Raw genomic sequence first — 115,343 nt, forward strand, 5'->3', positions numbered from 1 at the left:
CTTGGGTTTTGCGTCCAATCCATTTTTCCGTGCTTTCTCAGCCAAGTTAAAACAGTTGAGCGACCTTGGATACCATAAATGGCTTGTGCTTGCTTGTAGGTCATTTCTCCTTTTTCTACGGCATCAACGACCTGCAATTTAAAGCCTAGTGTGTAATCACGCTGAGTGCGCTTAATGTAGAGTTTATTTGAAGTGGTCATAATTCGTCCTCAATGTGTAAACACATTTCAGGACGGGACAAACCCTATGAAAAAGCCAGCAAGTAAGCTGGCTTTTTTATCTCTAGAGTTTAGCTTATCCGTATTCCGTATTCCGTATTCCGTATTCCGTATTCCGTATTCCGTATTCCGTATTCCGTATTCCGTATTCCGTATTCCGTATTCCGCTAATCAAGCATGGCGTTTTGATTGTGCTGAAAGTCATCTATATTGCGAAAACAGCGCTGGGTATAGCGAGCGGAGTAGAATTTATCTGCCATTAAGGTTTCGAAAAAGCGGTGCTTTTCTTCTACTTCGAAGTGGATATCTTCAATGCCTAATCCCTGCCAGCGTTCTAGTAGCGAGTGGTGGATCAAAAATGTCGAGCGGTGCTTTTTAAGTGCGATACAAATGAGCAGCCGCTGCTCGCAGACAACGTCGCTCAAACGCGTTTCAATGCGTTGTGGTGTCAGCGCTTTATGAAACGAAAGCGCGCTGTAATGGTGATGCAGATGACCTGCTGCGTCTGTCACCTCGGCTTGGCTGCGCGTGATGCCAAGACGCTCGCTGAAATACAGTTCATCGGCGAGCTCATTGGCAATCAATAAACTCTTACTGCCCCAACAAAATGAAATGTTTGGCATGCGCAGGGGAATACCGCCCGTGCGTCGGTTGATTGCCTCGCGTTTGTCCTGCCCCTCAGGTTTAAAGCGCATTAACTCATCACCGAAGTAGAGTTGTGGGTGATATTTTGTATCCACAATCGGCTGCCAGGTAAAGTCGTACTCGTTTAACCACGCATCATCATCACCCCCTTCATCGGCATAAACGTCGCCAAAGGTGATAAGTTGCAATGGTAGGTATTCGCTAAGAATGCTTTGCTTATCGCTCATAATCTTTTCCTTGCCGCGTTATAGGGTTTTAATGTGACGGGACATATGCTGTTTATACCCTTGCCAATACTCATCCCATTCGTCGCTGAGATCATCCAACTCGATTTCTTGTCGGTCGGCAAAAGACAAGTTGCCATCATGCAGCACGCTTTCGAAGAAAAGCTCTTCAAGCAATGTGGTTTGCAGCTTGCTGTTGTGCGTGGTGTGGCGGCGCAGTGCTTTAAACCATCCTAATTTGCTCGGTGTGGGCTCACAGCAGAAAAGCTGTACCCAACGAACCTGTTGCTCCAAGGTCGGCGCGGTAAGGATTTGCGGCAAGATTTTGGGTGCAAATCGGCTATAGCACTCTGGTGGTAAATCAAACTGGCTAACGTCGATCAAAGCCTCTATTTGGCTGTGATATTGGTGAAAGTCCAATTCGCCATCAATAAAACGCTTGGCAGCCGTTGTGAGTAATTCATGCTCACTCGCTTGATTACTGCGAGCCACCGAATGCATGATTTCACCCAAAACGATATCACGATAGCTAGAGAGCGGCGTAGTAAGTGTTGGGTGGAGGCGATGCACATTGAGGTAGAACTCATCTCGCTGTCTGGGTTTGAGTTTACTGATAGCCTCATTCCAGCGCTCACGCTCGTCTTGGTCTAATTCTGCATAACGGTTGATCAAGGCTGTCAGTTCGCCTACATCATATTGCACGGCAAGCGCGATGTGGTATGCGCATTGATCAATGTAAGAGATGCCGAGATCAAACAGCTGCATAAAAAAGGCATTTTGCTGCGCAGGGCTGGCGAAGTAGCCCATGCTGCGACGATAAAAGTTCGCCATACTCGCAATCGTTGCCTGCGGAGCCAAGGCCATGCAAAGGTTGATAACGCGTTTGGCAAAGTCATCCTGATTGACTTTATACAGCCAATAACAGGTTGCCAAGAGAGGGCGGAAAACATCAACCGAGTTAAACAAGGCGTATTGAGGCTGGGTAGCACCTAACTTCGCCTGATTCTGATGGTAAGAATCGCGGTGCAAACTGGTCTCTAACTCAGCCAGAAGCGCTGGTAAGCAGTCGCTTTGCCCATCAATTAGCCACGTTTGCAGTAATGGGGACGATTGGCTGCTGTGCTGCTCAAACTGGATAAAAACATCACGATGTAAGCCATAGCTTACCCACTTCAATAGTGCTTCTGTATAGTGATCAAAGCGCTGTGCATAGCGATCAAAGTTGAGTAACACCGCACCGATTAGGCGGCAAAGAGTTTGCTCTTCCTCATCTTCGCGTTGCCACAATTGGTAATTAAACGCATGACGATTTGAAGAGAATACTTGCTCAATCTCTTGATATTCTTGGTGATCACATAAGTAGTAGTTGTCGAGTGAATCAATGATCTCGTCGATTTTCTGTTTGGTTCTGGCACAGATATCATTTTCTTCGGCTTCGCACGGCAAGCAGTAGCGCGTTTCAAATTCAAATACGCTCATGCACGCACTATCTGCGTTAGTTGTCATGGTTGCTTGCAGCGATTCTGGCAGATCTTGCTGGTCAAACAGATGATAGAAAATATCTACCACGCGAATAAAACGTTGTTGATTTACGTGGTTTTGTCTATCCGCCAACAGTACATCATAAAGCGGGCGTAAAATGTCGCCTAAGTACGGCAGAATCTCTTGTTGGCTCGGGATGCTATCGTAATGACAGCAGCGCAGTATATGCCGATAAAAAGGCGCACAATAACGCTTAGCGTGCAACAAAATGAGGACCGAATCGAGATCAAGTAGGCTTTCACTTAATGACGTGTGATTTTGATATTCGCCAGTTAATACGTAGTGCCACAAATCCTCACCACGCGGCAGGCGACCTATAAATGGGTAGAGTTGTTGCAGCGGCTCTTCAAGCGCCTTTTCACCATCAGTAAAGGCGTTGGTGTTTTGTTGTTGCTCGTCCATATCGTCAGCACGGTCGGCTTCAATATATTCGTCGACACCTTGCCAATGGCGTGTGTCGCAATAGTCGTTAATCAGCACACTTTCTTCTGCCGCGAGCAACGTCATTAACTGTTTGATGTTCCATCGATAAGTACTGTTGATTTCGCCAAGCGGGTTATGGCGAAAAACCGATACTTTTACTGAGTAGTTTTGCTCCTCAAGCGCATCACTTAGTTCAAAAGCAAAAAAATTGGCATTGAAGTGATTACAAAATAGGTAGCCAAAGCTGACGTTTTCGCTAAGTTCATGCCAAGGCGAAATTTCCACATTGTTTTTTTCAATGGCTTTTTGCAGCGCTTTATTTCTAGTGCTTTGTGGTGCGTCACTGTAGAGCAACACTAAGCAAGGATCATCATAACTGCCAAACTGGTTAAGCGCGGTTTGCACTGCCTCAGGGATGGAGGACAGAGTCGATGGATTGAGTGAATCTAGCATTAACTGGCTCGTTCTGGTATCGGTGATGTATCGATTATAACGTTGTCTTCTTGCGCGCATTTTGACACTAAGTAACTAAAATTAAAACAAATCCACTTTTCTTACCGCTAAGGTTGAACCCCAATAACAACTCGAATGCTTCCCTATGGTTTGAGTTAGCTCTCATGCCATGATGCTTTGCTCGCATCTATCCACTATCTTTGTAAAAATGCTCTTAACGGATTGGAGCAGATACAACAAATCAAATAGGAAGACGTATGGCGTTATGGTTATACCTAAAGCGAAAGTTACATGCGACGCTGTTTGACCTTAGCGGTCGTAATTTGCTGCTACTTAGCGTTGCGTACATCGTTATCGCTTGGCTGTTACTCAAACTTGCCGGTGAAGCAGTACTAACGGATAGTTTCTCCAATTTTGTTTACTACCTAATGGTGACCGCCTCTACGGTGGGTTATGGCGATCATTCTCCGGTAACCGATGCCGGTAAGTGGGTCGTGGTGTTGTTTGTGATACCCGGTGGCTTGGCACTGTTTGCCTCAATATTAGGGCGTATAGCGTCGAATCTTGTCGATTACTGGCGCGCGGGTGTATTAGGGAAGAGAAAAGTGAACACTGAAAATCATATTTTACTGTTAGGCTGGAATGGGCAGCGTACTTTGCATTTGATCCGTATGTTGCAGCATGAAGAGGAGGGTAATCGCCCAATTGTGCTGTGTACTCGCTCTGATATCGAGAACCCACTGCCGGGTGAGATTGGCTTTGTAAAAGTGGGCAGTTATACCGATGCGCAAGAGATGAAAAATGCTCGCATTGACGTGGCAAGTTGCATTGTGGTCGATAACCTTGAAGATGACATCACGCTCTCAGCGGCGCTTTATTGCAGTAACATTAACCCTAAAGCCCATCTAGTGGCGTACTTTAAAGATGAAGCGCTGAGCGCGCTGCTGAGCCAGCATTGCCCAAATGCGGAATGCATTCCTGCGGTCGGGGCGGAGATGATCGCCAAAGCGGCGGTTGATCCTGGTTCAAGTGCTTTGCATCAAGAGCTTCTCGCCTCAACTCGTGGCATGACGCAATATTCGACGTACTACCCACAAGAGAGACAAGCTATCTCGGTAGAGAGCGTGTTTCTATTTATGAAAAAGCATCATCAAGCAACCTTGATCGCAATTGAAGGCGAGCAAGGCATTGAGTTAAACCCAGAGTTAGACACTTTGATAATGCCGAGTATGAAGCTGTTCTACATTGCTGACGAGCGCATTGAGCAATTTGATTGGGGTAAGGTTGCGTCCTGAATTTTTACCTAGTGCGTGGTTTCTTTTGGGTTTCTGGCGCTCTGTAAATTAGTAAGCTGAGTAAAAATTGTTATTCATGATAGCCGTAGTCAGGAGTCTTGCCTTTTAGTGCTTTTGCCACAAAAAAAGGCTTCACCGTGGTGAAGCCTTCCGCATCTATATTTTTAGCTCAAGCGTAAAGCTTACTCGCCAGCTTCCACTAGCTGCATGCCGCGCATGGTTAAACCACACAGCATGGTTGGCATTGCGTTGAAGATCTCTTCAAACTGTTCTAAGCCTTCAATACCTTGCTCTGCAAGTGTCGCGATAGAAGTTTCTGGATCGTACAGCATAGTCAGAGACAGTAATACGCCACCTAAAAGTGCGTTATCTTGGCTATCTTCTGGCATGATGGCTTCCCAATCATCGCGAGAAAGCTGCCAACCTTGTAGTAAACCTTCACAAAAATCACGTGCTTGCTCGGTTACGATCTCCTCTTCATCTAACGCGCAACCTTCCGGCCATTGCCATTGGTTACTCATCAGTGCTGGGCGGTATTGGTTCCACAGTGCAATCACTTGCTCAATGTAGCACTCAAGTTGCTCGCCATCGCTGAATGGCGCGACTTCTTCACCGCCCCATAGGAACGGAAGCCACTCATGCGGATCAAGTGTGTGTGGCGCGGCTGCCATTGCGGTAACAAAACCGTGCGTCTTCGCTTCGTTGATAAGTTTACCGTTAAGTTCAGGCTGAGATAGGATTTCTTGTAGAGTCAAAATCAATACCGATTAAGTAAATAAATTCAGATGGAGCTATAGTAACAGCCCATAGTTAACAAAAATAGCTTACTACTGGAACTAATCTTTAACTGAGCCGATTAATTTAGTGTTAACCCGCACCCAAGGGATAACTTAGCAGCAGATATTGATGTTTTTGTTGTTTAGTCATGAACTGAGTCTACTAAAATGAATATCAATCCTGTTACTTGAAGTAATTTGGGTATAGTACCTATAATTTTGTATAAACATCAAAAATTCAGTTGGTTATGGTCAAGCGTTCATCTTTAAAGCGACAGAGCATTTATGCACTCGCAATCTATTTAGCTTTCGCCATCGCGGTTGTCGGGGCAGTGAGCTATTTTGTGGTTGAGCCACCGATTCGAGATCAACTGATCCGCAACCTCGACTCGCGCTCACAAATCATCTCCAGTGAAATTGAATCCTCTCTTGAAAGCCCCCTTGGCATTTTGCAAAGTGTGGTAAGCGTGGGCAATACCGGCAAATCGCCAGAGCTACAGGCTGAAATTCTACGCAGTATGTTCAGTGTGATTGATGGCGTGGCAGTCAGTGGCGGCTTGTGGCCAAAACCAGACCTTTCGCAACCCGAGCAGCCTTATAAGAGCCAGTTTTTTAATCGTGCCAGAGATGGCAAGGTAGACCGCATTTATTCGTGGGATAACCCGCTCACCGGCGGCTATGACAGTGAAGCTTGGTATAGCGAGGTGATTAATAAGCCGCAGGGCAGCGTCTCTTGGTCATCGGTTTATATTGACCCATTTACTCATGTCCAGATGATCACTGCTTCTTCGCCTTATTTTGTTGATGGTGAGTTTGCAGGCGTTGCGACTATCGATCTTTCGCTTGAGGGCTTGGTTGAGTTTGTGAAGCGCCATGCAGAGCAGCATGAACTTGGGATACTTATTCGAGATCGCAATAACGAAGTGGTTATCGAGTACAACTTTAAAATTGTCGAAGATATTTATATTAGCGAGCAGACCTTTGGCGATTTTGGCTGGACGATTGATGTGGTTAACGCCAATCGGCTGGTGGCAGAGCAAGCTTATGACATGGTCACCAAGGTTGAGATGGGCATCATGCCGATGATGCTATTTTGCGTGCTGATCGGCTATGTGTTGATCAATCGCTTTTTGATTGAGCCAATCAGTAAAATTGCCCGTGAAGTGGATGATTCGAAACGCGGTGGGATCATTGATATTGATTACCACAGTAACGACGAAATCAAACACCTAATTGATGTATTTAATCAAAAGACGGTGTTCCTTGAGCAAGAAAAGAAAAAAGCACTGGCTTCAACTCGCGCCAAAAGTGCCTTCCTTGCCACCATCTCCCATGAAATTCGCACCCCAATGAATGGGGTGTTAGGCACGGCACAGATCTTACTCAAGACGGACTTAAACCACGAGCAGCGTAAGCATCTTAAAACTCTGTATGATTCTGGCGATCATATGATGATGTTGCTTAACGAGATCTTAGACTTCTCTAAGATAGAGCAAGGTCATTTAGAGTTGGAGAAAGCCCCGTTTCCACTCCAATCAATTATTGGCAGTATCAACAGTGTTTACCACACCCTGTGCGCAGAGAAAGGGTTGCGTTTTGAGATCAAGAGTGAGGTAAATAAGCTGCGGTGGTACACCTCTGATAAAGCCCGCCTGCGCCAAATACTGTTTAACCTACTTAACAATGCAGTGAAGTTCACCTCACAAGGGTTTGTTGAAATCAGCTTTGCAGAAGTTGAGATGAATGGCAGGAACTTTCTCAACATTAAAGTGGTGGATTCTGGGGTGGGCATTGATGCGTCCGCGTTGGAAAAAATATTCAAACCGTTTGTGCAAGCCGAGTCTTCCACCACACGCCGATTTGGAGGTACTGGGCTTGGATTGGCGATCGTTAAACAAATTAGCGAGCTAATGAACGGCGATGTCAGCGTACAAAGCCAACTGGGGCAGGGGACGACCTTTGATGTGCTGCTTGATATGGAAGTGTGCCAGCCTGAAAAAGTAGAAAGCCACGAGCATAAAAAGCTTAACTACAATGGGCTAAAAGCGTTGATTGTGGAAGACAACCGCACCAATACCATCATTATTAAGAGCTTTATGTCAGCCAAAGGTTTTGAGTGCCACTGCGTTGGTGACGGTGAGCAAGCCGTAGAGGCAGTGCAAAGCAGCCAGTTTGACTTGATCATGATGGACAACCACATGCCACGTAAAGATGGCATCACGGCTACCCAAGAGATACGCGCACTCAATTTGCCGACCGCGAACATTCTTATCTTTGGTTGTACAGCCGATCTGTTTAAAGAGACACAAGAGCGCATGCTCGCCGCTGGTGTAGATACTATTGTCTCCAAACCAATTGATGAGAAAGAGCTCGACGATATGCTTTACCGCTATTCAGATAAGCTCTATCAGTACAAATCACTGCATGAATGCCAATCTACAGCACCATTTAACGCTGAGGAACAACTGGTTTCACTCTATATTGCTGTGGAAGACCGCAAGCAAGATGAGGCGCAAGAAATTCTCTCTACCATCTTTACTCACTTTAATAGTGATGAAAAAAGCGATGCCGGAGCGCTTATTGCGCCTTTGGTGAAACGCAAGCAACTACCCTCTCAGCAAGACCTTGATGTACTGACAGTTCTATTAAAAGACGCTTAGTATATTGAGTGTTTTATAAACACCACATTATCTAATAAACAGCTAAAGTTACTCTAGTGACTTTAGCTGCTTTTTGTTCTAAAAACAGTGATTTATCCACTTCGCAATGTTAAATATGGAATCTAATTCTAATGATTTAGTGTTCTAATGGCGCCAATTACTAGTTATTTAAATAAAGCTAGATATTGATGTTGTTAATTTGTTGTTTCAGCAGAATTATATGTTGAGGTGGTAATGAAATTGCTTGGTTCATTCAGTATTCGAAATGCATTAGCAGACACTTTTGCTATGGTCGTGTTTTGTTTTGTTACTGGCATGATTATAGAGATATTTATTTCAGGCATGACGTTTGAGCAGTCTTTAGCGTCACGTACCTTATCGATCCCGGTAAACATCGCGATAGCCTGGCCCTATGGGATGTTCCGTGACTTTATGTTGCGCACGGGCAGCCGAATTTCGCCATCGAACTTAATGAAGAACATCTCTGATTTGAGCGCATACGTATTGTTCCAATCACCGGTCTATGCCTGCATTTTGCTGGTGGTAGGCGCGAACCTTGAACAGATCGCCACGGCTGTTGCTTCTAACGCAGTTGTTTCATGCGTGATGGGTGTGCTTTACGGGCACTTCTTAGATACTTGCCGCCGCTGGTTTAAAGTACCGGGCTACTATGTTCAAGAAGTGGTTCAGGAAGTAGTGCAAGACGTTGTACAAGAAGTCTTAGTGGATAAACCTGCAGCAGATTAGCCACAACGTAACCAATCAAACATAGTTGGCGGGATTTTTTAGGCTTTGCTCTTGACCTAACCTCCTAGAATCATTAAATTAGCGCCTCGTTAGCGAATAACGCTAACCACAATTTGATTCGGTGAGTTGTCCGAGTGGCTGAAGGAGCACGCCTGGAAAGTGTGTATACGGCAACGTATCGAGAGTTCGAATCTCTCACTCACCGCCACATTCTAAGCCCCAGCAGAAATGCTGGGGCTTTTTCGTTTTTGAGCTCTTGGTTCTATCGTCAATGCGACAATATAGGCGACAATGCAAAGCAAAAAGGTACGAAACGTCAGGGCTAAATTAGCTCGACAGTGTAATTACCTGACACAGACGAAAACGGGTGCTTATACCTTTAGGTGGAATATCTTAACTAATGGAAAGCTCCATCAACCTAGAGTTAGTTTGATAACAAGATATTATCTTGAAGCGGCTGGTATCGCTTCTGAGTTAGCTCGTGCCATTCTCGAAACACCTACACCAACAATCGACCAAGTAAAATCAATCTATGCTCAGTTTCTTGAAACTAAGGTAGGTATTTGTAATGCGCTTAATAGAAGTTGATATGAATAGTCTATTAATTGATTTGGCAGTAAAAAGCCAAAGAGAGTAATTAAGCGTATGGAGCTCATTTCTGACTTGTGTGGATACAGCGTCGCTGTCACCATGAACTTGCTATCTGGGAGTATCCTCTGAGGGATAGAGATAGGCTTGCTTATAAAATGTTTCGCCGGTTAAAGCACTTTTACCTACCGATAATACGTTCGCATAAAAAGCGGAAAGGGCTTATATTTGTGTACTAACCCACTGATCAGTGAGCATATTGATAGCAGTCTGGTCACCAACTAAACATATTTGAAGTTTCTGAATCTTTAACTATTGCCCTAGGAAAATTGCCTGGTATGATTGCCTCGTAATTTAAACAGGGTTTACAGATATGACAAAAGACGAAGTTTTGGTGATCGATTTATTCGCGGGTCCAGGAGGCTTGGGAGAAGGTATATCATCCGTTGAAACTTCAGAAGGTTTCTCTCCTTTTAAAATCGGTGTATCTGTCGAAAAAGAACCTTGTGCTCATAAGACATTAACTACTCGTGCATTCTTCAGGAAAATTAAGAATAAAGAGGGTGGACTGGATGATTACTATTCCTATGTAAGAGGTGAACTTGATAGGAAAGGGTTGTTTGCAAGGCATCCTACTGAATCAGAAGAAGCGATTAGAGAGACGCTAGAAAAGCCTACCGCTTTAGGAGAAGACAACAATATTATTCACGAACGAATAAAGTCACTGATTTCTGTCCATAATGGTCCTAAAGTAGTCATTGGTGGTCCTCCATGTCAAGCATACTCCCTTGCTGGGCGCTCACGCAATGCAGGTAAAAAAGATTACAAAGCCGAGAATGACAATCGGCATTTCCTCTATTTGGAATATCTGAAGGTGCTTGCTATTGCTCAGCCGGAAGTTTTTGTGATGGAAAATGTGAGAGGAATCCTGTCTGCTAAGGTTAATGGTAAGGTTATGTTCCCTTCTATTCTTAAAGACTTAAGAAATCCCGGCAAAGTAACTAAGGAAAGGCACACTAAGGGTTACAAAATCTATTCTTTGGTTGTAAAACCTGAAAACCCGAACAATCCACAATATCCTGATTCTTCGGATTTTCTGATTCGCTGTGAAAATTACGGTGTACCGCAAGCTCGCCACAGAGTGATCCTTCTTGGTGTTAGGGAAGATATAGATGCAACTCCGGGCACTCTTTGTGAGTCAGATAAAACAAGCCTCGGTGTGAAAAATATTTTGGACGATCTCCCTGAACTGAGAAGTGGTTTTTCTAAAAAGCCCGATTCGCCTGTACACTGGGGGGAGACAATTAGCACACATGCAGAGCAGCTCAGAAATATCTTGATCAGCGTAGGTTATACGAGCGAGCAGGTTGAAAGCCTAGATCTTGCTCCTTATCCCGGTCTGCAACGAAAAAGTACCGAGCACAGGGATATTCGTTTTTCCAGAATTTCTGAACCACTAAAGAGCTGGCTACTGGATAAAAATCTGAATTGTGTACTGAACCATGAAACACGTGGGCATATGGAATCAGATCTACTGCGTTATGCTTTCTGTGCAGCCTATTCACAGTTAAATAATGGTGTTTCTCCTAAATCCAAAGATTTTCCTGATGAGCTTGCCCCAGAACATGCTAACTGGAAAACAGGTACACACGCAGATAGGTTTCGAGTGCAGTCTTCAAATAAGTGTTCAACTACGATAACGAGCCATATTTCCAAAGATGGTCATTACTTTATCCACTATGATCCAAAACAGTGTAGAAGTTTGACTGTGAGGGAGGCTGCAAGATTACAGACATTTCCGGATAACTACTATTTTGAGGGAAATCGAACTCAGCAATATGTGCAGGTCGGGAATGCTGTGCCGCCATTTTTGGCGCGCCAAGTAGGTAAAATAGTTTTAGAACTCCTATCTGCATAGATGATTACATCTTGGTCTTAGCTTGCGATGCAATTAGGTCGAGTACAAAAATAGCCGAAACGAGTTAATTAGTGTTTTGGCAATTTTAGCACCAGCGCCTCGTTATTTTACAAGGCGCTGAAAATATACACTATAGTTTTAAAGAGGGCTACGCTGTGACATTTTACGTCTGTGTTTTGTCTTTTTAGTATCAGGAAGATCTTTTGTTCGCTCGTCGTTCTTTTGTTTAACGCTCTGTTTTGTAGAAAGACTAAAATTTTCTACTTGGGAAAAAAAATTATCCTCGTTACCAATTTTGTCACTGATAAGCTCTGGGTTGAAATTGACCTGAACTAACATCGGGAATTTTACAGCCTGTCCGCTAATTAAACCTTGCCCACGACCGAAGGACTGTAGAATATTTGCATCCGATTCAGAAAGGTTTTCCATAACAGAACGAACAAAGGACTTGTCTTTAGGGTTGACTAACCTCAAAACTAAAAAAGTATTACACATTGCTAGTGTGGTTTCATCAAGGCGTGAGGGTCTTTGAGATATAATTAATAGTCCGGTTCCAAATTTTCGTCCTTCGGTGATCATCCTACGAATTGTAGGTAGCGAAGGGGTTTCAGATGTTCCTTCATTCCTGCTAGGTATAAAATTGTGCGCTTCTTCAATTACTGCAAGATAAGGAGGGATCGTATTCTGTAATGAAGCTCGGTGTTCAAAAAGATTTTCTAACACGATTGAAGCAATTGTACTCTGCGCTAAATGGTCGAACCCAGAAAGATAAAAAATTGATATTTGATTTGGAGCTACAATTTTTTCCGGACTCGTTATTGGATCCGGCATCGGCTCAAAGTCATAATCGTTTAATAGTTCTCTTAACCGAGCATTGTTTTCTTCCATCCTTTTCAGTTTTGTAATTACATTGCGGATATTTCGTCTAACTGGCCAGACAGATCTTTCGCTAAAACCGGCATCTTTTCTTTTTTCCTCATCTTTACCCCAATTATCGAGTTTTGCTGATACTCGTTCCAAGAAATCGATAGCTGACTCAGCTGATAGGAACTCGTTGTCATAAAGTGCTTTATGATGTATCGGCATCTGTGCATCAGTTAACTTGGTGCCCATTTTTTCAACTAGGGATGCAATGGTGTCTATATTTTCCTCAGAGACCCAGATAGATGGATAAAAAAGTCGAACTTTAGTTCCCTTGAGTAATTCTTTCTGTTTCTCCCAAAGACCTAAGTAATCCCCATGGGGATCCATAATGACAACTGGATAACCATGTTGAGCTGTTTCGCTGATAATTTGTCGAGACGCTACAGTTTTCCCTCCACCAGTCATTGCTAAAATTGCCATATGACGGGCAACAACTTGGGTAGCAGATAGACTCACCTCAACATCATTTCTTCCTATTAAGTTCCCGAGAGCCAGACGTTTTTCATCGGTATTATTGCCGACTAACAGCCTATGAAGCACATTTTGAGGTGGACTATATACGTATCCGGAGGGTTTTACTGGATAAGTTAAGGGAGATATTTCTAAAGTGTCGGATATATCTGCAGCCGTTCTGCCAAGAATCAAAACCTCACCGACTAGATGATCTCGTAATGTTGATAACGGCGTATCTGCTATATCAACGGTTGATTTAACAAGCTCTGTAGCTGCTTCCGATGGGAAAAAGGGGTTAAATCGTTCTATACCAGTAACTCGTCCCCAAACGTAAACAGTTTGCGTATTGCCCTCAATAGTTGTGGGTACTGTCACTTCTGTCGCGACAATATCTCCGACTTTTGCAGCTAATTCTGTGATAACAAACTTGAAACTAGTCACAGAGGTACTACCAACAATCAAGCCGACTCTAGTCCATTTACTCATAATTAAATTCCCGCTTTAGGTCTGAAAAGCCAATCTCTCCCATTGGCTAAAAGAATACGTTTTGCGTAGTGAATATCATCAGGGTTTTTGCTCTTTAATGCTTCTCTTAACATTGCTATGCCATATTGAGATTCTATTCCTTTAGTTAACCATCGGGGAACTTTCGCTTCCTTGTCGACGATGTCTAATCCAACTGGAAAGGAGTATTTGGGTAGTAGCTGAGACATTTTCATTGTGAGTTCACATAAATAAATCTGTTCTTCAGTTGTAGAACTTTCGAAGCATTCCAATCTAACAACATCTGATTCTGCTGATGTTCTCAAAAAAGCGACCATTGGGTTTGGAATTCTTTCGATATTTCCTGCCCACTTTTGAGGCCACTTTCCTCTTCCGCCTTGTCTCTCTACTCGAAACGGCATTATGTATTCTCCGGGCGCCAGCACGACTGAAAATATTAGCGCATCTCCCATTTTGTGCTGTTGTAGAAAGTCGATTCGTGTCTTGAATTCAGCTCTAGCTGTTTTGCTAAGCAGTCCATTTTTGTGGAGATTGTCCAATAATGTATTTACTACAGCCACTGAGCGCTTAGCAGGTCTCTCTACCACACCCGCTACCAGTGTTTTGGATTGGTATAAGCGCTCCAATACGGCTCTATATGCTGATATGAAATGTTTTTTATCAGAATCGTCAGAATTCTTAAACCCAATGGAAATGTCAGAAAACTGGTCTTGACCATCTTTACTGAAGTTTGGGAACCCTGGGGTATATGAAGTACCTTGGCGACCATAGGGAGCCGCTGGATTTATAAGAGGACCATGTACAAATACAGCATTTATGGTTGGATCATTTAATACTACCGATTCTGTTGCAAGAATCTCAACAAGCATTCTTGCTGCGTCGGTTAGTGTTGATGTATCGTCAAAATCATCTTCCATTAACTCTGAGTTAAATAGATCGTCAACAATACACCCTTTGATATCAAACTTTTCTCTTTCTTTATCCTCTAAACTCTTTCCTAACTCGACAGTATAAGAGCCAGCTCGAATACCAATAAGATTTGCCACTGGTAATTGAACTGATGATACGCCTCCATCGATAAAGGACAGTTTTTTTCCCCTTTGACCCTTCCAAAATTCAGCAGAACTAACTTTAACAGTTTTTATCATGTCTGCTTCTAACAAACATTGTCGAAGGACTTTGGATGTGCGGGTTAATATATCCAAAAAATCCATTCCAGTTTCATTCTGTGTCTGATGAATGAGGGCCTCTAAAAAACGACCCGAGAAATCTAACTCGTTAATGCGGGATTCAATAGGATCCATTCGTTAATCCACTAAATAATAAAGACAATTGGCTGGTTTAACTTAAGCATACTTTATGTCACTCGGCAGCTACAAGAGCGGTGTGGCTTTGATAGATAAATCGATAGAACTAAATATAGAAACTATGATCTGATCTGCTACAAACGTTAAGGGTTATGATCAAATACCTTATATATTTGTGAGGCAATCAGTTTAAAGTCGTTTAATAAAGCTATAGTTTGAGTTCTGCGCTGCACTACAGAAAATAGGGTGATTACGATAAGCGATAAGAGCTTATACCATAGTTAAGTGTGTTTTTGTACAGACAACAAAGTAATGATTCAATTAACCTGAGATGTCGCAAAATAACAGAAGTCAAATGTGATGGAGACCATGAACGATGGGAGCATCGATGATGCTGTTCGGGTTAAACGTCCTGCACTGATCGCCTCTCTGCAAAAAAGGGGGCAGAAAGGAACAAGTCTGTCTAAGCAATTCATTTTGAATGCTTCTAAGGACCCAGAAATAGGATTTTTGTTTTAAGAGGTCGTGAATGCAGCGAAACATTACACTTTCATACATAAAATTAGCACTCGTTTAATAATTAACTGTGTCTAGATAGGGTGTATCATAGCCCAACTGTAAGCAACAAAGCAGAACTTAGTGCAAATTACATTTCTTGAACTCCTAAACATTTGTCAATCGAATGATGATTCATATTCGGCATACGGTTGTTCTCAAAAGTGCTAATAATCTCGTAAAAGTGATTTAAAGCAAGGAAGAGTCAGGAAATATTGAGCGTATTGTGAAATCGATCTACCAACTTTATTATTATACAGATAATATTAACGGCATGATTGTTGATATTTTATGTTATTAAGATTTTATGATTTCAAACACAGACATTTTTTACTCTGAGCTCCGGGAACAAACTACTGAATTGGTTTCCGAAGAGTACATAGATTGGGCTCCAAAGGCCGCGCAAATGTTAGCTTTTGGGTCAATCGCGCATGGGCTTCTTGTTGATTCCCAAGTTATTCCGGACTGTGAATTGACGCCATCAATTCAGATTGGAGGACGGAATCGGAAGAGTTTTATATCTGCATTCTATAATGAAGAATTTGAGCGACTAGACGTTGTCACTTCTATTTTTATTGACGAAGTCAAACCTAAAACAGTACCACGAGAAGTAATAAAAAAATCTGCTTATGAGGCTTTGAGAGGTGCTAAATCTCTGCTAGAGAATGATCTCAGTTCTTTATCTGGAGATCTAGCTAATGATTCTCAAATCGAAACGTTACTTAACTACAGAAACAAAATAACTTATATACAGATCTATGTTTTAACTAACGGAAAGTTTACAGATTGGGAAACGACGTTTAATGATGACACATCGGTAGGCTGTGATGTCGATGTCGATGTATACGACATTACGCGGCTCGAAAGGCTACTGGATACAAAGCACTCTAGGGATAATATATTGATCGACTTTGAAGATCAAAAGCTGTTAGGTAGACCGTTAGATTGTCTGGAAATGAAACCCGCAGTTTCTGAATATGGCACCTACTTGGCTATATTTACCGGCGAGTTGTTATTTAATCTATATGAGAAATATGGCGCCCAGCTTTTTGAATTCAATGTTCGATCATTTCTATCCAATAGGGGAAAGATTAATAGAGGAATTCGAGATACGATAAAAAATCAACCCCAAAGGTTTATGGCATATAACAATGGTCTTGTAGCTACAGCTGATGAAATAGAAGTAGCCTCCTTAGATGGTCAGCTCAGGATACATAAAATGAGGGGGTTTCAAATCGTTAATGGCGCTCAAACTACGGCGTCTATACATAGAACCGCGAAACAAGATAAAGCAGATATATCTCAAATTAACGTATCGGTAAAGATAACTAAAGTATCAGAGGACTTATTAGAGGAGATAGTTCCATTAATATCTAAATATGCTAACTCACAGAACAATGTTCAAGTTGCTGATTTGTCGGCTAACCATCGATTTCATATTTGGTTTGAACGTTTGTCGAGAGAAATTTGGGTTCCGGGAGAAAAATCAAAATGGTTTTATGAAAGGGCTCGAGGTTCATATGACGAGGAGTTATTTAAAGAGGGAACAACACCTAAAAAGAAAAAAGAGTTTATTACTATATATCCTAAAAGCCAGAAACTGTCGAAAACAGATTTGGCAAAGATTTATGTTGGCTGGCAAAGAAAACCATTCCAAGTAACCACTGGAGCCCAGAAGAATTTTTCTAAATTTATGCTGGAGATTGATGAAATAACTAGTGGGCAAGGAAAAACCAGTGAGCCTTCAGTTTCTTTCTTTAAGTCAATGATTTCAAAAAGAATAATTCAATCTTCAATCCAGAAAATTTGTCGTAAAGAGCTTTCTGGTCACCGAAGTGAGATAACTAACTACACGTTTTCTTCACTCTCATACCTATATGATGATTGTATTGATTTAGATATGGTCTGGTCACAACAGAAAATTAGTGATGAGATGATAGATTATCTCACAAGTTTGGTATTAGATATTGATGCATTAATTAGAGAATCATCTAATGGTCAAAATATTACAGAGTGGTGCAAAAAAGAAGACTGCTGGGTATATGTTAGTCATAAGCTTGATAATATGAGAAGTCATCAGTTTATATTTCCTGAAAGAAGCGAAGTTGTTAATAATGTCGATATGGAAGTAGGTGAGTCACAAGATTATTTTAAATATAATGAATACACATCTACTCAATGGAAGCGTGCGGCTGGTTGGGCTATGCTTAATAATACTACCACAACGTTATCTGCTCAGGTAACTATGACATTAGCTCAATATGCTGCAAATAACTGGATGAAAACGCCTAGTGACAAGCAACTCAAACATGCAATTCCAGTAATGCTAAAAGCGATGGAGGCTGGGGTTTTTGATGAGAATGGAGATGTCGATGAAAAATAAATTCATGATATCGAGCTTTTTTCGAAAGAGCTAGCTGTTAATTTTGCTCATAGCAACTGTAGCATTGTGCTATGAAGTTAACATAGTGATATTGCTTTATAGTCTGTCTAAATAGCTTTTATTAAAGTATCTTCCATACTGAATCCTAAGCCCTAGCAGAAATGCCGGGGTTTTTTTTCACATCCTGTCATTAACCACCTATATGATAATCCGCACATAACTCAATACTTTTTTACTACTTTATCGCCATTACATTCGAACGCGTATATCATCGGTTTAGATTGGTATACGGCATGGCTTATGGTTTTAACATATTCTTTTTACGACAAAAATGCAGCTGAGTTGGCGAAGCAATATGATGGTCTCGACTTTGAGTCTGTGCATCAATCATGGAAGCGTTATTGGCCACAATCTCGCGCCAGTGTACTAGATATTGGTGCAGGGTCGGGACGTGATGCCAAGTGGATGAGTGAGCAACGCTGTGAGGTTATTGCCGTTGAACCAAGTGATGCGCTGCGCCAAATAGGTAAGCACAATACCGGTCCTGATGTCACATGGTTGAATGACTCATTACCGGCGCTTAAAAAAGTAAATAACCTTGGGATGCGCTTTGACCTCATATTGGTGAGTGCGGTATGGATGCATCTAGCGCCTTCAGTGCGTGCTAGGGCATTTCGTAAACTATCAAATCTATTGTCTGCCAACGGCAAGCTCGTGATAAGCCTGCGTCATGGTGAGTTTACCGATGGGCGCCAAAGTTACCCTGTTTCGGTTGAAGAATTGGAAAAATTGGCCAGCGAGCATGCTCTACACGTGCAATCGGTCTCTGAGAGTGCAGATAAGCTCAATAGGACAAGCGTCTCATGGCAGACCGTCGTCCTCACTCTACCGGATGATGGTTCAGGCAATCTAAATACTGTTCGTCGGGTTATCGTCAATGACAGTAAATCTGCAACGTACAAACTTGCACTACTGCGAACTTTACTGCGTATTGCTGATGCACACCCAGGTGCGGTACTCGATCGTAGTGATGGCAAGGTAGCGATTTCGGCAGGGCTTGTCGCTCTGTATTGGATTCGGCAGTTTAAGCGTCTGATTGATGTTGATATCGAGGGAGCAGGTATTCAACAAAACTCGAATACGAGCAAGGGACTAGGTTTTGTCAAAGATGATGGATGGAACAAGCTTAAGCACCTCGCTGCAGATGATTTCTCTATTGGTTCCCTTTTTATGGGAGAAGCAGCAGCAGCGATACAAAAACTATTTACCCAAACACTTAATACCATCAAAGTTGGACCGGTAACCTTTATCTACCAAGGTGACAAATCCAATAAGCTATTTGAGATACAGTCAGTTGGTAAACGCAGAGCGCACTATGATTCTATCATCTTAGATAGCGAATTTTTTGCTGGGTATGGTCAATTCATTCTTGATGAGAAGCTGTGGGATTGCTTTAGGCTGTATCACTCTTGGATTGAACCTCTGGTAGTCAATCAGTGGGTTCGTGAGATGCAACGCTTTGAGCTCAATCGCAGCCGAAATATTGCCTTGCAAACCTATCATGAATGCTTGGTTTGGATTGATTCGACTCGTGATACCCGTGATGTGCGAAAGCGTGTGGAAGAGTTGCGAGTGCAGGGTGTCAATATTCCAAATGTTTGGAGTAATTCCGTACTTAAGGGGAAATATGACGTTGATCATTGCTTGCCATTCGCTTACTGGCCAAATAATGACAAGTGGAACCTATTACCTACTTCATCGAGTGAAAATCAAAGTAAAAGTGACCGCGTGCCCACGACTAAGCGTTTAGCTGAATCACAGCAGCGAATCATAGATTGGTGGCAGATTGCGTGGGGCTGCGATGAGCATCAACAGCGCTTTTTTACGGAAGCTAAGTTTTCTCTGCCTAACTTGTCAGCTCACTGTAATGACTTTGCTGAGGTTTTCGAGGCTATGGGATTACAAATTAAAGGTGTAAAAAGCCGTCTATTAGTTTCTGAATGGTAGTGTAAAGATGCAGAGTGCGGCAGCAGTGATGGCTCAAGGTGGAAACGATACTCAACTTTTAGTTTCAATGCCCGCATTATCGCCACATGGTTTCACCGCAGTGGCGAGTATTGTTCTGGGGATCTATGTTGGGGTAAAAGTGATCAGCTTGAAGAAAAGCTAGCTCCTAACTCCTCTATTTGATTTGTTGAACCAAATAAAATGGAGTTCCCATAAATAGGGAACTCCTTATATCTATTCGATTAGTTCGGGAATTTCATCGACTCCACTTTCGGCTATCGTTGAGGCTCCTTTTACTGTGACTCCATCGCAACTGACATAGATTTTTCCGTTGCGTCTTACCTGCGTACACTCTTCGGGAATAACTTCTTTTTCTACAGTTTCTGTGACAGTTTCAGTTACTGTTTTGATAATAGGCTCTTCCGTTACCATGCGATATAGATAGTACAAACCAAGAGCGGAGGCAAAAAGTAAGACAAGCAATAAGACTGCTAAAAATGCGACTCTCAGCCATCGTAATGCTCTATCTACTCTACTGTTCCAAGCTTCATCCTTGCTTGCTTTTTGAGCGCTAGACTCAAATGAAACTGCTTCAGCTTTTGCTATAGCGGCTCTTTTTCGAGTTTCCTCTATTTTTCTAGCTAGGTTTTCCTTATCTAGCTCCGCATAGTGGCTTCTTGTCTTCTCTTTTAAAAGTTTTTGCCTTTGCTTTTCAAGTTCGGTCTGTTGCCCGATTTGAGTAATTTGCGTTTCAACTGTCTCTCCAGTTTGAGCGTGAGACGGAGCGTCATCGTTTTGAGCTGGTCCTATTCCGTTAGCTTGTTCAAAAGGAAAACTAAACGGCTTTGTTGAGTTCGTGGAAGTCTGCGTTGGTTGTTGATTCGCTTGTTGAATCGCCTTTTGTCTCCGAATCTCTTGTAGTCGAGTTAAGTCGAGGCTGCGCATTTAGTAATTCCTCTAGCTCTTGTCCTGTAATGTCAGCAGGAACAGGAATAATTCTTTCATGAATGATAATTTGTGGGTCGTTGATAAACATTGGTTCCGGTACTTTCTTTATTTTGTCGACATACACGGGAACTTCAGTCGGAACTTCAACAATACGCTCCACTTCTATCGCTACTTCTTTTTCAACGATTCTTTCGACTTCAACGATTTTTTCGACTTCTACCTCTTTCTCAACAATTTTTTCTATTTCAATGATCTTATCTACCTCAACTTCGACAGGTACTTCCACTTCAACAATTTTCTCAACCTCAATTTCGGTTGGGATCTCGACGATTTTCTCTACCTCGATTAGTTTTGTTTTCTTGCGGCGATGCGCCCATACGCGAAGGTACTTCATCATCTTTTTATAAGTAACTTCACGGCGCGATTTTCGTTTTCTTCTTAGTTTTAGGTTATCGGCTAAATTTTCTAAACTCACTTTCTTCTTACGAAGCATTCGAGCTCTAAGATATCTGGCTAGGCTTTGTAGCAGTGTGTGCTTGATTTTCTTGCTTTCAATCCTCTTTTCTCGGGCTGCTTTATTAGCTTCTGAGTTAAGAGAGATAAATAGGTTAAGCAAGAAATACACAGGGTAGATCAAGCCAGAAACAAGCATCATGAACAAATCAAAAGGCTTCTCTACACTTATATTGGCAATGGATAGAATTGATACCACTGCCTTTTCGTAAGCTGCTTTTTTTAGAGTAAAACCAGATTCTGTGCCCGCGAACTCGTTCATATTTTGAGTATTTGTTAGTTTTATTCTGTCGATTTCCGTCTGGGTTCTATTTAGATCATCTTGCAGTTTTGATAGTCGGTTTTGATTCATGTTACGTGTGCTGTCGAGATTTTTGACATCACTTGCGATACGTTCAGCCTGGTTCTCAAATGCACGTACCGAGGATGCACAGTCAGGTACGATAGAACAATCGATCGCTTTTAAGCGTCGCGCACTTGCTTTGTCACTTAGTTCTTGAATCTGGTTGTTTTTAAATGAAATCTGTTCGTTGATCTGTGCTTGTTCTCTACGCAGTTCTGTTAGTTGGCGCTCATATTTATCAGCGTTTTGACTTAATGTATTTAAGTATTGTTCGCTGTTTGATGTGAGTTTTTTGGCTTCTTCAACTTTTCGGATCTCAGCCGTCGCAAGAGAGTCTAAATAGCTATTGACGCCCGAATAGCACAAAAACCAAAATGAAGGTACGAGTATAAACATCGATACTTTTAGAACTCGGCTTGATACGCTCCATTCTTTAATTACGGCTGATGTCCAAATAAGTACGGCGAATTCGGCACAACCAAGTAGGATTCCAAAAGGTGAAATTGGGATAAAGGGTATTAGAGGCTCTGCATGAAAGAGAACTTCATAACCCTTAACGTTAAAGATCACTATCAGAATACCCATTACAAACAGCATAATGTGCAAGAATATGTGATCGGGTATTTTTCTTTTAAACGTATCTAGAGTCTGGTTTTTAGCGCCGTACTCGCTTGGGTTCATGATAACGTTTTCGGTCATTAATATTTCTCTACAATCATGTATTTTTGGATATTGCGGTTATTAAGTATGTACATATCATGTCTGCCATACTCACGCATAAACTTATTGTATAAAGCCGGTGATCCAGATACGGCTTTCCAGTAGTTTTGGTATTCTTTATATACTTGTTCTATGAACTCAGGCGTATCTGCTTTGTTTGGTAGATATGGTCTATGAAAACCTACCTCGGCTCCACTTTGTATGCGTTTTTGGGAGCCCGCAGCATAAATAAAGCCACATGTGGAGTAGCAACGCATGTATTTATCAGCATCAGTGTTCCATTGATTTTTGAGAATGTACTCACCAATTAGAATGCCTTCATTTAATACACCTCCAGGACTGTGAAGCATTAACCTGTCGAGATTGATCCCTAGCTTTTGGTAATGATTGACATACTTTAAAAATTTATCGTACGCGCCTTCGATAATAGGGCCTTCGCCATAGAGGTAAGAGCCTTTAGAATCTTCGCCAATCATAAACGTTAGCTTTTTCGAGTGTTGAAGCGGGTGACCGAATTTTTCTGGGGCATAGAAATCAGGGAACGTTTGTGGCTCGAATTGCCTTGTTTCCTCAACCGGAGCCGGAACGACTTCTGTCTTTTTATCCGCTTTTATCTCTGGCTCTGTTGGTAATGCTTTCTCAAGAGCCAGATCTTTCGGTTCTTGCGCAGGGAGAGCCTCTGGTTGAGGCGAAGCATCTTTCTCTCTGAGTTGTTCTTGTTCGACTGAATCTTTTTTGTCTGGTAAAGGTGCTTTCTGTTGCTCCTGATGATCGTTTTGTTCATCAGGCTTGTTTATTGATGTTTGCTTGTTGGTACTTTGTGTTATTTCATTTTTTTCTTGATGCTCTTTGACAGCTAACTTACTTGGCTTAACCGTTGTCTCTGTCTCTGTCTCTGTCTCTGTCTCTGCTGTTTGGGACAAAGGCATTTTAAGGCTATTAGTTGCGATGCCCGAGAAATTGCTACAACCAAACAATATTGCACTGAAAAAAGTACAAATTGGAATTTTATATAAGCTCATGATAAATATATAATAAATTGAGATTGGCTTTATTTTCCCACGCATTTTATAGCATGATTTACTGTAAGTTAAGTGTTTGTTTTAATTGTCGTAAATGTCAATGTTGTCAATACGGGGCGCGCTAACGTTATGTTCTACGATTTTGCACCATTGTTTGTAAAAAGGAGAGTTATATTACGGGGTAATTCAATTTATATAATTGGGTAAAATCTGATTTGACGTTCAGTACAGCTTTATCTTATTCAAAAGTTTAAAGGCGAACTCGTTTACAGCAATGAGAGGGTTCGCTTTAACCATGAACAAAACCGCCTCTTTCAAAATGAGCTCAGAAAGAGGCGGTTTTTTAGCTCGTATTGTTATCTAATCGCTCAGCACTTACTTAATTTGTGCTGAAGCAAATAGCATGATTACTTCACTTCTACAGGCGTGCCTTGCCATGCTTCTTCTAAATCATCCAGTTCAGGGAACTTAGAGCGATCGAAGGTTGGTGTTTTGCCAGCTTTAAGTTGTTCTTCGTAGTCTTTCACTACTTTGATGGCCAGTTTAGAAAGCAATACCAGTGCGATGATGTTGATTAGCGCCATTGCGCCCATTGATGCATCTGCTAGGTTCCAAACCACAGGTAGAGAAGCTACCGAGCCAAACATCACCATACCGAGAACACAAGCGCGAAACGCCATCAAACCTTTTTTGCTGTTACCGTTTAGGAACATCACGTTGGTTTCAGCATAGCTGTAGTTGGCAATGATTGACGAGAAACAGAATAGGATGATAGCCGCTGCCATAAAGTAGGTTGTCCAAGAGCCAAGCTCATTGGTTAGCGCTTGTTGCAGTAGACCAATGCCCGTTGCCGCATCTGGTTGATCCATCACGCCACTTAGCATGATCATCGCAGCAGAAGCGGTACAGATCACGAGTGTATCGGCAAATACGCCCAGCATTTGTACAAAGCCTTGTGAAGCTGGGTGGTTCGGGTTTGGTGTTGCACTTGCCGCTACGTTAGCCGCCGAGCCCATACCCGCTTCGTTTGAGAACAAACCACGCGCGATACCGCTTTGCATGGCTTGCGAGATAGTAAATGCCACGCCGCCTGCTGCCGCTTCTTGCCAGCCAAATGCGCTCTTAACGATGTAAGCCAATACTGCAGGAACTTCAGTGATGTTCATCAGTACGATAACAAGCGCGATAGCTAAGTAACCGATCGCCATCACAGGTACGATGCTGGTGGAAGCTTTCGCCACTTTAGTAATGCCGCCCATAATCACAAAGGCAGAACACACTACGATGATCACGCCAACAATGGTTTCATTAAAACCAAATGAGTGGCTAAGTGCGCCTGTGATGGTGTTGGCTTGCACGGCATTGAAAACCAAACCAAACGCAATGATCAAAAAGATCGAGAAAAGTGAGCCCATCCAACGTTGTCCAAGCCCTTTTTCCATGTAGTAAGCGGGGCCGCCACGGTATTGACCGTCAACGTCTTTAACTTTGTAAAGTTGAGCGAGAGTAGATTCGATAAACGCTGTCGACATGCCAAATAGGGCAATAAGCCACATCCAGAAGATAGCGCCCGGGCCACCAACCGTTAGTGCAACAGCGACACCTGCCATGTTACCAGTGCCGACGCGGGCAGCCATAGAGGTGCAGAAAACTTGGTAAGAGCTAAGACCTTGGTCGACTTCGCGACCACTTTTTAAGATTTGAACCGCGTGCTTGAATTGACGCAGTTGAATAAAACCAAGACGAACAGTGAAGTATACGCCCACGATTACCAGTAGATATACCAGCACTTGGCCCCAAAGTACGCCATTGATGGCGCCTACTACGTTATTTAACCCCGTGTTTAACGCAGCTAGCCACGATTCATTCGCAACGATCATATTAATTTCCTGTATATGATGATCTATTAAATAGAACTAATGGGAATATTCTTAGTTGATGAGCAATTTAACTATTCGTTTTGTTATGTTTATAGGTGCTGTTTTAAAGCGGTGAATAGTTAACGCTAAATTGTCGAGCTTTGCTTTTCTCCTTGGTACTGCATTTGTCAAATGAGCCTAGTCAGTGCATTTGATTTACAAAATGCCAACCAGTTCGTAAATTAATCCGCTGGATTCTAGTTTCATCGAGCGCGATCAGCAATCTTCTCTGCTTAGTTCATTTTGCTTTTTTATCACTATGTAAGAAATAGGGTGATATCAACGCTTATCTTGAAGGGGATCTTTGCTCGTTTTCTAATCTATTCAACTTCGTTTGCAAACGTTTGCTAGACGTTTTGTGATTATGGAATTCATGGAATAGGCTGCTTGATAGTCTTAATTTATGAATTTTTGTCTACGTAGCCACCATCCAAAGTTATCAGTCAATTTCGAATATTGCTGTTCGGTTTCTTAATCAATGAGAATGTGTTTTTGGTTGTCGAGCACCTTTTTGTAAAGATCGTTTTGGGCTTGGTTTGTTGGTGAAAAATAAACAATCGTTGCCAATATTTTTGTAATGCGAAATGGCGTTTGTTGTGTAAAATGCGCCACCTTTTATAGAATTCGAATACGATTAAGAGCAATGAGATTCAAACTAACTGTTGCGCTATTGGCAGCAGCGACGCTGGCGGGTTGTGCGAACCCAGTAAATAAAGAATGGTTTGTTACTGATGGCAGCAAAAGTGATGCAGTAATCACTATCGCTTATGATGAAGGTTTGCTTCAACAAGCAGTGGTTGATGAGCAGCAAGCGCTTGATATGGCGATAGATGGTTGTCGTGCGTGGGGCTTTAAAAGCGCTCAAAGCTTAGGGATTCCGCTTGATCATTGTGCACGTAAAGACAAGTTACTTGGCTGTGTAAATACGCGCTATACGCAAATCTATCAGTGCACAAATTAATAGTGATTCACTTTGGGGGCATCTTGCCCCTTTTTTGTATTTGTGTGTTTCTCTCTTAACTTTTATTTCACCTCTTATTAAACACATATTTTCCTATCGACTTTCTGTTATTTATAAAATTTACGATTGACAGCGTGATTTTTTCTATATCTGAAATTCTTGTTATTTCTATCACTAGACGAGAATTTATCTTGTGGGTGAATATTAAATCGCCGCTAGTAAATCAATAAATTAAATTCACGCGAGTTAGCTGATTAACTATTCATCGCATTTTAATTCTATCCTTTTGATAAAAATTATTATCCAAAAAGTAGTAAAGCAATTTCATATTGATCGCTATAGTGCGTGCGCTTTGTAACCATATGTTTCCAAAAGCACATTATACGAACTTAACAATTGTCACTCTCGGGGGGGAGAGTAAATGTTAAATAATATATCGATAAGATACCTGGTCTTGCTGCCGGCTATTGTCATGGGGATCTGCATTGCCTCCATGAGCGCGTTTTCTTTTTATAATATCAAAAGCAATGTGGAGTCACTGAATACAAGTTTTATTGAAGTATTAGATGAGGAAGGCTTGATAGCAAAGGTTATCGAGGATACTTATAAAATTCGTCTGATCTTAACGTCATCCTCTTTTGTTCATAATAATAACTACAGTAAAGATGTTGATAACTGGCTGCGCAGCATTACGGCGAATATGAACTCATTACAAGAGATTGAGGTAATAAAAGCGCACGCAGACGAGACACTAGACTACATCAATAAATACGCTTATTTTGCCCAAAATCTATACGTTAAAAAAGAAGAGTATCAAGAGGGGCGGCTTTCTCAAGCAGAGTGGCAAAAGTATGATTTACAGGCGACCGAGGCAGGTAATCAAATGGTCGCTTCGGTATTTGATCTTAGCGAGACAATCAAAACATCGGCAGAGCAGCAGATTGAACATTCTTATCAAGCGTTAGAGCGCATGATTATGATGAGCCTAATGGCGTGTTTGACCGTATTGGGGGTGATCACTTTGGTTGCTTACCTGCTTTCTACGCAGATTGTTAAACCTATCCTTGGCGCTCAGAGAAACATCAACTTGTTAGCGCGTGGCAATTTGGCAGAGATCGATTTGGACTGTAATGGTACCAATGAAGTGTTCGTGTTGAACAAAGACCTGCAAAAGTCATGTATTAACCTTTCTTCTACGGTGCAAAGTCTACTAACCGTTAGTGATGAGGTTGCGGCAGCATCGACCGAGCTTTCCGCTATTATGGAAGATGCTGAGGGTAACGCCCACAAAGAGAGTAATGAAGTGTTGTTGGTTGCATCGGCAATTAACGAGCTGTCGAGCACCGCTGATAATGTGCGTGACAATGCTGTTATGGCTGATGAAAAGTCGCGTCAAATTGAAGGTATTACTGAGAAAGGGGTGGCAATATTTAATCAAAGCTTTGCCGCGAATAAGGATGTCAGCATCAGCCTTGCGGAAATGGCGGACATAGTTCTGTCGGTGAAAAATCAGTCTGATAAGATCAGCACTGTGATTGATGTGATCCGCTCTATTTCAGAGCAAACTAACTTATTGGCGCTGAATGCCGCGATTGAAGCAGCCCGAGCTGGTGAGTCTGGTCGAGGCTTTGCTGTGGTGGCAGATGAAGTGCGTATGCTTGCTAAGCGTACCTCTGATTCAACCTCGGAAATTCAATCGATCATTGAAGAGTTGCAACAGCAATCTGAAAAAGCCAATGTCAGCATGGATACCTGCTTAAACTTAGTCGAGCGTAACCAAGAGCTCGCGCAAGAGGTTAATGCGGCGCTGCATTCAATAGCGGGCTCTATTTCTGAGATTACGGAAATTAATACTTTAGTGGCTACAGCCTCTGAAGAGCAGTCTCAAGTGACGATGGAATTAAACAGCAATATCAATAATATTTCCGACATTATCAGTATTAATACTGCCGGTATTACCCAAAGTGTAAGTGCTTCACGGCAGTTATCAGAGCTTGCAGAATCGCAAAAGCAGCAGTTGTCATTTTTCACTGTCGCCTAGAGATAAAAAACGCAGAATATCTGTGCTTTTTTAATAATTCGCGATCTTGATGACACTATTTTACTCAGGCTAGCGCTATGCTCGTTAATGAAAACTTAGCTGAGGGCGTAGATATGAAATACAAGCATATTCTTGTGGCGTTAGATCTCTCTGATGAAAGCAAAGTGCTGATCGATAGAGCGGTTTCTCTTGCAGAAATGGTAGGGTCAAAAGTCTCGTTTATTCATGTTGATGGCAATATTGGAGAGGTCTATCCCGAGCTGGTGGATATTCAAGCCGAGCCAGAGCAGCGACCACTTAATCTGCATGCTATGGACTATCTGCATAAGTTTCAAAAATATACCGATCATCCAATAGCGCATTTCTTTGTTGGTACCGGAGATTTAGCCGATAAGCTAAAAGACATTACCAAAGAGCAAGAAGTGGATTTGATCATTTGTGGTCACCACCATGACTTTATTAGCCACTTTATTTCTTACTCGCGCCGCCTACTTAATAAAGCGACGGTGGATATTTTGGTTGTGCCAGTCTAGCTGACATCGAATTACTGAGCGAAATCAGGTCGCTAGAATCGACAAACTAAGGGATACCACGCGGTATCCCTTTTTGCTGTTACTGTGATAGTTGCTGTGAGTGCTGCTGAGGCAATTGCTGGGTAATGATTTTACTGTGCAGCAAGCAGAGCAACGCAACATCATTACTCAATTTGTACCAAAAGCTGAGTTGGACGCGTTTTTGTAAACCACACCAGCGATCATTGCTGCGTTCTTGAAACATGGCGGACAAACAGAACGCGAGGCGAAAGATATTCAAGGCATCTTTGTTGATACAGCGGCAGAGCTTAGCCAATAAGCTAATCTTAATTGCCTTAACTAGATAAAACACTTTCATATACCCAGATGGTTGCTCACTCTCTGGGTATTTTTATATTCCTATTAATATTTTTACTTAAAACCAATTAATTAATATTCTTTTTTCAATTAGATAGTGGTTGTTCATAATGTTAAATATTGATTTCAAATGTTATTGGTTTTCAATCTGACTTTGATTGTTTCCAAAATGGCGACAATAAGAAGGTGGGTGAAATGAGGTGTAGTGATAAGTTGTTGTTTTTATTCGGTTGTATCTGGGATTGTAAAACTACAATCTGTAAGGCATCACAAAAGTTAAGGTCTTTAAAATCGGTGGAATTTTTTAGTTATAGCGTGAATGTTAAATTTGTCTAAGATGTGGGGCACTACAAAGGTTATCGAATTTGCACCAGATATTTACTTTATCTAGGTGTTAATCATTAACAAAAATAACTATGTCGTGGACAAAAGAATGCTAAACCTGATTATTTCTACCATTCCGATTATTTTATTAATCTGGATGATGACCAAGAAAAACGCTTTACCGTCGCACATTGCACTACCTCTGACTGCATTACTGATCGGACTGATTCAACTTTTCTACTTCGGTGCAGATAGCACCCATTTAATCGCTAATATTATTGCTGGCTCCCTTTCTGCTATTACCCCAATTTCAATTATTGCTGGCGCTATTTTACTTAACCGCACCATTGCCATTACTGGCGCTGAAACCGTGATTCGTTATTGGCTAGAGAGCATCAGCCGTAACCAAGTGGCGCAGTTGATGATCATCGGCTGGGCGTTCGCTTTTATGATTGAAGGTGCTTCTGGTTTTGGTACACCGGCGGCGATCGCCGCACCGATTCTGGTTGGGTTAGGCTTTCCCGCGCTGCGTGTGGCGATGCTGGCATTGGTGATGAACTCAGTACCGGTTTCTTTTGGCGCGGTGGGTACGCCGACTTGGTTTGGCTTTGCTGGTCTAGGTTTGGATGAAGCGGCGCTGTTAAATATCGGTCAGTACTCGGCTATTTTGCATACTGTCGCAGCGTTTGTGATCCCCGTTATTGCGCTGAGTTTTGTGGTGGATTGGCAAGCCATCAGACGCAACCTTATCTTTATTCAATTAAGTGTGCTCTCTTGCACTGTGCCTTACGTTTTGTTTGCCCAGTGGAATTATGAGTTTCCTGCTCTTGTAGGGGGCGCAATTGGTTTGGCTCTCTCGGTTGTGCTTGCTCGCTACAATATTGGTATGGAAAAACGCGCTGAGCAGAGTGAGCAACCTAGTGCTCAAGTTACCTTTGCCCAAGTGTTCAAAGCGATGAGTCCAACACTACTGCTGATCGCCATTTTGATTGTTACCCGTATCCAGCAATTGGGCATCAAAGCTCTGCTTACTGATACGACCCCAATGTTTAGCTTGAATCTCGGTTCGCTGGGGGAATTTAGCCTAAGCCATGCGCTTATCATCAAGTTTGCTCATATTCTTGGTACTGATGCTGCGTGGTCATACAAAACACTTTACGTGCCAGCGCTTATCCCATTTTTGCTGGTGGTGTTTGTTTCAATTTTTATCTTCAGCATGTCGCGCTCGCAAGTCACACAAGTGTTTGCTGAGACGGGTAGCCGAATCAAAATTCCGTTTATTGCCTTGGTGGGCGCGCTCATCATGGTCAAGTTTATGATGATGGGCGGCAGCAACTCACCAATCATGACCACAGGTCGCGCATTCTCTGATTTGATGGGCACCAACTGGCAGTTCTTCGCTTCATATCTTGGCGCGCTCGGCGCTTTCTTCTCAGGCTCAGCGACGGTTTCAAACCTTACCTTTGGTGGTATTCAGCAAACCATCGCACATAACGTTGGCTTGCCAGAGCATTTGGTGTTGGCGCTGCAATCGGTTGGCGGCGCGATGGGCAATATGGTGTGTATCAATAACATTATCGCGGTTTCCACCATCTTAGGTATTTCTAACCAAGAAGGTTACATCATCAAGCGTACCGTGGTGCCAATGGTGTTGTATGGCGCAATCGTCGCCGTTGTAAGTTTGGCGCTGTAAGTAAAAATATTGAAATGCGTAGCACTCGAGTTTGTGCAGAGCACTACGCTTAAACAAATAAATATATCTATAAAAAATTCCTTAATCGGAGCAATGTTATGAAGATTAACTTCTTTGTCACCTGTATTTGCGACACAGTGAAGTCTGAAGTTGCAAAGAAAACCGTGTTACTGCTTGAAGAGCTCGGTTGCGAAATTTTATTCCCTAAAAAGCAGGGTTGCTGTGGTCAGCCTTCACTCAATAGTGGCTACATCGAGCAGAGCAAACCAGCGATGAAAAATTTGATTGAAGCGTTTGAAGGCAATGACTACCCAATCGTGACTCCTGCGGGATCTTGTGCAGCAGCGATCAAGAAATACCCAGAGTATTTAGCCGATGAACCAGAATGGGCAGTGCGAGCACAAAATGTGGCTGACCGTTTGTATGAGCTCACTCAGTTTATCGTCAATGAGCTCGGTGTGACTAATGTTGGCGCTCGCCTTAAAGGTCGTGCGGTGTACCACCCATCATGCAGTTTGATCCGTAAATTGGGTGTGCGTGAAGAGCCTTTGGCGCTACTAGGCGCGGTTGAAGGCTTAGAAATGTTGCCAATTAAAAATCAAGAAACCTGTTGCGGCTTTGGCGGTACGTTCTCGGTCAAGATGGCAGAAATCTCTGGCGAGATGGTCAAAGAGAAGGTGCAGCATATTAGTGAAGTTGAACCGGACTTTTTGATTGGCGCTGACAGCAGTTGTCTACTCAATATTGGTGGTCGCATTTCACGTGAAGGCAAGCCAGTGAAAGTAATGCACATTGTTGATGTGCTGCTAAGCCGATAGGAGTGATTGGTTATGTCGATGAAAACCAGTAACGAAAGTTTTAAGCAGCGTATCGATGTGCATATGAAAGACGACTTCATGCTTAAATCGGTCGCTAATGCTCAAGAGCGTATGTTCGCCAATCGTCAGATTGCCGCAGATAAGCTAGGTAACTGGGAACAGTGGCGTGAAATGGGGATGGATATTCGCAATCACGTACTGGAAAATTTGGATTATTACCTGCATCAGTTGAGTGAAAAAGTGCTCGATAATGGCGGGCATGTTTTCTTTGCCAAAACCGCGCAAGATGCGACCGATTATATTGAAGGCATCCTCAAGGCGAAAAACGCCAAGAAAGTGGTGAAATCGAAATCGATGGTGACCGAAGAGATCGGTCTGAACCAAATGATTCAGCGTAATGACTGTGAAGTGATTGAAACCGACTTGGGCGAATACATTCTGCAAGTTGATGATTGCGATCCACCGTCACACATCGTGGTCCCGGCGCTGCACAAAAACCGCACTCAGATTAAAGACATCTTTAAAGACAAGCTTAACTATCAAGGCAGTGATGATCCGGAAGAGATGACTCGCTTTGTGCGTAATCATATCCGCCATGACTTTTTAGAAGCGGATATTGGTATTACCGGTTGTAACTTTGCCGTTGCTGAGTCAGGTACGGTTGCGCTGGTGACCAACGAAGGTAACGCCCGTCTTGCCACTAGCTTGCCGAAAACCCACATCGCCGTGATGGGCATGGAGCGCATGGTGCCAACTTTTGAAGAGTTGGATATTGTGATTAGCTTGCTGTGCCGCAGTGCAGTGGGACTGCCGTTGACCGGTTATGTTACTGCGTTAACCGGACCACGTGAGGACGATCAGTGTGATGGTCCAGAAGAGTTTCATCTTGTGATTGTCGATAATGGTCGCTCGGATATCCTCGGCTCAGAGTTTCGCGACATTTTACGTTGCGTGCGCTGCGCAGCCTGTGTGAATACCTGCCCAGCTTATCGTCATATTGGCGGTCAGTCTTATGGTTCAATCTACTCCGGTCCAATTGGTGCGGTGCTATCGCCACTGCTTGGCGGCTATGATGACTTTAAAGAATTGCCATACGCGTGCAGCTTGTGCAAAGCGTGTCACGATGTTTGTCCGGTGAAGATTCCGTTATCCGATTTGCTGCTTAAACACCGCGAAAAAATGGGTGAGCAAGGCATTACACCGCTAAGCGAACGTGCGGTGGTGAAGGGCTTTACCATTGCTAATGCGACGCCACTGGTGTGGAACCTCGGTGTCAAAGTGGGCGCGGTGATGGGCGGCATGCTGATCAAAAATGGCAAAATGCCGTTTAATGTTGGCGTGATTGGTAAGTGGTCACAAACTCGTGACTTGCCGGAGCCTGACGGCGAGTCGTTCCGCAGTTGGTTTGAATCTCGAGAGAAGAAATAGGAGTGATGGGCATGTCTAATACTACAGATAGAGAGCAGCGTTTGCACAACCGCACTTCATTTCTGGCTAACATTGCACACCAACTTGGGCGTGACAAGCCAGTGACAGAAGTGGAGCGTCCAGCGCTGCGCCATACCTGCCAAAAAGAGGTCATGGCAAGTTTTAGCCAAGATGAGCTAAAAGATGAATTGGTCCGTTACACTGAAACATCGCTCGGTGCGCATGCGGTGGTGACAACGAAAGCGGAACTGGAAGCGACGTTAAAACAGGTGTGCCTAGATTATTGCAAAGATGAGCTAGGTGAAGCGCTTACAGGTGAGACTATTTTGTCAGCCTCGGCAGAGTTGCTTGAGCTAGTCTCACCGCAAGCATTAGAAACAGATCAGCATAGCGTGCATGTTTGGGATGCTGCGGCAGGTTTTGAGGCGAATGTAACCATTGCTGAGCGCGCTAAAGTCGGCATTGTGCTTGCAGAGCAGGCATTGGCAGAGTCCGGTACCATGGTACTTTATAGCCAAGTGAATCAAGGTCGAGCGGTGAGCTTATTACCAGAAGCCTCGGTCTTTGTGGTGGCTAAGAGCAACCTGATGCCTCGCTTAACCCAAGCAGCCGCGCTATTGCATCAAAAAGCCAGCCAAGGTGAGCGAGTGCCATCTTGCGTTAACTTCATCTCGGGTCCAAGTTCCACCGCCGATATCGAGCTAATTAAGGTGGTCGGGGTACACGGTCCAGTATTTGCGACCTATGTGATTATTGATGATATGTGACTATCTACGTTAGGAAAGTAATCAACGCTAAAAAAGTATCAACGCTAGGAAAGTGACGTTAACAAGACGTGATGGTGTCACGTCACGCAGGTAAGAATTTGCTCTTTGGGAACTCTTTACCCATTACTCAATGGGAACAGGAAGTAGAGCAATAAGGCACACTCTATTATTTTAGGGTGTGCCTTTTTAATTGTATCAACGCAATCCAGTTAAGTATTGAAATTACTTGGGTGTATAATTGATTCAATGAGTTATTAGGCATAAAGAGCATGTGATGGCACAGATAGATGATCTGGTTTTATTTACCCAAGTTGTAGAGCATGGCTCTTTTAGTCAAGTTGCACAGGCGAACCACATCACTAAATCGATGGTGAGCAAGCGAGTCAGCAAACTTGAGAGTGATTTAGGTACTCAGTTGCTTTATCGCACCACCCGTAAACTGACGCTCACCGAAGCGGGTGAAGTGCTTTACTACCGCGCCAAAGACATTAATGCCACAGCGAAAGCGGCATTTGATGCGGTGACTGGCTACAACGAAAACCTTTCAGGTCATATTCGTATGTCGGTGCCGACCATTTCAGGTGAGCTATTGCTCGCGGAAGCTATTTCTGATTTTTGTCAGCAAAATCCAGGTCTAACCGTGGATATGGCGATGGACAATAATTTTGTCGATTTGATAGCGGACAATTACGACCTCGTGATCCGCACGGGTTATCTCGAAGACTCCAGCTTGATCGCGCGTTTTATCTTCAACTCGCATTGGGCGGTGTGTGCCTCGCCAGACTATCTAGCAGAGCATGGCTCGCCAGAGCTACCCAATGATCTGCGTAAACACAATTGTTTAGGTTACACCCACGAAAGTGGCGGCACCTTTGAGTGGCAGTTTAAAAACAACAGCGACGTTTATACTGTTAAAGTCAACGGTAACTTTTCATCCAATAATGCCGCGGCGCTGCGCAAGTCGGTGCTCGCTGGTAATGGTATTGCCTACTTACCAATGTGCCTAATTTACGATGATATTCAGCAGGGTAACCTAGTTGAAGTGCTTAAACCGCACAGTGCCAAAGTGGTTGGGGTCTATGCGGTGTATCCATACACCAGAAAACCTGCCAAACGTATTCAAGTTTTGATTGAACATATTCGCCAGCGCTACCTTGCGATGCAAGAGCGATTTTAGGCTGTTGCGGTACGCATTGTTACTAAGCTAGGTCAGTTTTTAGTGTAAAATTCACGATTGTTTTTCTATTTGTGAACAATGTCATCTTATATATTTCTTACTAAGACCATGGTCACATCAAAAGAAAAATAGATGAGTAATATGAAGTGGAATCAAAATTTCTATAACACATATGGATTGGTTATGAATTCACTGAGAAAAGCAAAAATTTGCAGTTTATCTAATAAAGCTCATCATTCCTGCCTAGCTTTCGCTTAATCCTTCCTTTCTATCCAGAAGTTATTTCTGGTCGCTACACTATTTTAAAATACTTTTCTATCGATCTATTTTATTAAATTGATGCGAGGATGATCTTATGAACTCATTCAAAAGGTCTGTAGAGCCTATTTCATTTTGGCCTAGCTTTATCTGTATTTCATTATTTATTAGTTGCGGTATTTTCTTTACGGAAGGATTTGGAAACTTTCTCAATAACTCATTAGATATTATTTCTCAAAACTTTGGCTGGCTATTTATGCTAGCTGGTATCTTTGCTTTTGCACTATGTTTATTCTTTGTTCTATCTCGATATGGGGATATGAAATTTGGTGGGCAAGATGCCAAACCGGAATTAGGTAACTGGCAGTGGTTTACTATCTGCCTTTGCTCCGGTATCGGTACTGGTATTTTGTTCTGGGGCATGGGCGAGCCAATGTTCTTCTACGCTGAACCAGCTCAAGCTACAGGCTATGCACCATTTAGCCGCGATGCTGGTGTCAATGCTATCTCGCAAGCTACTTTCCACTGGACCATTATTCAATACTCTTTCTACACCCTAGGGGCGCTAGCAGTGGCTTTTGTCGCCTACAATAAGAATGTTGGCTTTGCGGTTAGTTCATCCCTTTACGGCTTGATTGGTGAGAAGCATAAGGGTTGGATCGGTAAGCTAGTTAATGGTTTATGTATCTTCACTCTATGTGGTGCGGTGGCGTCTTCGATGGGGGCAGCACTACTGCAGATAGGTTCAGGTTTAAACAACTTATTTGGCTTTGAAACTGGTCCAACACTTTGGCTATTTATTGCCATTGCAATTACCGCAACTTATGTTCTGTCATCTATTTCAGGCATGAAAAGTGGTCTAACTAAAATAAGCTCACTAAATACCTTTATATTTATTGGTATGGCTTTATTTATGCTTGTTTTTGGACCAACACGATTCATTCTTGATATTGGCGTGGCAAGTTTGGGTGATTTGGCAAATACCTTCTTTGATAAAGCAAGTATTACTAATGCACTAACAGAAGATGAATGGGCGAAAAACTGGACCGTTCAATATTGGGCATCAATGGTGGTAGTTGCGCCACTAATTGGTTTGTTCTATGCACGCTTGGCAAAAGGGCGTACGGTACGTGAATTTGTTTCAGTTACTATTTTAGGCCCATCTATATTTGGTTTTATTTGGATCAGTATTTTTGGTGGTACTGCAATTGATCTGCAAAGTACTGGTAAATTCGACATGTGGCAAAGTATTCAACAAAACGGCATGGAAAATACCGTCTTCGCGATATTCAATAATATGCCTTTGTCGTCACTATTTATCGGGGTGTTCCTATTTGCGGTATTTACCTCAATTGTTACTTATGCCGATCCGATGACCTCAGTACTTTCCAACTTAAGCTCAAAGAGTTCAAAAGTTGATGAAGAGCCACCACGAGTAATGAAGCTTATTTGGGGTATTTCAATTGGTACTATCGCCTATCTGATCATTGCAACCGGTGGTATTGATGGTATTCGCGGTATGTTTACCTTAATCGGTTTCCCAATGATGTTCTTACTATTTTTCATTGGTGTTGCTGCGGTTAAGAGTGCACGTGCTATGTACATTGAGCAGTTTGGTGAGCAACGTAAACCAACTCTAGTCGTAGCAGAGGACTAATCATGTATTTGACTGATTATGAACAAGCCTTGCTTGATGGTAAGCATGGCGACGTAAAACAGAAAGCAATGGCGGTTCTATTTGATCTCGGTAAGGCATATGGCGTGGATAAATTTATCGATATCGCCAGTTGCCACGATGACAGCACGGTTTACTTTGGCGAAGCTCAAGTCGCGTTTGCCGAGCACCTTGCTGAACTGGGCGCGCGCTTTGCGGTGCCAACTTCAACCAATGCATGCGCTTTGGATATGGTGAACTTCAAAGAGCAGCGTATGCCGCTTTCGTGGGCAAGTGCGACACGTCGAATTGAAGCTTCACACACGGCAATGGGCGCTGCGGGCAGTTGGACTTGTGCGCCTTATCAAGCCGGCTTTACTCCACGTTTTGGTGAGCAAGTGGCCTTTGCTGAATCCAACGTCATTGCTTGGACAAACTCGATTCTAGGTGCGCGTACCAATCGCTATGCAGGGCCAATTGAACTATTAGCGGGAATTGTTGGTAAGGTGCCATATTTTGGTCTGCATATGCCAGAAAACCGCGTGGCTACCGGGCTTCTCCGTTTAGATACCAGTATCAAGTCATCTTGGTTTGCTGAGTCTTCTTTGTATAACTTACTTGGTCACCTACATGGTGAAATCGCAGGGGACAAAATCTTTGCGATGGATGGTATGCCGCCTGTCGCCCCAATGGATGGCTTGAAGCAGTTTAGTGCCACGGCTGCATCATCGGGTGGGATCGCTCTGTTCCATTTGTTGGGGATCACTCCTGAAGCGCAAAGCCTAGAGCAGTGTTTTGCGGGCAAAGCGCCGCAAGAAGAGCGCGTGATCACCGTGGATGATCTGCGCAATGCAGAAGCGAAACTCAATAACTTTAACGCCAGTGATGAGCTTGATTTGATCTCAATTGGTTGCCCACATTTCTCGTTTGCCGAGTTTGTTGAACTTGAGCAATTGCTGGCGGGCAGAAAGGTATCGACCAACTTAAATCTTTGGGTCTTTACCGGGCGAGCATCGTATCTGCATATCGAATCGACAGGTTTGCTCACTAAGCTGCAAAACTTGGGTGTGCAAGTGTTCAGAGATGGCTGCACCATGGAATACCCAATCAAGAACTGGGATACCAAGAGCATCATGACCAACAGTGGTAAGTTTGCCAATTACTGCTTCTCAAAAATCGGTATCCATCCAGTGTTCGGCAGTATCCATGACTGCGTTGAGTCAGCGGTGAGTGGTAAGGTCATCAGGAGTGTAAAACCATGGTCGAATTAAGTTACATCCCTGTACTGCAAGGGAAGTTTGATGCAGAGCTAGTGTGCTCTCAACAGGCAATTTCGTTTGTTGGCGGTGTGGATATTGAAACTGGCAAAATTGCCGATCACCGCCACGATTGTTTTGGTCAATCGATTAAGGACAAAGTGTTTGCTTTTCCTTTTGGTAAAGGCTCCAGCGGGGCAGGGTTGGTATTGATGGAGATGCTTAGATTGGGCACCGCGCCAAAAGCAATCATCAATTTACGGACTGACCCAGTGCTTCTTACTGGACCGCTGATTTGTCAGCACTTTTACCAGCAAATCGTACCCATTATTAACTTATTTGAAGCTGATTATCAGCAACTTGCCAGCGGCAAATGGGTATCAAACCAAACTGAAGACAACAAATTATTTATTAAGGCACAACAATGACAGTATTAGCAGGTATTTTTACAGTAGTGACGACTCCTTTTAACGCCAAAGGAGAGATTGAATTTGCAGCATTAGCCAAGCAAATTAACTACCAAATTGACGCAGGTATTCATGGTTTATTGCTGTGTGGCGCGACCGGTGAGTACTCGACGATGTCGCTGGCGGAGCGTAAGGCGATTGTCGAAGCTGGCGCTGAAGTGATTGCCGGACGAGTGCCTTTTATCGTCGGCACAATTAGCATGGACCCACGAGAAACGGTTGAGCTTTCAAACCACGCCCATGACCACGGCGCAGCATGTATGATGATCTTACCGCCACCAACCTCTGGCTGCGATATGGAGGAGGTGTTTGCATTTTATCAATACATAAATGACAACTCTTACGCCAATATCATGATGTACAACAACCCGTATAGCTCAGGGATAGATATTGATGTCGATACCGTGGTGCGAGTGGCAGAACTGGCGCGCGTGATCGCGATTAAGGAGTCGTCGGGCAATATTCGTCGTCAAACTGAACTGCGTGCCCGTACCAATGCAGCAGAATTTACGATTTTCTGTGGTTGGGAAGATATGGTGTATGAATCACTCACATTGGGTACCAAAGCTTGGATCTCAATGAGCGCTAACTTTGCGCCACGTGCAGTGGTAAAGTTATACGATCACATTATGGCAGAGCAAACTGAGCAAGCGTGGCAACAGTATCAACATGTTCAGCCATTTTGCGCTCTGCTGGAAGAGGGCAAGCCTGCACAGATTTGTAAGTACAGCCAGTTTAAACTGGGCTTGGTTGAACAGCATTCGATTTGTCGTACACCAAGACTACCATTGTCTGATGAGCTGCAAGCACGCCTAGATAAGCTATTAGACGAGTATCGTAGTGAATTAGGCTAACAAAGTCTGTAATAAAAACCTCGCAATTCAAGGTCACCGAAAGGTGGCCTTTTTTGCTCTTGGTGTCACTAAATTGAAACGTTTGCGTCGCTTTGATTTATAAGCTCTTCTATGATGCGCGCGAATTTATAATCCTCCTTCAGAAGAGACATTCCATGCTTAAGCCGACTTTGCTTGCTTCCCTTGTCACCGTTGCTGTTACAGGCTGTGCGCAGTTCACGCCTAACTACAATGCAGACCTGATCATTACTAACGGTGAAGTGCTTACTATTAACCAAACCATGCAGGTGATTGAAGATGGCGTGGTTGTGGTGAAAGACGACAAAATTATCGCCGTTGGTGAGGCGGATATTGCCGAGCAATACCGCGCGCCAAAAACCATCGATGCTAATGATGGCATTGTGATGCCGGGGATGATTAACACTCATAACCACTTACCGATGATTGCATTTCGTGGTTTAGGTGAAGAAGGTATCGCTAATCGCTTGTTTGCCTACTTCTTCCCGCTGGAAGGTGAGAAGCTAAGTCGTGAGCTTATCTACAATGCGACTAAGCTTGGCACAATCGACTTGGCGCAAAATGGCGTCACCACTTACGTTGACATGTACTACCACATGGATGAAATGGCAAAAGCGACCAAAGAGGTTGGCTTGCGCGCAGTGTTAGGTCAAACCGTGATTAAGTTCCCGGTGGTGGATAGCAAGCAGCCTTATGGCGGTATTGAGTACGCAGAGAGCTTTATTCAGCAGTACAAAAACGATTCTTTGATCACGCCAGCTTATGCTCCGCATGCGGTGTACACCGTAAGTAAAGATAAGCTGCAAGAGATCAATCGCTTATCTAAGCAACATGATGTGCCAGTGCTGATCCACGTTGCTGAGTTTCCGAATGAAGAGACGCGTATTAAAGAAGCCCACAGCGCAAATTCACCAGTGGAATATTTAGCAGAGATTGGCGCTCTCGATGAGCGTGTGGTGTTGGCTCATGGTATCCATTTCTCAGATAAAGACATTGAGCTAGTTAAAGCCGCTGATGCAGGCGTTGCTTATAACCCAATGGCGAATGCCAAAGGCGCGACAGGTATGGCGCCAGCGTGGGATATGTACCGTGATGACGTACGTATTGGCTTAGGTACTGATGGACCAATGAGCTCTAACCAAGTCGATTTGTGGCGCACACTGAGCTATGCATCGACCATGCAACGCTTAAAGCATGATGACCGTACTATCATGATCCCGGAGCAAGTAATCGAAATGGCAACCATTGGCGGTGCAAAATCGCTGCATATGGAAGATAAGATCGGTTCACTTGAGGTGGGTAAACAAGCGGATATCATCATCGTTGAAACCCAATCTGCCAACATGATGCCAAACTACGATCCATACGCGACCTTGGTATTCCAAGCGAACCCAAGTAACGTCGATACCACCATTGTTAACGGTAAAGTGGTGATGGAAAATCGCCAAATGCAGACGGTCACCATGGAAGAGATCCGCCCAGAGATTGATGCGATGGAAGCAGATATCAGCGACTTTGCTAAAGAGCTGGCTAAGAAAGCGATTAAATCAAAGAGCTTGATGGATTGAGAATCGAGATCTGAGATTTGAGAGCTTAGAGTCGAGAATTGAAAGGCGAGAGCCAAGATTTGAGAGCTTAGAAGCGAGAGCTGAGAAAAAGCCCGTGGCTGTGTAAGCACGGGCTTTTTACATCGCGGTAAAACAATCAATTAGTGTTTCGGATTAACGCCGTTACGAACCATGTCTTGACCAGTCTTAAAGACTTCTTCACTTACCCAGCGACCTAAGATCAGTTGGTGTTTATCATCCAACACCGCTACGAAGTGGTGACCATCTGCGTTGCTGGTTGCCAGAGCTACGCCACCGACGTTTTGTAGACCTAGAATGCCACTTTCGACAGCGGTTAGAAATGCCGCTAATTCATCTAGATTTTCAATTACGCGTTCGTCTTTAATCATTTTCAAACTCTCGGATTGTTACTTGGGTATACGTATGGTGCGCGATAGGTTGCACTCAAGTGATTGAGGCGTACTTTACCAGTCTCAATCGCAAAATCCATTTATCAATCAAGAGTTATGGCAAAAAACTCACAAGCGCTTAAACAATCACCACAACCTGAGCATAGTTCATTATCAATCATTGCAGCTTCGCCAGGCTGCACTGAAATAGCTTTGCTACCACACACTTCGCTGCATGATTGACAGTATTGTGCCAGTTTTGCGTTGCAGCGAAAATCAATCTTAGCCTTGAGCGCCGAATGCGTCAGTGCACCGGTTGGGCAGGCTTGCACGCATAAATAGCAGCTATCACAGTTTCCTGATAGAACCGGGTAGCCGTGCTCTTGGGTAATAGCATTACTCGGGCAAGCACTCGAGCAGCGCATGCATTGATCACACAAGCGCAAAAACTGCAGCTCTTCTCGCGCTTGCGGAGGACGAATAAATCCGGTCGACGGTTCGACATGTGCTGGTCGAAAACGCTCAAACAGTGCGCGGCGTGATGGGTTAATTTCAGTCATTATTTATACAGTCTGATGGGCTCAATCGTTAATCCGATTTCAGATTTAATTTGCTCTAAAAAGAGCTCAGTTAACTTAGCTAAGTCTGCGTAAAATGGACTTTCTTGATTGCTTTGCAGTAACTCTAAGTAGCGCCCACTCCAAGGAAGCAGGTGGACGGAAAGAAATTCGACTAGAGCCACTTGATTACCTTCCTCAATAAGCAAGGCCAGCGCCCACATCATTAAGCCGAAATGATCCAGCGGCTGGTTTTTGATGTCAAAATCGATCCCAACACGGGTTAAAAATTGGTAGTAAGCCGCGGTTGAGTCACCCATGACTAAGTTTTCATGGTTTTGATAGACCGAGCCCCATGGTGGCGCCAGCATTTCACCTTGCCCTTCAAATAGCACAGAGAAATTGTATTTGTTGGCTGAATAGCGGTCTTGCTGCAGTGAGATGATCAACTCGTTAACTGTGTCCATATCTTGCCATTGGTAGGCACTGGCAAGTGATTCGAGGTTATTTAGGGTTGCCAAGTTAATCTGCTCTACTGGTGAGTAGTAAAACAGAGCGCCAAGGGCGCGTGGCAGTAGGGCTAAGTTATTCATTGAAATTCCCAAAATAGGAGAGCTATACCCTTCCTACTTGAAGTTGCAGTGCTTTATTGGCTTAAAAAGGGACTGGCACTCACAAACCTCATCACATAGACCATCTATGCTCAGAGGCTTTGTTCGTTTGTCGCCTACCTGCATCTCCAAGTTGTTTGGATATAAGCTCCCCAAAATCTATTACATACCGATTTGCCAAAGTTCATAGAAGCCGATACGACCAGCAATCTCTGAAGCGGCAACAAACACGACTGCTAAAGAAGCGAACTGTGTGTTGTCTTTTTGTCTGGATGACAGACTGATAATCGCTAAACCTGCAAATGCGAGTTTGAGCATCCAGAACAACGCATCTTGACCAAACAGACTTGGCGCAGCTAAGCCAATATGGGCAAAGTAGCTTGGCATTAAAATGATGCCGACTAGTAAGCTAATTAGCGCAGTGTATTTAAACAAGCGGCAACCGCAAATGAGATACACAACAGTCGCGCCCATTACAAATGCCGTCAGGATCATGTAGATCGAGGTATATACGCTATTCCATGCCGCAACACTCTCAATGGTGTAGATGGTTGGAATGGTATGCACCAATACTACGCCAGCAAAGCTAGAGAATAGGCTTACGGCTTTAACCGTGTTACTGCCTTGACGAACTTTCAAACACACCATGGCTGCAAACAGCAGTCCACCAAACATGATGGTGGCAATGATCTCGTTACTCATCGGCGATTGACCAATCGCATTAAGAGCATTGAGCGCTTTAAGCGGTTGACCAAGGTGAGTAAGTGATGCGATGCCACCAAGAGCCAGAGCTGCAAAGGCTGCGTATAACGCTTTCTTATGTTGCTCGCGATTCATCTTGCCAATCAAGAATGCGAGGGTAGATAACACCACAATTCCAACCGCTGTTTGTGCGAGGAAAGTGAAGAAAACCAAAGATAATTCGTGCATTTATTTTACCTCCGCCGGGTTTTGTAGCTCGCCCACATTGCTGTTGTTTGCCACGGCATGGCTATGGGTACGTACAATTAAGTTCGGACTGGTAATACGTGAGTCAGGCAGTGGCGCAACATCACGCTGGTTGCCATATTTGGCACGTAGCTCATTAATGTCACCAAACTCAATCGCTCGTTGAGGGCATGAGTCGACACAAACAGGGTTGAGCCCTTGCTCTAGACGGTCAAGGCAACCGTCGCACTTTGACATCACCTTTTTCTCTTTGTCATATTGCGGCGCGCCGTAAGGGCAGCGCATGGCACAGTAACGACAGCCAATACACTTCTCTTGGTCAACCAGCACTAAGCCATTGTCTTGGCGTTTATGCATCGCTTGGGTTGGGCACCCTGCGACACAAATTGGATCGTCACAGTGGTTACAAGCAACCGATAGGTAGTAAGCGAAGGTTTGGTTTGTCCACGCGCCATCGCTATCTTTTGCCCAAGAGCCGCCGCCGTATTCGTACACGCGACGGAACTTGCGACCGACATCAATATCGTTTTTATCTTTGCAACTCACTTGGCAAGTTTTACAACCTGAGCAGCGAGATGAATCAATATAAAAGCCTAATTGTTTCATTTAGTTATGCCTTCTGAATTTCTACTAGGTTGGTATGTTGTGGATTGCCTTTAGTGATAGGCGAGAATAGGTGACTGGTTAGGTTGTTGATACAACCACCAATATCGACACCATTTTTCACAACCGACCATGCACCTTGCGGCATTGCGGTCACGTCAGGCATGACACGGTTAGTCACTTTAGCAGCGATAAGGATCTTGCCGTATTCGTTGAATACATGAACCATATCGCCGTTTTTGATCCCACGTTGCTCGGCATTGATCGGGTTAATCCAGATTTCATCTGGCACCGCTTCGGCGACAACGCCAACATTGGCATACGTTGAGTGGGTATGACCTTTAGTATGGAATCCCGTCATTTGCAGTGGGTATTGGGCAAACTTCTCTAGATCCATGTGTGAGTTTGGCACTGGCACATACTCAGGAATTGCCGTCATGTAGTGACCTTCAGGCAGCACCCAAGTATCAACGCGCTCTTGTACCTTAGTGGCAAAGATTTCGAACTTGCCTGAAGGCGTTGTTAATGGATTGGCTGCTGGATCTTGGTAGAAATCCGCGAACGGAATGCTGTCTTCTTTCTTCGCGCGTTGCTGGTCGATAACACCGCTACCGCGTACTTTTGCAAACTCAGGTAGGTAAGTACGTTTGGCGCGAATATCGTTGTAGTGTTTTTCAATCCACTCGGCTTGGCTGCGACCTTCAGTAAAGGTTTGTTTAAAGCCAAGGTGCTCGGCAATGTCCGCACATACGTCATAGGTAGAGCGCACTTCCCACATCGGTTCAATGGTGTTTTCCATTGAGATCATAAAGTGGTTAGAGCCTGACGCGTAAGCGTTGTCAACTAAGTCTGATGCTTCTAGGTAAGTGGTTTCAGGTAGCAAGATATCAGCGAATTTTGCTGTTGGCGTCATATGGTTATCGACCACAACAATAAACTCACACTTACTGTCATCAGCTAATATTTCACGGGTACGATTTAAGTCACCATGTTGGTTACCCAGCACATTACCCGCTTGGTTGATCATTAGCTTAATGCCGTGCTGCAGTTTATCCGCACCTTTTAAGCCGTGCGTCTCAGGAGTGAAAACTTCCGGGTTGGCAATGGCGTCTGTCCAAGAGAACACCGGGATTGACGTTTTGACTGGGTTGGCAGGGCGAGGTAAGAGCGGCACACCATATTTGGTTGAGTATGCCCAGTTACCAGTGTTGGTGCCTGCGCGACCAAAGTGACCTGACACGACACACAGAGATTGAATTGCGTGCACGCTGTGCTCGCCGTTATGGTGGCGCTGTGCGCCCCAGCCTTGTGCGATGTAACACGCTTTGGCGTTAGCGATTTCACGCGCGAGCTGTACGATGCGTTTGGCTGGAATGCCCGTAATCGTTGCTGCCCACTGCGGCGTTTTCTCAATGCCGTCTTTGCCAGTCCCTAAGATGTAGTCTTTGTAGCTGCCATTTGCTGCCGCGTTGGCTGGTAGCGTATCGCGGGTAAAGCCGATTGCGTATTTGCGGATCTGTTCTTCATTGAGCAGATCTTCTTTGATCATGGTATGGATAAGGGCAGCAACTAGAGCGGCATCCGTGGTTGGTTTGATTGGTAACCACTCAGCATCGCTAACCACTCCAGAGTCAGTGTAACGTGGGTCAATCAGGATCACTTTCGCGCCTGATTTTTCTAGTGCTCGGCGCATCTCTTCAACCTGACCACCACCTGACATACGTGTTTCAGAGAGATTGAGGCTAAATAGCACCACCAAATCTGAATCTTCGATTTCGGTAAAGTGGGTACCAGCATACTTACCCCAAGTGAATGGCGTCATACCGTTGATCTGCGCGGTAGAGTAGGAGTTGAAGTAGTTGAGGTAGCCACCTGCTTGAGTCAGCATACGTAGCCATGCTTCACGACCTTGGGTGTGGTAATACGCGCCAGTACCGTACTGGAAGTAGACTGCTTCTGGTCCGTAAGTGTCGTAAACGCGGGTCAGTTGATTGGCGATGGTTTGCGTCGCTTCTTGCCAACTGATGCGCTCGAATTTACCTTCACCGCGTTTGCCAACGCGCTTCATTGGGTATTTTAAACGGTCAGGGTTGTAAACGCGGAATTTGTTTGAGCGACCACGTAAACATGGGCGAATTTGGTGTTCGCCAAAAATAGCATCGCTATCTGTATCAGCAGGTTCAACTTGCAAGATACGCCCATCTTGCACTTTTACTTTTAATGCACAGCGAGAGCCACAGTTAACGAGACAGGCGCTGTATTTAAATTCGGTTGGATTAGATGTTGGTGTAGCACTGGCTTTTTTACTCAGTGGTAGTGTGGCTAGTGAACCAGCAACGGCAGCGGTCGCGCTGAGTTTACTCGAGTATTCGAGTAGTTTACGGCGGGTAGTTTCTATATTTAGAAACGGCAAAGTAGCCATAGATATTCCTTTACAGTGTAATACAAAATCTCGTCTTGAATAGGAATGATTTTTATTAGTATGTCATTGTTCCTAACGGACTTTTTTGATGGGAGAAGTCTCATCGAGTAGTGACCCTATCAAGTGTAAGGAATTAACAGTAGTCGCTTAATTTGCGATATGTGATCTGGTAAAAGTAAGGCAAAGATAAGAGTGTGGATTTGTGATATTTACGTGCTTTTTCGAAAATCTTGGCTGGTTTTTTTGAGTGTTTTATGAATATAACTTAATAAAATAAATAGTAATTATAGATACTTAGATGTTCTATTGGTGTTGCAAATGTTGCTAGTAATTTATGCTGATTACTCGCAATACCATCTAACGTGATTGAGCATTTCTGTTTGAGTGATCTGCTAGAGACTTTTCTTTATCTAGCAGTCGATGAGCTTGATGAACGTTAACGCACAAGCGGTTAATCAATTGCTGCATGCTCTCTATATCACTTTTTTGCTGGTTTCTTACTTCATCTTCAATTCTTTCAGTTAACGTAGCAAGACCGGTAAGTTGTAGGTTAAATGCGATGCCTTTCAGGCAATGCAGTGTTTCGCCGAGTCGCTTGAAGTCTTGTTTATCAAACCCATCAATTAATACATCAATATGGTGCTCAAAATCATTAATTAAAGAGGTCAGCAGTTCACCATAGATAGTTGGCTCACTGGCGACGTCTTTGAGTAAATCACTTTTGGACAGTTCTTCTTCAGTCAATGGTAGGTTGGCTCTTGGTGCCCGATGAAGCGAAATCACGTTACTGTCAATGTCAACAGTTGTCGCTGGTGGCGTGATTCTGTGACTGAAACTGGTGAGTGCATCGGTAAAGCTGTCGCGTTGCAAAGGTTTGGTGAGTACATGATCCGCACCAGCGGCAATGAAATCATCATGGGCTTCACGAAAGACATCAGCAGTATAGGCAAAAATCAAGGTTTTGAGTTGTAAGGTGTCCCTTAGATAGCGAGTCGCTTCAACGCCGTTCATTACCGGCATGTGATTGTCCATCAGGATCAAATCGTAGTTTTTGTTTGCTGCCATTTGCGTGGCTATCCTACCGTTTTCTGCTATCTCAACGTTGTGTCCTAGTTTTGCGCAAAAACCTTTAGCGACGATGGCGTTAACGCGGTTGTCTTCAGCAAGTAAAATGCGTAAAGGTTGATCAATCGCTTGCGTATTTCTCGTTGCAACATGGCTGACTTGGGGTGTTTGCTTTGATGTCTCGAGAGGCAAGGTGAGGGTAAAAGTCGAGCCTTCTCCCAACTTACTTTGCAGTTCGATGGTTCCGTCCATCAATTCAGTCAGTTTTTTTACGATGGCTAAACCGAGCCCACTTCCCCCAAATTGTCTTGTCGTTGATGCATCGGCTTGTTCAAATGAATTAAACACTGAGTCTTGTTTATCCTCGGCGATACCAATGCCGCTATCGATCACCTGTATGACTAAGTTGGGCTGAGGTTGATTATCTTGTTTGAAGCGTAAAATGACCGAGCCCTGCGTAGTAAATTTAATCGCATTGCCGGAAAGATTGAACAAGATCTGGCGTAAACGTGCGCTATCGCCAATAAACTGAACGTCATTTGGTACTTGGTTGTCTAGTTTAAGTTGGAGATTTTTCTCTTCCACAAGTGGTGTCATCGCACTTACGACAGGGTCAATGATCTGCTGCAAAGATAAAGGGGCTGATTCGAGAACCAGTTTGTTTTCTCCGATTTTAGAAAAGTCGAGGATGTCATTGAGAACGGTAAGTAGATGCTGCCCTGACTCAAGAATAATACGAATGTTTTTTTGTGTACTGGCTTCATTGGTTTCGCTGTCGATGATTTGCGCGATGCCCAATACCCCATTCATTGGAGTGCGGAGCTCATGGCTCATGGTGGCAAGGAATTGTGATTTTGCTTTTGCAGCGTTCAGAGCTTGCTCGGAGGCAAGCCTCATCTGTTTGTTCAGTTGACGAAGCTGGATAAAGCGCAAATATGCCTGCAGTGCGATAAGGCTAATCAGTGAAAATACTGCGCCTAAGCAATAGCTTAATGCGTGGCTGAGTTCACTACGAGCCAAACCACGTAACTGCTTTTCTGTGCCCTCAATAAACTCGTAATTATGCTCGTTAAGCAATTCAACCTGCAGTGAGGTTTGGCGCTTTTCTATAACCTTTAGTTGACCAGCAAACTGTTTAATTTGTGGATGGCGAATATTTTCATTGAGTAAGTTATTGTTGACGTAATCAATAAATCGCCATTCCAGTTTGTCGCCATCAGCTTGTTTGAGTTCTTTGGTAAATAAAGATTGCAGCGACATTTCAGCGTATTTTTTTGCAACTTGCACACCGACGAGCATATCCAACATATTGGTCACGGCATCAACAGACTGCTCAAATTGTTCGATACTGGTTTTTACTGCCTTGGTATTGGCACTAATTGGATACCAGGGAGTGTTTTTTGTTTGCGCTTTGAGTTCTTTGGCTTCTTGTTCAATCTCAATGATTTGTTGAGTGATTTGATAGTGCAGCCTAGATTGAGTTGTTTGATAGTTGAGGATCTTATCTCTTAGCTCGAGTAATTCATGACCTATGGTGGTGGTTTGTGATGAAACAGTATCGATCATTCGACTGTTTTGGTAACTCATAAAAGCTAGGCTAAAGAGCGTTAATGAAAGCAAGGAGCAAACTGCGCCAAGAATACTGTTTTTATTCATTTTCAAACTCCTCGAGTAGCGCTGGGCGAGGTGCAGTTAGCGTATGTAAGAAGGCTTCAATGTCGGCGATAGTGTCATCGTCCATGGTAATGCCAAGTTGTCCTTGTGCCATTATCTGAATCGCTTGAGTGAGGCTTTGTGTTCTGCCGTCATGGAAGTAGGGAGAGGTTTGTGCGACATTGCGCAGACTGGCAACGCGAAAATAAAACTTATCAAGGGTGTTTTCTGTCACCAAATGTTTACCCGTGTCTTCAGATGTATTTAGCTCAGTGAAATAACCAAATTTTTGAATCATATTGCCACCCACATTAGGTCCTTGATGGCATTGCACGCAGCCAACCTGCTGAAAGGTTTGCCAGCCGCGTTTTTCTTGATTGTTGATGGCGTGTTCATCACCGTTGAGATAACGATCAAAAGGGGCATTGGGGGTTTGTAGCCCGCGCATAAACTCCGCCAAGGCATAACGAATATTATTGCTGTTAATGTCGAAATTATCGATCGAATCAAATAGAGCTTGATAGCGTGAAGAACGGCTGACGTACTGCTCAATTTCTTGCCATGAAGAGTCCATTTCAACCGGGTTCGCTACTGGACCATCAATTTGATCTTCTAGAGAGTTAACTCGACCATCCCAAAAAAAGCGGTAGTTTAACGCTGCATTAAATACAGTCAGTGAGTTGCGAAGTCCTTGTCCATTAACACCGGTTGAGACGCGAGTCGGTTCCGCACCATTGGTTTGTAAGTTATGACAGCTCTCGCAGCTTATTGAACGATTGGAGGAAAGGTTCGGGTCGCGAAATAGAGTCCATCCAAGCTTCGCAACCGCTTTATCAATCTCGATTTGCTGAGGGATCGGTTGTATTACTTGACCAATAACTTCTTGGTTATGATCATTTGAGTGTCCTTGCCCTGCTAAAGCTTGTAAGGGCAGTATCAAGAGCCAAAATGCTTGCTTTAACATACCAATCCATTTGGTGTGGTTAATCTAATATAAATGTAGTTGCCTATGAGTTATTCGCAATTTTTACCACGAAAGAGACTTGGATTGGGTGAGGATAGCGAGGCTTGGTAGAAAGAATAAGCCCAAGTAGCAATGACTTGGGCTTATAAGGATGGAGTAGTATGTGCCTTAGGCAATTTTTAGTTTTCTAAGCTTAGATATTTCAGCGCTTTTTAAGCGCTGCGAAGCTTTTTAGGTAATAGCTTTTTGCCAAACACATTGATAAGCGCGCCGGTTACAATGAGGCCGCCGCCCATATAAGTCCAAATTGATGGGATTTCGCTAAAGATCGCCACACCCAGTAGGGTAGAAAACACAATCTGTACATAAGAGTAGGCAGAGGCTTTACCCGCTTCTTGGGTTTGCATCGCCTTGGTTAAACCATATTGCCCAATTTGAGTGAAGATACCGACCATGACCAACAATAGTGTGATGGTTAAACTTGGTACAACAAACTCATTCCACATCAGGAAAGTTGAAACAGGTAGCGCGACCAAGGGGAAGTAGAAAATGATCACCGAGCTGTCTTCGGTTTGGCTAAGTTTGCGCACAATGACATAGGCAATGGAGCTACCAAATGCGCCCAATAAAGCAATCATCACACTGTGAATTGGCAGCGCTTGTGCGGTAATCGAATCCGACATATTTGGCTGAACCATCAGCGCAACACCAAGTAGACACAGAGCAATACAGATCATGGTTGCGCCTTGGATACGCTCTTTAAGGAAGAGCACGCCAAGCAGCGCTGTAAACACCGGATGAACGTATTGCAAGATAGTCGCTTCGGCAAGAGGCAAAGCCGTGACCGCATAGTAGACGCACATTAACGCCATAGTGCCGACCGTACCACGTAGTAACAGCAGCTTTTTGTTATTACCCCAAATGGAAATGCCTTTGCGCTTAACATCGAGGTAGCTAAGGATAAGTGAAACAAGGGCGCGAGCAGCAACGATTTCGAAGACAGGGATGCCATGGACGCTCACGTATTTTACGCAAGCAGACATCAGCGCAAATCCCAGCGCAGACAACAGCATGAAGCGCACCCCAACAGGGATGATGTCGTTGATTTTTGAAAGCATGGTTTTGTAATGTGACGGATTAGAGCGACATCATACGTCAACCAGTGCTTGAGTGATAGGGAAGTACTCGATATTGATCTCTCTGACTCGTTGCAATTGCTTTACGCGCGTAAGCTATTTTTGGCTGTTTTGATTTTGCCCGCTTGTTGGCTGCGGTTTGGCAAATGTCACCCACTTCAAGCTGCCGTTGGTTTCGTATTGATTGGCATTTTCACAGCGCATCACAAAACCACCAACTTCAAGCAGTGCACCTTCTGAGTAGGCTTGATCTTGGTAGAAGCAAATTCTGTGATTGGCTTGCTGGCTATTCACCACCACCGCAGTGCGATTGGGCGTGGTGTAGCTTTTATCAGAGGCGTGAGCTGAAAATGAGAACCACGCAAGCGGTAACAGGCACAAAGTCAGTGGGATACGTTTCATCTTAAGCTCCATATTTGCGTTGATAGCGCGGAAGCATACTGGCATTGCCAAGTAAGCCTCCCTGATGAATATAGATTAGCTGTTTATCTTGATTTTTCGGGTACCATTCAAGCAGGCAACGCCACATCATGGGATCATAGAGCAATTCAAATTCTACGCCAGTTTGTTGATTGAGCTGTTGCCAGATCAAATAATCTTGTTGGTAGAGTTTGCCAAAGTGGTGCTTGTTTTCTAGCTCTAGGATCTCAGGATGTGAGCTTTCGCCCAGTAGGTTAAACTGCGCAGTTAAATACTCTTTACCGCCGACACAGGCACAGGTGATCACTTCGATACCATATTGGCTGAGAAATTTATGTAAAAACAGTGCCGTGGTGCCAGTTCCGGAAGGTAAGGCGACCACAAATTTTTGCTCGGGCTGACTTTGCACCCAAGCTAAAATTTCTGCCCCCAATTTGCTGACGCCATATTCCGCTAACTGGCAACGTCCACCTTCCGGGACAAACAAACAGGTTTCATTGGGTTTGCGCACGGTTTTAATATAGTCGGCAGGGTGCAAATGACTCTCTGCGACAGGAATAATGTGTGCGCCTAAATCCAACGCAGCTTGGTAATTACCTAGTGGTTTTTCTGCAAGCCAAGTAGGGATGCGATCAACATAGAACTCGAGTTTCCACCCTTTGAGTTTGGCAAGTGCTGCCATTGAGTAGAGTGAGTTCGCTTGAGGACTGCCGTAACCGATAAGTGTTTGAACTAAAGGGTAGTGCCCATCCAGTAGCACCATAAACTTACGCGCTTTATTACCTGAAAAATGTGGGTGAAGTTGATCATCCCGCTTAAGAAAAAACGGGATGTGCTGAAAACAATGTTCAGTAATTGGGGTATTGGCAAGCTGCATGAGTAATTTGGGCTGATATCTAATCGGAAATCCGCCCCATCATACCTCAGCCGATTAGTTTAACGCTATTTAGTTAAGTACGGCTTACTTGAGGACTGGTGATTTCTAAGATTATGGTTCTCAAGAAAACCGACTTTGAGATCGCTTACCCAAAAGAGATGCTTGCCACGCAGCCGCGAGTTGGGTGATTGGTTAAGCTAAATTGCCACTCATAGCGCTGACTTAAATCATCAACGATCAAAAGACCTAACCCATGCCCGTCAGCGCTTGGCGTTGCATTTAAGCCTGGACCATCATCAATAATTGAAATTTGCTGCTCGGTTACCCAAATCGTGATTTCTCCTTGCGCGGTCGCAGCAATGGCGTTGCGGATCAGGTTGCCTACTACCATGTTCAAGACAGGCTGGGCTGCTTTGAGTGTCGGTAGGGATTCGACTTCCAGCCGCACCTTGAGTTGTTTGTCACGTGCTTGAATACTGTTGTCACTCACTATGGTTTCAAGCTCTGTTGAGGTGATTTGGCGAAGTGGTAGATCGTCGACATTGCGTTCATAGCGAACCAAGCTAAGTAAAGCGTCTACCATAGTGATCATTTGGCTGGTGGCACTATCAATGCGTTCAATTTGCCTTTGATTAAAATCGCTTTGTTCTTTGCGCGCTAGTAGCTTGTTCGCTCCTTTGACTACCGTTAGCGGGGTGCGCAATTCATGGCTGGCGTAACGGGCAAACGCCTGCTCCCGTTTAAGCGCCAAGTTCAAATCGGTGCGATACTGGTTTAATCGCTCAGTGAGGATCTGAAATTCTTCAGCGGCTTCTGCTGAAATAGAGAACTCACTTTCGCTGTTCCCTGAGTGGCTTTCCAGCTGTTTAGCGATGTCATTAAGTGGTTCGATCAATCGGATCGAGAGGCGATATAACACAGTGCCAAAAATGCACATCAATATAGAGACGATAGTCACCACAATAAGACTGGAATAGACGATTTCGTCCAGATCAAACTCGACATTGTCGATGCGAGACAGCAGCACAAGATCATAGCTTTTACCGTTATGACTGTAAGTGCCTTTGTAGACCATGCGTGAAATTTGCAGATGATCCATTTCGACTTCGCCAAGATAGGTATCGTGATTAGTCAAAAATTGGCGGTATTCGTTAGGCACCAAGCTTAAATCATTATAGGCATCCGTTAACACATCGATTTTTATCTTGCCCGTTTCACCGCCAATAAATCGTTCAACTGCGATATCTCGATCCAGTAACGCGCGTCTTTCTCCCATTCGATCTTCTGACCAGTGAATGGCGAGCGCAAATACGGTGAATGCGACAATACCGATTAGGATGGAGATGCTGATAAAAAAAGCGGCAAGGCTGCTAGTGAGAGACTGAGTGCTGCGTAGCAGGCGCTTCATGGGTTAACCTCTAAGCGAAAGCCAATTTTAGGCACGGTGATCAGCATCTGTTGTGCAAATGGTTTATCGAGTTGGCTTCTAAGTTGGTAGATATGGCTACGTAGCACATCATTATTGGGCTCTGACTCATCCCACAATTTCTCGGCAATGTCTCTGCGGGTAACAACTTCTGGGGCGCGAGAGCAGAGCATCTCTAAAATGGTGTAAGTGGTTGGATTGAGTGCCAGTAGTTTATCTTCCCGATAGGCTTTACGTGTTTTTTGGTCGATGGTGATAGGTCCGACATTGAGCGTGGTTGCTGCAATCGTGCCACGGTAGCGCTTTATTAAGGCGAGCATACGCGCTTCTAAGATCTCTAGGTCAAACGGCTTGGTTAGATAATCATCCGCGCCATGTTTGAAGCCTTTAAGCATGTCATCACGATTATCCAAGGCTGTGAGCATCAATACTGGAGTAGTGTTACCCGCGTCACGTAAAGTATTGCACAGGGTCAAACCGTCCATTCTGGGTAGCATTAAGTCGAGAATGATAATGTCAAAATTGCCTTCAAGTGCCAGTTGCAGTCCGAGCTCGCCGTTGTCGGCATAATCGAGCTCCATCTCAAGACTTTCGAAGTAATCGAACAAGATCCCTGCGACTTCACGGTTATCTTCTACTAACAATATTTTGTGCATTATCTCTACCAAAAAAGCTGACGCTGGTTGCCACTATATAACATCAAATATGGCGTGAAAAAAACGTCGATAACATTCTTTCCACAGTCGCTTCAATAAAGTACCCATCAACCTTGCAAAGTACTGGCTTTGCAGCAAAACCCTTTAGCAAAAGCGATTGACGGCGGTTGTATGGACTTAATCTCTATTACTCAGAAACGAATCGAGTCGGCGATAACACTCTCAGTGATTGTGCCTTATTTTAACGAAGCCGAGGTATTGCCTTCGCTACACAGTCGTTTAGCTGGCGTATTGGATGCTTTGCCTGAGCGCTGTGAAATTATCTATATCGATGATGGTAGCAGCGATGGCAGTTTGCAGATAGTGGAGCAGTTTCAATCGAGCAGCAGCATTGTACGCAGTATTTCGTTGAGCCGTAATTTTGGCAAAGAAGCAGCCATGAGCGCAGGCTTGGAATATAGCCGAGGCGAAGCGGTGATCTTAATTGATGCGGATCTGCAAGACCCGCCAGAGCTTATCCCGCAAATGATGACCAAGTGGCGTGAAGGCTTTGATGTGGTCAATATGCAGCGTAGAGAGCGCCATGGAGAGACTTGGCTCAAACGTCAATCGGCAGCGCTGTTTTATCGTTTACTTAATAGCTTAACGAAATCGACCATCCCAGAAAATGTGGGTGATTTTCGCTTGTTAAGTCGCCGAGTGGTTGAGCATATCAATCGTATGCCTGAGCGAAATCGTTATATGAAGGGCATTTTCTCTTGGCCGGGGTTTACGCAATACACCTTACAGTTTGACCGTGATGCGCGTTTTTGTGGGCAAACCAAATGGAATTACCTCAAGTTGTTTGGTTTAGCTGCTGATGGCATTACTTCTTTTTCTATTCGACCACTACGTTTGGCAACGTTTTTGGGCGCGCTAATCGCCAGCGCGGCATTTATCTATGGCATGGTCATCATTACCCAAACCTTGTTATGGGGTAACGCGGTGACGGGCTACCCCTCGCTGATGGTGGTGCAGTTAGCTCTGGGCGGTATTCAATTGCTTTCTATTGGTGTGCTGGGCGAATACATAGGGCGCATATTTATCGAAGCGAAGCAGCGACCTCTGTTTTTGGTACGTTCAGTGAAAGAAAAACCGGCAGTGATGATGTTTAACCAGATGGAGAAACGCGCGTGAGTTTTAATCGAGTGCATCTTTGGGCGATCTTAGGCGCGGTTTTTCTGATTCGTTTGATTTCACTTGGTGCCTATCCATTAATGGATACCACCGAGGCGCGCTATGGTGAAATGGCGCGCTTGATGACAGAAACCGGTAACTGGCTGACACCTCAATTTGATTATGGTGTGCCTTTTTGGGGGAAACCGCCACTGTTCACTTGGATGAGTGCTGGTGGTATTGAGCTATTTGGCGTTAATGAGTTTGCGGTTCGTTTTCCTCATTGGTTAGCCGGCGTTGCTGTTGTGATTCTGATGGCGAACTTTGCCCGTAAGTGTGGCTATAGTGGTCTAGTCAGTTCAGTTGTTTTGGCAACCTGCGCGGTGTTTGCTATATCGGCAGGTGCTGTGATGACCGATATGGCATTGACCTTTGGTCTAGCGCTGGCAATGACGGGTTTTTATCGTTGTTGGCTAGGGCAAAGAGCGTGGGGCTATATAGGTTTCGTTGGTTTGGCGGTTGGGTTGCTGGCTAAAGGTCCTTTGGTGATTGTGCTGATGTCGCTGGCGGTTGTGCCTTGGCTTATTTTGCAACATGGCGTGATTGGTGCGTGGCGAGTTCTTCATCAGCGATTCCCCTTGCTGTCAGGGAGTTTGCTTATGTTGTGTATTGCCGTGCCTTGGTATCGACTAGCAGAGCAGGCTACTCCGGGGTTTCTCGACTACTTCATTGTTGGTGAACACTTTAAGCGCTTTCTAGTCAGTGGTTGGCAGGGCGATCTTTATGGCACTGCGCATGATGAACCTCGTGGCACCATCTGGCTGTTTTGGTTATACGCTGCCGCGCCTTGGTCATTTGTTTTGCCTATCCTAATGTGGAAAAAGCGCGCTGTGCTAAAACAAGCAGAACTGCAACAATCTGGGCTGTTTAGTTTTTTGCTTTGTTGGATGTTATCGCCGCTTCTGCTATTCACTCTGTCTGGCAATATTCTTCCTGCCTACGTATTACCGGGGATCCCTGCTATTGGTGTGATGATTGCGATGCTACTTGGTGATCCGCAGCATGATCCTAAATGGTTTAAGGGCTGTGCGGCTGTGGTGCCAATTCTATTGGTGGCTGCTCTTGTCGTCATTAATGTCAGTGTCGGTAACAAGAAAAGCGATAAGGTTATTTTTGCCCAGGCTGATCCTAATGTTCCGACCTTCTATGTGGGTACGCGACCATTTTCCGGGCAATTCTACAGCCAAGGTAAAGCACTTGAACTCGGTGATCTTTCACTACCGCTTCAATTGCCAAAGTTCCAGCTTATCGGCAGAAAGGCTCAAGTTGCTCAGTTGGTAGAGGCGCAAGCGCTCAATTGCGTAGTGGAATACACGGCGAAGAGTAAGCGCTCTCTCTATCGTTGTCGTCCTTCCTCATAGGAGACAGCTGGTGAGAGATACACAGCGATTATTCAAATTTGCTTTGGTAGGAGGTGTCGGCTTTATTGTCGACACCTCGGTGTTTTATTGTAGTTTGAATCTGTTTGCTTGGTCGCTTTGGCACGCTAGGGTAGTGGCGTTTCTTTGGGCGGCAACCGCAACTTGGCTTGGCAATCGCTGCTTTACCTTTGCAGATTGTAAGGCGGACAAAGGGCAGCAAAGCTATCGTCTAATTGGTCGGCAGTGGGCAAAGTTTTTACTAAGTGCAACGCTTTCAGCCATTCCTAATTTTCTCGTTTTTAAATTGACGATTATGTTTATCGGCGAGCAAGGGATAGCACCTTACTTAGCGCTGGTGGCTGGGATAAGTGTTGGCATGATAGGGAATTTTGCGTTTAGCCGTTATTGGGTGTTTAGGGCAGCCAACTAGTATAAAAAAAGCCCAGAGCAAGCAGGCGCTGGGCAGATACAAACTAAATTAGGAGTTAATTAGGAAAAAAGCAGCGTAAATAAAAGACTCAGTAAGGAAAAAGTTTGACGGCCAGTAAACTATCAATTCTCTAATATCTACACTTATTGAGACCCACCTTTTACCATTCGGTTCCAAAAAATTTTAATTTTTTTCATAGCATTTAATTATCAGTGACTTACAACGCCATTCTCGATATTCATCCAAGCTTACATTAAAAATGTGATGTTAACTGGTTGTTAATGATGTGTGCTGGATGTATATTTTCAAACACATGTTTAATACAGGTGATTGAAATGAGCGCCAAACACAAGACCAAAGATAAAATCTTAGATGTGGCTGAGGCATTGTTTGCTGAGCACGGCTTTAATGATACGTCTTTGCGTACGATTACCAGTAAAGCAGGAGTCAACCTTGCTTCGGTCAATTACCATTTTGGCGACAAGAAGACATTAGTGCGTGCGGTGCTTAATCGCTATTTGGAAGCGTTTATGCCGGCAGTGTCGGACGCTTTGATAACGCTTAACTTAAACCCTGACTACACAATGAAACAGGTGTTTGAAGCGCTACGAGGTCCTTTGATGGCTCTTAACCATGTGCGACCTAATGGTACCAGTCGATTCATGTTGTTGATTGGGCGTGGTTATACCGATGTACAGGGGCATTTGCGCTGGTTTATCACAACGCGCTATCAAGAATCTTTAGCTCTATTTATGGAGTCAGTGCTAAAAGCCAATCCGAATCTATCAAGAGAAGAGGTGTTTTGGCGTTTGCATTTTACGCTCGGCACATGCGTCTTTACGATGGCATCAAGCCAAGCTTTGGCTGAAATCGCCCATAACGATTATGGTAAGAAAATCGATGCGCAATCTGTCATCGATCAACTCATCCCTTATCTTGCTGCTGGTGTATCAGCAGAGTAACCAAAAAAATAATAAAAATTATCCAATTTCGATTGGAACCAACATAGAAACCGTGAACAAAAGGAACTGGTTATGAGCTCTCTACGAAGAAAATGGATCAGCGATCCTGCCTTTAAAATGTTTAAAAAAGTTTTGCCGCCGCTTTCTGATACCGAACGTGAGGCGATGGAAGCGGGCAGTGTCTGGTGGGATGGCGAGCTCTTTTCTGGTCGCCCTGATTTTACCACGCTGCATCAATACCCTAAGCCAACGCTGACGGCAGAAGAGCAGTCGTTTATGGATAACCAACTCGAAACCTTGTTGGCGATGTTGGATGATCAAAAGATCAATAAAGAGGATCGCGATTTACCGGAAGATGTGTGGCAGTTTTTGCGCAAAGAGCGCTTTTTCTCGCTGATCATTTCCAAAAAATATGGCGGTTTAGAGTTTTCAGCTTTAGCTAACTCGACCATAGTCTCACGCATCGCCACACGCAGTATTAGCACCGCTGTGTCGGTGATGGTGCCAAACTCGCTCGGTCCAGGTGAACTTTTGTCTCATTATGGTACGCAAGAGCAGAAAGACTATTGGCTACCAAGGCTTGCCGATGGTACTGACATTCCATGTTTTGCTTTAACGGGACCAGAAGCGGGCTCGGATGCAGGTGGTATTCCTGATGAAGGGGTCGTCTGTATGGGTGAGCACCAAGGCGAACAAGTACTCGGTATTCGTGTCTCGTGGAACAAACGCTACATTACGCTGGCGCCAGTGGCGACTGTGCTAGGGCTTGCATTTAAGATGAAAGACCCGGATGGTTTACTGGGTGATAAAGTCGATATCGGTATCACTTGTGCATTAATCCCTGCCGATCATCAAGGCGTCGAAATTGGTGAGCGTCATGATCCACTCGGTTTGGCGTTTATGAATGGTCCAACGCGCGGTAAAGATGTTTTTATTCCAATGGACTGGCTGATTGGTGGGCAAGAGTACGCCGGTAAAGGTTGGCGTATGCTGGTGGAGTGTTTATCAGCAGGTCGCGGTATTTCACTACCAGCTCTTGGCACTGCGATTGGACACCTTACATCACGGACCACCGGTGCTTACGCTTATGTGCGTAAACAGTTTGGTATGTCTATTGGTAAGTTTGAAGGTGTTGCTGAAGCGCTTGGACGCATTGGCGGTCTAACCTATCTGCTTGAAGCGACGCGTACGTTAACCACGACCTCACTGGATATGAAAGAAAAGCCAGGGATTGTAACGGCAATTGCCAAATACCATATGACGGAAATGGCACGAACCATCTTAAACGATTCAATGGATATCCATGCGGGGCGCGCAATTCAAGATGGCCCGATGAACTATCTCGCCAAGCACTATTTGGGTATTCCTGTGGCGATCACCGTGGAAGGTGCGAATATCCTCACGCGTAACTTGATGATCTTTGGTCAAGGTGCGACACGTTGTCATCCATATGTATTGCAAGAGATGGAAGCTGCCGCCAATCCTAATCAAGAAGAAGCTGCGGCTGAATTTGACAAGTTATTGTTTAAGCATATCTCGCACGCGACGAAAAACACCTTTGGTGCATTTGGCGCAGCGCTTACGGGTTCTAGTCTTATCAAAGCTAATATTAGCGGTCCAACTCAACCTTACTACAAAGATTTAACCCGCATGAGTCGCGCACTTGCGGTGAGTGCAGATTTCGCCATGCTCACTCTTGGTGGTGAACTGAAACGTAAAGAGATGATCTCGGCCCGTTTAGGTGATGCGCTAGCGTACCTTTACATGGCTTCAGCGGCGCTGAAAAAGTATGAAGACGATGGTCGCCAACAAGAAGACTTAAACTACGTTCATTACTCGGTGCAGCATTGTTTGTACCATGGTGCGAAGTCGCTTCAAGAAGCGTTTAGCAACTACCCACAAAAATCGGTTGGTCGTCTACTTAAAGTGTTGGTTTTCCCACTAGGTAACCGTTTTGAAAAACCAAGTGATGATTTGTCGGTGAAATTAGCGGAAAGCTTAATGACTCCGGGAGCGCATCGTGATCGTCTTACTCACTTGTGCTATATCGGCAGCCAGGATGATGACAACGTGGGTGTGATGGAAAATGCCTTCTTGGCGATGTACGGCGTGCAAGCTATTGAGCGCAAACTGATGCGCGCAGCAAAAGAAGGTAAGGTTGCTCGCAAGGGCGTACTGACCGAACGTCTTGAGCAAGCAAGACAGGCTGGCGTATTAACCGAGAATGAAATTGAGCAAGTACTAGCGGCGGATAAGCTTCGTTATCAAGCAATCCAAGTGGATCACTTCAGTCATGATTTCTCAGAAGTGCGCACTCATACAACTCAAGTAAAACCAAAGCTCAATAGTGTTGCTTGATAAATGATAAGTGGAAGTGATGCAAAAGGCGCCGAAGGGCGCCTTTTTTCTATGCCAAATCCGCAGTGCTTTTTTGTGGAAAATCGACGTTTTTGCTTGAAACAGCTCCAACCACTTGCATTTAGCGGCGAATTTGCAAGAAATTTGGTGAGATTTAGCGTTGAACCTTTTATCCTAGCCAAGTTTTTTAAAGGAAGTTGAATATGATCATCAAACCTAGAATTCGTGGATTCATCTGTACCACAACACACCCAGTGGGTTGTGAAGCTAACGTAAAAGAACAAATTGCTTACACCAAAGCACAAGGTCCAATCAAAAACGCTCCTAAGCGTGTACTTGTTATTGGTTCTTCAAGTGGCTACGGTCTATCTTCTCGTATCGCGGCAGCATTTGGCGGCGGTGCATCAACGATCGGTGTTTTCTTTGAAAAAGAAGGTACTGAGAAGAAGCCGGGAACTGCAGGTTTCTACAACGCCGCTGCTTTTGACAAGCTAGCTGGTGAAGCAGGTCTGTATGCAAAAAGCCTAAATGGCGATGCTTTCTCTAATGAAGCAAAACAAAAAGCGATCGATCTAATCAAACAAGATCTGGGTCAAGTTGATATGGTGGTTTACTCACTGGCTTCTCCAGTACGTAAAATGCCAGAATCAGGTGAGCTGATCCGCTCTGCGCTAAAACCAATTGGTCAAACTTACACATCAACTGCTGTAGACACGAATAAAGACGTGATTATCGAAGCAAGTGTTGAGCCTGCAACAGAGCAAGAAATCAAAGACACAGTAACCGTAATGGGCGGTGAAGACTGGGAACTTTGGATTAACGCACTGGCAGATGCGGGTGTACTTGCAGACGGTTGTAAGACAGTGGCATACAGCTACATTGGTACTGAGCTAACTTGGCCAATCTACTGGGATGGTGCACTAGGTAAAGCGAAGATGGACCTAGATCGCGCAGCATCTGAGTTAAATGCTAAGCTTGCTGAAAAAGGCGGCAGTGCAAACGTTGCGGTACTTAAATCTGTGGTCACGCAAGCAAGTTCAGCGATTCCAGTGATGCCACTGTACATTGCAATGGTATTTAAGAAGATGCGTGAAGAAGGCGTGCATGAAGGCTGTATGGAACAAATTTTCCGTATGTTTAGCCAACGTCTTTACAAAGAAGACGGAAGTGCAGCAGAAGTGGATGAGCAAAATCGTCTGCGCCTAGATGATTGGGAACTGCGTGAAGACATTCAACAGCATTGTCGTGAACTGTGGCCACAAATTACGTCTGAAAACCTAAAAGAGCTAACTGACTACGTTGAGTACAAAGAAGAGTTCTTGAAGCTGTTTGGTTTCGGTGTTGAAGGCGTCGACTATGAAGCAGAAGTAAACCCAGCGGTTGACGCTGGCTTTATCAATATCTAAGTCTAACATTTCAATAGCATTAAAAAACGGAGCTGATAATCGCTCCGTTTTTTTATTTGTATCAGATATTGAATACCGACCAAATTGGCGCATGATCAGACGGTTTCTCAATGCCTCTGAGCTCGTAGTCAATGTCTGACTCAACACACTTCTCAGCTAACGCTGCCGTCGCCAAAATTACATCGATACGCAGTCCACGGTTGTCGTCAAAGCCGCGTGAACGGTAGTCAAACCAAGAGAATCGGTCATTAACTTCTGGGTGAATCGAACGGAAGGTATCGACAAAGCCCCAATCAAGTAAAGTTTTTAGCCACTCTCGCTCTTCTGGCTGGAACGAACATTTACCCGTTTTTAGCCAGCGTTTGCGGTTGGCTTCACCAATGCCGATATCGAGATCAATCGGGCTGATATTAATATCACCCATTACGATGACGTTTTCACCGTTTTCGTGATGCTCATTGAGGTAAGTCATTAGATCTTGATAGAAAGCACGTTTGTATGGGAACTTAGTCTCGTGAGCAATATTATCGCCTTGTGGGAAGTAACCATTTAAAACGGTAACTTTTTCTCCATTGCCTGCATCAAAGGTTGCCATGATCATGCGTTTTTGATGATCGTCATTGTCGGTTGGAAAGCCTTTTTGTACTGAAATAGGCTCTTGCTTGCATAGCATTGCCACACCATAGTGGGCTTTTTGTCCGTGGAAGTAGACTTTGTAGCCCATTGCTTCAACATCAGCTAGCGGGAAGGCTTCATCGTGAACTTTGATTTCTTGCAGTCCAATCACATCTGGTTGATGTTTATCAATAAGAGCTTGTAATTGATGTAATCGAGCTCGAAGACCATTGATATTAAATGAGACAACTTTCATTATTCTTCCTTATATGAGGGACTTACAGCGCATCCTAACGTGAATACAACAGAATTTAAACCGTGTACCTTGAAGAGAGGTTACGACTGATGCGCAAGTTTGGCTTTAAGATCTTCTTCGACGATTTTAAGTGCTGCAAGGGCAACCTTAGGGTCGACCTCGTTACTCTCAAGCAGATAAATTAGGTCTACGGCAAGCTTGATTTCATCAGGCGCGTTTTCGAGGCTTGGGGTTGTCATACTACTGATTTCTCTCTCGATAAGTGATCTGTTTTTCAAGTTTAACTTTCGCGACTCGGCAGCGTTCAAGCCTTTGCTCGGTTGCCAGTAATGCCTGTTGAGCTTGCTGCTGCGCAAAAGGTGGCGCCATGTTTAGCGCGGCTTGTTTATCAAGTACCATCTCCATCAGGCGTCTCTCCCAATCTTGATGCTGTGCGAGTTCTTGATAGAGCACATTGATCGGCTTTTGGTAGTGGCTGTGGTGCTTAGGTTCTTTTTTTCGGATAGCTTGTGTGGCGAGTTCGCGTTGGATCGCACTGACTTGCGAGAACAAGCGTTCAGATAGATACTCAGCACGCAAAGCGGTTAGCTTGCCGTTGTCTTGCTCTCTGATTAGAGTGTCAAGCGTCGCATTGGCTTCTTTGACGCAAGGCCCCAGTAATCTTGCACCACCGTGAAAGAGGCGCTCATCAAATAGCGCTTGATGGTGTTCTCCGCGCGCACGGTCAAGCTCAGCCGCTTGAACGGCAAGGTGTTCTATAGTACTGACTAGCTGTTTTAATTGACTCATACTGCAACAAACCATGCATCATAGGCGAGTTTAACGGCCAGTATACTCACCACTGTGACAAAAATAGGACGTATAAAATTGGCGCCAAAACGGATGGCCGAATGTGCGCCAACAAAAGCGCCCGCCATCAAGCATAGCCCCATGGTTAAGCCTAGCACCCAGTCAATATGCCCCAAAATGGCAAAGGTTATCAGCGAGGTAAAATTACTGGTAAAGTTCATCGCTTTAGCAACGCCAGATGCCATGAGGATATTGAGGCGATAGAGAGCCATGGTACTGACGGTCCAAAATGCGCCCGTTCCAGGGCCGGCAACACCGTCATAAAAGCCAAGTATACCGCCTTGGATATACTGTTTTTTGTTAAATACAGGGCAGGCGGGTGGAACTTCATTCGCACTGTTTTTCGGCGTTTTATGCCATACCGAATAGATGGCCGCGGCTAAGATAACCAGAGGTAGTGCTTTTTCCAACCACTCAGTGCTGATCCAGTCGACAAACAATGTACCTAGCGTGGCTCCGATCAAGGTGGCAATAAATGAGCGTTTCCAAAACTGAGGGCTGAACAGACGTTTTCTATAGTAAGTGAACGCTGCGGTTGACGAGGCAAAGGTGGCAGCAAGTTTATTGGTTCCTAAAGCAATATGTGGCGGTAAACCTAATGATAGCAGCGCGGGTACGGTTAGCATGCCGCCGCCTCCAGCAACGGCATCGATAAATCCAGCGATAAAAGCGACCAGCGCAAGCACCAACAACATCGTTGGCTCAAACATTTCCATTGATTGTTCTTCTAGTTATGGCTGTAAACAGCTGAAACGGTATTTATTCGATAACCCGTTTAAAAGGCGGTAAAGAATCAAGTAGCGCTTTACCATATCTTTTAGTTACTAGGCGTCTATCGAGAATGGTGACTGTACCAGAATCCCTCTCTTTACGCAGTAGGCGCCCAACAGATTGAATCAGCTTTTTACTCGCATCAGGAACCGTGATCTGCATAAACGGGTTCCCTCCTTTATGCTCAATATATTCTGCGTGAGCTTGCTCGACAGGAGAGGTCGGCACGCCAAATGGGATTTTAGTGATGATCAAGTTTTCCAATAGCTCACCGGGCAAATCTAGCCCCTCAGAAAAGCTGCCTGTACCAAAAAGGATGCTTGTTTTACCACATTGCACTAGGGTTTTATGTTTATTTAGAATTTCATTGCGCGATTCTTTACCCTGAATCTGTAGTGCCCAACCTTTTTTGATAAATTTCGCCTCTAAAGCATCGGCAACTTGGTTCATCTGCCAGTAGGAAGAGAATAAAACTAAGTTGGCCTGCTTGTCTTTAATTTGATTAGGCAGAATTTCAATAAGATATTCCGTAAATTCCTTTGCTTGCGGCTCGTACTTCATTTTTGGTACACGCAACTCCGCCTGATTCTGATAATCAAATGGTGAAGCAAGGGCGAGAAAACGTGTGCCATCCTCGGCTTTTTCACTGATGCCAGCTTGGCGACAGAAAAAACTAAATGAGTTAAGTGCTCGCATGGTGGCAGAGACTAAGACTGCACCTAAACAGCGGCTCCAAATCTGTTGATCCAGTTGCCAGCCAACCTCAAGTGGTGAAACGTTGACAGTAAAATCGCCTTCTCTTTCGCTATTAAGCTCTAGCCAGCGAGCAAGTGGCGCGCCTTTTTCACGTGGCGGTTCGGCCATTAACAGCCATACTTGCGCTAGGTTATCCATTCGCTGAATGTAAAAACCTAGTTCCGCTAGTGCAGGCTCGGCTAAACGAGCGGCAATCTCGCCATCTTTTACTCTTTCTGCAATTAAATCGGCGATTTTTGCCGTAGCTTGCGCTCCTTTTTGTGAGAGCTGCTTGAGCTCTTTTGACTCACTGGCTAACCATTCAGGGAGGTCACCATGTTCAAAACGGTAGATACCGTCGACAAAGTGGGCAGGATCAAAGCGAGAGGCGAGTTGAGTCAACGAAGGGATCAACTGTTGTACTGAATCTTGTAACTCATTACGAAAACGCGCAACCCGCTTTTCATCCGCGAGACCTGCAAATTTAGTTACAGATTGGTTGAGTCTTTCTAGCCAAGTCGCCGCACCTTTTAAACTAGCTGCTGCTGAGGAGTGATCGCGCGCCACATGCGGCAAATGGTGCGCTTCATCAAACACATAAATGGTGTTTTCAGGTTCTGACAGGATCACGCCGCCACCTAAGTCTGCATCTGCCATCACTAAACTGTGGTTGGCGATAATAACATCGGCTTTATCGAGTTCACTGCGTGCTTTTTGAAATGGGCATCCCCGGTGTGAAGGCATGCTGTTGTTGCAGCTGTGTTTGTCACTGACAATCATTTGCCAAATATTGTCGTCAATACTTTTTGGCCAAGAGTCACGGTCGCCATCCCATTTACCTTGAGCAAGAGAACGGTGCATGGTTTCGAGTAACTCAATATCTTTTCGCTTCGGCTTAGTTTCAAACAAAGCGACTTGCTGACCTTCTGCACCACAGGCATTGGCGAGCTTTTCAGCACAGCAATATCTTTGCCTCCCTTTTGCTAGCAGAAACGAAAAATTTAGATCAGTGATGCGGCGGAAAAGGGGTAAATCTTTATTAATCAGCTGTTCTTGTAACGCCACCGTTGCGGTAGATATAACCACTTTTCGTTGACTCAGAAAAGCCACAGGTATTGTCGCCATTAAATAGGAGAGCGACTTACCGATACCAGTTCCTGCCTCTGCAACAATAATGCGATTCTTATTGTGATATTCGCCACACAAAGTTTTGGCAATCTCGGCGACCAAATAGTTTTGTGCCCTGCGCGGGACAAAATTTTCTAGCTGAGCTTGGAGGTTTTGGTAGCTATTTCGAATGGAATTTTGGATTTTGCTATTGGTCATATCGGCGCCTTACTAACGGTAGCCGATAGTAGCACACTTCTCCAAGTGTTATGTAGTTCACGAAACAGAACGCTTTTTAAATAAATCTAGATCTGCTTCACAAAAAAAAACTGAACCTTCATAAGGTTAGATTTATTTCTAAAGTCAAAAAATATAAAACTGTACTACGTGTGCCTAAATAGAGTTTTATGTTGTTGTGGTTGTGAATTTATCTATTTTGCAGTGTTTTATATTTCTATTGCGACCAGCTTCAACTATTGATGAAAGTATTAGAGTGATTAGATCTTGGTCGCAAAATTTGGTTTGCCTGTCATAAATTGCTGATTTGTAATGGTTTTATGTTTTTTTAGCTTTGTTTTTTATAAGATTTGACAGTCAGAACAATCTTCTGCAATCTAGCACCGAAATTTGAAAGCGGCGGTGTCAAGCCTTTGAGTTTGAATCACCTCCAAAAAAATAAAAGGGAACCGGATAAGGAATTCCCTAATCTAAGAAAAGGCAGTGGATTAACTATGAAAAAGACTCTAGTAGCTCTTTCAGTACTTGCAGCAGCAACTTCTGCGCAAGCTATCGAACTTTACAACCAAGACGGCGTTACTGTTGGTATGCACGGTGACATCGAAGTGGTTTACATGAACACTTTCACTGAAAGCTCAATGAAGCAAGAAATCCAAGATGCAGATTTTGGCTTTGATGTTCGTTACGCAATCAATGACGAGTTCACTTTCGGTGCATACTGGGAGTTTGATGGTTCAGAGAGCACTAACTCAGAAGTTACAAAGAATGGCGATACTTACGTAGCGCTATACTCTAAAACTTACGGTTCAATCAAGTTCGGTCGTCTATGTACTGCAGTTGATGACCTAGGTATCGGTTCTGATTACCAGTACGGTATCAAAACTTACCTAGACAACAACACTAACGAGTGTGCTGACGAAGGTGTTCGTTACGACTACGATAACGGTACTTTCTACACAACTGTTGGCTTTATTCAAGACAAAGTTGGTGGTAACCAATTCGTTGATTCTGACGAAGTTGTATTCAAACAAGATGGCACTGACACTGACTACATGGATGCTCGAGTAGGTTACCGTGTTGCTGACTTCGACCTATCTGCATTCTACTCAAACACAGACGTAGAAGCTGCTGACAGCGATCACTCTGGTTACGGTGCAGAAGTGCGTTTCGCTGGTATCGAAAACGTTAACCTAGCTGTTGCATACTACGCAACTAACTCTGATGTTCAAAACGATGACAACGAAGTTGTAGCTTTCGCTGCTGACTACTACATGAACGCTTGGACATTCTCTGCTGGTTACTCTGTTGGTGACCACGACGACAAAGCTAAAGAGCAAGACAACTGGTTCCTAAACGCTGGTTACGGCATCGCTCCAAACACTACAGTTTACGCTGAAGTTGGTGGCGAAGATAAAGACGGTGTTGACACTGACACTGCTCTAGCAATCGGTGTTAAAGCTGAGTTCTAATTGAACTTCTGCTAGCATACAAAAAGCCACCTTTGGGTGGCTTTTTAACTTTTAAACAGACGAAATACAATTTCTCAAGGAGTATCCTTTGAATCTAAAAAAAATAACTGCACTTGCAGCTGCAATCATTGCTCTACCTTTACATGCTGCTGAGCTAAGTGCTCAAAAAGGTATTTCTATTCTGCTTGTGAATGGACAGGCAGCTGAAGAGAAATTGGGTACAAATCAAGTAAGTGATGGTGTTATTCAAGCGGTAGTTAAAGTTGACGGTAAGCTCGGTCATGGTGCTAGTGCTGAGATATTTGAATCCAAGCCTTATGTTCTCACGTTTGAAGCGACTGGTGATGAAGTCAAAATTAAGTTTCCGAGCCTAAATAGCGTAGCAGAGGCAAGAAATGCTTTCGATAAGGCTCAACCTGATTGGCAGGTTTTCGTTGATGGTAAAGAGATTACTGTTGAACAACAGATGTTAAAAGGCAAGAAAGGCTTTATGCCATACGCAGGTATGGAAAAGCTTGTCGCTGAGCACAACAAACAACGTGGTATTTACTTTAACAATGGTGAACTAGTAGACGCACCAGTTGCAGCAGAAGTTGCGCCGGTAGCAACATCAGCAGTCGTGACTGCGAATGCAGCGGCGAAAACCAGTGTTGAAACGCCAAAAGTAGCAGCGAAAAACGTTGAGCAGCTGAAAGCTTGGTACCTAAAAGCAAGCAAAGAAGAGCGCAAAGAATTCCGTCGTTGGATGATTGACCAAGAGTAATCATCGAATGATCTAAAAAGGGTTGGCATTGCCATCCCTTTTTGCGTTTAGTAGGCTTTTGTTTTTAGGGGGGCTCTATTGAAAGCACTCAGGTTTATTAAGCGCACTTTCGATGGCGGCGACCAGCTTTTCAATATGCTGAGCCTGGCTGATATAGGGCGGCATTATATAAATAAGTTTACCAAATGGTCGAATCCATACCCCTTGCTCGACAAAGTGCGCCTGAATTTTTTCCATATTGACCGCTTTGTGCGTCTCGACCACGCCAATGCCGCCTAACCAGCGCACATCCGCCACCAATGGATGCTCTTGGATTTGTGGTAGTAAGCTAGCAAATTGTTGCTCGATCATTTGGGTTTGTACTTGCCACTCGTTGCGCTCTAGCAGTTCCATGCTGGCTGTGGCAACCGCGCAGGCAAGAGGGTTACCCATAAAAGTCGGACCATGCATAAAGCAACCGGCTTCACCACCGCATACGGTATTGGCGACGTTACTGGTAGCCAAGGTTGCCGATAAGGTCATATAGCCACTGGTGAGCGCCTTACCTACGCAGAGAATATCTGGTTCGATATCGGCATGCTCATAGGCAAACATTTTGCCTGTACGCCCAAATCCGGTGGCGATTTCATCTAAGATCAACAGCACCTCAAATTGATCGCAAAGCTCACGTACCCCTTTCAGAAATTCAGGATGATAAATACGCATCCCACCGGCGCCTTGCACAATCGGTTCTAAGATCACGGCGGCGATCTCTTGGTGATGATCCGTTAACTTCTGTTTGAAATCATCAAGATCGCTGGAATGCCACGCTTGCCAAAATCCGGTTTTCGGCGAGTTAGCGAAGATATGCTCAGGCAAAAAACCTTTATAAAGCGAGTGCATCGAATTATCAGGATCTGTGACCGACATGGCAGCGAACGTGTCGCCATGATAACCATCTCGCAGAGTCAGAAATTTAGCCCGCTTTTCTCCTTTCGCATGCCAATACTGCAATGCCATTTTCAGGCTCACTTCTACCGCCACAGAACCAGAATCTGCCAAAAATACGTGCTGTAGTGAATCACACGTCATATTAATGAGCTTTTTACACAAATTGATTGCGGGTGCATGGGTAAGCCCACCAAACATCACATGTGACACCGTATCAATTTGTTGATGGGCGGCTTGGTCTAAGTAGGGATGGTTATAGCCATGAATTGTCGACCACCAAGATGACATGCCATCTACGAGTTCTTCACCGCTTTCAAGGTAAATATTCACACCGCTTGCTTTGGCTACTGGATAACAAGGCAGGGGATTAAGTGTTGAAGTGTAAGGATGCCAAATATGCTGGCGATCAAAATCTAGATCCATGATTACTCGCAAAGATTAAAAATTAACCAATTGTAAACTTGAGTTTTGTTTTGTTGTTGACAGCTTACTCTGTGGCGATAGACTGTCAACCATAAAACCATCCCGATGATTGATTGGTCGTGGATATAAAATCGATTTGTGAAGGTCTTGCGCTTAATTGACCCACTTGATTTGAGTGCGCACTGTTTTAGCAAAGAACATAATAAGGAAGAGATGTGGAAGTTCGTCATAACTGGACTCATGATGAAGTCAAACAATTGATGCAAAAGCCGTTCATGGATTTGCTTTTTGAAGCGCAGTTAGTGCATCGAAAGTATCAGCAGCACAACCATGTACAGGTAAGCACTTTACTCTCAATCAAAACTGGCGCATGCCCAGAAGATTGTAAATATTGTCCACAAAGCGCGCGCTACACGACGGACGTAGAGAAAGAGCGTTTGATGGAAGTGGAGCGAGTGCTTGATGCTGCGACCAAGGCAAAAAATGCTGGTTCAACGCGTTTTTGTATGGGCGCGGCGTGGAAAAACCCTAAACAACGTGATATGCCACATCTAACGCAAATGATAAAAGGCGTGAAAGATATGGGGCTGGAAACCTGTATGACGCTCGGCATGCTAACCCCAGATCAAGCACAGCAACTCGCGGACGCCGGTCTTGACTACTACAACCACAACCTTGATACCTCGCCAGAGTTTTACGGCAATATTATTACCACCCGTACTTACCAAGATCGTTTAGATACTTTGTCTCATGTGCGTGATGCGGGCATGAAAATTTGCTCTGGTGGCATTATCGGCTTGGGGGAGAGCGCCAGCGATCGCGCTGGTTTACTTTGTGAGTTGGCAAACTTGCCGACACACCCAGAAAGTGTGCCAATTAACATGTTGGTGAAAGTAAAAGGCACGCCACTAGAGAATGTGGATGATGTAGACCCATTTGATTTTGTTCGTTTGATCGCTATTGCCCGTATCATGATGCCAATGTCGGCGGTTCGTTTATCTGCGGGTCGCGAAAATATGAACGAGCAGATGCAAACCTTGTGCTTTATGGCGGGTGCCAACTCTGTCTTTTATGGCTGTAAATTGTTGACCACGCCGAATCCATCGGAAGATAAAGACATGCAGCTATTTGCAAAGTTGGGCATTAATAGTCAACAGGTCTCGCAACGACCGGATGAGATTGAGGAAAACGAACTGCTTGATCGCGTGGTTGAGCGAGTTGCCGCCCGTCCAGCTAAAGATGACCTGTTCTATGACGCAAGCGTTTAATCAGCGCATTGCTGACAGCCTAGCGCTGCGTAAGCAACAAGGCTTAAATCGCCAAATTGCGCCAGTGGCGTTGGGCAATCATCCAGTGTTGTCCTATCAACATGCCAAATACAGCAACTTTTCCAGCAATGACTATCTCGGCTTAGCCGGGGATAAAGAGTTGGCAACGGCTTGGCAGCAAGGTATTGATCGCTATGGCAATGGTAGCGGTGCATCCCCACTTGTGACGGGGTTTAGCCACGCGCACCAATTATTGGAAGAAAAGCTCTGCCAATGGCTGGGGTATTCGCGGGCAATCCTGTTTAGTTCAGGGTTTTCTGCCAATCAAGCAATGCTATTTAGTTTGCTCGAAAAGGGCGATTTACTGCTGCAAGATAAACTTAATCATGCGTCGTTGATGGAAGCGGGTATGTTGTCACCTGCGACAATGAAACGGTTTCAGCATAATGATGTGAGTAACCTAACTAAGCTGCTGCAATCGAACACCTTAGTGGTCACTGAAGGGGTGTTCAGTATGGATGGCGATACCGCGCCGCTCGCCCAGATTGATCAAGCGATTGAAGGCAAAGCTTGGCTCGCTGTCGATGATGCGCACGGTATTGGTGTTTTGGGACATCAAGGTCGGGGCAGCTGCGATGCCGCAGGGATTAAACCGCAATTGTTAGTGGTTACCTTTGGCAAAGCGTTTGGTTTATCTGGAGCGGCAATTATGTGCGACCAAGCGACAGGTGATTATTTGACTCAGTTTGCTCGCCATCACGTTTACTCCACAGCGATGCCGCCTTCTCAAGCTCATGCTTTGTCTCATGCGGTTGATATGATCACCACGCAGCAATGGCGCAGAGATAAATTAAGCGAACTTTATTACCACTATGATAAGGCACTGCAAAATGTCGCCGGTTATCAATACACCGAAACACCGATAAAACCGTTTATTGTGGGTCAATCAGATAAAGCCGTGTTGTTGTCGCAGCAACTCAAATCACGAGGTCAGTGGCTAACCGCGATCCGTCCCCCAACGGTAGCGCAAGGTAAAGCGAGATTGAGGATCACTTTGACGGCGAACCACTCGGTACATCAAATCACTCATTTAGCTGATGAGCTAAAAGCATTAATAGATGGTTAACTCTGATGAATAATGCGCTATTCGTGAATTCGCAACAGATGGACTTTGCTAATAAACAAGCAATCGCTGATTCGTTTGGCAAAGCGGCAGCAAGCTATGACAAGCATGCTGCGTTTCAGCGTGAAGTCGGCTCTCGTTTGCTTGATTTATTACCCCAAGATCTTAGTGGTAAACAGGTATTGGATCTTGGTTGCGGTACGGGCTTCTTTAGTCAGCAACTGCTGGCAAGAGGGGCGCAGGTTATTTGCTGCGACCTGTCGAGTGAAATGTTGCAACAAGCACAAGCCCGTTGTGGTCATCAAGGCATGCAGTACCAGCAAGGTGATGCAGAATCACTGCCGTTTGCCGCGCATCAGTTTGATTATGTTTTCTCTAGTTTAGCGCTGCAGTGGTGTGATGATTTGTCGGTGCCGTTGGCAGAAATGCGCCGCGTTACTCGGCGAGGTGGGAGCGTTGTCTTCTCGACTTTGCTCGATGGTTCACTTAATGAGCTCAAGCAGGCTTGGGCAAAAGTTGACTCATATCAACACGTCAACGATTTTATAACTGCCAATCAGGTAAAAATTGCGTTAGCGCAAGCTCAGTGTAAAAACCATCACTTAGACTTGCCCACCATAATCGCTTGGTATTCATCCGCATTCTCGTTAATGCGTGATTTAAAAGGCATTGGCGCGAACCATGTTCAAGGTCGCTCTCATGGGCTGACGAGTCGCCAATCGCTCAAACGCTTAGAACATGAGTACCAAAATTTTCAGAATAACCAGCAGGGGCTTGTTCCCGCAACTTACCAAGTTTGTTTGGGGAAAATTAATTTATGATCGACGCATTTTTTATTGCTGGTACGGATACCGATGTAGGCAAAACAGTCGCTTCTAAAGCAATTTTGAACGCTTTAAAAGAGAGAGGTTTGAATACCATTGGCTATAAACCGGTTGCCGCTGGCAGTGAAAAAACTGAACAAGGTATGCGTAACTCTGACGCGCTTTATCTACAAGCGGCAGCGACGGTAGAAGTGGCATATGATGACGTTAATCCGTATGCACTTGAACTGCCAGCTTCACCGCACATCGCAGCAAAGCGTGAAGATGTAGTCATTGATTACGATGTGTTAAGTGACAAATTGGCGCAGCACAAACAAAACTCAGACATCGTACTGGTTGAAGGTGCCGGTGGTTGGCGTGTGCCAGTTTCAGATACCGATTGTCTATCAAGCTGGGTACAGCGTGAAGATTTGCCTGTAGTTTTGGTGGTTGGGATTAAGCTAGGCTGTTTGAGCCATGCGTTACTGACTCTTGATGCAATCAAAGCAGATGGATTAAAAGTCGCAGGTTGGGTTGCTAACCGTATTAATCCAGGTACTGAGCACTACGCTGAAATTATTGAGATGTTAGAGCAGAAGATCGATGCACCAAAGATCGGTGAAATTCCTTACGTGCCAAGTGTGAAGCGTAAAGAACTGGCAAAATATATCGATGTCACCCCGTTAGTGGGGTAATTACTTTCCTAACCAAGAAAAAGAGCTGCCAATTGGCAGCTCTTTCAATTTCAATTCAGACTACTTGTCGCTGTTCAAACCCATCAAGGCAGATTGAGTTTCCGCGACTCTTTGTTGCATAGCGTGCTCTGACGAGATCCCTAACTGCTGCTTGGCTTCTTCTTCTGAAATACCGAGATGACAACATAACAAATCGATTGCCATTTGGTAGTTGCTTGTTTCAACCATGAGCTCTTCCTATCTAGACGTTGTTTCGTTCCTGCTGTAAATCTAGCAGCTTTTTGACGGGTCACAATTCGACCAAAGTCTAACTTAAATGTGTCAATTATCCCCAGTGATGCAACACTCGGATAGGTAACTATTAGTCAGGTTGAAAACAAGTGTATCAATTTGCTTCTAATACTTGTGTTTAGTGTGATTCGTCTATATCTATGTGCTAGCCTAGGGGTTAGCGGAGTTTAGTTGACTAAAGGCTAATACCTTCGTACATAAAGGCGATTATGTTGTCATAATCAAGCCACAAAAAAGAGCTTCCTGTTTCGGAGAAAAGTAATGAAGCGAGTAATGTTATTCCTTGCAACAAACTTAGCTGTTGTTCTGGTGCTAAGCGTTGTTCTGAATATTGTTTATGCTGTCACTGGTATGCAGCCTGGTAGCCTATCTGGCTTGCTGGTTATGGCGGCTGTGTTTGGTTTTGGTGGTTCATTTATCTCTTTGATGATGTCAAAGGGGATGGCGCTACGCTCTGTGGGCGGTATGGTTATCGAAAGCCCTCGCAACGAAACAGAGCACTGGTTGCTTGAGACGGTTCGCCGTCAATCACAACAAGTGGGCATTGGTATGCCAACGGTTGCGATCTACGACTCTGCGGATATCAACGCGTTTGCTACAGGTGCAAAACGTGATGATTCGCTTGTTGCTGTTTCAACGGGTTTGTTGCACAACATGACGCGTGATGAAGCCGAAGCGGTTCTAGCGCACGAAGTGAGCCACATTGCTAATGGTGACATGGTAACCATGACGCTAATGCAAGGTGTGGTGAACACCTTTGTAATCTTTCTATCGCGCTTTATCGCCAACATCGTCTCGTCAAACAACAGTGACGAAGAGGGTGAAGGCGGTAGCAACATGATGGTGTACTTCGGTGTCTCTATGGTGCTTGAACTAGTATTCGGTTTCCTAGCAAGCTTTATCACTATGTGGTACAGCCGTCATCGTGAGTTTCACGCTGATGCAGGCGCGGCAAGTCTAGTAGGTAAAGAGAAGATGATTGCTGCTCTTGAGCGCTTAAAGATGAGTCACGAGTCTCAGCTTGAAGGTTCTATGATGGCATTTGGTATCAATGGCAAGCGTTCTATGACTGAACTACTGATGAGCCATCCACCGCTAGATAAGCGCATTGCAGCGCTGCGTAGCGGTCTATAATTGTTGCTTTGTGGCTAATAATTAGATACCAAAGTTAATACACTAAATTTGTTACAAAAGGCTTGGATTTTTATCCAAGCCTTTTTTGATCCAATCAGAAAAACATCCGTAAACTGAAATAAGTTATACAAAAAATAATTTGTACAACTTTTTGATATGTTCTAGAGTGAACATGTTATACAAAAAATATTTGTGTACAATTTATCGGAGTTTCTCATGGACGTAGCGACAGTCGGTTCAGTTTATCAGCAATTAAATAAGTCCAATCTTCATCTGCTTAACGACGTTTATCATCCAAACGTTGTGTTCGAAGATGCCGCCCACCGTCTTGAAGGTTGGGTGGAGCTTAAACGCTATTTTGACTCTCTATATCGCAACGTCGACCGTTGCCAATTCAACATTCAAGAGCAGCAGCAACTTGGTGATAGCGGCTTTATCACATGGACGATGGAGCTCAAACATCCCAAACTGCAAAAAGGTGCCACCATCTTTGTAAATGGTGTTAGCCATCTTAAATTTTCGGAAGGTCGAGTCATCTATCATAGAGACTATTTTGACCTTGGTGAGATGCTCTACGAGAACCTGCCTTTACTGGGCTCAATCGTCAAAACAATTAAGTCGAGGCTAGGCGAATGAGTACAGTTCTGATCACAGGGGCGACGTCTGGTATCGGGCTTCAGCTTGCAAAAGATTATTTGGCAAACGGTGACAGTGTAGTAGTTTGCGGTCGCAATCCATTTGCCTTGCAAAGCTTAGTGCAAGACCAAATCAACGCTGAAGCATTGCAGTTTGACATCACAAACGCTGAGGCGACCAAGCAGGCGCTCAGTACGATGCAGTCACAGCCGAATGTTTGGATTTTTAACGCCGGTAATTGTGAATATATCGAAAAAGGCGAGATTGATAGCGAACTAATAAAGCGTGTGTTTGAAGCTAATTTCTTGGGCTTAGTCAATTCACTTCAAGCTTCGCAAGTCCACTTTAAACCGGGTGATCAAGTAGTGGTGATCGGTTCCATTTCCAGCGAAGTCGCGTTACCGCGCGCAGAAGCCTATGGTGCATCCAAAGCGGCAGTGAGCTACCTTGCCCGAACCTTGCAGATGACGCTCAAACCTAAGCAGATCGACGTCACGGTTGTTTATCCCGGCTTTGTTAAGACCCCACTCACTGACAAAAACACATTTGACATGCCCATGATTGTAAGTGCAGAAGAGGCATCGGTCGCGATTCGCAAAGGGATAGAAAAACGTCAGGCTTATATCTATTTCCCAACTCGATTTACATCGATTTTAAGATTAATTGGCTTATTACCTTATCGTTGGCAAAACGCTTTGAGCGCTAAGTTGCTAAAAGGGTAATTCTCCCGATTAGCTGATGACCACAGTTAAAGATTCAAAGGATAGAGGAAGAATAATAATGAAAATCGCAATTATCGGTACTGGAATATCTGGACTAACTTGTGGTTACTACCTACATAAGCAACATGATATTACTTTGTTTGAAGCTAATGATTATATTGGCGGTCATACTGCCACCATCGATGTTGAACTTGATGGTAAAAGTTACGCAGTAGATACCGGCTTTATTGTTTACAACGACAGAACCTATCCTAACTTCATCAAGATGATGAACGAAGTAGGCGTTGAAGGTTTAGCAACGCAAATGAGTTTCTCTGTTGCAAATAAAACCAATGGTTTGGAATATAACGGGCACACCATTTCCACTCTTTTTGCGCAAAAGCGCAACTGGCTTAACCCCAAATTCTACAAATTCATCCTTGAGATCTTACGCTTTAACAAACTTGTTAGAGAACGAGCGGAACAACAGCAACTTTCTGCCAGTGAAGAAGAGAAAACCCTAGGCGAATTTTTGACTGAGCATGGTTTTAGTGATTATTTCAGCGATAACTATATCTTGCCGATGGGCGCTGCAATATGGTCCTCTACCTTAGCAGACATGCGCGCTTTTCCGCTCGGCTTCTTTGCACGTTTTTTCCTGAATCATGGTTTACTGGATGTAGTTAACCGACCTCAATGGTACGTGATTAAAGGTGGCTCAAAGCAATATATTCCGGCGTTGACTCAAGGCTTTGCTGACCGAATTTTGCTTAACTCACCAGTTGAACGTGTAACGAGAGATGCAAGCGGCGTGAATATTACTGTGAACGGACAAACTCAGCGTTTTGATCAGGTGATATTTGCCTGTCACAGTGACCAAGCCTTGGAATTACTCGCCGATGCCTCGTCTGACGAGCAGAAAGTGTTGGCGCCTCTGGCATATCAAAGCAATGAAGTAGTGCTGCATACTGACGTTAGTTTGCTGCCTAAACGACAAGCCGCTTGGGCGTCTTGGAATTACCGTCTCAATGGTGGCGATGGCGAACAGCTCGCTCCGCCGACTCTAACTTACAATATGAATATTCTTCAGCACATCGACAGCCCACACACCTTCTGCGTGTCATTAAACAGTGCTGACCTTATTGATAGTGAGAAAATCTTAAGAACGTTTAATTACAGTCATCCAGTTTTCACTACTGAGTCGATGGCAGCGCAAAAACAGCGTCAAGTTATCAACGGCGAACAACATACTTGGTTCTGTGGTGCTTATTGGTACAACGGTTTTCACGAAGATGGCGTGCGCAGTGCAGTTGATATTGTAGAAGCATTCAAGAGCATGCCAGACAAGATTGTTAAAGGAGCAGCGTAGATGAACAGCTCGCTTCTTGTTGGGACAGTGCGGCACAGACGTTTTACGCCAGTTAAGCATTCCCTTAACTATCCGCTATTTATGCCATGCTTAGATTTGGACGAGCTAGATAGCGTTTTCAACCAAGTTTGGGGATTGGGTGACAAATGGTGGCACTGGGCGCGCTTTCGCCGTCAAGACTACCTTGGAACCGGTGATTTAAAACGTGCAGTACTGGATAAAATTTTTGAGCTAACTGGCGAGAGGATTGTGAGCGGTCGTGTCGAAGCTGTTGTGCATTTACGTTACCTCGGTATTTACTTCAGTCCGGTCAATTTTTATTACGTCTACAATGAGCAAAACCAATGGCGCTATTTATTGGCAGAGGTGAGCAATACCCCTTGGAATGAGCGCCATTACTACGCCATTCCAGCCAGTGAAGATGGGCGTTTTGAACATCAAAAAGCCTTTCATGTCTCGCCATTTAATCCGGTTGAACAGCGATATAAATGGCGAGTGAAACCTCTTAACAAGCGTTTACATGTTCATCTTGAGTGTCATCGAGACAACAAAGAGTTCGATGCGACACTTTCGATGCAGAAACAATCGCTTGGTGGCTACGCTCTAACAAAAAAACTGATCGCCACGCCAGCGATGGCAGTAAAAGTCACCACAGGAATATATTGGCATGCGCTAAAGTTGTGGATCAAAGGCGCACCATTTTACTCACATCCCAAATATCAGCAAAGTTCTGACCACAGCAGTAACAGTAGCAAAGGAGCATAGGAAGATGACAACTCAAACTCTAACCCTTCCAAAGCGACTGACATCGGTTGAGAAAACCGCTCGAAGCGTAGTATTCAGTTGTATACATAAAATAGCTATCGGTACCTTAACCGTGGTTGAAGAATTTGAAACAGGCAAAGTGGTCCACCGAGAGAACTTTGGCAGCGGTAATGATTCAGAACCTCTAGCAGTCATTATTGTTCGTAATCCCGCTTTTTATACTCGTTTGTTAAAGGGCGGTAGTATCGCTGCGGCTGAAGCATACATGGATGGCTGGTGGGACAGCCCTGACCTGACTACGTTGACCGAGTTAATGGCGCGTAACTTAGCAATGCTGGACAACTTAGAGAGTCGCACTAGTTTTCTTACCGATATTATCCATCGAGTGTCCCATTGGTTTAATCGTAATACGCTGGAAAACTCTGAGAAAAACATCCATGCCCACTACGATTTGAGTAACGACCTATATAAGACGTTTCTTGATCAGAACATGCTTTACTCATCAGCGATATTTAGCAACGGAACAGACTCTCTTGAGCAGGCGCAAATCAACAAAATGGAGCGCTTGTGCCAAGAGTTACAGCTAAAAGCCAGCGATAAGGTGATTGAAATTGGCACTGGCTGGGGGGCGATGGCAATCTATATGGCACAAACCTATGGCTGCCACGTGACCACCACCACCATTTCTGACGCGCAGTTTGACTATGCCAAGCAACGAGTCGAAGAGTTAGGACTTGAAAATAAAATCACGTTGCTCAAGCAAGATTACCGCCTACTCGAAGGCGAATACGACAAGTTGGTCTCCATTGAAATGATTGAAGCGGTCGGCAAAGAGTTCCTCACCTCCTATATCCAAAAATGTCAGTCACTACTTAAACCACAAGGTTTAATGGCGATTCAGGCTATTACGATTGCCGATCAACGTTATAAGAGTTACAGCAACAGCGTCGACTTTATTCAAAAGTACATTTTCCCTGGCGGATTTCTTCCATCGATTACTGCGCTGACGCAAACGACGACCAAAAGTAGCGACTTGGTTCTGCGCGACCTATTCGATATCGGGGAGGATTATGCCCTTACTCTTAATCATTGGTACCAGCGTTTTAATGCCAATCTTGAGCGTGTGGCTGAGCTTGGTTTTGATGATCGCTTTATTCGCATGTGGAATTACTACTTCTGTTATTGCGAAGGTGGCTTCAAAGCTAAGACTATCAGCACGGTACATATGACGTTCCAAAGACCGTAGGTACGGGTATGAACCAGTTCAAACGGTTATTTATTGTCTCAACCATCTTTGAGCTGATGTGGTTCTTAGCTGTGGTTGGCAGAGAGACTTGGCAGTGGTTGACCATCGTCTTGGTGGTCATCATTGTGCTAGGCACAGCTTATCGAGAACATTTTAATTGGCGTGCCTGGTTGTTGCTAACTGTCATAGGGGTATGCATAGACAGTATTAACCTGAAAATTGGCTTGTTGGCTTTTGACACAGCGTTTTTGCCCATGTGGTTGATTGCTCTGTGGGCTGTATTTTGTTGGTATGCGTTATTTCTTGGTAAAGCACTGAGCCATTACCCTTTGTGGATCGTATCTATAGTGGGAGGTCTAGCTGGCGCTTTGAGCTATATAGCTGGATTCAAACTTGGAGCGGTGTCACTTGGATTTTCATTGCCTGTGGCATTTGTGTTGTTTTTCTCGCAATGGGTAGCGTTTGTTTTCCTTTGCATGAAAATAGTAAATGTAGGGGCAAAGCACCATGAAGATAACAAGGACAAGTTGGCTTAGAACCGTCTTATATTCCTGCACTTTTGTGGCGACAACGTATTCTGTTGCTTCGACTACTGGTGGAAATCAGCAGATCGTGAATAAACAACCTTCGACAATAGCAGTTCAGCAAACAAGTGATTGGCAGCAATGGCGCAAAGTAGGCGAAGCGCAACTATCGATCCTGTTTTTTGATATCTACCAATCGAAGTTACTTTCACCCACTGGCATATATCAACAGCAATCTTTAGATGTCACTCCCCATCCTTTGGCACTCTCAATTGAATATCAGCGTAATATCACCCAAGCGCAGTTACTCGATGTTACCTACGAACAGTGGATAAAACTCGGATATCGAGAGCAAGATGCAAAGCGATGGATAAAGCAACTGTCTGTGATTTTTCCGGATATTAAATCGGGTCAAAAGCTGACTTATGTAACTGATGGAGTGGCGGGTAAATTCGTTTTCTCTCCACTGCCACACCAAACTCGTCATATAGGGACTATTTCTGACGAGAAACTTAATGACGCCTTTTTATCTATTTGGCTATCACCTAAAACAGAATATGCACAGTTAAGGCGACAATTAATAGGGATGAAACGATGAAAGTGAAATTGCTGGTTATGTTCTCGACATTATTAGCTTTAATGGGGTGTGGAACCCAACTTGATGACTATAAACAGAGTCGCCCAAACTTTGCGCTGTTTGACTATTTTCAAGGCGAAGTAAAAGCATGGGGAATAGTGCAGGATTTCTCTGGTAAAAAGACGCGCAGCTTTGAAGTAGATATTGTCGGTACCATCGAAGGTAATAAATTAACCTTGGTGGAAGATTTTATTTATAGCGATGGCGTTGAAGAACAGCGTATTTGGAATATTGAGCGTTTAGAGGATGGCTCTTATCAAGGAACAGCACAAGACATTATCGGTATCGCCGCTGGGGCGGAGCAGGGCAATGCAATGCGCTGGCAATATGATTTTGAACTCCCTTATGATGGTTCAACCATAACCGTTGCCATGGACGATTGGCTGTTTAGGCAAGATGACAAGCACTTGTTTAATATAACCAAAGTGAAAAAGTTTGGCGTGCAAGTCGCAACGGTCACGATCTTTTTCCAAAAGCAATAAATCGGTTATTTCCGATAAAAATAAAGCCTCCCGAGGGAGGCTTTATAGATCAAATCTTTAGTTTGAAAGCAATTACAGCTTGTCAGTCAGCTCAATAGCTTGACCGATGTAGTTCGCTGGCGTCATCTCTTTTAGACGCGCTTTTTCATGCTCAGGTAGCTCAAGACCGTCAATGAATACGCGCATTGCTTCACCGTCTACACGCTTACCACGAGTTAGCTCTTTTAGCTTCTCGTATGGTTTCTCGATGCCGTAACGACGCATTACTGTTTGTACTGGTTCCGCAAGGACTTCCCAGTTCTTGTCTAGTTCAGCAAGAAGTGCTTCGCGGTTTACCTCTAGCTTGCTGATGCCTTTAAGCGTAGAAGTGTAAGCGATGATCGCGTAGCCAACACCCACACCTAGGTTACGTAGAACGGTTGAATCCGTTAGGTCACGTTGCCAACGAGAGATAGGCAGTTTTTGTGCTAGGTGACCAAATACAGCGTTCGCCAGACCTAGGTTACCTTCTGAGTTTTCAAAGTCGATTGGGTTAACTTTGTGTGGCATCGTTGAAGAGCCGATTTCGCCAGCAATGGTCTTTTGCTTGAAGTGACCTAGAGCAATGTAACCCCAAACGTCACGGTCGAAGTCGATCAGGATAGTGTTGAAACGTGCTACCGCATCAAACAGTTCAGCGATGTAATCGTGTGGCTCGATTTGAGTTGTGTAAGGGTTCCAAGTTACGCCTAGAGACTCAGTGATGAACTCTTCAGAGAATTTGTGCCAATCTAGCTCTGGGTAAGCCGAAAGGTGTGCGTTGTAGTTACCAACTGCGCCGTTGATTTTCGCTAGGATCTCAACGTTTTCGATTTGCTTAAATTGACGTTCCATACGGTAAGCAACGTTCGCCATCTCTTTACCCATCGTCGATGGAGAAGCTGGTTGACCGTGTGTACGAGACAATAGAGGAATGTCGCGGTATTCCACAGCAAGTGCTTTGATTGCATCGATTAGGTTGCGAATTTCTGGAAGAATAACCGTTTCACGCGCTTCTTTAAGCATTAGAGCGTGTGAAGTGTTGTTGATGTCTTCAGAAGTACAAGCAAAGTGGAAGAATTCGTTAACAGCGTGAAGCTCAGGAACATCAGCAACTTTTTCTTTTAGGAAGTACTCAACCGCTTTAACGTCGTGGTTGGTGGTACGCTCAATCTCTTTGATGCGTAGTGCGTCTTCTTCAGAGAAGTTAGCAGCAAGATCGTCTAGGAATTGATTAGCTTCTGCACTGAATGCAGGCACTTCGGCGATTTCAGCAGTAGCAGCAAGCTTTTGAAGCCAGCGAATTTCCACGATAGTACGGTACTTTAATAGACCGTATTCACTGAAAATTTCGCGTAACGCAATAGTCTTACTTCCGTAACGGCCGTCTACTGGTGAAACAGCAGTCAATGCTGACAGTTCCATGATGTTCTCCTGAATTGGGTTTCTAGAATTTGTGAGCTTTATACCAATAAGTTTGGCGTTTGTCACTAATATTGCGCAAACGTTTGCGCGAAGGTTGTTTTACTCGAAAAAAATAAACACGCGGTAGGCCGCGTGTTTAAATTACATTCGAGCGAGTAGAATTTGTGCTTGCTCGACCATTTTTTTGCGTCCAAATATTAAGTGTCGACGCTTACCGCCTACTTGACGCCAGAGTACAGAACAGCGAATCCCTGATAGCAACAGTGCGCGAACCTTATGTTGGTTGCTGGTTTGTTGCAATACTGTCGGTGTACCTGTCACTTGAATTCGAGGACCGATAGGGCTGACGACGTCGAGGTAGACGCTTGCTAAGTTGCTGATCATTTGATCGTCAGTAATGGCAAAATGGTCGGCTTGGCGTTCTAGCATTTTGATGCGGTCACCTAACTGAGCCATGGCATCATTGCGGCTACTAAGCTTACGCTCTAATGCCATCAGGCTAATAATGTAGCGAGTGATCTCACTACCTGCTGGTGTGCTATCAATGCCTTTTACCAAGCACTCCAACCCAAGCTTAAGGTCAGACTCTCGACCAAACACGTTAACTGTGTTGCTTGGGTTAGTGTTCAGAATCGCTTTTAATGAAGTTTCAAACGCGTCAGTGTCACAATAACCGTTCTTTGCTGCTTGCTGAACTAAAGCCACAGCTTGGCAAATACCTGCAAAAGCAATGGTGCGGTCATAAAGAGTGTTAGCCACGTAGAGTTACTCCTGAATAATACGTCTGATTAAATTCGTTGTTCGATAATACCGCCACCAAGACATACTTCACCTTGGTAGAAAACTGCTGATTGACCTGGAGTCACAGCAACTTGAGGCTCATCGAAAATCACTTTGATTGTGTTGTCATCCACAGGGATGATAGTACACGCAATATCCGTTTGACGGTAACGTGTTTTCACAGTGCATTGTAACGGTTCATTAATTGGTGTGCGATTAACCCAATGTAATTGTGATGCAATTAACCCATTAGATTTTAAAAGTGGGTGGTCTGCACCTTGTACCGCGATCAGTACATTACGTTTTAGGTCTTTTTCAGCAACGTACCAAGGATCTTCGTTACCGCCGCCACCTTTAGTGCCACCAATATGTAGACCTTTACGCTGACCTAGCGTGTGGTACATTAAACCTTGGTGTTCGCCAATCACTTTACCTTCAGGTGTTTCAATTTTACCTGGTTGTGCTGGCAAGTAGCGACCTAAGAAATCCGTAAACTTACGCTCGCCGATAAAACAGATACCGGTTGAATCTTTTTTCTTCGCCGTGATCAAATCTTGTTCTTCCGCAATACGACGAACTTCTGGCTTCTCTAATTCACCCACCGGGAATAGGCTGCGACCAACTTGCTCATGGCTTAGCGTATATAGGAAATAGCTTTGGTCTTTATTACCGTCAAGACCACGAAGCATTTGTGGCTTCTCACCATTGGTTGGGAAAGAGCGACGCACATAGTGACCCATCGCAATGTAGTCAGCGTCTAGCACTTCGTCTGCATATTCTAGGAATGCTTTGAATTTGATTTCTTTGTTACACAGAATATCTGGGTTTGGCGTACGACCTGCTTTGTACTCTTCAAGGAAGTACTCAAACACGTTGTCCCAATATTCAGCAGCAAAGTTAATCTTGTGCAAGTGAATGCCAAGCTTGTCACACACTGCCTGAGCGTCGGCAAGATCTTGTGCCGCAGTACAGTATTCTTCGTTGTCATCTTCTTCCCAGTTCTTCATGAACAGGCCTTCCACTTGGTAGCCTTGCTGCTTTAGAAGATACGCAGAAACCGATGAATCAACACCGCCAGACATACCAACGATGACTTTCTTTTGACTGTTGTCAGTACAGTTCTCAGACATTGCTTAACACCACAAAAATTAACTGGGGGCAGATTTTAACAGAAACCATTTCTCAGCGACAGATCCGAGATCGAAATCACACTTCGAAATCAGCGTTTTTTGTCACTTTATCTGTTTTAACCTGCTTTATTGATAACGATAAGTCCTCTATATATGGCATAGTAGGCGAAATTCAAGCGTTGTTAGACGATATTATCGCGCGAAACGCTACTCCCTTTCTGTATAGGCACAATTTGTATGAGTGATGAAAACCAAGTTTTCCAAGAGTCAGATCTAATTGAAGTGATTGAAAATCAATTGGCTGACGGTAATCCGTTAAAAGTGAAAGAAACCTTAATGCGTTTAATGATGACCGGAACCAGCCGTGATGACGCGATTGCAATGATGGCTTGTGCAGTTTCGATTGAAATTTTTGACGTAATGAAAAACGAAGGTGAATTCAATTTGAAACGTTATTCTGAGCATCTTGAGCGCCTTCCAGACCTAAGTTTTATGGAAGGTGAGTAGAGTAAACGTTTGCTATAATCGCAGTTATTGCTGCGCTATCGATGGCGATGTAGAATCCGCCATCCTTGTCTTTCCTTAAATCAGAACCTGAATTATGAAATTTCCCGGTCAACGTAAATCAAAGCACTACTTTCCAGTACATGCGCGTGATCCATTAGTGAGCCAAGCGCAAACCAGTAAAAAAATGTCTCGTACCCATATTATTGGTATCGACCAAACGCTGGTGGACATTGAAGCAAAAGTTGATTCGGAACTGATTGAAAAATATGGTTTGAGTAAAGGACACTCATTAGTTATTGATGATCAAACAGCAGAAGCGTTATATAACGAGCTGAAAGAGACTTGCCTGATCACCAATGAATATGCTGGCGGTACTATTGGTAATACGCTGCACAACTACTCGGTACTAGCAGACGATAAATCGACTTTGCTAGGTGTAATGAGTCAAGATATCAAGATTGGTAGTTACGGTTACCGTTACCTATGCAATACATCAAGTCGTATGGATCTTAACTACCTACAAGGGGTTGAAGGTGCGATTGGTCGTTGTTTTGCACTTATTACTGAAGATGGTGAACGTACTTTTGCAATCAGCGAAGGTCAAATGAACCAACTTCGTCCAGATAGCATTCCAGAGAAAATCTTCAAAAATGCTTCTGCGCTGGTACTAACTGCTTACTTAGTTCGTTGCAAACCAGGTGACCCAATGCCTGAAGCAACAATGCAAGCGATTGAATATGCGAAGAAGTACGATGTACCAGTGGTGCTTACTTTAGGTACTAAATTCGTTATTCAAGATGACCCTAAATTCTGGCAAGACTTCCTACGTGATCACGTTAGTGTTGTTGCGATGAATGAAGATGAAGCAGAAGCCCTGACTGGTGAGCATGATCCATTGGCAGCGTCTGATAAGGCATTAGATTGGGTTGATTTAGTTCTTTGTACGGCAGGTCCTGTTGGTTTATATATGGCAGGTTACACCGAAGATGATGCAAAACGTGAAACGAGCTTGCCACTTCTTCCGGGTTGTATTGCTGAATTTAACCGCTATGAATTTAGCCGTCCTGCGACTAAATCTCTATGTGACAATCCGATTAAAGTTTACTCACATATTTCACCGTACATGGGTGGACCTGAGAAAATTAAGAACACTAACGGTGCGGGTGATGCTGCTCTTTCTGCGCTTTTGCATGATATGGCGGCGAATAAATACCACAAAGAAAACGTGCCTAATTCAAGCAAACATGCTTACGCATTTTTAACTTATTCTTCGTTCTCTCAAGTGTGCAAATACTCTAACCGTGCGAGCTATGAGGTGTTGGTACAGCACTCTCCACGTTTATCTCGTGGCTTGCCAGAGCGTGAAGACAGCTTAGAAGAAGCATACTGGGAAAGATGATTCATTTATTAAAGCTCATGTAAAATTGAGCTTTAATAATTAAAATATATGAATAAAAAAAGCTCCCGAATTTCGGGAGCTTTTTTGTATCTGTTAAGCAATGAATTAGATTAGGAAATCTTCTAGAGATTTGCCTGAATCTAGTTCAGCTTGGATAGCTGAAGGAGTACGACCTTGACCAGTCCAAGTCTTCTCTTCACCGTTGTCTAGGTATTTGTATTTTGCTGGACGAGGTGCGCGCTTAGGCTTAGTTTTAGTCTTGGTTTCACCTGCTAGTGCGCTAATTAATGCATCAACATCGATACCGTCTTTAGCAATTTGTTCAGCAATAGCTGCTAATTTCGCTTCTTGTTCTGCGCGTGCTGCACGCTCTTCTTCTTCTACTTCTTTACGCTCTGTAACAACAAGCGTTAATTTTTCTAGTGCTTCTTCTAATTGCTCTAGAGTTAGTTCACGAGAATAAGCACGAAGACTACGGATGTTTAAAAGAGTTTTTGTTAATTCCGACATAAGATCTCACCAATATATTGTAAGCAACAAAGTAATATTAATATCGTATTTCAAAGAATACAATTCAATTATTGTAAAAGAAATAAAATATTGAGTTTAAAAAATCTACACTAATCGACTTTTAAACTCACTTCACATTCTATTGTGACTCAATGAATCAAAAGTGCTAATTAGCGACAATCTATAATTATAGAACCTAGTTTCATAACTGCCATTTAATTTATGAAATATCATATGGTAATAAAGGTATAAGATTTTATTTTTAATTCCCCCCTTTACCGGATAGCGTTTGAGCACCGCTATGTATTTAGCGTAATGAAAATGATCTGATTACCGGTGGGTGAGGGGATGGCTAACGAGGGGGATGTGGGATGATAAGTAATCGATGATCGCGTTATTTTCGAGTAGTGCCTTAACAATAAAATTATAGATAGATGTATTGTAAATGTGTTTTTTATAAGTACAATGACCGTTACCTAATGCACTGCATTGGTTAATGCTATGTTAACAGTAAGCGTTATTAGCTTAATCTTTGGTCAGTGCGGTAGAGGTGCGGAATGAATCAGTAATGTTTGTTGGGGTGATGCCAATGAACAGGCATGAAAGGTCTTCTCCGCCGAAGTGAACTGGTATATCAAAGCCACTCGCTGGGGTTGCATTCGAATAGGAGCAACACTGCCATAGTCTATTATTTTGTATAACTATGGAGCGCTACTGTAGGGTTGGGTGGAGTGTTCACTTCCCTGTCGCTATGTTCAACATGCATAGAATATTTCTCTATGTGTCTGCAGTAGATCTCTAACCATTTATTACTGGTTTCGAAGATCATGAATTTAATCGATTTTGCATCATCACCTTTATCACTGCTGCCTCCGGTAGTAGCTTTGACGCTAGCAATTGTTACGCGTCGTGTCTTGTTATCGCTTGGCATGGGTATCGTACTTGGCGCGATTCTTTTGGCTGATTACTCGTTGGGTAACGCTTTAACTTACGTTAAAAACACAGTGTTTGGCGTATTTGTTGAAGACGGTTCAATCAACAAAGGCAATATGAGTATTATTGGCTTCCTGCTGTTACTTGGCATGATGACCGCTCTACTTACGCTTTCTGGCGGTACTCGCGCATTTGCCGACTGGGCTCAGTCTCGAGTCAAAAGTAAGCGTGGCGCAAAACTTCTCGCAGCATTTTTAGGCATTTTCATTTTTATTGACGATTACTTTAACAGCCTAGCCGTGGGTGCGATTTCTCGCCCTGTAACCGACCGTTTTTACGTATCTCGCGCTAAACTGGCTTACATCCTAGACTCTACTGCAGCGCCAATGTGTGTAGTAATGCCAGCCTCAAGCTGGGGTGCTTACATCATGACAATTATCAGTGGTATCTTAGTTTCGCACGGTATTACAGAATATTCTGCGCTTGGTGCTTATATGCGCTTGGTGCCGATGAACTTCTACGCGATTTTTGCCCTACTGATGGTATTCGCGGTTGCTTGGTTTGGTCTTAATGTGGGTAAGATGCGCGATCACGAAATCGCTGCATCACAAGGTCGTGGTTTTGACGATGCTCAGAGTGACGGATTTGAAGAAGCTCGTGAATTAGATGAAGAGCTAGACATCACTGAAAGTGATAAGGGTAAAGTTTCTGATCTTGTTCTCCCTATCGTCGCGCTAATTATCGCAACGGTTGCTTCTATGCTTTACACCGGTGGTCAAGCTCTAGCAGAAGCCGGTAAGCCATTTGCGCTACTTGGTGCGTTTGAAAATACCAATGTTGGTACTTCGCTAATTTATGGTGGTTTGGTTGGTCTGTTTGTTGCGCTGTTTACGGTAGTAAAACAAGGTCTGCCAGCACTAGAAATCAATCGCACGCTATGGATTGGTGCAAAATCAATGTTCGGTGCAATTTTGATCCTTGTGTTTGCTTGGTCAATCGGCACTGTGATTGGTGATATGAAAACTGGTAGCTACCTGTCAACAATGGCACAAGGCAACATCGATCCTCAGTGGTTGCCAGTGATCCTGTTCTTGCTATCTGGCATTATGGCGTTCTCTACCGGTAGCTCTTGGGGTACGTTTGGCATCATGCTTCCAATCGCAGGAGATATGGCTGGTAACACGGATATCGCCCTAATGTTACCTATGCTAAGCGCTGTATTGGCAGGTTCTGTGTTTGGTGACCACTGTTCTCCAATCTCAGATACAACGATTCTGTCGTCGACAGGTGCGCGTTGTAACCACATCGACCACGTTGCGACACAGTTACCATATGCATTATCTGTAGCACTTGTTTCTTGTATTGGCTTTATCGTGCTTGGTATTACCGACAACCTGACGATCTCATTTGGCGCAGCTAGCTTAGCGTTTGTCGCGGTATGTTTTGTACTTAATGCGTTGTCTAAATCTAAAATGAGCTCTTGCTAAAATTCGATAAAACAATGATAGAAAGGAAGCTTCGGCTTCCTTTTTTTGTGCCCGTGGAAAAGTGATTCAGGCGAAAGAGAAAGCTAACCAAAGCAAACAACATATAGCCAAGCTCAATCAATGCGACGCAATGGGCTAGATATTGTTATAAGATGAAAAAACTTAAATTAATGGTTGAAAAAAGTTAACGGCTTGGTTAGTGTGGTTATCAACCAAGCAGAAATGAAGAGCTTAAATAAGTATGCGTAATTTTGTCATGAACATTCATCATCACCATCACCCAATGTAGTCTTTCGGGAGATGTACGCGTACCCGGGGGACAGGACACTCCCGGAGGCTTAAGTCAGAGATTTTAAGAATTAACCCTCGGGAGACAAAGATCTTCCGAGGGTTTTTCAGTTTTACGGCTTTATAAAATATCTAAGTATTACTTGCACAGGGATAACGCAATGCAAACACAACGCCTAAGAATCGCTATTCAAAAAAAAGGTCGCCTAAGCAAAGAGAGCCAACTATTGCTTAAAAAGTGCGGTGTAAAATTTAACATTATGGGTGAGCGTTTGGTTGTTCACTCACTCAATATGCCAATTGACTTGCTATTGGTTCGTGATGACGACATTCCAGGTTTGATTATGGATGGCGTGGTAGATCTTGGCTTTATCGGTGAAAACGAATTAGAAGAAGTTCGTCTCGATCGTAAAGCCTTGGGTGAACCTTGTGAGTTTGTTCAACTGCGTCGCTTAGATTTTGGTGGCTGTCGTTTGTCTATCGCGATTAATAAAGATGAGCAGTACAACGGTCCGCAAGACCTTGCTGGTAAACGTATCGCAACCACTTATCCGCAACTGCTAAAAGCTTATATGGACAAAGAGGGCATTCCTTTCTCTACCTGTATGCTGACCGGCTCGGTTGAAGTAGCGCCGCGCGCAGGTTTATCAGATGCCATTGCTGACTTGGTTTCAACAGGCGCAACGCTCGAAGCTAATGGTCTAAAAGAAGCCGAAGTTATTTTCCGCTCTAAAGCGACGCTAATTCAGCGCTTAGGTGAGTTTGATGCTGAGAAACAAGAGCTTATCGAAAAACTCCTAACTCGTATGCAAGGCGTACAACAAGCTAAAGAATCTAAATACATTATGCTGCACGCTCCAGTTGATCGCTTAGAGCAAATTAAAGCGCTGCTGCCGGGAGCTGAAGACCCAACTGTATTGCCACTGTCTGCAGAAAAACAAAAAGTCGCCGTTCACCTTGTGAGTACCGAAAACCTGTTCTGGGAAACGATGGAACAACTCAAAGAGTTGGGTGCAAGTTCAATTCTAGTATTGCCAATTGAAAAAATGATGGAGTAATTGTCATGAGAACTGTTGTTTGGCAATCATTAAGTGAAACTCAACAAGATGCGGTATTAGAGCGTCCGGCGATTGCCGAAGGCGCGAATATCACCGCTGCGGTCGCTGAAGTGATTGCGCAAGTTCGCCAGCAAGGTGATGCAGCGTTAGTTGAATTAACGGAAAAGTTTGATCGCGTAAAGCCAGATTCCATTCGCGTCTCTAAAGCGGAAATTGATGCCGCTTCAGCGCGATTGTCTGAGCAAATGAAGCAAGCGCTTGAGCAAGCGTATGCCAATATCGCTAAGTTTCACAAGGCGCAAAAGCCACAGCCAATTAAAGTTGAAACCCAGCCGGGTGTGTTGTGTGAGCAAGTTACTCGCCCGATTCAAAAAGTGGGGCTGTATATCCCTGGTGGTAGTGCACCGCTGCCGTCAACGGTATTGATGCTAGGCGTACCCGCACAAATCGCGGGCTGTCAGAAAGTGGTGTTGTGTTCACCACCGCCGATTGCTGATGAAATTCTTTATGTCGCCAAGCTGTGCAATATTGATGAAGTTTACAATGTAGGCGGCGGTCAAGCAGTAGCAGCAATGGCATACGGCACAGAAACCGTCGCGAAAGTGGATAAGATCTTTGGTCCGGGTAATGCCTATGTCACGGAAGCTAAGCGACAAGTGAGTAACGATTTTCACGGCGCGGCGATTGATATGCCAGCAGGACCTTCAGAAGTGCTAGTGATTGCAGATGAAAGCGCCGATGCTGACTTTATTGCTGCGGATTTGCTAAGCCAAGCTGAGCACGGTCCGGATTCACAAGTGGTGCTAGTCACTCCTTCACCAGTGATTGCGGATCAAGTGTCGGATGCGGTGCAGCGTCAGCTCAAAGAGTTAACCCGCGCCGACATTGCTGAAAAAGCGCTCGCTTCCAGTTTGATCATTATTTCTGAATCGCTGACGCAGGCGGTTTCTATCTCGAATTACTACGGTCCTGAACACTTGATTGTACAGACCAAGAGCCCACGTGAGCTTTTGCCTTTACTGGATAATGCCGGTTCGATCTTCTTAGGGGATTGGTCGCCAGAATCAGCGGGTGATTACGCTTCTGGTACTAACCACGTGCTGCCAACTTACGGTTATACCCGTACCTATTCGAGCCTTGGCTTGGCGGATTTCTCTAAGCGTATGACGGTTCAGGAATTATCAGCTGAAGGTTTACAAACACTCGCGCCCACGGTAGTGACGATGGCAGAAGCTGAAGGCTTAGACGCGCACAAGCGAGCTGTTACAATTCGTGTAGAGAAGTTGCTTCAACGAGGAGAAGCGTAATGGAAAAGTTAGCACGTAAACAGGTTCAGCAGTTAACACCTTATCTTTCTGCGCGTCGTATCGGCGGCAGTGGCGACGTGTGGCTCAACGCGAATGAATCTCCGTTCGACAATGAATATAAGACCGATTTTACTCGTTTAAACCGCTACAGTGAGTGCCAGCCCAAAGCCTTGATTGAAGCTTACGCTGCCTATGCGGGGGTTAAGCCAGAACAGACCCTAACCTCACGTGGTGCGGATGAAGGTATTGAACTTTTAATTCGCGCATTCTGCGAGCCGGGTGAAGATGCGATTCTATTTTGTCCGCCAACGTATGGCATGTATGCCATCAGTGCCGAAACCATCGGGGTGGAGCGCAAGACTGTTCCGCTAACTGCGGATTGGCAGCTTGATTTAGCGAGCATAGAAGCCAACTTAGATGCGGTGAAATTGGTGTTTGTTTGTAGCCCAAATAACCCAACCGGCAATTTAGTTAAGCGTGAAGACATTATCAGCTTACTAGAGATGACCAAAGACCGCGCGATTGTGGTGATGGATGAAGCGTATATTGATTTTTGCCCTGAAGCTTCAACGGTCGATTTACTCGCACAATATTCAAATCTAGCGATTCTGCGCACTTTATCAAAAGCGTTTGCGCTTGCGGGGCTGCGCTGCGGATTTACGCTTGCGAATGAAGAACTGATTGGTGTGCTTAATAAGGTGATCGCGCCTTACCCAGTGCCAGTGCCTGTGGCAGATATTGCGATTCAAGCGTTGTCTGAAGCCGGACTGGCACGCGCTAAGTTCCAAGTTTTAGACCTCAACGCCAACCGCGCTTATCTACAAGTCGGCTTATCGATGATTGCCGATGTGCAAGTGTTCGATGGTTGGGGCAACTACCTACTGGTGAAATTCCCTGATGGCGATGCGCTATTTAAAGCGGCTTGGGACAGCGGCATTATTTTGCGCAACTCACCGATTGAAAATTGCGTGCGTATTAGTGTCGGCAATCGCGACGAATGTGAAAAGACCTTAGGTTTTATTCGTAATTTCTACGCTTAGTAACGGGCTGTCAAATTAGAGACACCACAAATAAGATAGTGCGCTCTGGCTTAAGGGCGAGGGCGCTAAATTGATAAGGATATTCCAGTGAGCAAGCAGCAAAAAATCTTGTTTATCGACCGTGACGGCACGTTGATCGTTGAACCACCAATCGACTTCCAAGTTGATCGCCTCGATAAGCTAAAACTTGAACCTTTCGTTATTCCAAGCTTACTTGCACTGCAAAATGCAGGTTACCGCCTAGTGATGGTGACGAACCAAGATGGTTTAGGCACCGACAGCTACCCACAAGCCGATTTTGACGCCCCACATGACATGATGATGGAGATCTTTTCCTCGCAAGGTGTGAAGTTCGACGATGTTTTGATCTGCCCGCACTTTGAAGAGGACAACTGCTCATGTCGCAAGCCAAAGCTTGGCATGGTGAAAGAGTATCTCCAAAGTGGCAAGGTTGACTTCCAGCATTCAGTGGTGATTGGCGATCGCGCAACGGATCTGCAATTGGCAGAGAACATGGCGATTCGCGGCATTCAATATCATCCAGAAACCATGGGTTGGCAGCAAATCCTTAAAGATTTGACTGTTAACGCACGCATTGCGGAAGTGATTCGCACTACTAAAGAAACCGATATTAGAGTGCGCGTTAATTTGGATGAGCAAGGTGGCAACCAGATTTCAACAGGCTTAGGCTTCTTCGACCACATGCTGGATCAGATTGCCACCCACGGTGGTTTCCAGATGATTTGCCAAGTGGAAGGTGACTTGCACATCGATGATCACCACACAGTCGAAGATACGGCGCTGGCACTTGGGCAAGCGCTTAAAGATGCGCTTGGTGACAAACGCGGTATCGGTCGATTTGGTTTTAGCTTGCCAATGGATGAGTGCCTGGCGCAGTGTGCGCTTGACTTGTCAGGTCGCCCGTACCTTAAGTTTGACGCCGAGTTTAGCCGCGAGCAGGTAGGTGATCTTTCGACTGAAATGGTGGTGCATTTCTTCCGTTCATTAACCGATACTCTCGCTTGTACGCTGCACTTATCGTCGTCTGGTGATAATGATCACCACATCATCGAAAGCTTATTTAAAGCTTTTGGTCGTACATTACGCCAAGCCATCAAAGTGGAAGGTACAGAACTACCAAGCAGCAAAGGCGTGTTGTAGGAGGCACTATGAAACAACAGAAAGTCGTCATTATTGATACCGGTTGTGCCAATGTATCCTCGGTTCGATTTGCCATTGAACGCTTGGGCTGTGAAGTTGAAATTTCCAAAGATCCTCAAGTGGTTTTGGCTGCTGATAAGCTGTTTCTACCCGGTGTAGGTACGGCGAGTGAGGCAATGAAAAACCTCGAAGAGCGCAATCTGATTAGTTTGGTTAAGCAGGTAGAAAAGCCGCTCCTTGGCATCTGTCTTGGTATGCAACTTTTAGGTAAATTCTCCCAAGAGAAAGGGCAGAAAGCGGACGCGCAAGTTGAGTGTTTAGGTTTGTGTGAGGGTGAAGTAAAGCTGATGCAAACCGGTGAGCTGCCATTACCACACATGGGCTGGAATACCGTCAAATCTCTACCGGAACATCCGTTATTTAAAGGTATTGAAGAAGGCGAGTATTTCTACTTTGTGCATAGCTTTGCCATGCCTGTTGGTGACTACACTATTGCGGAATGTAATTATGGTCAGCCGTTTAGCGCCGCGGTGCAAAGTGGTAACTATTATGGGGTGCAATTTCATCCTGAGCGTTCAAGCAGCGCGGGCTCAAAACTTATCGAGAATTTCTTAAATTTGTAGAGGGACCTACACGTGATCATTCCAGCGTTAGATTTAATTGAAGGACAAGTAGTTCGCCTTTACCAAGGCGACTACGGTCAAGTAACAGAATACAAGGTTGATCCGGCTGAGCAGTTCAACCTCTATCACCAAGCGGGCGCCAATTGGCTGCACTTAGTTGATTTAACGGGTGCGAAAGACACCACCGCTCGTCAGCTTGATCTTATCGCTAAGTTACTCGCCAGTACGCCTGCCAATATTCAAATAGGCGGCGGTGTGCGCAGCGAGCAAGATGTGGTCGACTTGCTAGAAGCGGGCGCACAACGTGTCGTTGTAGGCTCAACTGCCGTTAAGCAGCCAGAGCTGGTTAAAGGCTGGATGGAGAAATATGGCGCGGAGAAAATTGTCTTAGCACTGGATATCAATATCGATGCTGACGGTACACGCAAAGTGGCGATTTCAGGTTGGCAAGAAGACTCCGGCGTGACCATTGAAGCACTGATCGATGACTACTTAACGGTGGGTCTAAAGCATGTGCTTTGCACCGATATATCGCGTGATGGCACGCTTGCAGGTTCTAACGTTGAGCTTTATGTTGATCTTTGTAAGCAGTACCCACAAGTGCAGTTTCAATCTTCTGGTGGTATCGGCAGTTTAGCGGATATTGAAGCGCTGAAAGGCACGGGCGTGGCAGGTGTCATTGTTGGTCGCGCTCTACTGGATGGCAAGTTTACCGCAGAGGAGGCATTTGCATGTTGGCAAAGCGAATAATTCCGTGTCTCGATGTGCGGGATGGACAGGTAGTAAAAGGCGTTCAGTTTCGCAACCATGAAATCATCGGCGACATTGTCCCGCTAGCAAAGCGCTACGCAGAAGAAGGCGCAGATGAGTTGGTGTTTTATGATATTACCGCATCAAGTGACGGTCGCGTGGTCGACAAAAGCTGGGTGAAGCGTGTAGCGGAAGTGATTGATATTCCTTTCTGCGTTGCCGGTGGTATCAAATCGGCAGAAGATGCAGCGCGTATTTTAGAATTTGGCGCGGATAAAGTGTCAATCAACTCGCCTGCACTGGCAAACCCTGAGCTTATCACTGAACTCGCCGATAAATTTGGCGTGCAGTGCATTGTGGTGGGCATCGACTCTTACTACGACAAAGAGACCGGCAAATATCAGGTGTATCAATTCACGGGTGATGAAGCGCGCACCAAAGCGACTCAATGGCAAACTCGTGATTGGGTACAAGAAGTGCAAAAGCGTGGCGCGGGTGAAATTGTCCTTAACATGATGAACCAAGATGGCGTGCGAAACGGTTACGATATCGAGCAGCTTAATATGGTGCGTGAAGTGTGTAAGGTTCCACTGATTGCATCTGGAGGTGCAGGGGCAATGGAGCATTTTGCGCAAGCTTTCCACCAAGCCAACGTTGATGGCGCACTCGCAGCATCAGTGTTCCACAAACAAGTGATTAATATTGGTGAATTAAAGCAGTACCTACTAGCACAAGGCGTAGTAGCACGACCAGTCGAGGTGAAGTTATGAGTTTTCAAGTGAGCGAGATTGCGGCACTAAGCGAGCGTATTGACTGGAATAAAGTGGATGGTCTATTACCCGTGATTGTGCAAGATTTCCAGTCAAGCCAAGTATTAATGATGGGTTACATGAACCAAGATGCGTTGGCAAAAACTGGTGAAACAGGGCATGTGACCTTTTATTCCCGTACCAAGCAGCGTCTTTGGACCAAAGGCGAAACTTCGGGCAATGTATTGAATTTAGTTAATGCTGCGCTTGATTGTGACAATGACACGTTATTGGTTAAAGTCAATCCAATCGGTCCGACTTGCCACACGGGTACTACAACCTGTTGGGATGGCGATAAGCAAGAAGAGTCGCAATTGGTTTGGCTTCATCAACTTGAACAGCTCTTGGCTGCTCGTAAAGATGCCGATCCCGAGTCATCCTACACCGCTAGTCTCTATGCCCGTGGTACCAAACGTATTTCGCAGAAAGTGGGCGAAGAGGGCGTTGAAGTCGCGCTTGCGGCAACGTCGGGTGACAAGGCGGAATTAGTCTGTGAATCGGCTGATCTCATTTACCACTTGTTTGTGCTGCTTCAAGACCAAGGTTTGTCGTTCAATGATGTGATCAACAAGCTAAAAGAGCGCCACAAATAAGGCTACTTTAGCAAGAGACTGAAAGGGCTGCTTTGTTAAGGCAGCCCTTTTTTGTTGGAACTATTCTAGGCGGTTATATTTCAAATAAGAAATAGAAACCATAACCAACAATTAGTGCGGGAATCGCTGAATAGAAGGTGGCAACTAAAGCCGCTTTAGGAGCCAGCGCAATTGCGGGGAAAAGCGCGTCACCGTCATTTGAAATCGCATTCGCCAGCTGGGCTGATAGCGGCGCCGCGCCTGAGATATATAAGCTAGTAACCAGAATTTGTGGTCCACATCCAGGTAACAGACCGACTGCCAGCCCCATTAATGGCATGTAGACGCCCCAGCCAGAAAATAGCGCGGCAAGATCAATATGACCAAAGAAGGTGGTCAACTCAAACGCCATAAAGGCAACGATCACCCAAGCGGTAACAAAATTGGTATCTTGCGCGGCTTTTTGTAATGGGTGCGAAGAGACGCTTTTGGTATCTTCAGCCACTGTCGATTCATAGTCTTTGATTTCTTTGGTTAATGACCAAAGCAGCATGCTAACGATAATTAACGCTGCGCCGATCCACTCTATGCCCATTTCAGGCAGATGGAACAGTTGGTTGATATCGACCTGAAACGATCCTAGTCCAGCAATGATAGTGGCTGGGACAATAAGCCATTTCCAAAAAGAACCTTGTAGGTTTATCGCTTTCTGTTCAAAAGCAGAATGAGCATTTTCGTTTTTACAGCAGCTATGAGGGAGTGCTTGCTTTAATTGCGGACGCAGAAAATCGTCCTGGTGAATCGCATTCACCGCCCAGCCTGATAGACAGCCAACCACAACGCCAACCGCCATAACTAGTACGCCAACATCCGGTTTACTAGCAAGGAGTAGAAAGGCTGCATCACCCATGGTTGCCGTCAGTACAGCAACCACCGCGCCAAAGCCCACTCTACCGCTTACGAATTGAGTTGTAACGATAATGGCTCCCCCGCAGCCAGGCAACGCGCCGAGCAATGCAGAAAAAACCACTTGATAGCTACGTGAGCTGTTGAACAACGCGACAACTTTGTTTTCTTTACTAATGAATAGCGAAACATAGTGATACACAGCTAACGTAAAAGCGACGTAGCAAGAAACTGCCCAAAATGCATCCGATAGGGTATTAACGGTTACTTCTCGCGTAGCTTCATTGGCAACAAACGCTATCAAAAGGACTGGCAGAAACAAGCGCTTGTAGGTGAGATGAAACTGATGCAGCGAAAGAAAATGCGAAAACTTAGTGGTCAAAGTCGGGTTCATAGCAAGGTGCCCAATAAAAACGATTCTCATTACCAATATATGCAAATGAGAATTATTTGCAACTTAAATTTCCCGTTACGCTTTCTTTTTATGAGCGAGGGCTGAAACCGATGACAAATTGCAAAAATCAGGTAAAGTATCGGCTTTCGTAAGTAATTGCCTAGAAATCCATGGTTACGTGGAAAAAACATAATTTAGGCAAGTGGTAAGACTTAAATAGGAAGAGCAATGATTCTAGTTGTAGGTCACAAGAACCCTGATAGTGATAGTATCTGTAGTGCAATCGTAGCAACTGAGCTACTGAAAGCGCGTGGCAATGAAGCAATGCCAATTCGCCAAGGCGAGATCAACCGCGAAACTCAACACATTCTAGAAGTAGCTGGCGCTGAAACTCCAGAACTACGTACTTCTGTTGCTGGCGAGCAAATCTGGTTAGTTGACTACTCAGATCTAGCACAAGCACCAGACGATGTGGCTGAAGCAGAAATCCTAGGTATCGTTGACCACCACCGTCTAGGTGACGTGATGACAGTGAACCCAATGGAAGCTTGGATCTGGCCTGTAGGTTGTACAAACACTGTACTGTTCAACATGTTCAAGATTGAAGGTCACACCATCACTCCGCAAATCGCTAAACTTATGATGTCAGCAGTCCTTTCTGACACAGTAGGTTTTGCATCACCAACTTGTACACAAAAAGACAAAGATGCAGTAGCTGAGCTAGCTGCAATTGCGGATGTACAAGATGTTGACGCTTTCATCAAAGATCTACTGATTGCTAAGACAGACATCGAAGGTCTATCTGCTGCTGAACTTGTTGAAAAAGACCTTAAAGGTTACCCATTCAACGGTCGTGATGTAGTTGTGGGTCAAGTTGAGCTTGCAACTCTAGAGCAAGTTGATGGTATGATTGAAGCGCTAGAAGCTGACCTAGAGCGCCGCTGTGCTGAAGAAGGTCTAGCATTCGCAGCTGTAATGCTAACTGACATCACAACAGCGCAAACTCGTCTTCTTTACAAAGGTGAGTGGGCTGAGAAACTAGTTAAGCATGAGAAAGATGGCATGCTAATGATGGAAAACACGCTAAGCCGTAAGAAGCAAGGCTGGCCATGGCTACAAACTGAACTAGCATAAGTTGCTGGTTTAGCCTTTTGAATAAAAAACCACTCTTGCGAGTGGTTTTTTTGTCTTAACTATCGGTAGCAATAAATAGCAGTAGCAATAAATTCTAGCGAATTACTTATCTTTATTCTCTGCGCTATTTTTTATACTCTCGACCTTTTCTTCCGCTGCTTTTTTCGCTTGTTCTGCTTTTTCTTCTGCAACCTGCTTTGCTTGTTCTGCCTTTTCTTTAGCGAGCTCTGCGCCTTTATTTGAGTAGTGTGAAAGCAAAATTTCTAGGTTCTCAAAGCGAGGGTGGATTTTATAACTAACAAAAATAAACAGGTTTAATAAGATAAATCCAAGCAGCAACACAACAGCGCCGTAACTTAACGTTGAAATGGCAGCTTCAATAGCAGACCCAACACCTCTACTGCTGCCGAACATATTAACGAGTTCATAGAGCTCTTTTACTGCTGAATATAGTTGGTAGTAAAGATAGGCTAAAGTAAGAACCGCTAGACCTTTAGCAAGTAATTTTGGTAAGCCTGTAAAACATGCCGCAGCACCGGCTGCCATGAGTAACACCACAGAAAACCCGTAATAATCGATGCCCGTGGTGGATTGGGCGCTGCCAAATATTTTAATTGTGATAATGGGTAGAAATGAACCAATAACGATAAGACCGAAGGCTAATGTGCCAATCTTATTTAGAAATTTAGGCGCTGCCTGTTGAACTGACGCTTGACTAGTATCCACTGGTGACTCTCCTTGTTTGATCAATATAACGCTTCATGCGAGTGGTTTTGCATATTGTAATACATGTAACTGATTGTAAATATGTATTAGTGTGACAGATTTCGCAGCAATCAGTTTGTATTTACCATATTGCTTATTAATGACATCACAAGCTAAATCCTAAAACTAAAAAATCGCTCACCACCTGAGTGGGAGCGATTTTAATTAAGCTTTCAATTTACTTGCTGTTTTAGGAACAAGGAGTAGGAGTGTAGCTACGCTTGTTGTTTTTCTAATTCCGCTTGTGCGGCTTCTTCTTCAATCAGCGCATCAACAATTACGGCACAAGCTGCATCACCCGTGATGTTGAGGGCTGTGCGGATCATGTCAAAGATACGGTCCAATGCGAATAGCAGTGGTAGACCTTCGATTGGAATGCCTGCGGCAAGCAGTACTGCAACCACAAGGAATGATGGTCCCGGAACACCCGCTTGACCAACCGCACCTAAAGTTGAAGTAACAATAATCGCGATGTATGCACCCATACCAAGTTCAATGTTAAACAGTTGGGCGAAGAAGATTGCTACCAAACCGTAGTAGATCGCGTTACCAGACATGTTGATTGTTGCGCCAAGTGGCAGAACAAATGATGCTGTTGAGTTGCGCACTTTTAGCTCGTGCTCAACAGTATCCATAGTCACAGGTAGTGTCGCCATGGATGAGGCGGTAGAGAGAGCAACTGCCTGAGGCTTTTTCATTGCACTGATAAACTGTTTGGCTGATGTCTTAGTAAACAGGTGGATCATTGCAGGGTAAACGACAAAGCCAAAGATCAGGATGGCTGCGACGTATACAACAAAGAGTTTAAATACCACCATTAGCGCGCCAAAACCAAAGGTACCTACTGCTTCTGCCATGAGACCGAAGACACCAATAGGCGCGATAACCATAACCTTGTTGATCATCCAAACCATGCTATCAACAATGGTATTTACGCCATTGATAATCGGTGTACGGCGTTCTTTGTCTTGGCGAGAAAGTGCGATACCGAAAAATAGACAGAACACCAAGATTTGTAGAATATTCGCTTCGTTTAGGGATTGGAAAACGTTGGTTGGGATCATACCGGTAACGGTCGCCCAGAAAGTAGGAAGTTCCCCTTTAGCAGCGTATTCAGATGAGAACATGCCTTCCACGCTCGACAGGTCAATGCCGATACCTGGTTGGAAAACCACGCCCATCACGATAGCCAGTGCCACCGCCAGAGCTGAAGTTAGACCAAAGTAACCTAGCGTTACTGCACCAACTTTACCTGCAGCATGGCTATTGCCTAAGCCCGCGGAACCAGAAATAAGTGCGACTGCGACTAGTGGAATCACTAGCATTTTGATTAGATTAATAAAAATTGCGCCAAGTGGAGCAAACATTGCAGCATCTTGACCCATCATGGCACCAACGGCAGTACCGACGATCATTGCAATGACAACTTGAACACCTATGTTGCTTAGCAAACCTTTTTTCTCTAACACTTCCATAACCTCTGTGCTAATAAATGATAAATCCCCAATATTAACCACTGCACATATTGTGGTAGGTAGCTAATAATGTCGGCTAAGTTTGTACACTTATTGTTTACATTTGGCAACAAAGAAAATTATAAATCCATCATTACTAGTGACAGTTTAATGACAAATTTATTGGCTAAATTGAGGGGTAACGTTTGCTCTGGTGGTGATTTATTGGATATTTCGCAAATGGATGGATTTATATAAACGTGATCAATGTAACAATGTTGCAAGTGTTAAACTAAAACGGCTCGAGAGAGTTAACTCCCGAGCCGCAAATCAGCTTATCTAAACGTTACTTTTGTGTTGCTGCTTTCATCGCAGTAACAAAGTTACCTAGTGCTTCGAGCATAAGCTCTGGTTGAGGGTGGTTATTCTCAATGATTTTAACCACAGCCGATCCTGAAATTGCGCCTGCCGCGCCAGCTTCAAGCGCTTGTTTCACTTGCTCAGGTTCTGAAATGCCAAAGCCAAGTAGAGCAGGCGGCGCATCAAATTTATTCAGGCGCTCTAGCATATCGCTTACTGGCATATTGGCTTTGGTTTCAGCGCCAGTTACCCCCGCACGTGACAGTAGGTAAGTGTAGCCGCTGCCTAACTCTGCTACAGATTGAAGCGTCTCGTCGCTGGCGGTTGGTGGCGCAATAAAGATTGGGTGAATACCAAACTCGTTAGCGGCTGCCACAAACTCAGCGCTTTCATTGGTCGGAACATCGGCAATCAGCACCGAATCAACACCAGCTTCTGCACAGCGTTGATAAAAGTCTTCTATACCGCGTGAAAACACCAAGTTGGCATACATCAACAGACCAATCGGTAACTCTGGAAACTCAGCACGGATTTTACTGATCAGCTCAAAGCAAATTGCCGGTGTTGCGCCTGCATCCAACGCGCGAATGTTAGCGCCTTGAATGGTTGGACCATCTGCCAGCGGGTCGGAGAATGGCATGCCTAACTCAAGTGCGTCAGCACCAGATTTTGCTAACGTGCGCATGATTTCTAGCGAGTGTTCAGGGCTAGGATCGCAGATGGTAACGAACGGGACAAATGCGCCTTGGTTTTTCTCTGCAAGGCGAGCAAACATTGATTGATAACGGTCCATTACATCACTCCTTTTTCTTCTAGGAGGGCGTGGACAGTAAAGATGTCTTTGTCACCACGACCCGATAGGTTTACCACCAGTAGTTGTTCTTGTTCTGGGTTTTCACGTGCCATGCGCAGTGCATGAGCCAGTGCGTGAGAGGATTCTAGCGCTGGAATGATCCCTTCGCTACGCGCAAGTTCTTGGAAAGCTTCTAGCGCTTCGTCATCGGTGACGTTGTCATACTCAGCACGTCCAATCGCATTTAAGTGCGCGTGTTGTGGTCCCACTGACGGAAAGTCTAGACCAGCTGACACTGAGTAAGACTCTTCAACTTGACCGTTGGCATCTTGCATCAGTGGCGCTTTCATGCCAAAGAAAATACCGGTTTTGCCATGTTTTAGCGGTGCACCATGTTGGTCAGTATCAATGCCTTTACCTGCAGGTTCGACGCCAATTAGACGCACACTTTCTTCTTCAATGAAGTCGGCAAACATACCAATAGCGTTAGAGCCACCACCCACACAGGCAATGACTGCATCAGGCAGGCGACCTTCACGGGCTAAAATCTGGTTTTTGGTCTCTTCACCAATCATGCGCTGGAAGTCACGCACAATCGTTGGGAATGGGTGAGGACCCGCCGCTGTACCTAGCAAGTAGTGCGCGGTTTCGTAGCTGCCAGACCAGTCGCGTAGCGCTTCATTACAGGCATCTTTTAGTGTGGCTGAACCTGAATGCACCGGGATCACTTCTGCGCCCATTAGTTTCATGCGAAATACGTTCGGGCTTTGACGCTCAACGTCTTTCGCGCCCATGTAAACGCGGCATTTTAGTCCGAGTAGCGCACAGGCGAGGGCAGTCGCCACACCGTGTTGACCCGCACCTGTTTCAGCGATGATTTCATGTTTACCCATGCGTTTTGCCAGCAACGCTTGACCAAGTACTTGGTTGGTCTTGTGTGCGCCGCCGTGCAGCAAATCTTCACGCTTTAGATACAGTTTGGTTTTGGTGCCTTTGGTCAGGTTACGAGTCAGCGTTAACGCTGTTGGGCGACCCGCATACTCTTGCAGCAGTGACATAAACTCGCTGCGAAACGCAGGATCTTCTTGTGCATCAATAAACGCTTGCTCTAGTTGCTCTAGCGCAGGCACTAGAATTTGCGGAACGTATTGACCGCCGTATTCGCCGAAATAGGCATTTAACATCGCCATTGCTTGTCTTCCTTAATATTCTCTAATTGCAGCAAACGCTTGTTGCAACTTAACTAAATCTTTTTTACCTGGTGCGCTTTCCACACCGGAATTGAGGTCTAAACCGAGGCAGCCTAATGTGCCTGCTTGCTGGGCGTTATCTGCCGATAATCCGCCAGCCAGCATCACTTCTTTAGTGCAGCCGATTAATGACCAATCAAATACTTTGCCTGTACCGCCGCTTTGTTTACCGACTTGAGCATCGAGTAGATGGCGGTCGATATGGCGGCTAAGACGTTGCACCTGTTTATCACTCACGCCATAGGCTTTCCAAATCTGAATCTCTTGCGGCAGTTGAATGCGCAGAACATCCACATACTCCTGAGACTCGCTACCATGTAACTGCACCGCAGCAAGGTTCAATTGGGTAGCAATTTCAGCCACAATTTCGACAGGGTGATTTTGAAAAACGCCAACATAGTTAAGCGGCGCACCACTCATTACGAGACGAGCATTTTCTGGGCTCACATAACGTTTAGAGGCTTCAACAAAGATCAAACCACCATAGACGGCACCAGATTGATACGCCTTAGCGGCATCGTCTGAATGGGTCAAACCACACACTTTGTTTTGCCCGAGGGTTACTTTGCGCACTGCTTGCTCGAGGTTATCTTCCGCCATCAGCGAACTGCCAATTAAGAAACCATCGGCAAACTCAGCCAGTTCACGCACCTGCTGGTGGGTGTAAATCCCCGATTCAGAGATAACCGTGGCGTTGGGTGCCAGTTCACGGATGGTTGGAGCTAACTCTTTGGTACGGTTTAAATCGGTGCTGAGATCGCGCAGGTTGCGGTTGTTAATACCGATGACTTTAGCGCCCAGTTTGACCGCTCGATGCAGCTCGTCTTCGTTGCTCACCTCAGTTAAAACACCCATCTTCAGAGAATGGGCAACGTCAGCAAGTTCTTGGTACTGAGCATCATCCAATACTGACAGCATCAACAGAATCGCATCCGCGCTATAGTGGCGCGCAAGATACACTTGGTAGCTGTCGACCATAAAATCTTTACATAAGATAGGTTGGCGAGCCTGTTTGCGCACTTGCGGCAGAAACTCAAAATCACCTTGGAAGTATTTTTCATCGGTCAGCACTGAGATGGCACTTGCGTGGCGATCATAGGTTGAGGCGATGTAGTCCAAGTTAAAATCGTCCCGGATCAGCCCCTTTGACGGTGAGGCTTTTTTACATTCAAGAATGAACGCGGTTTTATCTCCACTCAGCGCTTGGTAGAAGTCGCGATCAGATGGCTCAAGCTCGGTTTGAAATTCAGCGAGCGGTTGCGTTTGATTGCGCTCCGCGACCCATTGATATTTGTCACGGACAATCTTTGCTAATACTTCTGCCATTTGCGCTTCTTGTTTCGATACGTGCTGGGAGAGCTTTTCAGATGTTTGTGTCATAGGTGATCCTTAGCCGCGTGCCGCTAACTGTTCAACTAACTTAAATGCCTTGCCAGAATTCATCACGTCGATCGCTTGCTGAGTATTGGCTTTAAGGTTTTCGTGACCAAATAGGCGCATCAATAACGCTACGTTGACCGCGACTGCACCTAATTGTGCCTTAGTGCCGCTGCCGGTCAAAATGTTGGTAATGATCGCTTTGTTTTCTTCTGGATCGCCACCCTTAATTGCTTCCAATGGGAAACGTTCCACACCAAAATCTTCCGGTGATAGGGTGTATTCATGAATTTGTCCGTCTTTGATTTCAGCCACGGTGGTTTCGCCGTGAATCGCCACTTCATCTAAGCCGCTGCCATGCACCACAGCCGCGCGCTTCATGCCCATTTTCAGCATGGTTTCTGCAATTGGGCGAACCAGTTCTTCGCTGTAGACACCCATCAGCTCGATATTCGGGCGAGCTGGGTTAATCAAAGGACCTAAGATATTGAAGATCGTGCGAGTTTTCATGGTTTGACGCACTGGCATCGCGTGACGTACACCACCGTGATATTGTGGCGCAAATAAGAAAGCCACACCAAGGTCATCAACGGCTTCACGCGTGTCATCTGCACTCATCGCGAGGTTGATGCCGAATGAATCAAGCAGATCCGATGAACCGGATTTGCTCGACACGCTACGGTTACCGTGCTTAGCGACTTTAAGCCCACAACCTGCCGCAACAAAAGCGGCGGTCGTCGAGATATTGATAGTGTCGTGTCCGTCACCACCAGTGCCAACGATATCGGCAAAATCATAGTCTGGACGTGGGAACGGGTTAGCGTTTTCGAGCAATGCTTTAGCCGCGCCAGCGATCTCTGCGGGTGTTTCACCTTTGATCTTCAGTGCCGTTAGGGCAGAAGCCATCAAAATCGGGTCTAATTCACCACGGATAATCAGGTCGAAAAGCTGCTGGCTCTCTTGCTCAGTCAGTGACTCTTGCTCATATAGTTTATTAATAATCTGTTCCATGATCTTTTCCTTATCCGTTGGTTCGCTCTAATGCCCATTCAATCGCATTGGCGAGAAGTGTCGCTCCATAGGTGGTCATAATTGACTCAGGATGAAATTGGAAACCACACACTTTGTCTTGTTCTTGCACCACTGACATCACCAAACCGTCAACTTCGGCGGTCACCGTTAGGCTATCTGACACCTCGGTCGCAACCAGAGAGTGGTAGCGCGCAATAGCAAGCGGTGAGGGCAAGCCTTGGTAGATGGTGTGGTTCTGATGTTCCATCATCGAGACCTTACCATGCACAATTTCGCCAGCGCCTGCAACCTTGCCACCGTAAGCTTCAACGATGGCTTGGTGCCCAAGACAGATACCTATCATAGGCACTTTGCCTTTTAAGCGTTGAATCAACTCGGGCATGCAACCTGCCTCTGCGGGCGCACCAGGACCAGGAGAGAGCAACATCACTGGGTTTGGCAGTTTTAGTACCGCTTGTTCGATACTCTCTGCGGCAATGTGGTTGCGGTAAATTGTGACTTCATGCCCCAGTGAACGAAATTGGTCGACTAGGTTGTAAGTAAACGAGTCAAAGTTGTCGATAAATACAATATTTGCCATGTTTAACACCTATACCTTGTCTGTACTTTGGTTATGGGCTTTATGCGCCGCTTGGATGGCTGAGATCACCGCTTGCGCTTTACCGCGGGTTTCATCCGCTTCCGCTTGCGGGTGTGAGTCGAAGACCACGCCCGCACCGGCTTGCACCTGGGCGATACCATCTTCGACATACGCCGAGCGAATCACGATACAAGTATCCAGTGTCCCTTCGCCAGTTAGGTAACCGACTGCACCGCCATAGCTGCCGCGTCGCGCTTGTTCGACATCGCGAATTAATTGCATAGCACGGATCTTTGGCGCACCGGTCAGTGTGCCCATGTTCATGCAAGCTTGATAGGCGTGTAGCGCATCAAGATCATCACGCAGTTGACCGACCACACGAGAGACTAAGTGCATCACATGGCTGTAACGGTCGACTTTTAGAAGGTCTGCAACATGGCGAGTGCCAGCCGCAGAAATACGCGCAACGTCGTTGCGAGCTAAGTCAACCAGCATCATGTGCTCGGCGTTTTCTTTGGTATCAGCGCGCAGTTCAAGCTCAATACGGCTATCGAGGTCAAAATCGATTTCACCGTTAGGGCGTTTACCTCGGCGGCGCGTGCCAGCAATTGGGTAAATTTCTACTTGGTTGGTGTGCGTTTCGTATTTGAGTGCGCTTTCTGGCGACGCGCCAAACAGAGTAAATAACTCATCTTGCATGTAGAACATGTAAGGGCTTGGATTGCTCTGCTTTAACTCTTTATAGGCGGCCAGAGGAGATGGGCAAGGCAGAGTGAAGCGGCGTGAAGGCACCACTTGGAACACATCACCTTTAATCACAAACTGTTTAAGGTCGCGTACGGTTTGGCAAAAGTCCTGATCCGAAACGCTTGGCACAGGCTCAACGCTAGGCAATTGTTCTGCTTGAGGCAGTGATTTAAGTTCTCCACACGCTTTGGCAATCTCTACTAGACGTTTTTCAATCGTCGCCGCGCTGCTGCTGGCGTTAAAACGCGTCGCTTGAAGTTGGCAGCTTTGCGTTTGGTGATCAACCACCAATAGCGTTTCAGCAACATAAAATACATAATCAGGACACTTGTTGGTTGCCTTAGCTGTGCCTAAAGGCTCAAAGTTTGCGACTAGGTCATAGGCAAACAGACCGCCAATAAAGATCGCGTGCTTATCTTGGTGTCTAAGGTCGAAGCTGTGTTGAATGAGACGCAGCGCATCAAAAGAAGAGGCTTCACGCAGGCGAGAGTCTTCATCTAAGGTGTTGCAAGGCTCGCTAAACTCGATGGTCAGTGTGTTACTAGTCAGCTTAAATTCAATGTTGTCATTGATGTTGTGGCTGATGTGTTCAATCAGAGCCTGACCATTATCAGTCAGAGCGGTCATGGTAACGGTGTGCTCAAGGCAAACAATGCGCACAGCGGAGTCAACGATAAGTAGGCTTTTTAAATCCTGCTTAGAGTCAATTTCAGCGGATTCGAGTAACAAACTATCGGTTTTGTTTTCGCACAGTGTATGAAACAGGCTAGTGGGATCGGCTGAATAAGGCACTTCAGTCTGCAATACATCCACTTTTGCTAGCTTGTTGATTGTTATGGTCTTGTTCACAAGACCTCCTTCATTAACTATTTATATTCCTTTCCGTTACACAGTCTCGCATAAAGCTAACAATCCCCAAAACATCCTCGGTGTATATTTTTATACCCAAGTGACTTCAAGGTGCAGGATTCAGAGCGTTGTCATAGTTTTGAGTTCAAGGAAAACGACGCGGTGAAATAGTGAACTATTTCCAAGTCGTTTGACGCAGAAATCAGGGCTGTGACACGCTCCCAAAGGGCGAGTTGCCTTGGTTTGTATACTTCGTTAACGATTTTTGATTTAGAGCCACTAGATCTTCAAATCGTCGCCTTGTCTACAAAACAAGTCATTCTCGCTGAACCAGGCACCTTGAGGTTATTTGGGTATACTCCTTAGACAGTTGGATGTGAGATGCGCAACAAAACAAAAAGCCCGCTAACTTAGCGGGCTTTGCGATTCAGTATTTATCGATTTAGCGATAAATTAGAAGTACACGTTAGCCCACCAAGAACTTGTCCAAGTGCGCCACCAAGCTAGCTCTGACATTTCGCGCTCAGGCGAAGTCAGTGCGACTTTTGTTTTCTGCTTTTGGTTAAATTCTTGTAACATAGCGTGTCTTACGAAGTAGTTTGTAATTGCGTACTAGTTAACTAGTATTTTTGTTCACTGTCAACCCTAAAGAAAAAATTATGCGAATTGATTTACACAGCCATACGACCGCCTCAGATGGTAGGTTTAGTCCACAAGAGCTGGTTGACCGTGCAGTAAGTTTCAATTTGGATGTGCTTGCGATTACCGATCACGACACGGTAGATGCACTCGCAACAGCCAAACAGTATGTTGCCGAGCAAGAACTCGAGCTAAAAATTATCGACGGAATAGAGATATCGACGGTGTGGGAAAACAAAGACATCCACATCGTTGGTTTAAATATCGATCCGGAAAACCCTGAGTTACGCAAGCTGATAGAAGAGCAGCAACAGCGCCGAGTTGTTCGCGCAGAGTTGATTGCGACCCGTCTAGCAAAGGCAACCCGTGAAGGGGTATTGGAAGAAGTGAGTCAGATTGCTGGTGACGCGCCGATTACGCGCGCTCACTTTGCCGCATGGCTAGTTGAGCATGGCTACGCTAAGACCATGCAACAGGTGTTTAAAAAATACCTAACTCGCAATAACCCAGGGTATGTGCCGCCAAACTGGTGTTCGATGGCTGATGCGGTTAAGGCAATTCACGCTGCTGGCGGGCAGGCGGTTTTAGCCCACCCAGGGCGATATGACTTGACCGCTAAGTGGATTAAGCGCTTAATCTCAGCGTTTGTTGAAGCTGGTGGTGACGCGATGGAAGTGGCACAACCGCAGCAAGGACAACAAGAAAGACGCAACTTGGCGGATTATGCTATACAATACAAACTATTAGCCTCCCAAGGCAGTGACTTTCACTACCCATCCCCGTGGATGGAGTTAGGACGAAACCTCTGGTTGCCATCCGGCGTAGAACCAGTGTGGAAAGATTGGGGTATCGAGCCTTCACATTCCGATACTCCTGAGAGCTAAGCTCGCTACTCAAGTGCCTCGATTCGACTTGGGTAAACACTATGAGGAATTACCATGAGCCAGTTTTTTTACGTGCATCCCGAAAACCCACAGGCTCGCTTGATTAACCAAGCGGTAGCAATCATTCGTAACGGGGGTGTGGTTGTTTATCCAACTGACTCTGGTTACGCACTGGGTTGTCAGTTGGAAAATAAGCAAGCGCTAGAGCGCATTTGTCAGATCCGTCGTTTGGATGAAAAACACAACTTTACGTTGTTGTGCCGCGACTTATCTGAGCTATCAAATTACGCACGTGTCGATAACACCGCGTTTCGTTTGCTAAAGAACAACACGCCAGGACCTTACACCTTTATTTTCAAAGGTACTAAAGAAGTGCCGCGCCGTTTGATGAACGCTAAGCGTAAAACCATCGGTATTCGTGTACCCGATAACCGTATCGCCCTAGACTTATTAGAAGCGTTAGGCGAACCATTGATGTCAACATCACTTATCTTACCTGGTAATGATTTTACTGAGTCTGATCCAGAAGATATCCGCGACAAGCTTGAACATGCGGTCGATGTGATTTTAAATGGTGGTTACTTAGGTGAGCAGCCAACCACGGTGATTGATTTTAGCGAAGATGAAGCACAAGTGGTGCGTGTTGGGTCAGGCGATCCAGCGCCATTTGAATCGTAAAAATCTCGCCTCTCAGTGGTTAAAATTTGGTGATTTCAGTCACGGTGTTTGGTATATTACGCGACCGCGAAATTAGGTCGCGTATTTCATTCGACGTCTGAGAAGACGACACATAGGTAGATAGATGAACGAAAAACTTCAGAAAGTATTAGCACGTGCTGGTCACGGTTCTCGACGCGAACTAGAAGCGTTGATTAAATCGGGTCGAGTAAGTGTGAACGGTAATGTAGCAAAGCTAGGTGAGCGCCTAGAAGATGACAACGCTATCGTTCGTATCGACGGTCACACTGTTTCTGTGAAAGCACAGGAAGAAGTGATTTGTCGTGTGCTTGCATACTACAAACCAGAAGGTGAACTGTGTACTCGTCATGACCCAGAAGGTCGTCGCACAGTATTTGATCGTCTGCCAAAAATCCGTGGTTCTCGTTGGATCTCTGTTGGTCGTCTAGATGCTAACACGTCAGGTCTACTTTTGTTCACAACTGATGGTGAGCTTGCTAACCGTCTTATGCACCCAAGCCGCCAAGTAGAGCGTGAATACCTTGTACGTGTATTTGGTGAAGTTAACGAGCAGAAAGTTAAGAACCTAGTGCGTGGTGTGCAACTAGAAGATGGTATGGCGCGTTTTGAAGACGTTGTTTACGCGGGTGGTGAAGGTATGAACCATACTTTCTACGTCGCAATCAACGAAGGTCGTAACCGTGAAGTTCGTCGTCTGTGGGAATCACAAGAGACAACAGTTAGCCGTCTAAAACGTGTTCGCTATGGTGACATTTACCTAGATAAGAAACTGCCTCGCGGCGGTTGGATGGAACTGCCACTTAAAGAAGTGAACTACCTACGTGAATTAGTTGAGTTGCGTCCAGAGCGTGAAACTATGCTTGATGAAAGCAAAGATGCGACTTCTCGTAAGCGCGAACGTTCACGCAGCCAAAAAATTCGTCGCGCAGTTAAGCGTCACGAAGAGCGTGTAAATGCACCTAAAGGTCGCAGCAATAACCCAGCTCGTCGCAAGCCGAAAACTGCGGCGGGTGCTCAGGGCTCACGCAACAAGCCACAAAAAGGTCAACGTTAATCCGCTGATTATGCAGATAACTAAAAAGCAGCCCTCGGGCTGCTTTTTTTATCCCTGAAGCCAGAGCGCTGTACTTAGCATGTATTGATGTCGCGCATCTAATCTTTGCTATTAATTTGCTGGTTAAATGAGCAAATCCAGAACACAGAAAAAGAAATATTCCTATGCAATAACTTGCTGTTTTATCAGGTCTCTCCTACGTTTTTATTGTGGTAGTTTACAGGGAATTGTAAATGGCAAGGCTAGGATATGGCGCGATAAAAAAAACTCAAGCGCCTCGATTGTTAATCGCATTTATTATCGCGATTGTAGTTTCACTTTCTTCATTCTCCTCTTTGGCAAAAGAGAGTGAGTTTGATGCCGTTCCCTCCTCTTTGCGTGGTGAGCTGACTCAAGAGCAGCTGCAAAATATTGTGGTAGAGCTTAAATATCTCGATGAGGTGCTGACATCATCGATTTTGAGTTATGCCTTTTCTGGTCATGAAAAGTGGTTGGATAGATATCTCGATACTGAGCCAAGGCTCACTGAGCTAATCAATGCTTTACTTGCTAGCCAAACCTCCAGCGATCACGAGCTTGTTAAGCAGCTTGAAGCGGTACATTTTGAACTAGTCGCACTTGAGATGCGGGCGATCGATCAGGTAAAAGCGGATCGTTTAGATGCTGCGATGGCGCAGATCAATGACGCGGATTACCATCTGTATAAAGACCAATACATGGCAACATTGTTGGTGCTTGCTAAACAAATAGAGCAGCGCATTACCAGTGAGGTTCAGACGCCATTCCCTTTAAGTGCAGAGCAGAAGCAGTGGTTAAATACTCATGTAGTGCGTGTTGGAATCGAAGACTGGCCGCCAATGCTTTACACCGATGATAAAGGGGCTCTAACGGGACTAGCAGGCGATATTGTCACTCAAATAGCTCACAGCTCAGGGATGAAACTTGAACTGGTTAAGGGCAACTGGAGTGAATTGCTGGCGATGTTTAAAAAGGGCGAGTTAGATTTACTTCCCCATGCTTATAAAACGGAAGAGAGGAAACAATATGGTCAATTCTCTACGCCCTATTTTTTAGTCAGAGAGCTCTATTTTGTGCCGCAAGGCAATACTGAATTGCAGCGAGTTTCTGATCTCAGCAACGCAACTATCGCCATTTCGGCAGGCTACACCACCATAGATAAAGTGAAACAGCTTTACCCTAATATTCAGGTGTTGGAGACGTCTGGAATCGCTGATGCTGTTGGTGCCGTGTTAGATGGTCGTGCTGACGCGCTACTCGATGCTGAAATTGTTGTGCAAAACTGGCTAGCTAAAAATAATATCACGACATTACGTGCCATCGATGAAGATGTCATCTCACCTTCCGCTTTGCATCTGTGGTCACACAACCAAGCTCCAATTCTACAGGCGATCTTGCAGCAAGGTCTGGACTCCTTGGAGCTTCGAGAAGTGATATTGAGCAAAGGCGATTGGTCACATTCGAGCGCTCCTGTCGTTGTCCCCAATAGTAACCTCAATTTGGTTGAATCACTTAAGTACGTGATCATTGCGGCAATCGTTTTGACTTTGGTTCTGATGTTGTTGATTTCGCGGGTGTTTAAAATCAACGACAAGGTACTTGCCCAGAAACTGGGGAATAAAGGTTTTAAGCGTTCAATGATGGCGGTCCAAGTGGTTTTGTGTGCAGTACTAATAACCACTGCGCTTATTGTGACTCGTTATGCTGAACGCAAAAGTGTGGAATCGATTAATCACAATTTGTCGACGGTGCTTGCATCGGCACACAAACGTATCGGTGGTTGGGTTGAGATTGAGCTTGATAGCTTAGGGCAATTAGGCAGAGATCCTCAATTAGTATCAATGGTAGAAACGCTATTACAAGTGCATCGCAAACCATCGGCATTGGTCAATACGCCGGTCCAACAGCAGTTGCGCAGTTTTATCGAATCGAGAACAGGGCTGGCTGGCTCATTTGGCTACTTCATAATTTCACCGGATCACATCAGCTTATCTTCTCGACGTGACACGAATATCGGCACAGTGAACTTGATTCAACTACAACGCCCAGATTTGTTGGCAAA

The 115,343-nt window shown here is 44.7% G+C and carries 101 protein-coding genes, 1 tRNA gene, 1 pseudogene, 1 riboswitch and 2 other annotated features (1 of these 106 running past the window's edge); of the genes and pseudogenes, 59 read left to right on the top strand and 44 right to left on the bottom strand.

From position 1 onward, the window contains the following. The 3 genes from DPF93_RS10900 to DPF93_RS10915 form a co-directional block, all read right to left on the bottom strand. The coding region (locus DPF93_RS10900) for a helix-turn-helix domain-containing protein (RefSeq protein ID WP_164675337.1) at window positions 1-200 on the bottom strand (200 nt) is incomplete at its 3' end. Between the two features lie 185 nt (window positions 201-385). Then, window positions 386-1,090, bottom strand: a complete 705-nt coding sequence (locus tag DPF93_RS21315) for a hypothetical protein (RefSeq protein ID WP_164675352.1) — start codon at window positions 1,088-1,090, stop codon at window positions 386-388. An 18-nt stretch (window positions 1,091-1,108) separates the two neighbouring features. Then, window positions 1,109-3,505: a hypothetical protein gene (locus tag DPF93_RS10915; protein ID WP_114766207.1), complete on the bottom strand. Its 2,397-nt coding sequence runs from the start codon at window positions 3,503-3,505 to the stop codon at window positions 1,109-1,111. 257 nt (window positions 3,506-3,762) lie between these two features. Between DPF93_RS10915 and DPF93_RS10920 the strand changes: the two genes are divergently transcribed. After that, window positions 3,763-4,800 (top strand): potassium channel family protein, encoded by a 1,038-nt coding sequence (locus DPF93_RS10920; protein ID WP_114766208.1) that lies wholly within the window; start codon window positions 3,763-3,765, stop codon window positions 4,798-4,800. A gap of 182 nt (window positions 4,801-4,982) precedes the next feature. On the opposite strand, the gene DPF93_RS10925 is transcribed toward DPF93_RS10920, so the two are convergent. After that, window positions 4,983-5,555 (bottom strand): UPF0149 family protein, encoded by a 573-nt coding sequence (locus DPF93_RS10925; RefSeq protein WP_114766209.1) that lies wholly within the window; start codon window positions 5,553-5,555, stop codon window positions 4,983-4,985. Between the two features lie 269 nt (window positions 5,556-5,824). On the opposite strand from DPF93_RS10925, the gene DPF93_RS10930 reads away from it, so the two are divergent. The 4 genes from DPF93_RS10930 (at window position 5,825) to DPF93_RS10950 (ending at window position 11,489) form a co-directional block, all read left to right on the top strand. Beyond that, window positions 5,825-8,236, top strand: coding sequence for a hybrid sensor histidine kinase/response regulator (locus DPF93_RS10930; protein WP_164675353.1), 2,412 nt, complete (start codon window positions 5,825-5,827; stop codon window positions 8,234-8,236). 234 nt (window positions 8,237-8,470) lie between these two features. Continuing rightward, complete coding sequence (locus DPF93_RS10935) at window positions 8,471-8,983, top strand: L-alanine exporter AlaE (RefSeq protein WP_114766210.1); 513 nt, start codon at window positions 8,471-8,473, stop codon at window positions 8,981-8,983. Window positions 8,984-9,103: 120 nt separating this feature from the next. Continuing rightward, window positions 9,104-9,191, top strand: a tRNA-Ser gene (locus DPF93_RS10940). A 753-nt stretch (window positions 9,192-9,944) separates the two neighbouring features. Continuing rightward, entirely contained in the window at window positions 9,945-11,489 is a 1,545-nt protein-coding gene (locus DPF93_RS10950; RefSeq protein WP_114766212.1) for a DNA cytosine methyltransferase, read from the top strand. Window positions 11,490-11,627: 138 nt separating this feature from the next. On the opposite strand, the gene DPF93_RS10955 is transcribed toward DPF93_RS10950, so the two are convergent. Together DPF93_RS10955 and DPF93_RS10960 are read right to left on the bottom strand one after the other, a co-directional pair. Next, window positions 11,628-13,352 carry an ATP-binding protein gene (locus DPF93_RS10955; RefSeq protein WP_114766213.1) on the bottom strand — a complete coding sequence of 575 codons (1,725 nt, stop codon included), beginning with the start codon at window positions 13,350-13,352 and terminating at the stop codon, window positions 11,628-11,630. 2 nt (window positions 13,353-13,354) lie between these two features. After that, window positions 13,355-14,674 carry a DNA double-strand break repair nuclease NurA gene (locus DPF93_RS10960; RefSeq protein ID WP_114766214.1) on the bottom strand — a complete coding sequence of 440 codons (1,320 nt, stop codon included), beginning with the start codon at window positions 14,672-14,674 and terminating at the stop codon, window positions 13,355-13,357. A gap of 964 nt (window positions 14,675-15,638) precedes the next feature. On the opposite strand from DPF93_RS10960, the gene DPF93_RS10965 reads away from it, so the two are divergent. From DPF93_RS10965 to DPF93_RS21320, 3 genes are all read left to right on the top strand, one after another. After that, a complete protein-coding gene (locus tag DPF93_RS10965) occupies window positions 15,639-17,615 on the top strand; it encodes an AIPR family protein (RefSeq protein ID WP_208638782.1) in 1,977 nt (658 codons plus the stop codon). A gap of 300 nt (window positions 17,616-17,915) precedes the next feature. Further along, on the top strand, window positions 17,916-19,622 hold the full coding sequence (locus DPF93_RS10970; protein ID WP_114766216.1) for a class I SAM-dependent methyltransferase: 1,707 nt from the start codon (window positions 17,916-17,918) through the stop codon (window positions 19,620-19,622). Window positions 19,623-19,629: 7 nt separating this feature from the next. Further along, entirely contained in the window at window positions 19,630-19,785 is a 156-nt protein-coding gene (locus tag DPF93_RS21320; protein ID WP_164675351.1) for a hypothetical protein, read from the top strand. Window positions 19,786-19,856: 71 nt separating this feature from the next. Here the strand turns inward: DPF93_RS21320 and DPF93_RS10975 are convergent, their stop codons facing one another. The 4 genes from DPF93_RS10975 to DPF93_RS10990 form a co-directional block, all read right to left on the bottom strand. Beyond that, a complete protein-coding gene (locus tag DPF93_RS10975; protein ID WP_114766217.1) occupies window positions 19,857-20,567 on the bottom strand; it encodes a hypothetical protein in 711 nt (236 codons plus the stop codon). After that, window positions 20,458-22,125: a hypothetical protein gene (locus DPF93_RS21365; RefSeq protein ID WP_208638783.1), complete on the bottom strand. Its 1,668-nt coding sequence runs from the start codon at window positions 22,123-22,125 to the stop codon at window positions 20,458-20,460. Before DPF93_RS21365 ends, DPF93_RS10975 begins: the two co-directional genes overlap by 110 nt. Continuing rightward, window positions 22,125-23,168, bottom strand: a complete 1,044-nt coding sequence (locus tag DPF93_RS10985; protein WP_114766218.1) for a hypothetical protein — start codon at window positions 23,166-23,168, stop codon at window positions 22,125-22,127. Before DPF93_RS10985 ends, DPF93_RS21365 begins: the two co-directional genes overlap by 1 nt. 407 nt (window positions 23,169-23,575) lie before the next feature. Next, window positions 23,576-25,048: an alanine/glycine:cation symporter family protein gene (locus DPF93_RS10990; RefSeq protein WP_114766219.1), complete on the bottom strand. Its 1,473-nt coding sequence runs from the start codon at window positions 25,046-25,048 to the stop codon at window positions 23,576-23,578. A gap of 682 nt (window positions 25,049-25,730) precedes the next feature. On the opposite strand from DPF93_RS10990, the gene yecR reads away from it, so the two are divergent. The 14 genes and pseudogenes from yecR to DPF93_RS11060 all read left to right on the top strand — a co-directional run bounded on the left by yecR (window position 25,731) and on the right by DPF93_RS11060 (window position 41,261). Further along, window positions 25,731-26,048 carry a YecR family lipoprotein gene (yecR, locus tag DPF93_RS10995; RefSeq protein WP_114766220.1) on the top strand — a complete coding sequence of 106 codons (318 nt, stop codon included), beginning with the start codon at window positions 25,731-25,733 and terminating at the stop codon, window positions 26,046-26,048. Between the two features lie 421 nt (window positions 26,049-26,469). Further along, on the top strand, window positions 26,470-28,089 hold the full coding sequence (locus DPF93_RS11000) for a methyl-accepting chemotaxis protein (protein WP_114766221.1): 1,620 nt from the start codon (window positions 26,470-26,472) through the stop codon (window positions 28,087-28,089). A 113-nt stretch (window positions 28,090-28,202) separates the two neighbouring features. Further along, entirely contained in the window at window positions 28,203-28,622 is a 420-nt protein-coding gene (locus DPF93_RS11005; protein WP_114766320.1) for a universal stress protein, read from the top strand. A 115-nt stretch (window positions 28,623-28,737) separates the two neighbouring features. Continuing rightward, window positions 28,738-28,941: pseudogene (locus DPF93_RS21470) on the top strand (enoyl-CoA hydratase/isomerase family protein); the annotation flags it as partial. Between the two features lie 459 nt (window positions 28,942-29,400). Then, a complete protein-coding gene (locus DPF93_RS11015; RefSeq protein WP_279628068.1) occupies window positions 29,401-30,996 on the top strand; it encodes an L-lactate permease in 1,596 nt (531 codons plus the stop codon). 98 nt (window positions 30,997-31,094) lie between these two features. Continuing rightward, window positions 31,095-31,814, top strand: coding sequence for a (Fe-S)-binding protein (locus DPF93_RS11020; protein WP_114766223.1), 720 nt, complete (start codon window positions 31,095-31,097; stop codon window positions 31,812-31,814). Between the two features lie 12 nt (window positions 31,815-31,826). Further along, window positions 31,827-33,242, top strand: coding sequence for a LutB/LldF family L-lactate oxidation iron-sulfur protein (locus tag DPF93_RS11025; protein WP_114766224.1), 1,416 nt, complete (start codon window positions 31,827-31,829; stop codon window positions 33,240-33,242). A gap of 11 nt (window positions 33,243-33,253) precedes the next feature. Next, on the top strand, window positions 33,254-34,009 hold the full coding sequence (locus DPF93_RS11030; protein ID WP_114766225.1) for a LutC/YkgG family protein: 756 nt from the start codon (window positions 33,254-33,256) through the stop codon (window positions 34,007-34,009). 274 nt (window positions 34,010-34,283) lie between these two features. After that, entirely contained in the window at window positions 34,284-35,186 is a 903-nt protein-coding gene (locus DPF93_RS11035) for a LysR family transcriptional regulator (protein ID WP_114766226.1), read from the top strand. A gap of 355 nt (window positions 35,187-35,541) precedes the next feature. Further along, window positions 35,542-37,101, top strand: a complete 1,560-nt coding sequence (locus DPF93_RS11040; RefSeq protein WP_114766227.1) for a BCCT family transporter — start codon at window positions 35,542-35,544, stop codon at window positions 37,099-37,101. A 2-nt stretch (window positions 37,102-37,103) separates the two neighbouring features. Continuing rightward, a complete protein-coding gene (locus DPF93_RS11045) occupies window positions 37,104-38,369 on the top strand; it encodes an aconitase X (RefSeq protein ID WP_114766228.1) in 1,266 nt (421 codons plus the stop codon). Further along, window positions 38,357-38,782, top strand: coding sequence for an aconitase X swivel domain-containing protein (locus DPF93_RS11050; protein WP_114766229.1), 426 nt, complete (start codon window positions 38,357-38,359; stop codon window positions 38,780-38,782). Before DPF93_RS11045 ends, DPF93_RS11050 begins: the two co-directional genes overlap by 13 nt. Further along, the gene (locus DPF93_RS11055; protein ID WP_114766230.1) at window positions 38,779-39,675 is read left to right on the top strand and encodes a dihydrodipicolinate synthase family protein; all 897 of its coding nucleotides are present in this window, start codon (window positions 38,779-38,781) and stop codon (window positions 39,673-39,675) included. The genes DPF93_RS11050 and DPF93_RS11055 overlap by 4 nt, the downstream gene beginning before the upstream one ends. 155 nt (window positions 39,676-39,830) lie before the next feature. Next, a complete protein-coding gene (locus tag DPF93_RS11060; RefSeq protein ID WP_114766231.1) occupies window positions 39,831-41,261 on the top strand; it encodes an amidohydrolase in 1,431 nt (476 codons plus the stop codon). 140 nt (window positions 41,262-41,401) lie between these two features. Here the strand turns inward: DPF93_RS11060 and DPF93_RS11065 are convergent, their stop codons facing one another. The 13 genes from DPF93_RS11065 to DPF93_RS11125 form a co-directional block, all read right to left on the bottom strand. Next, window positions 41,402-41,650 (bottom strand): hypothetical protein, encoded by a 249-nt coding sequence (locus tag DPF93_RS11065; protein WP_114766232.1) that lies wholly within the window; start codon window positions 41,648-41,650, stop codon window positions 41,402-41,404. 104 nt (window positions 41,651-41,754) lie between these two features. Continuing rightward, window positions 41,755-42,210: a 4Fe-4S binding protein gene (locus tag DPF93_RS11070; protein WP_114766321.1), complete on the bottom strand. Its 456-nt coding sequence runs from the start codon at window positions 42,208-42,210 to the stop codon at window positions 41,755-41,757. Further along, window positions 42,210-42,800, bottom strand: a complete 591-nt coding sequence (locus DPF93_RS11075) for a molecular chaperone TorD family protein (protein WP_114766233.1) — start codon at window positions 42,798-42,800, stop codon at window positions 42,210-42,212. The genes DPF93_RS11070 and DPF93_RS11075 overlap by 1 nt, the downstream gene beginning before the upstream one ends. A 180-nt stretch (window positions 42,801-42,980) precedes the next feature. Then, window positions 42,981-43,748 (bottom strand): dimethyl sulfoxide reductase anchor subunit family protein, encoded by a 768-nt coding sequence (locus tag DPF93_RS11080; RefSeq protein ID WP_114766234.1) that lies wholly within the window; start codon window positions 43,746-43,748, stop codon window positions 42,981-42,983. Beyond that, a complete protein-coding gene (locus DPF93_RS11085) occupies window positions 43,749-44,372 on the bottom strand; it encodes a DMSO/selenate family reductase complex B subunit (RefSeq protein ID WP_075650014.1) in 624 nt (207 codons plus the stop codon). It abuts the gene before it with no gap. A gap of 4 nt (window positions 44,373-44,376) precedes the next feature. Then, window positions 44,377-46,791: a DMSO/selenate family reductase complex A subunit gene (locus DPF93_RS11090; protein WP_114766235.1), complete on the bottom strand. Its 2,415-nt coding sequence runs from the start codon at window positions 46,789-46,791 to the stop codon at window positions 44,377-44,379. Between the two features lie 357 nt (window positions 46,792-47,148). After that, on the bottom strand, window positions 47,149-49,512 hold the full coding sequence (locus tag DPF93_RS11095; RefSeq protein ID WP_114766236.1) for an ATP-binding protein: 2,364 nt from the start codon (window positions 49,510-49,512) through the stop codon (window positions 47,149-47,151). Next, window positions 49,505-50,473 (bottom strand): cytochrome-c peroxidase, encoded by a 969-nt coding sequence (locus DPF93_RS11100; RefSeq protein WP_114766237.1) that lies wholly within the window; start codon window positions 50,471-50,473, stop codon window positions 49,505-49,507. Before DPF93_RS11100 ends, DPF93_RS11095 begins: the two co-directional genes overlap by 8 nt. Window positions 50,474-50,685: 212 nt before the next feature. Then, complete coding sequence (locus DPF93_RS11105) at window positions 50,686-51,591, bottom strand: DMT family transporter (RefSeq protein ID WP_244204710.1); 906 nt, start codon at window positions 51,589-51,591, stop codon at window positions 50,686-50,688. A 114-nt stretch (window positions 51,592-51,705) separates the two neighbouring features. Next, window positions 51,706-52,011, bottom strand: coding sequence for a DUF1496 domain-containing protein (locus DPF93_RS11110; protein WP_244204711.1), 306 nt, complete (start codon window positions 52,009-52,011; stop codon window positions 51,706-51,708). A gap of 1 nt (window position 52,012) precedes the next feature. Next, window positions 52,013-52,906, bottom strand: a complete 894-nt coding sequence (locus DPF93_RS11115) for a 1-aminocyclopropane-1-carboxylate deaminase/D-cysteine desulfhydrase (RefSeq protein WP_114766239.1) — start codon at window positions 52,904-52,906, stop codon at window positions 52,013-52,015. 145 nt (window positions 52,907-53,051) lie between these two features. Next, window positions 53,052-54,314 carry a sensor histidine kinase gene (locus DPF93_RS11120; RefSeq protein ID WP_114766240.1) on the bottom strand — a complete coding sequence of 421 codons (1,263 nt, stop codon included), beginning with the start codon at window positions 54,312-54,314 and terminating at the stop codon, window positions 53,052-53,054. After that, the gene (locus DPF93_RS11125) at window positions 54,311-54,988 is read right to left on the bottom strand and encodes a response regulator transcription factor (RefSeq protein ID WP_114766241.1); all 678 of its coding nucleotides are present in this window, start codon (window positions 54,986-54,988) and stop codon (window positions 54,311-54,313) included. The genes DPF93_RS11120 and DPF93_RS11125 overlap by 4 nt, the downstream gene beginning before the upstream one ends. 171 nt (window positions 54,989-55,159) lie before the next feature. Between DPF93_RS11125 and DPF93_RS11130 the strand changes: the two genes are divergently transcribed. From DPF93_RS11130 to fabV, 6 genes are all read left to right on the top strand, one after another. Then, window positions 55,160-56,164, top strand: a complete 1,005-nt coding sequence (locus DPF93_RS11130) for a glycosyltransferase family 2 protein (RefSeq protein ID WP_114766323.1) — start codon at window positions 55,160-55,162, stop codon at window positions 56,162-56,164. After that, complete coding sequence (locus DPF93_RS11135) at window positions 56,161-57,564, top strand: ArnT family glycosyltransferase (protein ID WP_114766242.1); 1,404 nt, start codon at window positions 56,161-56,163, stop codon at window positions 57,562-57,564. The genes DPF93_RS11130 and DPF93_RS11135 overlap by 4 nt, the downstream gene beginning before the upstream one ends. Window positions 57,565-57,574: 10 nt before the next feature. Beyond that, on the top strand, window positions 57,575-57,994 hold the full coding sequence (locus DPF93_RS11140) for a GtrA family protein (protein ID WP_244204712.1): 420 nt from the start codon (window positions 57,575-57,577) through the stop codon (window positions 57,992-57,994). Window positions 57,995-58,329: 335 nt separating this feature from the next. Then, a complete protein-coding gene (gene psrA / locus DPF93_RS11145; RefSeq protein ID WP_114766243.1) occupies window positions 58,330-58,956 on the top strand; it encodes a TetR family transcriptional repressor PsrA in 627 nt (208 codons plus the stop codon). Between the two features lie 72 nt (window positions 58,957-59,028). Beyond that, window positions 59,029-61,314, top strand: a complete 2,286-nt coding sequence (locus DPF93_RS11150) for an acyl-CoA dehydrogenase (RefSeq protein ID WP_114766244.1) — start codon at window positions 59,029-59,031, stop codon at window positions 61,312-61,314. Between the two features lie 203 nt (window positions 61,315-61,517). After that, window positions 61,518-62,720, top strand: a complete 1,203-nt coding sequence (gene fabV / locus DPF93_RS11160) for an enoyl-ACP reductase FabV (protein ID WP_114766246.1) — start codon at window positions 61,518-61,520, stop codon at window positions 62,718-62,720. Between the two features lie 61 nt (window positions 62,721-62,781). On the opposite strand, the gene xthA is transcribed toward fabV, so the two are convergent. The 5 genes from xthA to dinG form a co-directional block, all read right to left on the bottom strand. Beyond that, window positions 62,782-63,591, bottom strand: a complete 810-nt coding sequence (xthA, locus tag DPF93_RS11165) for an exodeoxyribonuclease III (RefSeq protein WP_114766247.1) — start codon at window positions 63,589-63,591, stop codon at window positions 62,782-62,784. A gap of 80 nt (window positions 63,592-63,671) precedes the next feature. Next, entirely contained in the window at window positions 63,672-63,830 is a 159-nt protein-coding gene (gene rsmS, locus DPF93_RS11170) for a pleiotropic regulatory protein RsmS (RefSeq protein WP_114766248.1), read from the bottom strand. A gap of 1 nt (window position 63,831) precedes the next feature. Next, window positions 63,832-64,380: a primosomal replication protein gene (locus DPF93_RS11175; RefSeq protein WP_114766249.1), complete on the bottom strand. Its 549-nt coding sequence runs from the start codon at window positions 64,378-64,380 to the stop codon at window positions 63,832-63,834. Next, window positions 64,377-65,156: a TSUP family transporter gene (locus tag DPF93_RS11180; RefSeq protein WP_114766250.1), complete on the bottom strand. Its 780-nt coding sequence runs from the start codon at window positions 65,154-65,156 to the stop codon at window positions 64,377-64,379. Before DPF93_RS11180 ends, DPF93_RS11175 begins: the two co-directional genes overlap by 4 nt. Window positions 65,157-65,199: 43 nt before the next feature. After that, on the bottom strand, window positions 65,200-67,272 hold the full coding sequence (gene dinG, locus DPF93_RS11185) for an ATP-dependent DNA helicase DinG (RefSeq protein ID WP_114766251.1): 2,073 nt from the start codon (window positions 67,270-67,272) through the stop codon (window positions 65,200-65,202). Window positions 67,273-67,784: 512 nt separating this feature from the next. On the opposite strand from dinG, the gene DPF93_RS11190 reads away from it, so the two are divergent. Both DPF93_RS11190 and DPF93_RS11195 read left to right on the top strand, forming a co-directional pair. Then, window positions 67,785-68,759, top strand: a complete 975-nt coding sequence (locus DPF93_RS11190) for a porin (protein ID WP_114766252.1) — start codon at window positions 67,785-67,787, stop codon at window positions 68,757-68,759. Between the two features lie 88 nt (window positions 68,760-68,847). Continuing rightward, window positions 68,848-69,522, top strand: coding sequence for a YccT family protein (locus DPF93_RS11195; protein WP_114766253.1), 675 nt, complete (start codon window positions 68,848-68,850; stop codon window positions 69,520-69,522). 75 nt (window positions 69,523-69,597) lie between these two features. Here DPF93_RS11195 and bioA read toward each other — a convergent pair whose 3' ends face one another. Next, complete coding sequence (gene bioA, locus DPF93_RS11200; protein ID WP_114766254.1) at window positions 69,598-70,875, bottom strand: adenosylmethionine--8-amino-7-oxononanoate transaminase; 1,278 nt, start codon at window positions 70,873-70,875, stop codon at window positions 69,598-69,600. Window positions 70,876-71,090: 215 nt separating this feature from the next. Between bioA and bioB the strand changes: the two genes are divergently transcribed. The 4 genes from bioB to bioD are packed head-to-tail and all read left to right on the top strand — an operon-like array spanning window position 71,091 to window position 74,764. Further along, the gene (gene bioB / locus DPF93_RS11205) at window positions 71,091-72,143 is read left to right on the top strand and encodes a biotin synthase BioB (protein WP_114766255.1); all 1,053 of its coding nucleotides are present in this window, start codon (window positions 71,091-71,093) and stop codon (window positions 72,141-72,143) included. After that, window positions 72,115-73,269, top strand: a complete 1,155-nt coding sequence (bioF, locus tag DPF93_RS11210) for an 8-amino-7-oxononanoate synthase (protein WP_425275304.1) — start codon at window positions 72,115-72,117, stop codon at window positions 73,267-73,269. Before bioB ends, bioF begins: the two co-directional genes overlap by 29 nt. 5 nt (window positions 73,270-73,274) lie before the next feature. Continuing rightward, window positions 73,275-74,087, top strand: a complete 813-nt coding sequence (gene bioC, locus DPF93_RS11215) for a malonyl-ACP O-methyltransferase BioC (protein WP_114766257.1) — start codon at window positions 73,275-73,277, stop codon at window positions 74,085-74,087. Continuing rightward, window positions 74,084-74,764 (top strand): dethiobiotin synthase, encoded by a 681-nt coding sequence (gene bioD, locus DPF93_RS11220; RefSeq protein WP_075652201.1) that lies wholly within the window; start codon window positions 74,084-74,086, stop codon window positions 74,762-74,764. The genes bioC and bioD overlap by 4 nt, the downstream gene beginning before the upstream one ends. A gap of 60 nt (window positions 74,765-74,824) precedes the next feature. Here the strand turns inward: bioD and DPF93_RS21325 are convergent, their stop codons facing one another. Then, window positions 74,825-74,992 (bottom strand): hypothetical protein, encoded by a 168-nt coding sequence (locus DPF93_RS21325; RefSeq protein ID WP_164675354.1) that lies wholly within the window; start codon window positions 74,990-74,992, stop codon window positions 74,825-74,827. A gap of 324 nt (window positions 74,993-75,316) precedes the next feature. Here DPF93_RS21325 and htpX point away from each other — a divergent pair, with 324 nt between their 5' ends. The 9 genes from htpX (at window position 75,317) to DPF93_RS11265 (ending at window position 82,549) form a co-directional block, all read left to right on the top strand. Continuing rightward, window positions 75,317-76,189 carry a protease HtpX gene (gene htpX, locus DPF93_RS11225; RefSeq protein ID WP_114766258.1) on the top strand — a complete coding sequence of 291 codons (873 nt, stop codon included), beginning with the start codon at window positions 75,317-75,319 and terminating at the stop codon, window positions 76,187-76,189. 216 nt (window positions 76,190-76,405) lie between these two features. Continuing rightward, window positions 76,406-76,825 carry a nuclear transport factor 2 family protein gene (locus DPF93_RS11230; protein WP_114766259.1) on the top strand — a complete coding sequence of 140 codons (420 nt, stop codon included), beginning with the start codon at window positions 76,406-76,408 and terminating at the stop codon, window positions 76,823-76,825. Further along, on the top strand, window positions 76,822-77,547 hold the full coding sequence (locus tag DPF93_RS11235) for an SDR family NAD(P)-dependent oxidoreductase (protein ID WP_114766260.1): 726 nt from the start codon (window positions 76,822-76,824) through the stop codon (window positions 77,545-77,547). Before DPF93_RS11230 ends, DPF93_RS11235 begins: the two co-directional genes overlap by 4 nt. Before the next feature lie 58 nt (window positions 77,548-77,605). Continuing rightward, window positions 77,606-78,895, top strand: a complete 1,290-nt coding sequence (locus tag DPF93_RS11240) for an NAD(P)/FAD-dependent oxidoreductase (protein WP_114766261.1) — start codon at window positions 77,606-77,608, stop codon at window positions 78,893-78,895. After that, window positions 78,896-79,660 carry a DUF1365 domain-containing protein gene (locus DPF93_RS11245; protein WP_114766262.1) on the top strand — a complete coding sequence of 255 codons (765 nt, stop codon included), beginning with the start codon at window positions 78,896-78,898 and terminating at the stop codon, window positions 79,658-79,660. 4 nt (window positions 79,661-79,664) lie between these two features. Next, the gene (locus DPF93_RS11250; protein WP_114766263.1) at window positions 79,665-80,906 is read left to right on the top strand and encodes an SAM-dependent methyltransferase; all 1,242 of its coding nucleotides are present in this window, start codon (window positions 79,665-79,667) and stop codon (window positions 80,904-80,906) included. A gap of 8 nt (window positions 80,907-80,914) precedes the next feature. After that, window positions 80,915-81,442, top strand: coding sequence for a DUF2878 domain-containing protein (locus tag DPF93_RS11255; protein ID WP_114766264.1), 528 nt, complete (start codon window positions 80,915-80,917; stop codon window positions 81,440-81,442). Beyond that, window positions 81,414-82,028, top strand: a complete 615-nt coding sequence (locus DPF93_RS11260) for a chalcone isomerase family protein (protein WP_114766265.1) — start codon at window positions 81,414-81,416, stop codon at window positions 82,026-82,028. The genes DPF93_RS11255 and DPF93_RS11260 overlap by 29 nt, the downstream gene beginning before the upstream one ends. Before the next feature lie 41 nt (window positions 82,029-82,069). After that, on the top strand, window positions 82,070-82,549 hold the full coding sequence (locus DPF93_RS11265; RefSeq protein WP_425275306.1) for a DUF3833 domain-containing protein: 480 nt from the start codon (window positions 82,070-82,072) through the stop codon (window positions 82,547-82,549). Window positions 82,550-82,621: 72 nt separating this feature from the next. Here DPF93_RS11265 and purB read toward each other — a convergent pair whose 3' ends face one another. From purB to mnmA, 3 genes are all read right to left on the bottom strand, one after another. Further along, a complete protein-coding gene (gene purB / locus DPF93_RS11270; RefSeq protein ID WP_114766267.1) occupies window positions 82,622-83,992 on the bottom strand; it encodes an adenylosuccinate lyase in 1,371 nt (456 codons plus the stop codon). 141 nt (window positions 83,993-84,133) lie between these two features. Next, window positions 84,134-84,751 (bottom strand): high frequency lysogenization protein HflD, encoded by a 618-nt coding sequence (gene hflD / locus DPF93_RS11275; RefSeq protein WP_114766268.1) that lies wholly within the window; start codon window positions 84,749-84,751, stop codon window positions 84,134-84,136. Window positions 84,752-84,780: 29 nt separating this feature from the next. Further along, window positions 84,781-85,902: a tRNA 2-thiouridine(34) synthase MnmA gene (mnmA, locus tag DPF93_RS11280; protein WP_075649973.1), complete on the bottom strand. Its 1,122-nt coding sequence runs from the start codon at window positions 85,900-85,902 to the stop codon at window positions 84,781-84,783. A gap of 237 nt (window positions 85,903-86,139) precedes the next feature. On the opposite strand from mnmA, the gene DPF93_RS11285 reads away from it, so the two are divergent. Both DPF93_RS11285 and DPF93_RS11290 read left to right on the top strand, forming a co-directional pair. Next, window positions 86,140-86,409, top strand: a complete 270-nt coding sequence (locus tag DPF93_RS11285) for a hypothetical protein (RefSeq protein ID WP_075649972.1) — start codon at window positions 86,140-86,142, stop codon at window positions 86,407-86,409. A 94-nt stretch (window positions 86,410-86,503) separates the two neighbouring features. Continuing rightward, window positions 86,504-87,808 (top strand): inosine/guanosine kinase, encoded by a 1,305-nt coding sequence (locus tag DPF93_RS11290; protein ID WP_114766269.1) that lies wholly within the window; start codon window positions 86,504-86,506, stop codon window positions 87,806-87,808. Between the two features lie 105 nt (window positions 87,809-87,913). Here DPF93_RS11290 and DPF93_RS11295 read toward each other — a convergent pair whose 3' ends face one another. Continuing rightward, window positions 87,914-88,318: an H-NS family histone-like protein gene (locus tag DPF93_RS11295; protein ID WP_114766270.1), complete on the bottom strand. Its 405-nt coding sequence runs from the start codon at window positions 88,316-88,318 to the stop codon at window positions 87,914-87,916. Between the two features lie 537 nt (window positions 88,319-88,855). Then, a riboswitch (Lysine riboswitch) is annotated at window positions 88,856-89,040 on the top strand. A 105-nt stretch (window positions 89,041-89,145) separates the two neighbouring features. On the opposite strand from DPF93_RS11295, the gene DPF93_RS11300 reads away from it, so the two are divergent. The 9 genes from DPF93_RS11300 to hisIE all read left to right on the top strand — a co-directional run bounded on the left by DPF93_RS11300 (window position 89,146) and on the right by hisIE (window position 98,367). After that, complete coding sequence (locus tag DPF93_RS11300) at window positions 89,146-90,738, top strand: Na+/H+ antiporter NhaC family protein (RefSeq protein ID WP_114766271.1); 1,593 nt, start codon at window positions 89,146-89,148, stop codon at window positions 90,736-90,738. Window positions 90,739-91,002: 264 nt separating this feature from the next. Beyond that, window positions 91,003-91,138: a sequence feature (His leader region), on the top strand. 49 nt (window positions 91,139-91,187) lie between these two features. Then, window positions 91,188-92,084 carry an ATP phosphoribosyltransferase gene (hisG, locus tag DPF93_RS11305; protein ID WP_114766272.1) on the top strand — a complete coding sequence of 299 codons (897 nt, stop codon included), beginning with the start codon at window positions 91,188-91,190 and terminating at the stop codon, window positions 92,082-92,084. 5 nt (window positions 92,085-92,089) lie between these two features. Beyond that, window positions 92,090-93,391, top strand: a complete 1,302-nt coding sequence (hisD, locus tag DPF93_RS11310; protein ID WP_114766273.1) for a histidinol dehydrogenase — start codon at window positions 92,090-92,092, stop codon at window positions 93,389-93,391. Then, window positions 93,391-94,431, top strand: coding sequence for a histidinol-phosphate transaminase (gene hisC / locus DPF93_RS11315; protein WP_075649966.1), 1,041 nt, complete (start codon window positions 93,391-93,393; stop codon window positions 94,429-94,431). Before hisD ends, hisC begins: the two co-directional genes overlap by 1 nt. Window positions 94,432-94,518: 87 nt before the next feature. Continuing rightward, window positions 94,519-95,592 (top strand): bifunctional histidinol-phosphatase/imidazoleglycerol-phosphate dehydratase HisB, encoded by a 1,074-nt coding sequence (hisB, locus tag DPF93_RS11320; protein WP_114766274.1) that lies wholly within the window; start codon window positions 94,519-94,521, stop codon window positions 95,590-95,592. An 8-nt stretch (window positions 95,593-95,600) separates the two neighbouring features. Then, entirely contained in the window at window positions 95,601-96,215 is a 615-nt protein-coding gene (hisH, locus tag DPF93_RS11325) for an imidazole glycerol phosphate synthase subunit HisH (RefSeq protein ID WP_114766275.1), read from the top strand. Window positions 96,216-96,227: 12 nt separating this feature from the next. Then, window positions 96,228-96,965, top strand: a complete 738-nt coding sequence (gene hisA, locus DPF93_RS11330) for a 1-(5-phosphoribosyl)-5-[(5-phosphoribosylamino)methylideneamino]imidazole-4-carboxamide isomerase (RefSeq protein WP_114766276.1) — start codon at window positions 96,228-96,230, stop codon at window positions 96,963-96,965. Further along, window positions 96,947-97,735, top strand: coding sequence for an imidazole glycerol phosphate synthase subunit HisF (hisF, locus tag DPF93_RS11335; RefSeq protein WP_114766277.1), 789 nt, complete (start codon window positions 96,947-96,949; stop codon window positions 97,733-97,735). The genes hisA and hisF overlap by 19 nt, the downstream gene beginning before the upstream one ends. Beyond that, window positions 97,732-98,367 (top strand): bifunctional phosphoribosyl-AMP cyclohydrolase/phosphoribosyl-ATP diphosphatase HisIE, encoded by a 636-nt coding sequence (gene hisIE, locus DPF93_RS11340; RefSeq protein WP_114766278.1) that lies wholly within the window; start codon window positions 97,732-97,734, stop codon window positions 98,365-98,367. The genes hisF and hisIE overlap by 4 nt, the downstream gene beginning before the upstream one ends. Window positions 98,368-98,440: 73 nt before the next feature. Here the strand turns inward: hisIE and DPF93_RS11345 are convergent, their stop codons facing one another. Further along, a complete protein-coding gene (locus tag DPF93_RS11345; RefSeq protein WP_114766279.1) occupies window positions 98,441-99,646 on the bottom strand; it encodes a putative manganese transporter in 1,206 nt (401 codons plus the stop codon). A 228-nt stretch (window positions 99,647-99,874) separates the two neighbouring features. Here DPF93_RS11345 and DPF93_RS11350 point away from each other — a divergent pair, with 228 nt between their 5' ends. Beyond that, the gene (locus tag DPF93_RS11350) at window positions 99,875-100,780 is read left to right on the top strand and encodes a manganese-dependent inorganic pyrophosphatase (protein WP_114766280.1); all 906 of its coding nucleotides are present in this window, start codon (window positions 99,875-99,877) and stop codon (window positions 100,778-100,780) included. Window positions 100,781-100,882: 102 nt separating this feature from the next. Here the strand turns inward: DPF93_RS11350 and DPF93_RS11355 are convergent, their stop codons facing one another. The 9 genes from DPF93_RS11355 to trpL2 all read right to left on the bottom strand — a co-directional run bounded on the left by DPF93_RS11355 (window position 100,883) and on the right by trpL2 (window position 110,566). After that, the gene (locus DPF93_RS11355; protein WP_123777536.1) at window positions 100,883-101,530 is read right to left on the bottom strand and encodes a hypothetical protein; all 648 of its coding nucleotides are present in this window, start codon (window positions 101,528-101,530) and stop codon (window positions 100,883-100,885) included. Window positions 101,531-101,760: 230 nt separating this feature from the next. Next, entirely contained in the window at window positions 101,761-103,020 is a 1,260-nt protein-coding gene (locus DPF93_RS11360) for a dicarboxylate/amino acid:cation symporter (RefSeq protein ID WP_114766282.1), read from the bottom strand. A 325-nt stretch (window positions 103,021-103,345) separates the two neighbouring features. After that, window positions 103,346-104,152, bottom strand: coding sequence for a tryptophan synthase subunit alpha (gene trpA / locus DPF93_RS11365; protein ID WP_114766283.1), 807 nt, complete (start codon window positions 104,150-104,152; stop codon window positions 103,346-103,348). After that, window positions 104,152-105,342 (bottom strand): tryptophan synthase subunit beta, encoded by a 1,191-nt coding sequence (gene trpB / locus DPF93_RS11370; RefSeq protein WP_114766284.1) that lies wholly within the window; start codon window positions 105,340-105,342, stop codon window positions 104,152-104,154. Before trpB ends, trpA begins: the two co-directional genes overlap by 1 nt. Window positions 105,343-105,354: 12 nt before the next feature. Then, a complete protein-coding gene (gene trpCF, locus DPF93_RS11375) occupies window positions 105,355-106,782 on the bottom strand; it encodes a bifunctional indole-3-glycerol-phosphate synthase TrpC/phosphoribosylanthranilate isomerase TrpF (RefSeq protein WP_114766285.1) in 1,428 nt (475 codons plus the stop codon). 9 nt (window positions 106,783-106,791) lie between these two features. Further along, window positions 106,792-107,790 (bottom strand): anthranilate phosphoribosyltransferase, encoded by a 999-nt coding sequence (trpD, locus tag DPF93_RS11380; RefSeq protein ID WP_075651230.1) that lies wholly within the window; start codon window positions 107,788-107,790, stop codon window positions 106,792-106,794. 10 nt (window positions 107,791-107,800) lie between these two features. Next, the gene (locus DPF93_RS11385) at window positions 107,801-108,391 is read right to left on the bottom strand and encodes an aminodeoxychorismate/anthranilate synthase component II (protein WP_114766286.1); all 591 of its coding nucleotides are present in this window, start codon (window positions 108,389-108,391) and stop codon (window positions 107,801-107,803) included. Between the two features lie 9 nt (window positions 108,392-108,400). Continuing rightward, window positions 108,401-109,987, bottom strand: a complete 1,587-nt coding sequence (locus DPF93_RS11390) for an anthranilate synthase component 1 (RefSeq protein ID WP_114766287.1) — start codon at window positions 109,985-109,987, stop codon at window positions 108,401-108,403. A 392-nt stretch (window positions 109,988-110,379) separates the two neighbouring features. After that, window positions 110,380-110,494, bottom strand: a sequence feature (Trp leader region). Further along, on the bottom strand, window positions 110,441-110,566 hold the full coding sequence (gene trpL2 / locus DPF93_RS11400; protein WP_075651236.1) for a tryptophan operon leader peptide: 126 nt from the start codon (window positions 110,564-110,566) through the stop codon (window positions 110,441-110,443). It overlaps the preceding feature by 54 nt. 80 nt (window positions 110,567-110,646) lie before the next feature. Between trpL2 and rnm the strand changes: the two genes are divergently transcribed. The 4 genes from rnm to DPF93_RS11420 all read left to right on the top strand — a co-directional run. Further along, window positions 110,647-111,510, top strand: a complete 864-nt coding sequence (gene rnm, locus DPF93_RS11405; protein ID WP_114766288.1) for an RNase RNM — start codon at window positions 110,647-110,649, stop codon at window positions 111,508-111,510. Between the two features lie 54 nt (window positions 111,511-111,564). Then, complete coding sequence (locus tag DPF93_RS11410) at window positions 111,565-112,188, top strand: L-threonylcarbamoyladenylate synthase (RefSeq protein ID WP_114766289.1); 624 nt, start codon at window positions 111,565-111,567, stop codon at window positions 112,186-112,188. 124 nt (window positions 112,189-112,312) lie between these two features. After that, window positions 112,313-113,263, top strand: coding sequence for a 23S rRNA pseudouridine(2605) synthase RluB (rluB, locus tag DPF93_RS11415; RefSeq protein ID WP_114766290.1), 951 nt, complete (start codon window positions 112,313-112,315; stop codon window positions 113,261-113,263). A 233-nt stretch (window positions 113,264-113,496) separates the two neighbouring features. Then, window positions 113,497-115,343, top strand: the beginning of a protein-coding gene (locus DPF93_RS11420) for a response regulator (protein ID WP_114766291.1). 3,322 nt of this gene lie beyond the right edge of the window; the window shows 1,847 of its 5,169 coding nt (coding positions 1-1,847); the start codon lies at window positions 113,497-113,499; its stop codon lies beyond the right edge, outside the window.

It is taken from the genome of Vibrio rhodolitus, from assembly GCF_003350325.1.
In the GTDB taxonomy this organism is placed as follows: Bacteria; Pseudomonadota; Gammaproteobacteria; order Enterobacterales; family Vibrionaceae; genus Vibrio; species Vibrio rhodolitus.

What these genes read in the sequence shown, in the direction of transcription:
- DPF93_RS10985 (WP_114766218.1), bottom strand. Translation starts at nt 23,168, where the DNA reads ATGAGCTTATATAAAATTCCAATTTGTACTTTTTTCAGTGCAATATTG.
- trpL2 (WP_075651236.1), bottom strand. Translation starts at nt 110,566, where the DNA reads ATGTTACAAGAATTTAACCAAAAGCAGAAAACAAAAGTCGCACTGACT.
- DPF93_RS21315 (WP_164675352.1), bottom strand. Translation starts at nt 1,090, where the DNA reads ATGAGCGATAAGCAAAGCATTCTTAGCGAATACCTACCATTGCAACTT.
- DPF93_RS11150 (WP_114766244.1), top strand. Translation starts at nt 59,029, where the DNA reads ATGAGCTCTCTACGAAGAAAATGGATCAGCGATCCTGCCTTTAAAATG.
- DPF93_RS10990 (WP_114766219.1), bottom strand. Translation starts at nt 25,048, where the DNA reads ATGATCGTTGCGAATGAATCGTGGCTAGCTGCGTTAAACACGGGGTTA.
- DPF93_RS11345 (WP_114766279.1), bottom strand. Translation starts at nt 99,646, where the DNA reads ATGAACCCGACTTTGACCACTAAGTTTTCGCATTTTCTTTCGCTGCAT.
- DPF93_RS11040 (WP_114766227.1), top strand. Translation starts at nt 35,542, where the DNA reads ATGAACTCATTCAAAAGGTCTGTAGAGCCTATTTCATTTTGGCCTAGC.
- DPF93_RS11060 (WP_114766231.1), top strand. Translation starts at nt 39,831, where the DNA reads ATGCTTAAGCCGACTTTGCTTGCTTCCCTTGTCACCGTTGCTGTTACA.
- DPF93_RS10955 (WP_114766213.1), bottom strand. Translation starts at nt 13,352, where the DNA reads ATGAGTAAATGGACTAGAGTCGGCTTGATTGTTGGTAGTACCTCTGTG.
- xthA (WP_114766247.1), bottom strand. Translation starts at nt 63,591, where the DNA reads ATGAAAGTTGTCTCATTTAATATCAATGGTCTTCGAGCTCGATTACAT.
- DPF93_RS21325 (WP_164675354.1), bottom strand. Translation starts at nt 74,992, where the DNA reads ATGGTTGAAACAAGCAACTACCAAATGGCAATCGATTTGTTATGTTGT.
- DPF93_RS11075 (WP_114766233.1), bottom strand. Translation starts at nt 42,800, where the DNA reads ATGAATAACTTAGCCCTACTGCCACGCGCCCTTGGCGCTCTGTTTTAC.
- DPF93_RS10965 (WP_208638782.1), top strand. Translation starts at nt 15,639, where the DNA reads ATGTTAGCTTTTGGGTCAATCGCGCATGGGCTTCTTGTTGATTCCCAA.
- DPF93_RS11285 (WP_075649972.1), top strand. Translation starts at nt 86,140, where the DNA reads ATGAGTGATGAAAACCAAGTTTTCCAAGAGTCAGATCTAATTGAAGTG.
- DPF93_RS11350 (WP_114766280.1), top strand. Translation starts at nt 99,875, where the DNA reads ATGATTCTAGTTGTAGGTCACAAGAACCCTGATAGTGATAGTATCTGT.
- dinG (WP_114766251.1), bottom strand. Translation starts at nt 67,272, where the DNA reads ATGACCAATAGCAAAATCCAAAATTCCATTCGAAATAGCTACCAAAAC.
- DPF93_RS11190 (WP_114766252.1), top strand. Translation starts at nt 67,785, where the DNA reads ATGAAAAAGACTCTAGTAGCTCTTTCAGTACTTGCAGCAGCAACTTCT.
- DPF93_RS11085 (WP_075650014.1), bottom strand. Translation starts at nt 44,372, where the DNA reads ATGAAACAATTAGGCTTTTATATTGATTCATCTCGCTGCTCAGGTTGT.
- DPF93_RS11100 (WP_114766237.1), bottom strand. Translation starts at nt 50,473, where the DNA reads ATGTTAAAGCAAGCATTTTGGCTCTTGATACTGCCCTTACAAGCTTTA.
- DPF93_RS11030 (WP_114766225.1), top strand. Translation starts at nt 33,254, where the DNA reads ATGTCTAATACTACAGATAGAGAGCAGCGTTTGCACAACCGCACTTCA.
- DPF93_RS11025 (WP_114766224.1), top strand. Translation starts at nt 31,827, where the DNA reads ATGTCGATGAAAACCAGTAACGAAAGTTTTAAGCAGCGTATCGATGTG.
- DPF93_RS11120 (WP_114766240.1), bottom strand. Translation starts at nt 54,314, where the DNA reads ATGAAGCGCCTGCTACGCAGCACTCAGTCTCTCACTAGCAGCCTTGCC.
- DPF93_RS21365 (WP_208638783.1), bottom strand. Translation starts at nt 22,125, where the DNA reads ATGACCGAAAACGTTATCATGAACCCAAGCGAGTACGGCGCTAAAAAC.
- DPF93_RS11035 (WP_114766226.1), top strand. Translation starts at nt 34,284, where the DNA reads ATGGCACAGATAGATGATCTGGTTTTATTTACCCAAGTTGTAGAGCAT.
- rnm (WP_114766288.1), top strand. Translation starts at nt 110,647, where the DNA reads ATGCGAATTGATTTACACAGCCATACGACCGCCTCAGATGGTAGGTTT.
- DPF93_RS11265 (WP_425275306.1), top strand. Translation starts at nt 82,070, where the DNA reads ATGGGGTGTGGAACCCAACTTGATGACTATAAACAGAGTCGCCCAAAC.
- DPF93_RS11290 (WP_114766269.1), top strand. Translation starts at nt 86,504, where the DNA reads ATGAAATTTCCCGGTCAACGTAAATCAAAGCACTACTTTCCAGTACAT.
- DPF93_RS11055 (WP_114766230.1), top strand. Translation starts at nt 38,779, where the DNA reads ATGACAGTATTAGCAGGTATTTTTACAGTAGTGACGACTCCTTTTAAC.
- DPF93_RS11045 (WP_114766228.1), top strand. Translation starts at nt 37,104, where the DNA reads ATGTATTTGACTGATTATGAACAAGCCTTGCTTGATGGTAAGCATGGC.
- DPF93_RS10930 (WP_164675353.1), top strand. Translation starts at nt 5,825, where the DNA reads ATGGTCAAGCGTTCATCTTTAAAGCGACAGAGCATTTATGCACTCGCA.
- DPF93_RS11250 (WP_114766263.1), top strand. Translation starts at nt 79,665, where the DNA reads ATGACAACTCAAACTCTAACCCTTCCAAAGCGACTGACATCGGTTGAG.
- DPF93_RS11360 (WP_114766282.1), bottom strand. Translation starts at nt 103,020, where the DNA reads ATGGAAGTGTTAGAGAAAAAAGGTTTGCTAAGCAACATAGGTGTTCAA.
- DPF93_RS11230 (WP_114766259.1), top strand. Translation starts at nt 76,406, where the DNA reads ATGGACGTAGCGACAGTCGGTTCAGTTTATCAGCAATTAAATAAGTCC.
- trpB (WP_114766284.1), bottom strand. Translation starts at nt 105,342, where the DNA reads ATGGCGATGTTAAATGCCTATTTCGGCGAATACGGCGGTCAATACGTT.
- hisF (WP_114766277.1), top strand. Translation starts at nt 96,947, where the DNA reads ATGTTGGCAAAGCGAATAATTCCGTGTCTCGATGTGCGGGATGGACAG.
- DPF93_RS11240 (WP_114766261.1), top strand. Translation starts at nt 77,606, where the DNA reads ATGAAAATCGCAATTATCGGTACTGGAATATCTGGACTAACTTGTGGT.
- hisIE (WP_114766278.1), top strand. Translation starts at nt 97,732, where the DNA reads ATGAGTTTTCAAGTGAGCGAGATTGCGGCACTAAGCGAGCGTATTGAC.
- bioC (WP_114766257.1), top strand. Translation starts at nt 73,275, where the DNA reads ATGAATAATGCGCTATTCGTGAATTCGCAACAGATGGACTTTGCTAAT.
- rsmS (WP_114766248.1), bottom strand. Translation starts at nt 63,830, where the DNA reads ATGACAACCCCAAGCCTCGAAAACGCGCCTGATGAAATCAAGCTTGCC.
- DPF93_RS11065 (WP_114766232.1), bottom strand. Translation starts at nt 41,650, where the DNA reads ATGATTAAAGACGAACGCGTAATTGAAAATCTAGATGAATTAGCGGCA.
- bioA (WP_114766254.1), bottom strand. Translation starts at nt 70,875, where the DNA reads ATGGATCTAGATTTTGATCGCCAGCATATTTGGCATCCTTACACTTCA.
- DPF93_RS10950 (WP_114766212.1), top strand. Translation starts at nt 9,945, where the DNA reads ATGACAAAAGACGAAGTTTTGGTGATCGATTTATTCGCGGGTCCAGGA.
- trpCF (WP_114766285.1), bottom strand. Translation starts at nt 106,782, where the DNA reads ATGACACAAACATCTGAAAAGCTCTCCCAGCACGTATCGAAACAAGAA.
- DPF93_RS21320 (WP_164675351.1), top strand. Translation starts at nt 19,630, where the DNA reads ATGCAGAGTGCGGCAGCAGTGATGGCTCAAGGTGGAAACGATACTCAA.
- DPF93_RS11295 (WP_114766270.1), bottom strand. Translation starts at nt 88,318, where the DNA reads ATGTCGGAATTAACAAAAACTCTTTTAAACATCCGTAGTCTTCGTGCT.
- DPF93_RS11175 (WP_114766249.1), bottom strand. Translation starts at nt 64,380, where the DNA reads ATGAGTCAATTAAAACAGCTAGTCAGTACTATAGAACACCTTGCCGTT.
- DPF93_RS11410 (WP_114766289.1), top strand. Translation starts at nt 111,565, where the DNA reads ATGAGCCAGTTTTTTTACGTGCATCCCGAAAACCCACAGGCTCGCTTG.
- DPF93_RS10915 (WP_114766207.1), bottom strand. Translation starts at nt 3,505, where the DNA reads ATGCTAGATTCACTCAATCCATCGACTCTGTCCTCCATCCCTGAGGCA.
- DPF93_RS11050 (WP_114766229.1), top strand. Translation starts at nt 38,357, where the DNA reads ATGGTCGAATTAAGTTACATCCCTGTACTGCAAGGGAAGTTTGATGCA.
- DPF93_RS11005 (WP_114766320.1), top strand. Translation starts at nt 28,203, where the DNA reads ATGAAATACAAGCATATTCTTGTGGCGTTAGATCTCTCTGATGAAAGC.
- DPF93_RS11080 (WP_114766234.1), bottom strand. Translation starts at nt 43,748, where the DNA reads ATGCACGAATTATCTTTGGTTTTCTTCACTTTCCTCGCACAAACAGCG.
- DPF93_RS11385 (WP_114766286.1), bottom strand. Translation starts at nt 108,391, where the DNA reads ATGGCAAATATTGTATTTATCGACAACTTTGACTCGTTTACTTACAAC.
- trpD (WP_075651230.1), bottom strand. Translation starts at nt 107,790, where the DNA reads ATGGAACAGATTATTAATAAACTATATGAGCAAGAGTCACTGACTGAG.
- trpA (WP_114766283.1), bottom strand. Translation starts at nt 104,152, where the DNA reads ATGGACCGTTATCAATCAATGTTTGCTCGCCTTGCAGAGAAAAACCAA.
- DPF93_RS10920 (WP_114766208.1), top strand. Translation starts at nt 3,763, where the DNA reads ATGGCGTTATGGTTATACCTAAAGCGAAAGTTACATGCGACGCTGTTT.
- htpX (WP_114766258.1), top strand. Translation starts at nt 75,317, where the DNA reads ATGAAGCGAGTAATGTTATTCCTTGCAACAAACTTAGCTGTTGTTCTG.
- DPF93_RS10935 (WP_114766210.1), top strand. Translation starts at nt 8,471, where the DNA reads ATGAAATTGCTTGGTTCATTCAGTATTCGAAATGCATTAGCAGACACT.
- hisG (WP_114766272.1), top strand. Translation starts at nt 91,188, where the DNA reads ATGCAAACACAACGCCTAAGAATCGCTATTCAAAAAAAAGGTCGCCTA.
- DPF93_RS11245 (WP_114766262.1), top strand. Translation starts at nt 78,896, where the DNA reads ATGAACAGCTCGCTTCTTGTTGGGACAGTGCGGCACAGACGTTTTACG.
- DPF93_RS11095 (WP_114766236.1), bottom strand. Translation starts at nt 49,512, where the DNA reads ATGAATAAAAACAGTATTCTTGGCGCAGTTTGCTCCTTGCTTTCATTA.
- yecR (WP_114766220.1), top strand. Translation starts at nt 25,731, where the DNA reads ATGAGATTCAAACTAACTGTTGCGCTATTGGCAGCAGCGACGCTGGCG.
- DPF93_RS11090 (WP_114766235.1), bottom strand. Translation starts at nt 46,791, where the DNA reads ATGGCTACTTTGCCGTTTCTAAATATAGAAACTACCCGCCGTAAACTA.
- DPF93_RS11105 (WP_244204710.1), bottom strand. Translation starts at nt 51,591, where the DNA reads ATGCTTTCAAAAATCAACGACATCATCCCTGTTGGGGTGCGCTTCATG.
- DPF93_RS11260 (WP_114766265.1), top strand. Translation starts at nt 81,414, where the DNA reads ATGAAGATAACAAGGACAAGTTGGCTTAGAACCGTCTTATATTCCTGC.
- DPF93_RS11020 (WP_114766223.1), top strand. Translation starts at nt 31,095, where the DNA reads ATGAAGATTAACTTCTTTGTCACCTGTATTTGCGACACAGTGAAGTCT.
- DPF93_RS11110 (WP_244204711.1), bottom strand. Translation starts at nt 52,011, where the DNA reads ATGAAACGTATCCCACTGACTTTGTGCCTGTTACCGCTTGCGTGGTTC.
- DPF93_RS11000 (WP_114766221.1), top strand. Translation starts at nt 26,470, where the DNA reads ATGTTAAATAATATATCGATAAGATACCTGGTCTTGCTGCCGGCTATT.
- hisC (WP_075649966.1), top strand. Translation starts at nt 93,391, where the DNA reads ATGGAAAAGTTAGCACGTAAACAGGTTCAGCAGTTAACACCTTATCTT.
- mnmA (WP_075649973.1), bottom strand. Translation starts at nt 85,902, where the DNA reads ATGTCTGAGAACTGTACTGACAACAGTCAAAAGAAAGTCATCGTTGGT.
- hisD (WP_114766273.1), top strand. Translation starts at nt 92,090, where the DNA reads ATGAGAACTGTTGTTTGGCAATCATTAAGTGAAACTCAACAAGATGCG.
- DPF93_RS11130 (WP_114766323.1), top strand. Translation starts at nt 55,160, where the DNA reads ATGGACTTAATCTCTATTACTCAGAAACGAATCGAGTCGGCGATAACA.
- DPF93_RS10960 (WP_114766214.1), bottom strand. Translation starts at nt 14,674, where the DNA reads ATGGATCCTATTGAATCCCGCATTAACGAGTTAGATTTCTCGGGTCGT.
- DPF93_RS11070 (WP_114766321.1), bottom strand. Translation starts at nt 42,210, where the DNA reads ATGACTGAAATTAACCCATCACGCCGCGCACTGTTTGAGCGTTTTCGA.
- DPF93_RS11125 (WP_114766241.1), bottom strand. Translation starts at nt 54,988, where the DNA reads ATGCACAAAATATTGTTAGTAGAAGATAACCGTGAAGTCGCAGGGATC.
- DPF93_RS11300 (WP_114766271.1), top strand. Translation starts at nt 89,146, where the DNA reads ATGAATTTAATCGATTTTGCATCATCACCTTTATCACTGCTGCCTCCG.
- hisH (WP_114766275.1), top strand. Translation starts at nt 95,601, where the DNA reads ATGAAACAACAGAAAGTCGTCATTATTGATACCGGTTGTGCCAATGTA.
- DPF93_RS10975 (WP_114766217.1), bottom strand. Translation starts at nt 20,567, where the DNA reads ATGCGCAGCCTCGACTTAACTCGACTACAAGAGATTCGGAGACAAAAG.
- DPF93_RS11235 (WP_114766260.1), top strand. Translation starts at nt 76,822, where the DNA reads ATGAGTACAGTTCTGATCACAGGGGCGACGTCTGGTATCGGGCTTCAG.
- DPF93_RS10970 (WP_114766216.1), top strand. Translation starts at nt 17,916, where the DNA reads ATGGTTTTAACATATTCTTTTTACGACAAAAATGCAGCTGAGTTGGCG.
- purB (WP_114766267.1), bottom strand. Translation starts at nt 83,992, where the DNA reads ATGGAACTGTCAGCATTGACTGCTGTTTCACCAGTAGACGGCCGTTAC.
- rluB (WP_114766290.1), top strand. Translation starts at nt 112,313, where the DNA reads ATGAACGAAAAACTTCAGAAAGTATTAGCACGTGCTGGTCACGGTTCT.
- bioD (WP_075652201.1), top strand. Translation starts at nt 74,084, where the DNA reads ATGATCGACGCATTTTTTATTGCTGGTACGGATACCGATGTAGGCAAA.
- psrA (WP_114766243.1), top strand. Translation starts at nt 58,330, where the DNA reads ATGAGCGCCAAACACAAGACCAAAGATAAAATCTTAGATGTGGCTGAG.
- fabV (WP_114766246.1), top strand. Translation starts at nt 61,518, where the DNA reads ATGATCATCAAACCTAGAATTCGTGGATTCATCTGTACCACAACACAC.
- DPF93_RS11255 (WP_114766264.1), top strand. Translation starts at nt 80,915, where the DNA reads ATGAACCAGTTCAAACGGTTATTTATTGTCTCAACCATCTTTGAGCTG.
- bioF (WP_425275304.1), top strand. Translation starts at nt 72,115, where the DNA reads ATGACCTGTTCTATGACGCAAGCGTTTAATCAGCGCATTGCTGACAGC.
- DPF93_RS11115 (WP_114766239.1), bottom strand. Translation starts at nt 52,906, where the DNA reads ATGCAGCTTGCCAATACCCCAATTACTGAACATTGTTTTCAGCACATC.
- DPF93_RS11180 (WP_114766250.1), bottom strand. Translation starts at nt 65,156, where the DNA reads ATGGAAATGTTTGAGCCAACGATGTTGTTGGTGCTTGCGCTGGTCGCT.